Consider the following 108,902-nt stretch of genomic DNA (forward strand, 5'->3'; position numbering starts at 1 on the left):
CAGCCGAGCGGTCTTGCCGTGCTCGCCGCACTGGGCCTTGCCGGGGAGATCATGCGGCGCGGGGCGCGGATCGATGCGCTTGAGGGGATCGAGGAACATGGCCGCGTGGTGCTCGATGCGCCCTATGCCGCGCTGGGGCTGGCGGGGGCGCACGGCATCGGCATCCACCGCGCCAGCCTGTTCGATGTGCTGCTGGAAGCCGCTGAGGCGCAGGAGGGCGTCACCATCCATGCAGGCCATGCCGTAACCGGCAGCACCGTGGATAGCGCAGGCCGCCGCCTGACCTTTGCGCAAGCCGACGCAAGCACGCCCTTCGATCTGGTGGTCGATGCCAGCGGGTGGCGCACGCAGTTCGATCCCGCACCCAAGGGCATCCTCCCCTTCGGCGCGCTGTGGGCGAGCCTGCCCTTGCGGCCCGGCGATCCCTTTGCGGGCAATCTGCTCGAACAGCGCTACCGCCGCGCCGCGCAGATGGCAGGCGTGTTGCCGATCGGCACGCGGCCCGGCATGGCCGCGCCCGAAGTCGCCTTTTTCTGGTCGCTGAAGGCGGATGATTATCCCGGCTGGGCCGACACCCCGCTGGACGAATGGAAGGCCGAAGTGCTGCGCCTGTGGCCCGCGCTCGAAGGGCTGCTGGCACGGATCACCGACCGCGAACAGCTGACCTTCGCCCGCTATGCCCACCGCACCCTGCCCCGCCCTGTGGCGACACGGATGATCGCCATCGGCGATGCATGGCATTCGGCCAGCCCGCAGCTTGGGCAAGGCGCCAACATGGCGCTGCTGGACGCATGGAGCCTCGCCCGCGGTCTGGCCGAGGGGCGCACGCTGGAGGAAAAGCTGCGCCTCGCGGCCAGCTGGCGACGCGATCATGTGTGGCTGTATCAATGGGTGACCAAGCTGTTCACCCCGCTCTACCAGTCGGAATCGCGGGTCTTGCCTGCGGTGCGCGACCGTGTGCTCGCCCCGCTGTCACGCCGCTGGCCTGCCGCAGGGATTCAGGCGCAATTGATGAGCGGGCTGTTCGGTTTCCCCCTCGCCCCGCTGGGTCTGGCCCCGCCCGATTACGAGGCCTTGAGCGCGTCTCTGACCAGTGCGGCGGCCTCTGGCGTGTCCCATTCATAACCGCCCGCCACCCGCAGCACTTCCCTGCCCTGTGCATCGAACAGGATCGTCAGCGGCAGCACGCCTTCCGGGGTGAACTGGGCCGAAAGCTGGGCATCGGGATCGAGCCACGGCTCCAGCCGCGCAAAGCCCTTCTGTGCAAAGAACGGTTCCACCAGCTCGGCTCCGCGCAGGTCCTGGCTGATAGTGATCACCCGCACCTCGCCATCAAGCTCTGCGGCAAGGCGATCAAGCTGCGGCATTTCGACCACGCAAGGCGCACACCAGGTCGCCCACAGGTTGATCAGCACCGGGCCATCAAGGGTTTCGAGATCGAGCACTGTGCCAGCCGGGTCGCGGAACTGCATCGCAGGCAACGGCGTTCCGGCAAACTTGCGTTCGACCACGCCTGCCGCCGCCTTCGCACTTTCGCCCGCTTGCGCCGGTTGCGCTGGCGCTTCGGCGGCCCTATCGCATCCCGCCAGCAGCAGGAGCGGTGCAAACAGAATGAGCGGTGAACGGGACATGGCAGGCTCCGGGGATCAGGCGACCAACGCGATGTGGGGCGGGCGCTTCGCCGACGGCCCTAGCGCGATCATGCGCGAAATCAACGCCTCGATCCCGTTCGACAAGGCGCTGTGGCGGCAGGACATCGCGGCCAGCAAGGCCCATGTCGCCATGCTCGGCGCGCAGGGGATCATCGCTGCTGACGATGCTCTGGTGATCGCGGGCGGCCTCGATGCGGTGGCTGCCGAATACGAAGCCAGCGGCGTGCCCGAAAACTGGGATCTCGAAGACATCCACATGACCACCGAGGCGCGGCTCGCCGAGCTGGTCGGGCCGGTCGCCGGACGCCTCCACACCGCACGCAGCCGCAATGATCAGGTGGCGACCGATTTCCGCCTGTGGGTGCGCGATGCCTTTGGCCAGATGGACGAAGGGCTGGCCGCCCTGCAACGCGCCCTCGTCACCCGTGCGGGCGAGCACGCCGACAGCATCATGCCCGGCTTCACCCACCTGCAAACCGCGCAGCCGGTCACCCTCGGCCACCACCTGATGGCCTATTACGAGATGTTCCGGCGCGACCGCGCCCGGATTGCCGACGCACGGGCGCGGATGAACGAATGCCCGCTCGGCTCGGCGGCGTTGGCGGGGACCGGCTTTCCCATCGACCGTGACGCGACAGCAGCCGCGCTCGGCTTCGACCGGCCGACGGCCAATTCGCTGGATGCCGTGTCCGACCGCGACTTCGCGCTCGATTTCCTGTGGTGCTGCTGCGCCACCGCGCTGCACCTTTCGCGCCTTGCAGAAGAACTGATCCTGTGGGCCAGCCAGCCCTTCGGCTTCATCCGCCTGCCCGACAGCCTCTCGACCGGCTCCTCGATCATGCCGCAGAAGAAGAACCCCGATGCGGCCGAACTGGTGCGCGGCCATAGCGGGCGCGTGATCGGCAGCCTCACCAGCCTGATGATTACCATGAAAGGCCTGCCGCTCGCCTATTCCAAGGACATGCAGGACGACAAGCCGCCGGTGTTCGAAGCCGCTTCGCTCATGGGCCTCGGCATCGCGGCGATGACGGGCATGATCGCGGGCGCGAGTTTCAACACCGCCCGGATGCGCGCCGCCGCCGAACTGGGCTATGCCACCGCGACCGACCTTGCCGACTGGCTGGTGCGCGCCCGCGGTATCCCGTTCCGCGAGGCGCACCATATCACCGGCAGCGCAGTGAAACTCGCCGAAAGCCGCGGCATCGCGCTCGACCAGCTGTCGCTCGCCGATCTTCAGGCGATCGATGCGCGGATCGATGATAGTGTGTTTGCCGCGCTGTCGGTCGATGCCTCGGTCGCGGCGCGGGCCTCTTATGGCGGAACCGCGCCCGATCAGGTCCGTTTGCAGGTTGCCCGCGCACGCCGGACGCTGGGGATGGAGGAATGATGCGCAACGCGATTGCTATCGGGCTTGCCGCCCTGCTCGCCGCCCTCGTCGCCGGATGCGGCACAGATGCACCGCTGACCCCACCCAAGGGCGCCAGCCTGCCGACCGCCCCCTATGGCGCGCAGACCCAGCCCACGGCCAACGAATTGCTGCGCCGCGATGCCCTTGCCGCCCCTGAACGCAGCGTCGAACTGCGCCGCCGCTCGGAAGAACGGCAGGATGATCCCTTCGATCTGCCCCCCGAATAAGAAGCGACCCTGATGGACCATTTTGCTCTCAGAAACGGCGTGATGCACGCCGAGGATGTGCCCCTGCCGGTGATCGCCGAAGCGGTCGGCACCCCCGTCTATGTCTATTCCCGCGCCACGCTGGAACGCCACGCCCGCGTGTTCCGCGAGGCATTGGCCGATGTACCGGACAAGCTGATCGCCTTTGCGGTGAAATCGAACCCCAACCTTGCCGTGCTCAAGGTGCTGCAAGGCCAGGGCATGGGGGCTGACGTGGTCTCTGTGGGCGAGATGCGCCGCGCGCTGGCGGCAGGGATCGCGCCGGAGATGATCGTGTTCTCGGGCGTGGGCAAGACCGCCGCCGAGATGGTCGCCGCGCTCGAAGCGGGGATCGGGCAATTCAATATCGAGAGCGAGGAAGAAGGCATCGAGCTGGCGGAAATCGCCGCGGGCATGGGCCTGACCGCGCAGTGCACCTTGCGCATCAACCCCGATGTCGATGCCGGAACGCATGACAAGATCTCGACCGGCAAGGCCGATAACAAGTTCGGCGTGCCGATCAGCGAGGCGGGGCAGATCTTCGGCAAGCTGGCGGGCCTGCCGGGCATAACCTTGCGCGGTGTGGCCGTGCATATCGGCAGCCAGTTGGCAGACCTTGCGCCGCTGGAGGCCGCCTTCAAGAAGCTCGGCGCGCTGGTGGCGGCGCTGCGCGGTGCGGGGCACATGATCACCCATGTCGATCTCGGCGGCGGGCTGGGCGTGCCCTACCGCGTGGGCGAGGTGCTGCCTGCCCCTGCCGAATATGGCGCGATGGTGGCCCGCGTGACGAAGGACTGGGGCGTGAAGCTGATCTTCGAGCCCGGCCGCGTGATCGCGGGCAATGCCGGGGTGCTGCTGACCCGCGTGGTGCGGGTGAAGCGCGGGATCAACGATCCTTTCGTGATCGTCGATGCGGCGATGAACGATCTGGCGCGCCCGGCGCTTTACGGCGCCTACCACCACTTCGAGGCGGTCGAACCCAAGGGCGGACAGATGACCGCCAACATCGTCGGCCCGATCTGCGAGACCGGCGATACCTTCGCCATGGGCCGCGAGTGCGACGCGTTGGAGGCGGGTGATCTCGCGGTGTTCCGCACCGCCGGCGCTTACGGTGCGACCATGGCCTCGTCCTACAATTCGCGCGGGTTTGTCGCCGAAGTGCTGGTCGATGGCGACCGCTTCGCCGTGGTCGCCGACCGGATCGAGGCGGGCGCGATCATGGATGCCGAGCGGGTGCCGGAATGGCTCGCCTGAGGGGCTGATGAGCACCATCGCCAGCCTCCCGCTGTTCCACCAGATTGCCGGGCAGGATGTGCTTGTGCTGGGGGACGGGCCAGCGGCGGAGCCCAAGCGGCGTCTGGTGGAGCGTGCCGGGGGCGTGGTGGTGGACGATCTCGCCCGCGCCATCGACGAAGGCGTGCGGCTGGCCTTCATCGCCTATGACGATGCAAAGGCCTGCGAGGTTGCGGCGATCAATGCGCGCTGTGCGGGGATGCTCGTCAACGTCGTTGACCGGCCCGAATTGTGCGATTTTACAACACCTTCGATCCTTGACCGCGATCCGTTGCTGATCGCGATCGGCACCGGTGGGGCATCGGCCGGGCTTGCCAAGCATGTGCGCTTGCGGCTGGAGCGGGTGCTGCCCGCGACGCTCGGCCTCCTGGCGCGGGCGCTGGAGGCAGCGCGCCCTGCCCTGCGCCAGCGGTTCCCCGACGGGGCGGAGCGGCGGCGGGCGGTGGATGCGGCACTGCGCGAGGGCGGACCGCTTGATCCGCTTGATCCCGAAGCATTTCAGCAGGTTGAGGCGTGGCTTGCAGGTTCGCAGACGGCGCGATCCGGCGCGGTATTCGATATCACCCTGACCAGCGCCGATCCCGAGGATCTGACCTTGCGGCAAGCGCGCCTGCTGGGCGAGGCTGACAGGCTGCTGCTTGATGGGGCAGTGCCGCAATCCATTCTGGCCCGCGCCAGAGCCGATGCGGCACGGCTGCCATGGGGTGCACGGTCAGAGGGTCTGGACGGGGTCAAGCAGGGGTCTGGCGAGGGCAAGGAGGGGGCTGGCCCCGCCAACCCTGCACCGAATGAGGAGCAGGCGGAACCGCCTGCCGGATTGACCCTCATCCTGCGCTGGCGGCCCCTGTCAGAGGCCTGAATTCAGGCCGCCAGTTCCAGCGGGGTGCGCAGGCTGGCGAAGTAACCCGCCATTGCTGCAACCGCCGTCTCGCTCAGGGCGATGAATGCGCGGCGCCGGTCTGCCGGATCGGGAACGCGGATGAAGATCCCGCTTTCCACCATTTGCGAAAGCCAGCGCAGCGCGGTGGTCGCCGGAACGCCTGCCGCGATGCACAGCGATGATACCGAAACCTGCGCCCCTTCGCCGTGGGCTGCCGCAAGATCGAGCAGCATGTCCCACGCCGGATCGCCGAACAGTTCGGGATCGAAGAAGCGGCTGCGCGCCTGGCGGTTGGCGATGATCTGGCGCACGATGCGCGGATCGGGCAGCACCGGTTGTGCCCTGGTGTGGCCGAACCCGCCCACTGCCTCGGGCCCGCGGAATTCGCGCTTCAATTCTCCCAGCGCCGCGCCCTCGGCGCTGCGGGCCTTTGTCATCCGGTCGAGCGAGTGGGCAATCGCTTCCACCTGTTGCGAAAGGCGCAACAGCGCAAGGCGATCTTCCTCGCCCATTTCCCTGAGGCGCGCCGCCCCCGCTTCGCCCATCACGCGGCCCACCGCGATCACCCGTTCGGCACGGCTGGGCGAGACGAGGATCTGCGGGTTCGACTGGTCAAGCACCGCGAACACATCGTCCAGCCCCGCAAGATTGGTCGCGACGATCAGCTTCGCCCCCGAGCGCGCCACCCGCATATCGAGCCGCGCCAGCCCCGCCAGCATCATGCCATCCAGCCCGCGACTGCCGGTCACCGGACAATCGACCACCACCACATCGCCCAGCAGCGCGATCGGCCCTTCGAGCAGCGCGGCCAGTGTGCCGCCGTCGATCGTGCGGAACCCCGCCCCGCCCAGGTCATCGGAAACCTGCCCGCGCAAGCCCGCATCCGCCCGGAAAATCGCCACCCGCGCGGGCAGGCCGGCGCCATCCTGCGGGATGTCATAGGAAAAATCGGCGACGGAAGCGGCGTTGGTCAGCATCGAATCGACTCCAACAAGGTTGGAACGATTATGGAACAAAACCGGATCAGGTCAAGTAAATCTGCGTATTGGGTGCAGACCATCCGCCCCGCCTCCCCTGTAGCGGGACACGAGCTTCTGGAGTCTTTGACAAGAGAAACTGGAGCACTCGCCTGAGCGCCCCAGCCTCCAAGTAGCCCGCTGCGCCTGACTTAGCTGCGCGGCTCTACATCGGTGTAGGCAGCCAAGATCGCCGACCCGTGGATCAGAACCGCAACCCCATCGCCAGTCGTGCCGGTCAGCAGATCCTCATCGATCTCATGGACGAAGGCGCTGGTGAGCACGATGGTCCCTGCTGCGGTCACTACATGGGCGGTGTTACCTTCGCCCGTCGCTATCTCGATCTCACGGATCAGTTGCTTGAACTGTGCTGCCATATCGACCTCCTGTTTCACCCCGAGATTATCAGCTCCCTTGCCGGAGTCACGCCGCCGCCAGCACGATAATTGAGGGAAACCTCCTCGATCTCGAACCCGGCGAACATCTCTCGCACTTCGGGCCGGTCGTTCAATGACAGGATGAAGCGCCCCTGAAGCCCTCCTAAGACGCCTCTGAGACGCTCGAAATCGGCCCTTGAGAAGATGTCCTTCCCGTAGTCATCCTCGTGCCCCCAGTAGGGCGGATCGCAGTAGAACAGCGTCCCCGGCCTGCTGTCATAGCGCTCGATGCAGGTGCCGAAGTCGAGGCATTCGATCAGCACATCACCAAGCCGCTCGTGCACCGCCTCTAGCATCGGCTCCAGCCTGCTCAGGCTCCAGCGCGGGCGGGCGTAATCGATCCCGAAGGTGCGCCCCATCCCGCCGAAGCTGGCCTTCTGGATGTAGAGGAACCGTGCCGCCCGTTCGAGATCGGTCAGCTGGTCGGCTGGCGTGGCGCGCAGCCGGTCGAAATCAGCCCGGCTGTAGAGCTGGAACTTCAACACATCGAGCAGCTGCTGGTAGTGCCGCTGCAGGATCCGGAACAGCGTCACCACATCACGATTCACATCGTTGATCACCTCCAGCTTCGGCCGCGCCGGGCGGCGGAAGAACACCCCGCCCATGCCAACGAACGGCTCGACATAGCGGGTGTGCGGGATAGCGGCGATGCGTTCACCGATGCGGCGCGAGAGGGAGCGTTTGCCGCCCAGCCAGGGCGCGATCGGCTGGACAGGACGAACAGGTTGCAGTGACATGGACTGGTCTCCTCAAGGGTCGCTCAGGGCGGTCCGAGAAGGGCTCTGTGGCCTCCATGAATTGATCTGGCGGCAGCGGCGGCACTTGACCTCGATCTCGCCTGCAGTGCGCCCTGATCTGCCCGAAACAGCAGGGCGCGGCAAGAACCGCATCTATACTCTTCTTTCATCTGTCGCACCTTAGGCAGGCTCCGCCGCTTGCGGCCGGGGGAGCCGGAAGGGCCGGTCATGACGGCCCCAGGTGCGAGAATCGACCCTCTCGCGGTTCGGGGCGCTGGAACGCCCCGGCCACCCCCGTTTAGGCGGCGGCCAGTTCCTTCTTCAGCTCGTCCTCGTCGAGGCCGGTGTCGATGAAGAACTCGTCGGCCTGCTCGACCGTCAGATAGGCGGCGAACTTCTCGGCGATCTCGGCGTCGGCCTGCACCGCCTTGATCACCGCCTGCCGGTCCAGCTCCACCTTGGTGCGCAGGAAATCCTTGGCCCGCGCCCAGCGCAAGGAGCCGAGCCAGGCGACCACATCGCCCAGCTTCACCCCGCGCTTCGGCTTGACGGCAGGCGGGGTCAGCCTGATGCCGATCTTCGCGCCCGCGACCTCGGCCGATCGCTTGCCCTTGGCGAGCTCGTCCTTCCCGCCCGCTTCCCACCACGCCTTCAGCCCGGCGAACAGCGGCGCGGCCTGCGCCTCCAGCTCTCGCAGATATTCATCGCGCTGGGCCTTGATCCGGTCGATCCCCTCCTCGGCTGCGAGCCGGGTCAGCGCCTTGTCGCGCTCGATCGCGACATATTGGCCGATCATCTGGGTGGCTTCGGTGGCGCTGGCGGGCGCAGGGGCGGCTTCTTGCTTGCGACGGGGCATCGGGGTCTCCCTCAGGCTTTGAAAACATCGAAAAATCAGCTACCAAGGATGGCATGGGTCTAGTCGGGAAATTGATCAGGTGGGCGCGCAGGCTGTTCAGCCACCGCTGCCCTTACGCAGCCGACGATTGCACGCGGGCGCGACCCTGCCTGCAATGCCGCGATGATCAGCAGTGGTGACATCAGACCACCCGCTCGATCGCGCCGATCGCACCGTTGCGGGCGTTGCCGAACAGGTCCACGGGGCAGGCCTCGCTGCCAGCAGGGATGACACCCAGCAGCGGTGACCCGGCAGCGGGCATGTAATTCCCGCCGCCCGTGCCGGTGACCGCAGGGGCGCGGTGGTTGGCGCGGTAATCGACAAAGGCGCTGCGAGCGTCGGGGCCGAGGTAGGCGATAGTCGAGGGCCACGCCTCGCCGGTCCAGGCATTGATGCCCGGCGCGGTGCTGCCATCGCTTGCCGCTTCGAGAAAGCGCACGAAATCCCAGCCAACCCGCCAAGCCACATTCCACGCGTGCAGCCGCGCACCGTTGGCAGGCGCAAAAACATCGATCTTGGTGTTTGCCTCGCGCAGCACCGAACGGCGGAACATCATCAGGCGCTTGAGCTGCTGGCGCGGGTCGCCATCGTCGGTCATTACGAAGGTGTCTTCGTAACCGAAATTGGTGCGCTCGCCGACAACGGTGACATAGTCCGCAAAGAACCGGTCAAACCGGAAATTGCTGCCATCGCCCGAAACGAACAGCGCGGGCTGGGTCGTGCCGAAGCTTTCGATGAGCACGTTCAGCATCGCGATCCCGCTGGCGTTGGCCACATTGCCAAGCCGGATCAGCGCGCCGGTGGTCACGCTGCCGCTCAGACGGAACCCGGCGAACACCTGCCCGGTGTTAGGCAGAATGCGATTGGTGTTCGTCGTCGGGGTCTCCACGATCGAACCAGCGTTGGCAGGCCGGTTCATGCTGACGCCGATATATGCCCAAGGGTTCAGCGTGCCGCGCAGGCTGGCGAAATCCATGTCACGGATAAGCATGATCTCGTTGCGCACATTGGTATAATGCAGGGTGTTGGCCCCCAGCGCGGGCTGATCGGCATCGGTCAGATAAACGAAGCCGCAGCGATAGAGCGCGCTGACCGTGCTGTTCGTCCCCTGACTGTCGATGAAGGGCGAATTGTCGATCCAGATCGCCTGCCCGTAAGTGCCAGTGTTGGTTTCACCGCCGTCAAGGAAGATCGGAACGCCAGTGGTCGATCCGACCAGATCGAGGCCCGCGAACCCGCGCAGGCAGGTGCGCCGTGGGACGGTGCGCAGGTTGCTGCCGGTGTCACGGGCGATGATGCAGTTGTTCGCGCCTGTCACGGGCCGATAAATGCACCAGGTCCCGCCCGCCTCGGCATCATCTGCCGCCGCCTTCAGAAGGCTGAGCGTGTGGGTCGTGTCGCTGAAGCAGATTTCGATGCCGCTCTGGGTGTTGCGGCCATGCGCCGACAGGTTGAGCGCACGCGCCGCCGCCCAGGCACCCGCATCGGTTGCAAACGGGTTGACCGCCGCCGCTGCCTCGCTGACCGTCGAAGCGACGCCGGTGCCGTCATTGCCCGTGACCGGATCGACCACAGCGAACACCTTGGCAAAGGTGCCCGCGTGATTGATCGTGTGCTCGTGATCGGCAAACTGGCCGGAAATCAGCGTGCGACCCTGCGTGTCGAAGGGCGTGTCGCCGATGAACGGATAGGTCCGCCAGCGCTCGATCGCCTGTTCGCCCTGCGTCAGGGGCGTGGTGTCGAGCGCGGCACGGAACACCGGCGATGCGACCGTGTGCTGCGGAAAATAGTCCGATGCGATCATCGCCGTCACGGTCTGCGAAACGGTGATGCCGCTGGTGACCCCGGTCAGATCGCAGCGCGCCGCGGCGATCGTGCGCCCGTCCTGCGGATCGACGCTGCTGCCTGTGATTTCCATGATCGCCGTCGCGCCCAGCAGGCGGAACGGAGGCAGGGCGTTGCGGAAAACGTCCTGTGGATAGGGCTCGATCGACTGGTTGGTAACCGGGAAGTTGATCTGCGGCGGGGCGCTGGTGCCTTCATCGACATACCAGCCAGCGGCCAGCGTCACGGTCGGATCGACGCCCGAATTGCCCGCGCCCGCCTTGGCCTTGGCGAACATCTGCTTGGCCAGCGCGAGGCGATAGGTCGAAACGCCGCCAGCGGTGGTGACATCGTCCTCCGCCGAATTCGGGTGCGGCTTGCGGATGACATCGGTAACGCGGATGCTGCGCTGGCGCACGATCGGTGCGGTGGTCAGCGAGAATCCCAGATCGTGGCTGGTGACCGTAATCGCCGCGAGATTGAAGGAACCGCCAGTGCGGGTCTCGATAATGTCCAGCTCGATCCACCAGCCTGCTTCGTCGATCCGGGCGGCGGTGACCCAGAGCGCTTCAGCTACGGGGCCAACCGGCTCGCTGTCCGTAAAGATGGTGCCGCCAAGGCCGCTGGCGAACGAACGATAAATCAGCATGGCCCCAAGATCGTCGAGGCCGGGCAGATAGGTTGATCCGGTTGCATCCTCGATCGGCACGCCGTCGCGCAGCCACTGGCCAGCGGTCACGTCGCCTCCGATCACGCTTCCTTCGGTCGCTGAAAGGGTTGAGCCAACAGCGGCTGAGCCGCTTACGACAGGCAGCTCGATGAACACAGGCGGAAGAGCATTCGCGAACTGCGCCGACAGGCGCCCGAACCTCTCTGCCTCGCTAGTCGCAGACGGGTTCGGCAACACCTTGAATTCCACAGCCAGTGCAGCTGGCGTGCCCTTCCTGAAGACAATTGTCGGTGAACCAACCTCACAGCACCTTGGCAGCTCATATTGCGAAGGCATGTTGTCAGCATAAGGGGACGGCCCCCTGGCAAGCACAGAAAACTCCGGCAATACGCCCGCACCCACCGAAAGTCCGAGAACCTTCACGCCCGGAACTCCGGGTGAAGATGGAACTGTCAGCACATCGTTTGACCGCAAAATGTAGGAATACTGTTCGAGCGTTAGGTCGATCAGCTCCAGCCTGATCCTCATCTCTTCAGCTTCGACCATCGAAACCGTCGAGGCAGTCTCACCGGCGGGAGGCGGCGGGCTCGTAACTGTCTTGCTGTGAACAGCCTCGACACCTGAATAAGAGGTGCTCCTGGTGCCATTGGTCCCCAGCAGCACCCATCCTTCGCCCGGCGCTTCAGCCACAGAAGGATAGGCGGTGCCAACCGGCGCGATCCAGATGGCGAAAGGTGCGGCAATAATCTCGGCGTGTTGGTTCACAGGTCTCTCCGATGTAATCAAGTGGCGAGGACGGCAGCCTCAAGCACCGTCAGGGTTTCCGTGATCGTTCCTGCTCCGGAGGTTCGGCGAAGCTCGATGGTGAAACTGCGGTTGCCTGCAGTGATGCTGTGGCTACCAGCGAACAGATCACTGAAGTCGCCCGGGCTGATCGCACCGCCCGTCACCAGGTTCTGCGACGGCAGGCTGGTCAAAGTCGTGCCATCGACGCGCAGTCGTGCCTCAAAATCAGCCGTCCCGGTTCCGGAGACCAAGCTGATGGACGACAACCCGATACCTGCCCCGAAGGTAACGCGGCCGGCCGGACAATCATTCAAGGTAAGGCTTAGGATCACCTGCCAGTCATCGTTGTCAGCGGTGCCTGCATTGTTCTGGGCACGGCCGGTTCTGGCACCGCCCCCACCTCCGCTGACCGCCCCGCTGGTATCGACCGGGCCGAGCACCCGGCGGTCACCAGTCACCCCGTCAACAACGTATGAAACAGCCGCATAGAACCGAGCATTTTGGCCAACTGCGATTTCCCGTCTGGTGACGTCGGGGCGGCTCGCCCCCGCCTCGGTCCAAACAGTGGCAACATCCGGAGCCGTCGCGCTTTGCACATATTCGAAAAGCACCAACTGAGCCGAAGGGTCATCAACCGCACCCGTGATGACCAGCAGACCAGAAGCTCCAGCAGCTGCGCTCCAGGCGCTAACATCAGGCGCGGCGATCGCTGGAGGAGGATCTTGGTCTATCGCGATCGACCCGTCATCCAGCGGTGCGGTGTCGGAAAAGACGCTGGCCGAAATCTGGCGCAGGGTCAGCTGGTGGTGCCAGGCACGGTCCGATCCCCAGGCTTCCACGCGGAAGGTCAGGGTCGCTCCTCCGAAGCGCCGGTCGCTCTGCCAGGTCACCCAGTCGCCTTCCTCGATGAAGGCAAAGCGCGGTGGCAGCACCACCTGTGCCCGGCCCCAAAGGCGGCCGAAACGGCGGATCACCTCGGCGATGCGCTGGGCCTGCGGGGCATTGGTGACCAGATCGAGCTGCGGCTGTGCTTCCCTCGGCCCGCCATCGGACACCACATCGGCCAGCTCGCGCCGCACCGGTGCGCCGCGGATGTTCCAGCGCTGGGCGGGATCGACAAAGCGGGCAGCGACGGTGTTGACCCAGCCATCGTCCTGTTGGCCAAGGATGCCCTCGTTCCAGATCACCTTGCTGCCGACCAGCAGATCGCCATCCGTGAAGTGGGCGACAGGAGCCTTGGCCTGACCGGGATCAACCTCGACCGCGCCCTGCGGCTGGCTGATCGTTCCTGCGACCGCCGCGGCGAAATCACTCTCGACATCAATGAACGGCTCGGTCGCGGCGACAACACCGCCGATCCGGTAACGCGCCTGCCCGCCGACCACCTCGTCGCACAGGTTGGCGCGGGGAAAGACGTTGGCGGGCGGCGCTTCGATGTCGGACAGGCCACGCCCGATCAGCAGCATCCCCGGCTCGGCAATCCGGTCTCCGGCGTAGATCCCGCGCTGCCAGTTATGGCGGATGTCGATCGGGTTTTCGGTCCACTCCCAGGTGGCCGGATTGTTCCAGCGATGCGCGCCGCTTCCGCCAACCGTGCTGTCCTTCCTCGGCTGGTAACAGCGCAGGCCGCGCAGCACCCAGCGGAACCGCGGGCGACCGCTCGGCCAGACCGGGTTTTTCGCATCCGAGGCATCGGCCTTGTAAGCCGCCACGACATAGGTGACCCCGCGCCCGCGATCATTCGCGGTCCAGCCCGGCCCGTTGGTGGTCAGGATCGAAGGAACGCTCTGGTCCCAGGTGCCATTGCGGAAGAACACCTGCAGCTGGTTGTTGAAGCCCGCGACATTCCCGTCCCCCGCAAAGGCGACATAGGTGTCATCGACGAAGAAGCCTTCCAGCGCATCGGACCGGTGATCCGCCAGCGCGATCACCAGCACCTCCCAATCGGTGCCGTATTTGCCGCCGTAGTTGAAGGCATCGACCAGCGATCCGGCCACCGCCGCCCGCCCGAACACCGCCTGCCGCGGCTGCTCGCCCAGCTGGAGCTGCGCAGCTGCGGCAGCGCGGCCAGAACCACCGCGTCCACCGCGCCCACCGAGCAGCGAAGCCCCCACACTGGCCGCACCTGCGATTATGGCGAATGTCTTGGCGCTTATTCCGAGAAACGTAATACCCGCCGTAGTTCCGAAAAATGCAAGCCCTCCGGTGGCTACAACCGCCGCCCCGATCGTGGCAGCAATGGAGACTGCGCGGAGGACCCTACTCATCGGCAGGTCCCTTCACCGCCGACCAGGCGATCATCATCGCACTGCGAGGCAGGCGCTCCAGCCCCTTCAGGCCGGGGCCGACCAGCGTATCGCCTTCCACCACCATCAGACGGATGCCGAACAGCCGGTCAGGCAGCCCCGCGATATCGCCACGCTGCGCCATTGCAGGCGGGATGCGGTCAAGCCTGATATCGAGCGCCGCTTCCAGCCCGCCCCGGATATCAGCCTCTAACAGCGCCTCGCGCCTGGTCTTCCAGCGCGGAACACCTGCCAGAATATCCTCGCCCGTTTGCGCCTTCACGCAGGCGGCGGCAAAGCTCACGCAGCAGCGCCCATGCCGCCAGCCAAAGCGGCGGGCCGAGCGCGCCTCGATCACGGCAACAAGGGCGGTGAAATCGCGGCTCATTGCTCGTTCACCTGCGGGAAGCCGCTGCCATTGCCGAACACGCCGCTGCCAAAGCCGCCGCCCACGCCGGGCAGCGCCGATCCGGCCCGCGCCGGACGCCGCCCGCCCCAGTAAAGCGTCTTCTCACCAGCGTATGAGACGTTCTTGAAGAAGCCATCAGCCGGGTCGATCAGGCGCTGGTCGCCATCGCTGCGCATCCGCGCCCCGCGCCGCCCCAGCCCCTTGGCCGCTGTTTCCAGCTGCGCGGTGATCGTGGCCGTGCCGCCGATCTCCTCGTCCCGTTCAAGCGTGTCGAGCCGCCCGCGTGCCCAGATATCGCCATCCAGCAGGGTGTTGCCGGTCTGGTCGAAGATCAGCCGCCACAGGGTCGCAGGCGCGCCCGAAACCTCGGCCGCATCCAGCAGCGCGGCGGTTTCGGGATCGATGCCCGAAAGCCGCAGCGTGATGTTCTGCGCCGCATCGCCCAGCGCCCCGCCAGCCACCTGCACCAGCCCGCGATCGCCGACCGGATCGAAGGTCCGCCCGTCCAGCACCAGCGGATGATGGCCGCCCCAGACCCGCACTGGCGGATCGCAGGCGATTTCCACCGCACCGCTGACAATCGCGGTCCCGGCCTCAAGCGCAGCGAGCGCGGCAGGGGCGAGCGTCTTCATGCGCGCAGATCCTGAATCGCGGTGATCGTCGCGCCCGCCAGAATGCCGCCGCTGCCGATCGGCCCCAGCTGGCTGTCTTCGGGCACCAGCTGCATCACGCAGGCAGGATTATCGAAGTGGGCGATCGCGCCGGATGGCACCACCGCAGGGTTGATCGGCGGTTCGATCATCACCTGCGCCTGTCCGCCGCCCCCTGCGGTTGCAGGCAGCACGGCGCGGGCGATGGTGCGCCGGTCGAAGGTGCCAGCGGGCGATCCCGCCGCATCCCAGCGCAGGCCGATCATGTCGCCGACACTGATCTGGAAGCCCGAAGGCAGGCCGTTCAACGTCATCAGCGCATTGCCGTTGGCGTCGATCGCCTGGCTCCAGCTGGTCGCCGTGCCGGGGAAAGGGCCGCCGCCCGATCCGACCGTGCGGTTGAGCCCGGCAAAGCCGAAGCGGTAGAGCTTCGGGAACCGCCGCTTGGGATCGATCGCGTAGAACCGCCGGATGCGCCCGCGCAGCCGGTCAAAGAACGCCTGCCACAGATCCGCGCTGTCGGGATCGGCCCGGTCGATCTCGAACCGCGCCGCCCACAGCGGCCAGCCTGCCTGCACGCCGCCCTGCCGCCCGCTGGCTTCGGGCGCGCCATAATCAACCCGCTCGATATCGAACCGGACGCGGGCAATGCCGCTGGGGGTTTCGGGCTGGGTCAGGATCATGGCAGCAGCCTCCGGTCTTTGGCTTCGCGCACCGTGGCGACGATGGTGCCGGGCAGTTCCTCGCGCAGCCGCTCCATCTGGGCGTTTACCCGCGCAATCGCGGCAGCATCCGCGCCAGTGGCATCAATGCTGATCGGGATGGTGACGCTGGTGCCGCCCGCGCTGCCAAACATCGCCCGGCTGTCGGAATTGGAAAGGATGCCAAGCCCGCCCGAACCGGCGAAGGCCAGTTCCGGCCCTTCCTCGCCGACGATGCCGAACTTGCCGGTCGGGATCGTTCCGCCTGTGGCAAAGAACCCGGCGAAGGCGCTTTCGAACTTGCCCGCGCTGCCGCTGCCGCTGCCCCCGCCGAACAGACTGCCAAGAAACCCGCCACCGCCGCCGAAGAGGCTGTTGGCCAGCGGCTTGATGATCGCCTGCTGGATCGCGATCCGCAGCAGTGCCGCAATGATCTGGTCGGCCACCCGGTCGAACACATCGCCAAGGCTTTCGGCCCCCATGATCGCCCGCGTCAGCCCGTCATTCAGCGCATCGAGCGCGTCGATCTCGATATCCTCCAACGCCTCGTTGATCTGGCCCGGCGTGGCATTGACCCCGCGCAGGAAGCGTTCGCTGCGGGTCTCGTTCTGGCGGGCGACAGCGGCGCGGCCCGCACCCGCATTGGCGTTGAGGTTGGCAAGCCGCTGGCGCGCCAGATCGCCCTCTCGCTTCTCGATCTCGCCCCGCGCAGCCATGTCGATCACGGTCTGCAGCGCGATCCGCTCCATCTGCACCTGCGCATCGTAAAGCCGCAGCGCGATGTCGCGCCGTTCGGCCTCGGTGTCGGCCAGCTGGCCTGCGATCACCAGTGCCTGTTCCTCGCCCCGGAAACGCTCGGCCGCCAGCGCCTCGGCGTCCCGCGCAAGTTCAAGCCGCTGGTTGAACCGGATTGCCTCCAGCTTGGCATCGGCGAGCCGGTTGGTGGCTGCCTCAAATTCAGCACGCTGGAGATCACTCCACTTCTCTTCTTTTGCCCGCCGCTCGATCTGGGCCAGCGCATCGCGGCGGTCCCATTCGACCCCGCGCTCGGCCAGCTCGGCACGCTCTTCGGCGGTGGTGGCGGTCTGCAACCGGGCGCGCAGGATCTGCTGGGTGATGCCGACCAGATCAGCCTCGAACCGCGCATCGATCGCCGCCCGATCGGGGCCGGAACGGGCACGCGGGGTCCGCTGCGATCCGACGCCCCGCGTGCTGGTGCCATCGTTCCCTGCTCCGAAAACGCGGCGGGCGGCGTCTTGATCGCCGTTCAGTGCAGCGATAGTGTCCCTGAAGATTGCCGTGTTGGCAGAGTTGACTTCCAAGCCGCTGATCGCATCCGCAGCCCGCAAAGCATCGCTTTGCGAAATCATCCCGTTATCCATCCTCAGTTGCAGCTGCTGAAGCACGGCGCTCGCAGGCAACTCGCCGGATCTATATCGCTCGACAAGGTCCATTCCCGTATCGGCCCGCACCACACGCAGACCGCCCATCGTTCCTTGGACCCGCAGGTCGCCGAGCCCGCCCTGACTGATTGAACGCAGTTCGTTGCGTGCCTCAGCCTCCCCCCGCATCGACTCCACCAATCCGGCCATCGCCTTCGCACGAGCAAGCGCCAGCAGGGCCTGTGACTGGGTGTTGATCTTACCGGTGGTGCGGTCGATCACGTCGCCAAGAATGCCTTGTGCATCGCCCAGCTTGTCGGTCGCGAACTCGACACCCTTCAGCGCATCTTCGGCCTCGAAGAGTGAGCCGATAAACGGGGCAAGCACGATGGTCGCAGCGGTAAACGCCATGCCCCAAGGCCCGCCGAGAAAGGCCGCCACCCGGCTTGTCCCGCCGCTCATCATCTGCACGGCCTGGGTCACCTGCCCGATCTGGCTAGCGAAGATCTGCGTCGGACGAGCGCCTAGCGAATACATCGTGGCGATATCGCCGATCTGGAAGCTCAGCTGCTGCATCCCGGCGCGCTGCTGGCCGGCCGATTGGGTCACCCGCTGGCTCGCCGCCTCGAACCCGGCCCCCATCGTCTGCGCGCTGCGTCCGGTGGCGACCATCTCGCTCGCCAGCCTCGCGGAACTGCCGCTGGTCTTGTCCAGCGTGCTGCCCAGCTTCTGGGCGCGCCCTTCGGCCTGCGCGACACCCTGGTTGAACCCGGCATCGACAGTGCGGATTTCAAGCAGCGCCTCGCCAAGCCGCTCAGCCATGATCCGGCTCCTTGTTGCCCAGCCAAGTCGCCAGATCGGGGATGGTCACAGCCTCGCCATCCGCCGCGCTCACCGCGATGCCCATTGCCGCCAGATCGGCGGGATCGGCCTTGACCGGCTGGGGCAGCGGCGCGCCTGCGGCCTTGCGCTCCAGCTCGGCGAAGAACCGCTCGCGGTCCATCGCATCGCCCGCGCCTGCGGCAATCGCCGCCCGGTTGATCCCGGCCAGCGTTTCTTGTGCCTGCAGGCGCGGCATCATTTTGACGAAGGCTCTGACCAGCCCGGCAGGAATCGCCGCCAGCCAGTCCTGCGGCCGTCCGCCGTAGAACCGCTGGAGCCGGGGGATGACATCGCCCCAGTCAACATCGCTGCCCATGCGGGAAGCTCGCCCGTCGCTGCTGCCATCGCTCCTGCCACCTTCAGCTTCGATCGCAGCAGGAGCCCGGTAAAAAGGTCCACGATTGCCCATTGCTGGGAACCGGGCAGCGTGGCGAACAGATCATCCGAAGCGCCGACGCAGATCTTGCGGGCGACGGTGGAGACAAGCTCTTCCAGCTCCTTCTCCGCCGCCTCGCCGGTTTCTGCGGTCAGCGCCTCGATCCGCCGCCCCCAGATGCCGAAGCGGTGACTTTCGATCACGCTCAGCTCTTCGGGGTTGAGGATATCGACCCGCGTGCCGTCGATGGTGATGAAGGGCCGCTCGACGAGGGTATCGAGATCGAGCAGCGCCTTCCCGCCGGGATTGCCGGTTGCCTGCGTCATGCCGCCCCCGATCAGAGCGCGGCGAGGTGCGCGGCGAGGATGTAGCCGAAGCGTTCTTCCTCGCTGGTGGCAGAAAGGTTCTCCAACGCCTCGAACTGCAGCGCCAGACCGGCACCGGTCCCGCCCTTGCGGAACACCGGCGCAGGCGCCCCAGACTGGTAGCAGCGCGACACGCAATACTGCATCGCCAGTGCCTCGTTGTAAGGCGAAAGCCCGCGGGCGAGCAGCGCGTATTCCTTGGTCCGGCCGACGCTTTCGGACAGGCCGATCTTCTTGGTGCCGGGCTGGCCAGCGGCAGGCGCAACGGTGGTGATCGTATTGCCGTTGAGCGCGAGCTGGTATTGCTCCAGCGTGATGTCGAGCAGGGTAACGCCGAACATCAGGTCTTCTTCGGAAAGGAACGCCTTGACCGGGCCGGATGCGCCAGCGGTGCGGACCTTGTCATAGGTCTTGCCGTGCGTGACGGTGACGCCGCCCGCTTCATAATTGCGATCGCCGTTGGTGCCGATCTTGACCCAGCCTGCGCCGGGCGCGGCAGCGATGGTGGGGAACGCGGTGCCGACCGGAGCGATCCAGAGGGTCAGCGGCGCACCGATGATTTCGAACGGGGACATGGTTGGTTACTCCTCGATGGCGACCAGGCCGTGCATGACCTGGAAGGATTGGAACTGGCGGGGCCATTCGGTCACCGGCTCGCGCCCGGCGATTGAACCGCTGGCGGGGTTGGCCCAGTGGATCAGGACACCGCCGTGGACGCTGCGCTCCAGACGGCGCAGGGCGATGGAAACGGCGCGCATTACCGCCGTGGCGGCGCGGGGCGTGGCCCCGAAGGCAAAGACATCGACCCGCTGGGTATCGTGCTCCAGCTTGCTCTCGCCGGTCAGCGAAACGCCGCCCGAGGCGCGCAGCACCAGCGCGGTGCGCGGCATGAACTTGGTCTCGTCGGGGTGAAGCTCGCCCGCAAAGATGCGTCCGGCAGTTGCCGCTGCGGTGACGGTATCGGCCTTCAGGAACGCCACCAGCCCGCCTTCAAGATCAGCTGCCTCAGGCATCGCCAACACCCCCCTGAGGTGCGCCTGAAGAGCCTTCGAACGCCTTGCGGATATTGCCTGCCAGCTGCGGATAGACTGCGTCGGCAGCAGGGCGAAGATAGGGGCGCGCCGGGATGGTGACGCTCTTGACGAAGCGGACCGATCCATCGGCCTGCGGGATCGCCAGCGCCTTGGCGCGCACCGGCACGATCACGCCGCCCAGCTCGTGGATCAGCGCGTAGCGGACATCGGTGCTGCCCCAGGTGCCTGCAACGCCGGTCGCATCCTCGCGGGCGAACTCGGCAATCTTGATCGAACCTTCCAGCACGCCGGTCTGGTTGTTCCAGCTGTGGTTGGACTTGGCCTGCTGCACGGCGGCGGCCATCGTGGCGTTCACGCCCAGCTTCTGCGCATCACGCATCCGCTTTGTCAGCGCATCACCTTCCCAGCGGAGCGACTGCGAGCTCATGACAGCACCCACCAAGTGACGACTGCAAGATAGATGAGCAGCACCCACAGCTTGGCATTACCAGCATCAGCGCGAGGATGGCGGGCCATCGGGCGCTCGTCCTTTGGGGGCAGCCAAGCCCCTAGTTCACGGGGGCGCTTCGGAGGGGGCAGTTTCGAGCGCACCATCACCCGATCCTCTGCAGCGCGGCTTCGCGGTGGTTGTGCTTGAACTGTACCGGGCCTTCGACCTTCAGGCGGCCGGGGATGATCACGGTGCCGCTGCGGTCCGAAACCGAAACAATCTCGTCGCCCTCGGCCAGATCGGCACCCAGTGCGATCATGATCCGCAGATCCTCGATCATCGCGGTCTTGGCCCCGTCCACCAGCTCGCGGCTGCTGTTCGAATAGACGAAGCAGGGCAGCGCATTGTGCAGCACGGTGAAGACCGGCTCCACCGGTCCGCCCCAGCTGTCGGTTCCGCTGGCGGTGTTGCGCTCCACGCGGGCGCGTTGGATCAGGCGACCCGCGATCATTTGCACAAGGCCTTCAGCCTGTCGCCGATCCAGTCGGAGGCGATGAACAGCACGGTCAGGATCACCAGCGGTGCCCACAGCGCGCCGACGACAAACGCGCCAAAGGTCCGCACCGCGAACGGCTCGTCACAGCCTTCGCGGAAGATCAGCACGAACACGCCCGCCGCGATCACCAGATAGATGATGGTCCAGGCGCTCATGCCATCACCATCCCGCCGCGGTCCTGCAGCGTCCTCAGGATCGCCTCGCGATCGGCGGCCATGTCGCCTGACAGGGTGACCTGGTAATCGCCCGCCCGTTCGCTGCGCAGCGCGCCGCGATAGGACAGATCGAGCCAGATCAGCTTGATCGTCACCTCGTCCCGCGCCGCTGTCAGCCCGACCGGCGTGTAAGTCACCGTCACCAGCGGAGCCCAGAAGGTCTGCGCGTTCGGTCCGCCGGTCAGGCGCTGCAAGGTTCGCCCGCCGTGCAGCACGCGGTAATCGGCGGGATCGAGGACGGTTTCATGCGTCGGGTTGCCGGTGTTGCCGGGATCGGCTTCGGTGATGGTGATCGGCTGGGTGGTGTCGGCCGGACGGATCAGCCGCAGGTTGGTCCACTGGCGCGAGGCCGGATCGGTGGCATCGCCCAGCTCGACAGTGATCGGCCCCGCCGCGCCGAAGCGCGCATCGAGCTCGGCGGCGATCGCATCGATCATCGCCAGCAGCTCGCTGTCGGGCAGATCGGTGGGCACCCGCAGGCGGACCCGGTCGAGAAGGGCGAAGTTGGGCATCAGGCAGCTTCCTGCTCGGCGGCAACTGCAACCGCGCCATCACCCGCCGAAGCCGCATTGAACGGCCCTTCGGCGACCAGCAGATCGCAGCCGGAGCCCAGCGTGAACTCCTGCTCGAAGTGCGGGGGAAGCTGGGCGACCTCGGTGAAGTCCGCCCCGAACACCGGATCGGCATCGCGGGGATAGGACAGCACGATCGCAGGCGCTTCGGCGGTGATGACGCGGACGCGGGTTGCCATCGATCAGGCGTCCTTGGTCTCGGCAGCAGCCTTGGGCTTGGTCGCCGCCGCAGCCTTGGGCTTGGCAGCACCCTTTTCGGGCAGCTTGCCATCGACCAGGCCGAACTGCTCGGCCGCCTCGGGGAGGATTTCGTCGCCGGGGACGGCGAAGAGGAAGGCGGCGCGTCCATCGCCTTCGCGGACCAGTTTGGACTTGTCGGCGGTGAGGAACAGCTTTTCGGCTGCGATCATGTTCTGGGACATTGGTCGGGTTTCCTTGTTGAAGTGGATCATCGGGCAGGCGTCACTGGGCCTTCGCCCAGGTCACCACGAGGTGGAGGCCGGTGGTCACCACCGAAGCGATGGCGATCTTGCCTTCGCTGCCAGCGGGGATCGAAGCGTTGGCGGTGCGAGCGGTGGCCACCGGCGGATTGGCGCTGGTGACTGAAACCACGCTGAGGATGGTGTCGCCTGCGCGGATGCCGGGAACAGCGATCTCGCCGATCGGCCCGCCGGGCACAACGGCGGTGGCAACGGTGCGGTTGAAGCCGGACTGGGTGACGGACATGGGTTTCTCCTGAAGGGGCTTGCCGGGCGGTTCGATGGTCGAAGGAACCGCCGGGAAAGCCGGGGCCGGTCTGCTTGGTTGGGGGGAAGACCGGCCCCGGAGGGATGCGAGCGGGACAAGGATCAAACCCGCTCGCGGGAGAGATCATCAGGCGTTGAGGCCGGTCGCGGTGCAGAAGGCTGCCGGGCGGAACACCGCCAGCGCGGCGCGAATGTCGGCGCGCATGGTGCGCAAGCCCGAAGTGAACTGCGTGCCGACATAGCCCATCTGGATATCGACGCCGCGGCGTTCGAACAGGGTGATCCAGCTCGGATCGAATGCGCCGACGAGCGCGGTGCCTTCTGCGATCGCATCGTTCATCACCACCGGCAGACCCCACAGACGGGTCGGACCAGCTTCCACTGGCGAACCGTAAATGTAGATGCCGTCAGCCGTGCGGGTGAGGCGGATGCGCTGGAAGTCGCGCGGGTGCATCACGATGTGGGTCGCCATTGCCCGACCGACCAGACTGATATTGATGATTGCCTTGAAGATCGCGTCCATCACCGGATCAGCGCCCTTGGCCTGCGTCTGGATACCAGCGGTGTTCAGGATGCCGCGCAGGTTGGGCGAGGTGCCGTTACCGTTGAGCGCCTGACCGTCGAGCCGCTGGCGCACTCCAAAGCCGAGGCGGGAGTTGATGTAGCTTTCGACCAGGGCAACGTCTTCCAGCTGCTCGTCGGTCACCGGCAGGCTGTCACCGATCTTCACCACAGGCACGCTGCGCTGGGTGAACAGGAAGGTGCTCTCGGCGTAGGTGCCGCCTTCGGCGACTTCAGCAGCTGCGTGGGTGCGGGTGGTTTCTTCCATGAAAGGAACCGCGTTCTGGCCGGTGCGGCCCACCGGCAGGATATCGACCAGCTGCAGCGGGCGGGTTGGCGCTTCGACGAAGCCGGGCAGGCGCAGACTTTCCGGCGCAAAACCGGCGGTGGTGCTCATCAGTGCCTTGCGACCGATCGTTTCGAACTGCGCGGTCTTGGCGAGGTAATCCGAACCGAGCATGTCGTCGAAGGCAAAGTCGAAGCCCTGCGGACAGCCCTTGGCGTGCCATTCCTTGAACGACTTGCCTTCGGTGACCAGTTCGCCGATCGACTTGAACTGGGCGAGGTTGGCCGGGTTGCCGCCGCCAGCGCCCGGCAGCGGGAAGTTGCGCAGGCCCTTGGCGAAGCTGTCGAGCCGGTCGGCCGCATTCTTGATCGTCTGCAAACCGACGACGTGATCAGCGATCTCGTCAAGCTCGGCGTTGCGCCGCTTGACCTCGACGACCAGATCGTCGGAATTCTTGAGGCTCAGGCCATCGACCGTGACCTTGGATGCGTCGAGGGTGCCATCAGGCTGCTCAGCCTGCTTGAGGATCGTGCGCAGCTCTTCGGCCCGCGCCTGCATCTTTTCCTGCGCCTTATCGAGCGGAAGGGTCTTGATATCGGACATCGCGTTTTCTCCACTGGTCCGGGCAGAGGGCGAAAGTGCCCGCGCCCGGTTGAAACCGGTGGAGACGTATTGAGAGCAGAAACGCCGCGCTTGCGCCCCGGACAGATGTCCGGTCGCGAGGGAAAACTGCGATTTCGGGATGCGCTCTGCCTAACCGCAAAGCCGCGATTCGGCAAATGATCGTCGCGCTGCTAGGCTGCCGGAATGCTCCTTGCCCTTGCAAGCGCCGCCGCGATAGCCGTCTGTCCGGCTTCAGGCCCGCGCCATCATTGCGTCCACGATGGCGACACCGTCTGGTGGCAGGGCGACAAGATCCGCATCAGCGATATCGACACGCCGGAGCTGAATGGCCGCTGCCCCGCCGAACGCCGCCGCGCCATCGCTGCGCGTGACCGGCTGGTGGTGCTGCTCAATTCCCGCAAGGTCACGATCACGGTCACCGGCCGGGATCGCTATGGCCGCACGCTCGCCCGGTTCGGCCGGATCGGCGACCAGCTGGTGAAAGAAGGTCTGGCGACCCGCTGGCCGAACCGGAAGGACTGGTGCGGGTAGGGTCGGCATCAAATGCCCCTTAGGGCCGATTTAAGAGCCCCTAAGAGGGCCCTCGCCCGATTTTTGGCGGGCGGAGGGCCTCAAATCAATTCTGGGGCATTCTGGAGGGGTTTTACAGCCCCAACCTGATCCGGGCCTCCCGCGTCTCGTTGCGGGCGATTTCATTGGCGATCATGTCGCGGGCCTTGGCCTCGGCATCGGGATCACCCGCCTCAAGCAGCGAAGCGGTAGGCGACGACAACGCCTTTCCCAGCGCCGCGTGGATCTGCTCCAGCTGCTTGCGCCCGGTCGCCGAGAGTGTTGCCGGATCGCCGCCCAGCGCTTCCGCCAGTTCGCCAAGGCCAGCGATCAGCGGGGCAAAGCCTGCCTCCTTCAGCGCCTTCATGCTGAGCGTGCCGGTGCCGCGCCCTGCGCCGCGAATGACGGTCGAAACTTCGTGCACATCGAGCTGCTTCAGGATCCGCACCCGGTTTTCGCCGCGCACCTGAAAATCGGCATCGACGACATCGAAGCCGTAGGAATACTCCTGCACCGCCTTCCCGGTCGCCAGATCGAACAGCAGCGCCTTGTGCCAATCCCTGCCCGCCGCCGTTTCCAGATTGAGGTGCAGCTCGGCATAGGCGATGTCGCCATCTTCATAGACCCGCGCCTTGCCGAACGGCATCTGGTAGCGATCATGGTGGTGGATCAGCGGACACCACTGCTCGCCCTTCCAGCTGAAAGCGCCCTTCTGATAGGTGTCGCCATCGTGATCGACTTCGTTGAGCCGGGCGAGGATGGCGAGGCCCTTGCCGGTTTCGCCCATCTCGGTGACGGTCAGGTTCTTGGTGAGCATCGGTCTGGTCCTTACAGGCTGAAGTGCGGTGCGAAAGAAAGGGTGCAGTTGGGGCGCATGTTGGTCGCCATGATCATCGCGTCCTCGGCCGACACGATCTTGCCGTCGCGGGCGATGTGGCTGAGCTCGGATCGCGGTTCCCCGAAGCGCCCGTCGAAGATCACATATTCGGTGACCCCGGCAGCAGCGCCTGCCTCCAGCGTCGAGATGTTCTGCGCGTGCTTGGTCTCGGTCCGGGCGATCACGCGGGCGCGGGTTTCGGCGTTGCCCCAGTGCCCGCCTTCCACCTGGTTGGCGATACGGTTGGCGAGCGCCTGGACGCCTTCGCCCTGGGCGCGGCCTTCCGCCAGCGCGTCGAAGATCGCCTGACGCGTCTGGGCATCGACATCGATCAGGCCCGCCCGCGTGCCGCCCGCCGCGATGATCTGGCGCATCACCGGATCAGGCAGGCCGGTGCCGAAGCCCGCCTCCTCAAGCGCTGCAGCGGTCTTGCGGGCGATCGCGAGATATTGGGCCTGATAGCGTGACGAGAGCTGCTGCTCCCACGCTTCGAGGTTGAGCAGGTCGATGATCTGCTGGATCAGCTCGCTCTCCTTGACATGGTAAGCCTTTTCGCCGCGAGCATTGGTTTCGAATACGCCGAGTGCTTTCTCGCCCCTGGCGCGCAGCACATCCGCCGCGATCCGGCTGGCAGTGTCGCCCCAGCTTTCGAACAGCGGCATCAGATCGGCGGCGAAGGCATCGCGGTGGCCGCGCTCCTCGCGCCGCAGCATCAGGGCGAACCGCTCAGCCCGCTCGATCGCCTCGGGGCTGGCATCGCGGGCGTTGGCGGGGAGGTAGTCTTCGAGCGGGTTGGCGGCTTTGTTTGCCGGGCCGGGCAACGCCTTGGGCTGCCGCGCCAAAGCTCTCAGCTCGGCTACGGTGTAGCTTTGGCGTTCGCCAGTCGTGCCGGTCAGCGGCGGGACGACATCACGCTCCCGCCCCTTCCCTGCCACCGCCAGCGGCACCTCCAGCTTGGCGATCGGGCGCAGGTAATACTTGTGGCTCTCGTCCGCATCGCGGCCGGTTTCGACCAGGTAATCGTAAAGCGTGATCGCGCCCGCCTCGAACTCCTTGAGCTTGCGTTCGGTCTGGCGGTTTTCGTCCTCCTGCAGGGCGAGCACCTGATCGGTGTCCCAGAACAGCTCCAGACGGCGCTTGCCCCTTCCCGGCTTTTCGAAATCGGGCAGCAGGCTGCGCTGCAGCTCGTCGGCAAGGGCGCGGCCCAGCGGCAGCACCCCGTTGTGCCAGGCGAGCTTACGCATCTCCTCCATCGTCGCGCCGACCTTGGTGGCCTGAAGCCCCGCGCCAAAGCCGACCACCGCCGCGGGAATGCCCAGCGCCGCGCAGACCCGCTCTTCGGCCACATCACGCGCTTCCGAAAGGTTCATCTGCTGCGGGTTGAAACCGTAGGGCTGCACATCGGTCGGCGCGCCCATCACCAGCGTGCCGCCCCGGCCATCGCCGCTGAAGGTCTGCTGGAACCACGTCTTGGTCGCCTCGACATCCTCGGGGGTTGGCATCGCGCCGGCCTTCGGGCTGATCACTACGCCGGGCACACCCATGTTGCGCAGCAGGCTGGCGACGAAGTTGCTGCTTTCCATGTCGGCGAAGATTTCGCGGATCACGCTCTGCATCGGCGCAAGGCCACGGCGCAGATCGCGGGGATTGAGCCCGTTGCGGAAGTGGATCACATCGTCGGGATCGATGAACATCCGGCCATAACCGGTGCCGGGGCTGTATTCGTAGTGCGACAGGAACTCGGTGCCATCCAGCCCCGCCTTCGGCTCCATCATGAACTGCGGCACATACCATAGCTCGCGCACCGCGCCGGACAGGTCGCGGACCTTGATGAGGTAGGCGTCGCCCCACATTGCGAAGTCGGCGATCACGCCGTTCCACAACGCGATATCGCCATAGAAGGGATTGGGGTTGCGGATCAGTTCGAGCAGCGGATGCTCCTCCACCGGCTCCAGCTTGCCGCCCTGCAGCCGCTCGCGCATCGCAAGGTTGGCTTCGGGCAGGGCGCGCTGGAGCCACATCACCGGCGCCATCACCACGCTCGCGTCGAGCATGTCGCCGACCTCGCGGGCGTAATCGAACCGGGTGCGCTTCAGCAGCCCGCCGAAAAACAGCGACTGCGCGGCATGGCGCATCTGGGTGAGCGAGGTGGTGACGCGGGCGAGCGCCTTGGTGAGGAAGTTGCCGCCGGTGCCGCTGGTGGTGGTTGCAGGGAGGTTCATGCCAGGACTTCCTTCAGCAGCGCGATCTGTTCGATTGAGATGGTAACGTGCCTGCCCGGCTGCTGGATGGTGATCCCCTCCGAAGTGACGCGAGCGAACGTCTGCTCGCGGTGTCCGTTCGCGCCGAGGTTATGCGTGCCGATCTTCATGCCGGGATCCAGTTTGCGTCGAGGTCGAGGACGGGGCTGCTGCTCTGCGGCGTGATGCCCGTCAGCGGTCGCCAGGGCGCGGTGTTCGGATCGCTGCCCGCATGGATCGCCAGTGCCAGCGCCCAGAACCGGTCGGCGTGGCCATCGGCGGTGCGTTCGGCCGTGAAGCGGATGTTGCCCGCAGCCGTGACCTGTTTCGTGACACTGCGCAGATCGGCGCGGATCTTGGGATCGTATGGGATGCGCAGGCGGCGGTCTTCCATCGTGCCGCGCACCGGATAGGCCATCGCCTCCTTGGATTGCGCGGTGAAGTTGACGCCTTCGACCCGGTATTTCCCGAACTTGGCCTGGGCATCATCCACCCAGCCAATGCCAAGCCCGGTGTTGTCGATCGCCACGCGGCCGCCGCTCGCCAGCACCTGCGCGATCCACGGCCAGATCACCTTCTCCTGATCGGGCTTTGTCATCGCCTGCAGGGTGATGACGCGGCGGGTGAAGAAAACGTCCCCCAGCTTTTCGAGCAGCCACAGGACGGTGAGGTCTTTCTTGCGGCCGATGTCGATGCCGAGGAACAGCGTGCCGCCGCTGTCGATCGTCTCCCAATCTTTGCCGGCCGGATATTCGCAGCGGGCGATCAGATCATATTCGAGGAACGCCGCGTCATCATCCGCCGGGCGGCACATGTATTCCTGCTGGAAGCTCTCTTCGTCCGCCGCGCCCTTGCGCACGAAATCGTAATAGGCGGCCTCGTCCATTGCCTGCCGCTCGTCCCCATCGGGAAGGGCTTGCTGGAGCTTGTAGAGGAAGCCCTGATCCAGCGCGTCCTGCAAGGTGACGGTGTGCAGGCTGATCCCCTTGGGATTGCCCTGTTCCTTGATCTCGCGCACCAGCTGGTTGAAGAAGTTGTTGCTGCCGCGGTGCGTGCTGATCAGCTCCATCGATCCGCCCCAGGTGATGCCGGGATAGGCGATCGCCCAGAGCTTGCGAGGGTCGGGATGCAGCGCGAACTCGTCGAGCACGCGCCCGCCGCGCTTACCGGCCTGCGCGTTGGGGTTCGAGCTCATCGAATTGATCCGCTTCCCGTTGGCGAACCGCAGGGTGTAGGATGTCTGCCGGTCGCGGGGATCGAGCACGATCTCGCCCAGATCATCGGCGGCGATCTTCAGGTTGCCCGCCCAGAACTTGCAATCCTCAAGGAACAGCTGCGCCTGGATATCGTCGCGGCTGCTGATCCACTGGTCGAAGCGGGCGGTCACCAGCGCGGTGCGCGAGACGGTGGCGTAGGCGGTCGCCCAGCTGAGGCCGATCTGGCGGCCCTTCTCCATCAGCTTCAGCTGGGAATCGTCCTCGATCCACCGCGCCTGATAGGGCAGGAAGATCGCATCGGGCGCGGCGGGGATGCACTTGGCGTTACCCATTGGGTTCCTCCCAAGCCGACAGGGCAAGCTTGTAGGGCTTGCCGTCGATCAGGATCACCCCGTTGATCCTGGCATAAGGGTGAATGCCGAGCATCGGCTGAAGCCGTTCGAGCATCTCGAACACCCGCTCGCCGAGCACTAGCGCAGCATCAGCACCATAAACGACGGGTTCGCCGCCGGGGATTTCCACTTCGCCCCTCATCAGCCCTGCCCCATCAGCGCACGGTTGATTGCGGCCAGCGCCTCGGGCGAAACGCCCTTCTTCTTGCCGATCTCGCCAGCTTCCTTCGCCGCCTCGGCAAGGCGCTCCTGCACTTCCTTCTGCAGCCGCTCGCGATATTCGGCGCTGGTCTTTTGCGCCGCGACGGCCGATTGCAGGGCGCGGCTGATCTGCATCAGGCCCGAGGTCGAGACCTTGCCCTCTTCAAGGATTTCGAACGCAGCGACCTTCACCAGCTCGGCAACGGCGACGGTGACTTCATCAGGGGCCTTGGCATCCATCGTGCGCGCCAGCTCGCCGCCCATCCGCTGGATTTCGTCCAGACGGCGGAACTGGATCGCCTTGCGCACGGCATAGCGGCCCCAGGCGCTCTTGCTGATCGGATCGAGGCCAAGGTCGGCAAGCCGCTCGTTGAACTCGGTCAGGATCACCGCGCTGGGCAGCTTGCGTTCGCGCAGCTGATCATTGGCCCAGACGATTGCGCCTTCGGCCTCGTCGGGCAGCATGTCGATCGACGACAGGTGCCCGCGGCCTTCGCGACGGTTGGGCTTGCTCACCATCTCAGCGCGCCTCGTTCGGGCGCATCACGCCTTCGATGACGCTGCGCTCTTCCAGGTGATCGCGGCCTGCCGGGGCGAGCGTGGCGAACAGGACATCTTCGACTTCGTTGATGGTCACCGCGCCCAGATCAGCCAGCTTGCGCATCTGGGTGCGGATCCAGTCGCGGTCGCGGCGATAGCCGAAATAGTCCAGCGTCCGCTTCAGCAGCAGGTCGGACAGGCTGCCATCGGTCTGTTCGGACAGCACCTGCAGGATGCGCAGACGCGCCTCGCGGGCGATGCCTTCGGCAAGGTTGGCTTTGAGGGTCACTTTTCCATCCCCTTGGGCACCAGCACGGAATAGATCAGGCCAACCTGCCGATCGATGTGATCGACCTTGGCGGCGGTGGCAGCAGAGGCTTCGGCGCGTTCGCCCATCTTGTCGGACAGGGCGCGCTGGCGGGCCTCGATATCGGGCAGCACCTTGGCGAGCTTGTCGATCGACTTTTCCAGCCGCTTCACATCATCGGCGCTGGCGACATCGCGTTCGAACTTGTCCAGCCGCTGCTCGATTTGGCCGACCTTGTTCTTCACACCGGCCAGCTCGCTGTCGATCGAAGCCTTGATGGCATCGAGCTTCTTGTCCACGCTGCCGGTGCCGACCGGGTTCTTGGCCCCGCCGCGCCACGCAGCGACGGTGATGCCGATGACGATGAAGGCGATGATCGCCAGTTCGAGGAGGTTGCCGGGGCTCATTGGCCATCTGGTCCTTTGATAGTGGAGGTGGCCGAGGCGAAAGCGCGGCGGACGAAATCCTTCACCTGCTCGCCGAACAGTTCGAGCAGGGAGAAACCGGAAAAGCCGAGGCCGATGGAAACCACGAAGGCAAACAGCCATCCGGGGCGGCTTTCGATGATCCACAGCTCCACCAGCACCAGCATGATGAAGCTGACCAGCAGGCGCAGCTTCCAGCCCAGATCGGCCTCGGCGCGCACGGTGAAGGGCCGCGCCGCAACAATGCCGACAAGGCCGAGGATGCAGGTCACCACCGGGATCGGCAGGCCGTGAACGTCGATCAGGAAGCGGTCGCCCAGCGGGGTCTGGACATCGGGCACCACCACCGCGACGGCCAGCGTCGGCAGCCACAGGCTGAGGAACTTGCCGAAGGACAGCGGCTCGGAAAGGTGGAGGATCATCGGCCCTTCTCCAGCCGGGTCTGGCAATCGATGCAGCGCTTCGCGGATGGCAGCGCGATCCGGCGCGCCTCCTCGATCCGGTCACCGCAGGCGACGCAGAACTCCTCGCCCAGCCCGACCAGATTGTTGCGGATGCGCGCCACAGCCGCGTCTTTCGACAGCTGCTCGAAGGCTTCGGCCCGTTCGAGCCCGCGTTCACCGATATCCATCACCGGCGCTCCTCCGGCGTGAAACGGACGGCGGACTGAGCATTGACCCAGTCGATCAGCGCCTGCAGCTGCAAGGCCTGTTCGGACGCGATCAGCGCGTCGGGCAGGCTCAGGCTTCCGGCGGCAGGAAGTCCAGCTTGCGCGGGGGCTGCATCAGCTCGGCCGGAGGCGTTGGGAAAGAGGGGCACACCAGCTGCCTCGGCGTTGCCGGAACTGGCTGCGGCCGCTCCTGCCCGCAGGCGGTCAAAGCGAGCGCGCAGGGCAGCCAGATCGGCGCGATAAGTCGAAAGGCTTGCATCGGTGATGATCTCCTGTTCGGCCTTCACCCGCTCGGCGTTGTCCTCGGCGTCCTTTTGCGCCTGGGCGGATGCAGCGAGGAAGGCATTGACGGTGCCGAGATGGGCAGACTGTTCGGCGGCAAGGCTGGCCTCGGTCGCGGCGAGATCGGCGCGCAGGCCGGGCGTGATGATGAAGGCGAGCAACAGGTAACACGGCACAACGATCGCGAGCAGCAGGTTGCGCCAGTCGCTGAAGAGCCATTTACCCGCTGCCGAAAGGCCCTTCAGGAGCCCTTCAAACGCGCCTGAGGCGAGCAGTTTCACCGCCAGCCACATCAGACAGACCCCGCATTGCGGGCCAGCGCGGCGCGGACCTGATCCTTGATGTCGATCAGCCGGGCGCTTGCCCAGACGGGGTTGCGCGGCTCGCGGGGATTGACCCGGTCGTAGATCGTGACAACGCCATCGCCGCTCCAGCGACCATCAAAGAACAGATCGCGTTCGGCCTTGCGGCGGGCGATGATTTCGCGGGGGCGGGACCAGTTCATGAACTGGGTCCAGGCGCGGTTGCGGTTTCCGGCGATGAAGGACTTCACCCAGTCCGCTGTGCCGATCGCGCCGGTGTTCCAGTGGAACGAAAGGGCGGCAGTCAGCTGCGCTTCAGTCAGGGTAACGCCGGGGAAGGCGCGCCGCACTTCGGGCAGATATTTGGTCCGCAGCAGCCATTCGAACACCTCGACCGCCCGTTCGATCGTCGAACGGTTGCCGACATAGCGCTGGACGCGGTGGCCGCTGGCATCGGTAACGCCAAAGCCCCAGGTGAGCACGCCGACGCTGTCGCGGTAGGCCTCAAGCACAAGGCCTTCGTGCTCGGCGATTTCGAGCAGCATCTTTTCGGAGAGAAGGGCGGTCGTCATGGGACCGCTGGATGGGGGAAATCGGTGGGCGCTGCGCCCCGGACACCTGTCCGGTCTTAGGCTGGGAAGATCAGTCTCGGATGCCCCGGAGGCGACCAGCCAAGCGCGATCAGGGCTTGCTGAATTTCTTCATCAGCGGTGTCGATCATGTTGTCGATCACCTGCCCCTCAACTTCGATTTCAAAGCGCAAGAGAGTGCCAACGATGGTGACCCGGGTCCGCTTCACAGGAGCTTGCAGAAGATCATAAATGCTCATCTCAACTCCTCAGAACAGCCTGCCCTGCCGCGAATCGTGGATGCCCTTCAGCCGGGCGCGGCGGCGGCGAACCGTGCGGCCGGTGTATCCGCAGGCGAGCGCAATGTCACGTTCGGACCTTCCGGCCAAGATCATCGCATCGATCCGCGCCTGCTGGCTGGCAATGAAGCCGGTGTCGCCGAGGGGGATATCGATGCGCGCCGGGAAGCCTGCGCCGAAGTGATCGGCGATCAGCCTCGCGGCTTTCTCTCCCACCAGCTGGCTCAGCCAGTGATCGGGGCCGGGGACAGGCGGGATGTAAACGCGGGTGCCGCCGACCGCCCCCGCAATCCGGCGCGCCGCTTCCTCGCCCGCGATCATGGCGATATCGGCAAGCACCTGGGGAAGCGGGGCGGCGGGGCTGGTCACAGCGGGCGGCCGCTCCTTCCCCAAGGATTGCGGACCAGACCCTGCGCGCCGGGACGCGGCAAAATCGGCACAAGGACCGGCGTCTTGGCGGTCACCGGCGCGCCAGCGAGATCCGCGAGCAGTTCCTGGCACAGCCGTGCCATGCCGATGCTTTCGGGGCGACGCGACAGGGCGAACCGGATGGCGGCTTCGCGATCCATCAGCCTTCACCCTGTTCGGCAGGCGCGCCGGTGATGGTGGCCTGCGCCAGCGGCAGCGGGTGGCCGCAGTGCCCGCATTCGGCGGTCATGCGACCGACGTTCCAGGCCTTGCTGCCACACTGCGGGCAGCGGTTGGTCTCGCCCTCGTGATAGCACAGCGGCGCAGGGCGATCGAAAGAGGTGCGGGCGTTCATGCTTCACCACCTTCGTCATCGATTACAATGAGCGCAGCACAGATCTTGACCTTGCGGCCGCGGTAGGTGCGCTTCAGCACGGTCTCGTGATCGAGCGACATCATCAGGAACTGTCGCTGGTCGATCATCTGGTCGAGCAGCGCGAGCATGCCGTCACCATGAAAGCGGACGGTGATCGATGGCATCTCAGGATCGCTCATTCCCCACCTCCCGCTGCGCGCAGCTTCTTGCCCAGCGCGTGGGCGATCGTGTCGTATCCTTCGGCGGTCACCGGCCCGCCCTTGCCGCACTCGATCCCGCAGAGGCGGAAGGCGGTGTCGTTCAGGGTCCAGCTTTCGGGAATTTCGCCCGCGGCCTTCAGCTTCGCGATGATCGCTTCGCACAGGCGCTCCTTCAGCCGCGGCACCGACCAGGCGTTGCCGTTGGCGTCCACCTGCGACCAGCCATTGCGCTCGGCCATCGCCTTCAGCGCCTCGATCAGGCGGTAGCCATCGGACTGGTTGGCCCAGACGAGCCGTTCGCAGCCGAGCTGGCGCTTGGCGAAGGCCTCCAGCGCCTTTTCATCGGGGCTGCGCACCGCGCCGAGATGGTAGAGGCTGATCCACATCGCCCGCGCCTTGCGGGCGACCGGATGCTGCGCGGGCCGGTTGACCGAGGCCGGGCCTGCCTTGGGCAGCGGTTTGAAGCCCTGCGCCTCAAGCCGCTTCAGCGCCTTCTCCAGCTCGGCCTCGGTGCAATCGGCAGCACTGGCGCGGCCGGTGGTGTCGAGCATGATCTGGCGGTAATCATCATCCGCCAGCGCCAGCTGCTTCTTGGCCACGTGGATCTTCGCCAGCATCGCCCGGCGGCGCGGATTGGCGGGGAACTGCGCCGGTGCGGCGCGGACTGCTGCAAGAGCCATGATCATGCGTCTCCTGTGATTGCGGCGAGGCCGAGCGCGATCAGCGCCGCCCCGCCAAGGATGATCATCATCCCGACCACCTCGGATCGGGCGGTGCCAGCGCCGCGCAGCGCATCAAGATCGCTGGCGGTCTGGCGGTAAATGGCGAGGAGGCGGGTCACGCCTTGATCCACCGTGTTGCGCGGAACATCTGCGCCTCGCGCAGGTCGCTGATCGAAAGGCCGCGGGTTTCATCATCGGCGGCGGCGAGCATCGATCCGGCTTCGATCAGCTGCTGGCATTCCCCCAGCCCGCCGCTGTCCGGCGTGAGCGCGATCTTTTCCAGATAGGCGCGGATATCGGGCTGGGTGATCTGCCAGCCATCGCAGAACTGCGCGACATCGGTGCGGGTCGGCAGGCGCTGGACATGGCGCATCGCGATCCGGCGGTTGAGGCGGGCGAACTGGTCGCGGTGCCGCCCGGTCTCGATCCGCGCCAGCAGCTCCTCATTGCCGAGGAAACAGACGCCGAGGCCCGTTTCATCGTGCCAGTTGCGGATCTCCTCGATCCCCTCGATCGACAGGAAGTTGGCCTCGTCGATCACCAGCAGCCCGTTGCGGCCGCGCACCCGCTCGATCACGATGCGCGAGGCATCGGCGACAGACAGGCGGCGCGGGTCCAGCTTCAGCGCCTTGTGCACTTCAAGGATCATCGGCAGCAGCTTGTGCGTGCTGGGCTTCATCGTCGCGACCCAGACCGGCTGCGCCCGTTCGCCATATTCGCGGACCGTCTTGGTCTTGCCGGTGCCCGGCCCCGTCGCGCCGACCGTGATGCGGCCCATGTGCGCGATTTCCAGCAGCATCATCAGGCGCTGGCTGGTTTCGGTTTCGATGAAGCCGGGATTGACCGGCAGGGTCTGCTGGCGCTTTTCCTTGGCCTCGACCGTCTGCATGAACTGGAACAGGCGGCGGGCGATGTTCTCGTTATTGCCGGGATAGGTGCCCGCGCAGAACGGTTGCAGCGTCCCGCCTGGAATGCCGGTTTCGCGGGACAGCTGGTTCCACGAAATCGGCGGATCGCTCATCTCGCGATAGCCGACGATCCAGAGGCGCATCTCCTCCACATCAACCGGCAAGTCCTTCACGTTGATCATGATCCCTTTTCTCCTCAGGTGTTGTTGGCGGCGAGGCGGGCAAAGCCGCGCCGCATCCGGTCGATCGGCAGCACCTCTGCCGGTTCGTCGGGTTGTGAATTGCGGGTCTGCGCGGCGGCCACGCGGACCGGGCGCACTGCTCCGGCCTGCGGCGCGGGCGCGGGGGCGACACCGGCCTGAAGCTCGGCCAGCTGTTCGGCGCTGATCAGGTCGGCTGCTTCGGCCATCGCCTTCACCGATTTCCGGTAATCGGCGACCCGCTTGGCCGCTTCCTTGGCCCCTGCAGCATCGCTGAAGCCGGTGTCGGCGATCAGCTGGGCGGCGGTGATGTAGCGCCCCTCCAGATCGTAGATGTGGATTTCGGAATGCAGGTTGTCGGGATCGAACCGCACCGTCACGCGGTCACCGCGCAGCGAGGACAGTTCGGGGTGCCAGTAACGGTTGCCGTGCAGCTCGATCTCGCCGGTCTGGCGGTTGACGAGCTTCTGGTCGGCAGCGAGCAGCGCCATGCGCAGCTGTTCCGGCGTGGCCTTGCCGATGGTGCTGGCGGCGTAGCTTTCGAAGAAGGCATCGTCGAAGCTGCGGCCCTTGGCGGCCTCGGTGCGGCGGTTGCCCTGCGCGTTGTGCGCGGCGATCTCCTGATCAACCAGCGCGACGAAGCGGTCCCATTCAACAGCGCGATCGCCGTAATTCTCGGGCTTCGCCATCGGGCTGTTGCCGGTGTAGGCACCCTCGCAAATCGGGTGCTTGGCAATGCTGTCGCACAGGTCGCGGAAACCGCGCTCGATCGGCTTGGACTGTCCACGATAGGGCAGCGCCCAGTGGATTTTCACACCAAGGCTGGTCAGCAGGCCGGTCGGGTCTTCGGGGCGGACCTTGAAACGGAAGCGGGATTTCGCGCCGCCGGTGATCCACTTCGAAGCGAAGGCGCGGCCATTGTCGAGCACGCAGGACGCCGGGATGCCGAAATTACGGAACAGATCGGCGAAGGTCAGGCGCGTCTGGATCGCGCTTTCCTCGCCGCCCAGACGCCAGGCGAGCATCTTGCGGCTGTAGATGTCCTGGATCGTCACCATGATCGGCCGGATCACCCGGCCATCCGGCGTTTTCACGAAGACATCGAACTTGTGCCCGTCGATGTTGACGCATTCGAGCGCGCACAGATCTGCCACGCTGCGGCGCTGGGCGGGGATCGACCGGCGCAGGGCTTCCTCGCCCTCGCGCTTCAGGGTCAGCACGGCGGCGGGATATTCCCGCTCCAACCGGCGCCTGAAGGTGCGCTCGGAAGGCACGGGGATGCCTCTGGCCTGCGCCATGCGGACTGCGCGGCGGTAACAGCTGGTCAGCGTCGGGGCGCTGTTGCGCAGGTAATCGCTGACAAAGGCCTGCCACAGATCGGGGTGGATTTCAGCCTCGGCCCCGCCGCCCTGCCGACGCGGGGCAAGCGCGACCATCCAGTCGGGACGGGCGATGCCTTCGACAGCGCGCAGCCAGTTCCAGAGGGTGGATCGCCCAACGCCCGAATCGTCAGAGGTGGCGGCGACTGCAGCCGTGCGGCTTGCGCCGCCTTCGCACAGCAGCTCGATCGCGTTCACGATATCGAGGCGGCGCTGCGCTTCGGCCTTTACCTTCGCGCTTTGCTTGTCGAACCATTCCCAGGCGGATGCCTGCGCGCTGCCCGCTTCGGCAGGGCGGGTGCGGATCAGTCCGCGCCGCGCCAGTTCGATCCGCGCCTCGCCCGGCAGCAGGCTGGCATGAAATTCCACCCCGCCGCCGCGACCGGCGCGCTTGCGCACCAGCAGGCGGCTGTCAGCGCCAAGGCGCGAGGCCCAGCGTTCGGTCTGGGCGCGGCGGTTGATCGAACGCTTGTCGCCCGGCAGGCCCGGCAGGCCGAGCTCTTCCAGCTCGGACGCGGTGAACCATGCGTCGTCTTCCAGCGGGACAAGGGTTTCGGCTCGGCTGGCCATTATTCGATACCTTCCCGGATTGGCGATGCTTCGTTGCGCAGGCGGCGGCGTTCGTCCTGCAGCTGGCCCAGCAGCGTCTCGATCTGGCCGAGCCGCGCAGTCTTGACCTCGTCGCCGACCAGCAGCGCCGCGCCGAGTTTGCGCATGATCGGATCGAGCAGGTCTTGCCGGTCCGTCACCACCAGCAGCGCGAACAGGCGCGAGGCGGGAACCTTGTGATCGGGCCGCGCAGGCGAGGAATAGGCATCGAGCATCGCCTTGCTGACATGATCGTCGAGCAGGACGCTCATCTCGGCGGCGATCACCTCCCGCGAGCGCGGATCGCTGGCGAGGATGGTGCCGACCAGCGCATTGATCTGCCGCTCAAGCCCTGCGAGCTCGGCCACGCCCTTGGCGGGCGCGGGAGCCGCGAAGTCGAAGCCGAGCTGGCCGGGATGGGGCTTAGCCTTGGGCATGGCCCTCCCCGCGGAATGGAAAGTGGACATGATCGGGGAACTGGAACTGGCGCTCAGCCTTGCTCGGGCCGAACACAGCGCCGTGGCGCGCAAGGTAGGCGCGAACCTCCTGCCCCCACATCTTGCGGCCCCACTTCGACCCATCGTGCGCTTGCCAGCCCTTACCCCACAGCGCCTTGCGGCGCTGTTCGAGCGTGGCATCGGCGGGCAGGTCTTTGACCAGCTCGGCGATGCGGGCGCGGGCGCGGGCTCTCCAGACGCTCATGCGGCCTTCCCCTTGGCTTTGAGGTAGAGGTTGGCGCGTGAGCTGGTGACGTAGCCGTTGGCGTCGATATTGATCTGGGCGCGCCAGCCATCGGAGTAGCGAGCGACAATGCGGCGCAGCTTGCCGCGCCGGTCGTAATATCCGCACACCGAAGGATCACCCGCCTCGGGCCGCTGGGCGAAGAAGATAAACTCCTCCAGCTCGGCCAGCATCGCGGGCGTCGGGGTGACCTCGATCTTGGTGAGGGGACCAAGCGCCATCGATCAGTTCCTCATCATCCAGCGGGCGTCGAAATCGTTGAATGTCGGCGCGGTGGGTTGATCGCCGGTCAGGCTCAGCGGCGGCAGGGCGGAACGCAGGCCGCGGCGGGCCATCTTGGCGCGGTGTTCTTCCCGCGCCTGGACTGCCTTCATCCGCGCCTCTGCCTCGATCGGCGTGACGCCGAGTTCGAGCGCGAGCTCCATCACCTTGCGGTGGTGCCGGTAGTATTCGGCCTTGCTGGCAAAACGCGGCATCAGCGGTGTCCTCCTGCACGTTTGATCAGGTGACCGAAGCGGCGGGTTTTCCTGCGGATCGCTTCCTCGCGGTGCAGATCGTGCTCCGGACTGTCGTCAAAGGTCGAGATGATCGACCGCGCACGGGCGGTCGAAATGTTGAGCTCGGATGCGATTTCGGACGCGGTGAGGCCCATCGCGAAACGGTCCATCACCGCCTGTTCACCGGCATAAAGGCCCGACATCAGCAGCCCTCCCCGATCAGCTGGCGGACGCTGTCTTCCAGCCAGCGGTTGGCCTGCTGGCGCAGCGCCTCGCGCTGGTTGCGCAGCTGCTCGATCCGGATGGCGATGTCCTGCGGGTGGACATCCCGCGGCAGCTTGGCGACGACAAAGGACACGCCGATGCGGCGGTTCTTGCGGGACCAGCTGCGCCGGACGGTGTCGAACGGGAAGGCGGTGACGTGCCGGTCTTTGACCAGATCGACATGCGCCACGCCGAAACGGTCGCCATCGCGGAACAGGATGCGGTCACCGGTGCGGATATCAGTCATGCGCCCTTCCCTCCGATCGGGATGAAGCGCAGCGGCTCGCCATCGGGGGCGCGGGGAATCGCGATCGGCGCGATCACCTCGATCCCGCGGCTCAGGTTGGGCGCGGTGCGGATCGCGCCACGCTCCTCCAGCGAACGGACCAGCCAGTCGGCGGTGAAGACAGACTTGCCGGTCAGACCAAGCCCTTCGTGGATCTCGCGCAGCGTCGGCGCGATGCCGATGCTTTCGCGGAAGCCGGTGATGAAGCGCAGGGCATCCTGCTGGCGCGGGGTGAGCGTCACCATGCCGCCTGCCCTCCGGTGCGGATGAAGTGCAGCGGCTCGCCAAACGGCGAGCGGGGCACCGGCAGCGGCGAAAGCGCCTGCAGCTTGCTTGTGCTGGTCGGAAACGACCGGCGGACGCGCCGCTCTGCCAGCAGCTCGCTGACCACGCCTTGGGCGGTCTGGAGATCGCCAGCGAATTGAGCGTCCGCGACCTCATAGGTCGAAGGGCCGCGGCCGTGCTTCATCTCGAAGCCGGTGATGAAGCGCAGGGCATCGGCCTTGGCGGTGTTGATGCAGGTCATTGCACCGGCCTCCGCAGCTGTTCGGAAAGGGCGCGGCGCTGCTGGATGCGGCGGATCGCGGGGAACCGGTCGAGGCCGGTTTCCTTCATCTCGCGCTCGATCGCTTCTTCGGAAGGCAGGCGGCTCATTGCGCGAGCCTCCAGAAGGTCAGCGCCCACCAGATCACGCCAGGCGCGACGATGGCCACCAGAACGGCAGCCAGTGCGATTTCGACCAGACGGGCGCGCATCAGAGCACCTCCTCAAGCGACAGGATTTCGGAATTGCGGTGGAGCGGCGGCAGCCAGATCGTGCGGGTCTGCCCCGCGGCGGTCGGGCGCTGCACATCCCAGACGATCCAGCAGTAATCGGTCATCCCGCCACTGAAGGCGCGGTTGCCCATCGCCGCGATCATGTCACCCGGCGGCATCGAAGGACGCTGGCACAGGTGCAGCACAGCCTGCGGCGGGTGATCGGTGAACAGCTGGTAGCGGGCCTGACTGGCGAGCCATTTGCTCGGCATCAGGATCGCGACACGGCGCGACGACAGCTTCAAAGCGTGCCGCGCAAACGCCTCTGCGATGCCCTTCACATAGCTGTAAGGCGGGTTGCAGATGATGCTGCACCGATAGGGCGCTTTGACCATGCCGAGGAAGTCGTGCTCGGCGCGGATGACCGAAGTCATCGCCGAGAAATTGGCCCAGGCGAAGTTATCAACCAGATCGGTCGCGTAGATCGGCAAGCCGCGATCCTGCGCTGCTAGCAAGGTGTTACCCATACCGCAGCACGGATCCCAGATGCGCAGACCTTCCTCACTTTCGATCCGGAAATCATCGAGCGCGAGCGCGAGCTGCTCGGCGCACCAGAACTCGTCGACATACCAGTCGAGCGGGTGGCGCTTCGAGTGCCGGCCGGAGGAGATTTCACCGCGCATCAGCGGATTTCCTCATCGACAATCGCGTCGAAGAGCAGGCCGTTATCCAGAAGGATGCCGACCAAGACCTTGGATTTGGTTTCGCTGAGCGTGCCGCGCAGCGCGACGAGCAGCTCCTCGGCAGTCGTCGAGGCAAGAACGTCGATGGCGAACTCGCCCATCCGGAACTCGACATCGGCGGGACCGCACGGGCCACGGTATTCCTGCAGGGCGGCGAAGTCGCTGATTACAACCTTAGGCATCGCCCAACTCCTCGTTGAGCTGGTCGCGCAGCGCCCTCTTCATGTCGGGCGTGAGCATGGATGCCAGTTTCGGCACAAATTGCCGCTTCTGCTCTATGTTAAGGCGTGACCATGCGCCCTCGATTGCATTGTAGTGCTTCTGGTGCGCGACGGGTGTTGCCAGCGGTTTGAAGCCATCCACGCCTGCGGCTATCTTGGCGTCCTCGACCCCGATCTCATGATTGGCCAGCAGCGCCTCAATTACGCGGCGGCGCACCGCTTGGTCCTTCAGTCGCGTAATCTCTGCGAGCTGACTGGCGTTCTCGCCAGCGACCGGATGCTTGGCCAGCGCCTCGATAAGATCGGGGAAAGGCTCGACTATTAGCCGGTGGATCGCCAGCGCACGATAAACTGCGGTCCGCCCCATATCGAAGGCGTCGCGGACGGATTCCTCCCATCCGTATACGCGTTCCATGTTGGAACACGTATCGGCGGTCTCATCGCGCAGCGCCCCCTCAGCCTGCTCTTCAAGGTGCCTCACGCGGTCCCACCGCGCCCGAATGGCCAGCTGTTGCTGCGACAGGTTTCCGTGCTCGCGTGCAATCCGTTCCTGCGCAGCTGAGGCGAGCGCGGCGATAAACTTCGCCTTTTCGATCGGCCCCAGCGGGCGGCGATGCAGGTTCTCCGACGCTTCCAGATCGGCGAGGTCTTCGGGCTTGCCCTTCACCTCGATCGCGAAGACCGTGATACCCTCATAGGTCGCACCCATCAGCCGGTGCATCCCGGTCACCAGACGCCACGGCTTTTTGCCCTCGGCAACGCAGGCTTCGACCGACTTGCTCGGAAGGTTGCGCGCTACTTTGATCGGATCGCGCTGCCCATCGACGGCCATCAACCGGCCGAGCGCAGCAGCCTTGTCTTCATGCAGGAACCCGATCCGGTCGGGGATCGCGATGTCGTTGGGTGAAAGCTCCAGCAGCTGCGCAGCTGCGAGCAACGGGGCAGCGTTCATTCCGCACCTCCACATAGACGATGCGGCGCAATGGCGGGCCGGTTAGCCTCCTGATCACTCTCACAGGAGAACAGCCCATGCCGAATGCCGACCTCAATTCGATCGAGCAGCTGCGTGATCAGCTTTACGCCCTCCAGCAGCTCGTCCTCGCGCAGTGCGTGGCGTTCGCTGCCGCTGACCGCAGCGCCACCGATGCCGCTCTGCTGATCGCCAACGGGCAAGCCGACGCCTTGCTGCGGCAGGGCCGCCCGATCGCCGCCCAGCGGCTCGCGATGCTCGTTAAGGAGGTCCAGCAGTGCCTCGACTGAGGCGCGGGCATCCGCAACCGCGCTCTTCAACGCGATCCGGCGGATCAGCGGACGGATCACGCCATGATCGGCGAATCCGGCATCGGCCAGTGCAAGCAGGCTCATGCCGCCACCACCTTCCCGCGACCCGCAAGCCGCTTGGCATCCTCGGCATCGATCTTGTCGAGCTCGCGATAGAGCGCCCCGATCGAATGCAGGTTCGCACCCGGCGGATTGGGGTTCCTCTCGGTCTTCTTCCAGTTGTGGAAGGTGTCCTGGTGAATGCCTGCCCTGCGGCAGAGCTCGGCGATCGAGATGCGCGAGGCTTTCGCCCGTCGCGCAATATCCTCAACGATTGTTTGCTGGTCCATAGAAATCCGAATATCGGATTTTATTCCCATCATCAACAGATAAAAATCAGGTCTGTTATCCGATTACATTTTGGTAGCCGCGAGCTATGTCAGGGGTAGAAGCAGACATCGCGCTCATCGAAGGGCTTATGGCCTTCGCGAACACCAAGCACTCGAAGGTGATCGCGGACCGCGCTGGCGTTGACCCTGGCACGTTGCAGAAGAAGCTCAACGGCCAAGACCATAATCGGCTAAGCCAGCGCACGCTTGAGAAGCTCCGGGCGGCATTCCCGAGTTTCCCTGGGTGGCCTGCTCATGCGATATCCGAAACCCGCCCTCCCTATCGCCCTCAGGAGCCGGTCCCGAAGTTCGGCGCTCCCTTGCCTGACATGGTCCCCATTGCGGCGATCGACCTCAATTTCGGCCTCGGCGCTGCCTTCATGGACAGCGAGATCGTCGAGCACGAGGTCGATACCATGCTTTTCCCGGGCGACTGGCTCCGTTCGATAAGCCGCAGCCCGCCCGACCGGCTCTACTGGGCAAAGGGTATTGGAAACTCCATGGAGCCGACCATCGGTGATGGCGATGTCATCCTTATCGACCGCTCGGCGGTGGGATCGACCTTCGGTGATCTTTATTGGGCCATTGCCTACGGCCAGACCGGCATGATCAAGCGCCTTCGCCCTATGCCCGATGGCAGCGTCAAGATATTGAGTGACAACCCCGCCGTCCCGCCGGAGGTGGCGCACGACGGCGAATTGCATATATTTGGTCGCGTGATCGCGGTGGTGAGGAGGCTATGAAGATCAGACTGATTTTGATGCCCGTCGCACTTTTGGCGACATCCCCTGTTCTGGCTGCGGGGCAGCAATTCGACCTCATCTGCAAGGGCACTATGCAGACGACGTCCTTCAGTGGTACCAAATCGGAGCCTTTTCAGGATCATCTCCGCATTGATCTGGACCGCAAAAAGTACTGCGAGGACAAGTGTCGAGCACTCTTCGACATAGCTAAAGTCCAGCCGGGTAGCCTGACCTTGACCGAAAAGCGTGTCGACACGCCTTCCGAGGATAGTTTTATCCTCGTTTCGATCAACCGCGAGACCGGTGACTACAACGGAACTTCAACTTGGCGCACGCTGGGACGTCCTGAATTGAACGTCGCCTTCAAGTACACCGGCACCTGCGAAGTGCACCCTTTTTCGGGCTTCCCTCAGCTGCAAACTAAGTTCTAGCCGGTCGCTTTGGCCTGCAGGTTTGCTTCCGCGATCACTGCATAGATGCGCCCAAGAGCTGACCGACCCGGCGCTCGCTCGAGCCCGAATTCCGAGATCAGTATCGCGGAAGCGTCGTTGATTGAGCATCGCCCGTAGAGGCTCAGAATGGCCAAGCGAACCTGCGCGTCTTTCCAGTAGGGTGATCGGCAGCGGATACGGGTGGCAATGTCAGCGGGGACAATCGGTTCACTGGCGATCGGGCTCTCTGGCTCGCTGCCTTCAGCCTCGATAAGCGCTATAACCCTGTCGAGAAGCGCCAGAGCGCGGTTGATCTGCTGATTGCGTGAAGGGCGCATAGTGGGTCATCCTTGGGTTGGTTCTTGTCCCGCTTACACCATCGATTCGCGATGTCCTAGGTGCGAATATTTGCGCCCACTTTCACGAATGTAAGCAAGATGCCATCCCAGCCCGAAAGCGGCGGATTTCCTCGCATTTTCGTCTGATCGGCACTCCCGCGAGCGGATGTCCAAGTTATGTCCTGGTTCAGAGGCTCTTCGAACGCTCCTAAATCGGCTTTCAAGCCCGCTTTATGGGGCCATAACTGGCGGATTTCCGCCATTGATGAGGGCTAAGGGGCCACCTTCATCAAAACCTTCGAGTCCAGCCGATCTTGGCAATTCATCGTCTAAATGGGCCTCGACTCTAGACACAGGACACGATCGCCAATTTTTGGTGTTCTAGTCCGTAACCTCGCAGAAATCCGCCAGTTTCGGTCCGGACAACCCCGAGCAATCCCGCAAAATCCCGCTCGCCGCCACTCTAGAACCTCGTGTCATCTAACATCCCCGGCCGGCCACCACAACATGGTGGTACTATTGGTGGCCGGGCGGGGAGGCGGGGCGGGTGGTCTGCGCGCGGCCTGCCGCGCCCTCAATCAAGGCCTGATTTCGATCACCGTGCCATCCGGAACGATCTGCCACAGCTCGCGGATTTCCTCGTTGGAAAAGGCGATGCAGCCATCGGTCCAGTCGCCCGGTATCCGCCCGAAGGGCAGGCTGTTGGGCTGGCCATGGAGGAAGATGTCACCCCCCGGCGAACGCCCGTGCGCCTGCGCAAAGGCGCGGTCTGCGGCATTGGGATAGGATACCTTGAGGCTGAGGTGATAGGCGCTGCCGGGATTGCGGCCTTCGATGATATAGCGCCCCTCCGGCGTGCGTTCGTCGCCTTCGAACTGCTTGTGGCCCGCCGGCTGATCGCCGAATTGCAGGCCGCGCCACGCCTTGACCGGCTGCCCGCCGGCATAGCCCACCATCAACCGTTCGGACTTGTCGACCAGCAGGTAATCGAGATGGGTGAAGGCCTGCTGCGGCACGATCCGCGCAGCCTCGCGCGCCAGTGGCGGCTGCGAGGCCGGCGCTTCGGCCTGCGGCACCGGCGGCGCGGCGCAGGCGGCCAGCGTGAGCATGGGGAGGAGCACGAGGCGGTTCACAGGCCGGAAACTAACCCGCACCCGCCGCCCTGATCAATGCCGGAAAACCTGTGGCCCCGCGTTGGGACGCGCAGAAATGATCACACAAAGGCACAAAGGCACAAAGGGGAACGAAGCGTCCCTGCAACTTTGTGCCTTTGCGTGGTGTAATCCCCCCGCCTCAATCCACGAAAGGATCGCGCATCAGGATCGTGTCGTCCCGCTCCGGCGAGGTGCTCACCAGCGCCACCGGACATTCGATCAGTTCCTGGATACGCTGGATATACTTGATCGCATTGGCCGGCAGGTCGGCATAGGAACGCGCGCCTGCGGTGCTTTCGCTCCAGCCGGGCATGTCCTCGTAGATCGGCTCGCACTCGGCCTGATCGGCGGCGTGGCTGGGCAAGTAATCATAGACCTTCCCGCGCAGCCGGTATCCGGTGCAGATCTTCACCTTCTCCAGCCCGTCAAGCACGTCGATCTTGGTCAGCGCGATGCCGGTGACGCCGCTGATGGCGCAGGACTGGCGCACCAGCACGGCATCGAACCAGCCGACGCGGCGCTTGCGGCCAGTGACGGTGCCGAATTCATGGCCACGCTCGCCAAGGCGCTGGCCGATTTCGTCATCGAGTTCCGTGGGGAACGGGCCGGAGCCGACGCGGGTGGTGTAGGCCTTGACAATGCCGAGCACGAAGCCGGTCGAATTGGGGCCGAGGCCGGAGCCGGACGCCGCCGTGCCGCTCACCGTGTTGGACGAGGTGACGAAGGGATAGGTGCCGTGATCGACATCGAGCAGCACGCCCTGGGCGCCTTCGAACAGGATCTTGGCACCGGCGCGGCGCACCTTTTTCAGGCGCTTCCACACCGGCTGGGCGAATTTCAGCACGAAGGGCGCGATTTCGCGCAGTTCTTCGAGCAGCGCGGCGCGATCCACCGGCGGCTGACCGAACCCGGCGCGCAGCGCATCGTGGTGCGCGCAGAGGCGATCAAGCTGCGGTTCAAGGGTGTCGAGGTGCGCCAGATCGCATACGCGGATGGCGCGGCGGCCGACCTTGTCCTCGTAAGCAGGGCCGATCCCGCGCCCGGTGGTGCCGATCTTGCCCTTGCCCGCCGCGGTTTCGCGCAGGCCATCCAGATCGCGGTGGAGCGGCAGGATCAGCGGGCAATTGTCGGCAATCGCGAGGTTCTCGTCGGTGATCGTCACCCCCTGCCCTTCGACCTTGGCGACTTCATCGCGCAGAGCCCACGGATCGAGCACCACGCCGTTGCCGATCACCGACAGCGTGCCCGAGACAATCCCCGAAGGCAGCAGCGAGAGCTTGTAGGTCTTGCCGTCGATCACCAGCGTGTGGCCGGCATTGTGCCCGCCCTGAAAGCGCACCACGGCATCGGCGCGGCTGGCGAGCCAGTCGACGATCTTGCCCTTGCCCTCATCGCCCCACTGGGCGCCGATCACGGTGACGTTGGCCATGGTATTCCTTGTGCTGGTGCGGTGTGCAGGCGGGCCTGATGCCGGTGGCGCGAGGCCGCGCTGCGCCTAGGCGTTTGACGCAAGAGAGGCAAGGCCGCGAAGGGTTCGGGTCAAAGGTGCCGACAATTGACGCACTGCCCGCTTCGCAGCATGAGACGTGCACGGAAAAGCGGGAGGGGGAACATTTCGATGCGAACAACTTCGCTGGCATTCGGGCTGGTTGCGCTATGGGCAGCGGGGGTCGCCGCGCAAAGCACTGAAACGTGGAAGCGTTTCTGGGTCAACGAGGCAGAAGGCTTCTCGATCGGCTTCCCGCACAGCGGTGACCCGCTCGCCTCGTTCAATCCTGCACGCCGTGCGATGCAAGGCGACGAGGTTCTGGTGATGAACCGGCCGATCATGTTTGCCAACGATCCGGCTTCGGGCGTTGCCATCGGCAATGCAACCTGCGCGATCCGCCGCAGCTTTGAGAACGAAGGGGCAAAGCTGCAGGAGGTGCTGGCGCAGAGCAGGGTTCCCGCCGGTCAGGTTCCACCTGCCAGCAAGCAGCGCTGCGAAAGCGCTGCCTATCCTGCCACCTCAAGCGAACGGCAGTTCTACGGAGCGATCATCAGCGAATCCCCGCTCGGACTGAGGGAAACCTGCACGGTGGCCTATACGCTTCCCGAAATGGGCCAATGGCCGCGGATCGTCTCGCGGATGACGCTGTTTTCGGCAGGGCAGCATGGTTACGAGATGCGGTGCATGATGGCCGTCAAGAACGATAGCGCCGCCCGGTCGAACTGGCAGCAGCAGGCGCGCACCTTTGCCGCGATCGAAGACAGTCTGGCCCGCACACCCGCGACCCGCTGAGGATGATCAATCGCGAACAATATGGCGAAGGATTTGCGTTCTTGCAGCGTTGAGGGGGCATGATTCCCTGCACAAGGACACCCCGATGAAAATTGCCGCCAAGTCCCTGATTGCCCTTGCCGGTTTCGCCGCGTTGGCCACTCCGATCCTTGCCCAGCAGCGCGAAGGCGTGCGCCTGCCGGCTGAATGTCGCGAAGAAATCCGCAAGCTTTGCAACGGGCAGCGCGGGGAACTGCGCGCCTGCCTGCGAGACAAGGCGGCAGAATTGTCCGAGGGCTGTCAGACCTCTCTGCGCGAACGGATGGAAGCGCGCGGCGGGCGCCAGGGCATGGGCGCACGGCGCGGCGGCGGGGCCGGGGCCGGGCAAGTGGCCAATACGCCGAAGCCGCAGACGATGAGTTACGGCAGCGATGCCTTGCAGGCACTGGACCTGTGGGTGCCGCAGGGGACGAAAAAGGCGCCGCTGGTGCTGTTCGTCCATGGCGGCGGGTGGAAGCGCGGGTCGAAGGACAATGCAGGCAGTCGCGCCCTGCCGGGGCACCTGCTGGCGCAGGGCTATGCCTATGCCTCGATCAATTACCGGCTGGTGCCCGCCGCGACGGTGGAACAGCAGGCGGCGGATGTTGCCGCCGCGCTCGCCCACCTGCTGAAGCGCGCCGACGAACTGGGGATCGATCGCAGCCGCGTCGTGCTGACCGGCCATTCGGCAGGGGCGCATCTGGTGGCGCTGGTGGGGACGGACGAGCAATATCTGAAGGCTGCCGGGCTCAGCTTCGCCGATATCGACGGGGTAATGCCCAATGACGGGGCGGCCTATGATGTGCCGACCCAGATCGCAGGCGCCGGCCCGATGATGAAGGGCACCTACACCGAGGCTTTCGGCACCGATCCGGCGCGGCAGAAGGCACTTTCGCCCACGTTCCACGCCGCCAGCCCAAACGCCCCTGCCTTCCTGCTGCTGCATGTCCAGCGCGAAGACGGGGTGGCGCAGAACAAGGCGCTGGCCGAGGCGCTGAAGCGCGGCGGATCGAAGGTCGAAATCGGCAGCTTTCCCGGCACCGGGCTGCAAGGCCATGCCGAAATCAACCGCAAGCTGGGAGAAGCGGATTATCCTGCGACGCCGGTGATGGATGCGTGGCTGAAGACGGTGTTTGGAGAGTAAACGGGGGTCTGCTTTCAGGACGGCCGTCAATCGCCTCGAATGGCGGATAGCGGGTGGAAACCGGAAAGGGTGCTGGCGAGGATCGACCGGATCGGCATCGCGACCGGGGAACTGATCGGGGCCGGGGCCTTGCTGGTGGCGGTGTTGATCGCCGAACTGGTGCTGTTGGACCGTCTGTTGTGCGCCAGCCTGCTCGCCAGCGGGCCGAAACCGACCTTGGCCGCAGTGCTGCAACGCCTGCGCCGCGTGCCCGGCGAAAGCTGATCCCCGCCTCTTCGGCGACAATCGTGCGCTTCCTGCAACACTCGGAAATTTCAGCGAAATCTTGCTTTCCTTCGGTTCGGGGCACGCTAGTCTGCGGACACCGCTTACCCTTCAGGAGAGCAATCTTGGGCCGCACCCTTCGTCTGTCGTTCCGCACCATATCCAGCCTTGCCCTTGCGACCGGGCTTGCCCTTGGCGCCGGCTCGGCCGCTTTGGCGCAGGATGCCGCCGCACCTGCTGCGGCAGCCGCCCCTGCGGCGGGCGGTGTTCCTGCCTGGGACATTCCCAGCGCTGACATTCCGGCGGACCCGCAGGTCACCTTCGGCCGCCTTGCCAACGGCATGCGCTATGCCCTGATGCGTAATAGCAACCCGGCGGGCGAAGCCACGGTGCGTTTCAACATCGAAGTTGGCTACCGCGAGGAAGCCGAGGGCGAGAGCGGGGCTGCGCACTTCGTCGAACACATGGCCTTCAACGGATCGACCGGCATCCCCGAGGGTCAGCTTGTGCCGATGCTGGAACGGCTCGGCCTGTCGTTCGGGGCGGATACCAACGCGACCACCTCGGTCGATTTCACCACCTACAAGCTCCAGCTCCCGCGCACCGACGATGCGACGGTGGATACCGCGCTGAAGGTGATGCGCGAGATTGCCGGCAATCTGCTGTTCGACCCGGCAGCGGTCGATCGCGAACGCGGGATCATGCTAAGTGAAGCGCAGGTGCGCAACAGCCCGATGCGGCGGATGTCGGCTGACTATCTCGAGGCCGCGCTGCCCGGATCGCGGATCGGCCCGAGCGCGCGACGCTGGTGATCGTCGGCGATTTCGATGTGGCGGCGATACAGACCAAGATCGAGGCGGCCTTCGCCGATTGGCAGGGACAGGGTCCCGCACGCGACATCTACGCCGGCCCCGTGCCCGCATCGGACAGCCCGATGGCGATCGAGAGCTTCACCGATCCGGCTGTCCCCGAGATCATGCGGCTGCAACGAACCGCGCCATGGGAACCGGCGCGCAACACCATCGCCTCCCGGCGCGAGTACTTGCTGCGTGCAGTTGCCGGAGCCGCATTGACGAACCGCATCAACGCGCTGGCGCGTGCCTCGGATTCGCCGACGCTGGGCGGCGGGGTCGGCGAGGAGGCGCTGGCCCGATCGGCCCGTTTCTACGGGCTGACGATAACCGCCAAGGACGGGCAATGGCGCGAGACCTTTGCTCTGGCCGAGCGCGAGCTGCGCCGCGCGCAACAGTTCGGCTTCACCGCCGCCGAAATCTCCGAAACCAAGGCCAACATCGCCACTGCGCTGGAAAACGCGGTGGCACAGGCAGCCGGCCGCAGCAGCGTTGCGCTTGCCGAGGCGCTGGTCGCCGCCAGCCTGGAGGATTCGGTACGGCGGGCGCCTGCCTTCGACCTCGCCATGTACCGCGCGATCGAGCCGACCCTCACGCCCGAGACTGTCAGCGAGGCGTTCCGCGCGGCCTGGCTGGGCGGACCGAGCGTCGTCCATGTCGCGACCCGGCAACCGGTTGAAGGCGATGCCGCGACGATTGCCGCCGTGCTGGCCGAAAGCGCTGCGGTGGCGGTGACGCCCCCGGCCGAAGCGGCAGCGGTGCAGTTCGCCTATGGCGACTGGGGCACGCCGGGCAAAGTCGTTGCCGACACCACTATCGCCGATCTCGGCATCCGCACGGTGCGTTTTGCCAATGGGTTGCAGCTCAACCTCAAGACAACCAGCTTGGAGCCGGGGAAGATCACCTTCGGCCTGCGCGTCGGTGCGGGGCTGGCGGGCTTTCCGGCTGACCGGCAGGGGCTTAGCAGCATGATCCCGGTGGTCGCCGGGGTTGACGGGCTCAAGGCGCATAACGCCGACGAGCTGCGCCGCGTGCTGGCGGGCAAGGCGGTAAGCTTAGGGCTGAGCGTCGACGAGAACGCGCTGGTCGCCAGCGGCCAGACGACCCAAGCCGATCTCGACCTCCAGCTCGATCTGCTCGCGGCCCGGTTGACCGCGACCGCATGGCGCCCGGAAACGCAGGCGCAGTGGGCCGCCATCGCCCCGTCTGCAGCGACGAACCTGCGCGCCGATGCCTCGCAAGTCTTGAACCTGGCACTCGCCGCCTTGCTCGCCGGCGGGGACGCGCGGCTGGGCCTGACCGATGTCGACCAGCTCAAGGGTGTCTCACTGGACGATCTGCGCGCGGTGATGGGACCGCAACTTGAAACCGGGCCGCTGGCGCTCGGGCTGGTCGGCGATTTCGATCCCGATGCTGCCATCTCTGCCGTCGCGGGCAGCCTTGGGGCGCTGCCCGCGCGCGCCGTTCGGCGTGAACCGAGCCCGGTTGGAAGCCCGCTCGCATTCGCTTCCGAACCGGCCCTCCACATCCTAACCCACACTGGCAAGCCCGATCAGGGTGCGGTCGCGGTCGGCTGGCAAACCGATGATGGCGATGACCAGCAGGACGATCTGACCCGCGATCTGCTGGCCGAGGTGATGGACCTGCGCCTGACCGAAGTGCTGCGTGAGCAGCTTGGCGCCACCTATTCGCCGGTCTCCTCCAGCTTTTCGCAGCGCACATTCCCCGGCTTCGGCTTCATCGCCGCCAATGCCACCGTGCCGCCCGAGGCGATGGACGCAGCCGCCCGGGTGATCCGCGAGATCGCGGCCGAACTGGCGGCAAAGCCCATCGACGCCGACCTTCTGGACCGGGCGCGGAACCCGATCCGCACGCGCTTGGAACGCGCCGAAACCCAGAACAGCAGCTGGCTGGGCGTGGTGGCGGGCGCGCAGAGCGATCCGGTGGCGCTGGACCGGTGGCGGTCGGGCCTTGGCATACTCAATGCCCTGACCCCCGCCGACATCCAGTCCGCCGCCCAGCGCTATCTCGCGGGCAAGCCGCCGGTGGAAATCAGGGTCGTTCCGCAGACGAAGTGATTACCGGCAGGCGCGTCGGAGTGATGAAGCCTTGCCGATCGAGCCTCCGGCATTCGCCGGACATCGACGACAGGAAAGAAGACACGCGTGCTTCTGTGTGTGCTGCTTGACGTGGAACAGATTCGATGGGCCGATTTCGGGTAAACGGCTCCCTCGCGGGATGAGCGATATGGGGTCGCTTCCCGATCAGCAGCTCTTGACGCGAACCGTTCCGGAAGCCGCCGCTGCCGCGTCGGTCAGATGGCGCGCACCCCGTCTGCCCCGAGCACATACCCGCAGCCCAGCGCCGCAGCGTCCTCTCCCTCGGCCAGCTGGGCGAGCGTGCGCCAGCCCTCGCTGCGCAGCTGCGCCGCCGCTGCCCGGTCATGGCCGAGCGGCAGCCACACGACCCGCGCCGCTTCGGGCTGCGGTGCGACTTCGGCGAGACGATCGAGGTAGAGCGTGAAACCGGTCGCCGCCTCGTCACTCCCCGCAATCCGGTAGGTGCCGCCCCGCCCTGCCGCCCGGCGCAGGCCATCGGCGTAGAGCGTAAAGCCGAACCACGACTGGTATTCGAACCCGTGGCGCTCGGTCGGGTCGAGCGTGATGCGGGCGGCATCGCCGATATGCGCCGCAATCGCCTCCAGCCCGTCGAGCCGCGATTTCAGCGCGCCGCCTGCGTCCACCTCGCGCAGGGCCGCCAGCGCCTGACCGAACGGCCCGGTGGCATAGAGCAGCGGCAGGTAGGCCGCGCCGCCCGCCGCCTTCAATCCGCCTGCATCCTTGGTGTCCAGCTCGCGCCGCACGGCCTCGATCTGTTCGGGCGCAAGCGGGAATGGCCCAAGACCATCGGCTCCGGCCAGCGTATCAACCAGATCGGGCAGCGTGAAATCGACCGAAATGCCGGTCAGCCCCGCCGCCTTGAGCGCCTCGATTGCCAGCATCACGGCTTCGCTCGCCGCCGCCACGCTGTCCGCCCCGACCAGTTCCGCACCCAGTTGCAGGCGTTCACGCGCCGGATCGAGCTGGCTCGCCTTGATCACCACGGTGTCGCCGCAATAGGCCAGGCGCAGCGGGCGCGGGGCGGATTTGAGGCTGGTGGAGGCGATCCGCCCGATCTGCGGGGTCATGTCGCTGCGCAGCGCCAGCGTGCGCAAGCTGGCCGGATCGACGAAGCGGAACATGCTGCTCCCCTCGCCAACAGTCACCCCCGCCATGCGGCCCGCGAGCGAGGCTTCGAACTCCAGCAGCGGGGGGCGCACGCGGTCATAGCCATGCGCGCCCAGCACATCGAGGCAGGCATGCATCGCCGCCGTGATCCGCGCAGCTTCGAGCGGCAGGCGGTCTTCGAGACCTTCGGGAAGGAGATCGTTGGGTTTGGTCATGTCGGCACGCGCTTAGCGGGTGATGGGCGCCGGGTGAAGGGGCAAGCGCCGCGCGGGCCCACCCCCGGCCCCTCCCGCAGGCGGGAGGGGAGTATCAGCGCAACACTGTCCCCCTCCCGCTTGCGGGAGGGGTTAGGGGTGGGCCTGCGCCGAGCCTAAAACGACAGCGCCTTGACGGTCTTCACGCCTTCGATCTTTTCGGCTTCGGCCACCACTTCGGGGGTCAGCGCCTCGTCGAGGCTCAGCAGCAGCACCGCTTCCCCGCCGGCCTCGCGGCGGCCGAGGTTGAAGGTGCCGATGTTGATCCCGTGGCTGCCCAGCAGTGTCCCGATGCGGCCGATGAAGCCCGGCTTGTCGTCGTTGACGATGTAGAGCATGTGCCCGGCCAGTTCCGCCTCGATCCCGATGCCGAAGATTTCGACCAGACGGGGGCTTTCCGTCCCGAACAGCGTGCCTGCGACCGAGCGCGGGCCAGCCGCGGTTTCCACCGTCACCCGCACCAGCGTGTTGAACGCGCCGTCGCGGTCGTGGCGGATCTCGCTCACATCCAGCCCGCGCTCCTTGGCGAGGAACGGCGCGTTGACCATGTTCACTGTGTCGGAATAGCGGCGCATGAAGCCCGAGAGGACCGCCGCCGTGATCGGCTTGCCATTCAGTTCGGCCGCCGCGCCTTCGCGCTCGATGCTGATGTGGGTAAGGTTGCCGTGCGCCAGCTGGCCGACAAGGCTGCCCAGCTTTTCGGCGAGCGCCATGTAGGGGCGCAGCTTGGGCGCTTCCTCGGCACTCAGCGAAGGCACGTTCAATGCGTTGGTGACGCCGCCGTTGACGAGGTAATCGGCCAGCTGCTCGGCCACCTGAAGGGCAACGTTGACCTGCGCCTCGGTCGTCGAAGCGCCAAGGTGCGGGGTGCAGATGAAATTGGGCGTGCCGAACAGCGGGTGATCGGCGGCGGGCGGCTCGGTCTCGAACACGTCGAGCGCGGCGCCTGCCACCTGACCGCTTTCCAGACAGTCCTTCAGCGCGGCCTCGTCGATCAGACCGCCGCGGGCGCAGTTGATGATGCGGATGCCCTTCTTGGCATTCTCCAGCCGTTCACGGCTCAGGATGTTGCGGGTTTCATCGGTCAGCGGAGTGTGCAGCGTGACGAAATCGGCGCGGGAGAGCAGCGTGTCGAGATCGACCTTCTCCACGCCCATTTCCACGGCGCGTTCCTCGGTCAGGAAGGGATCGTAGGCGATCACCTTCATCCTGAGGCCGAGCGCGCGGCTGGCGACGATCGAGCCGATATTGCCCGCGCCGATCAGGCCGAGGGTCTTGGCGGTCAGTTCCACGCCCATGAACCCGCTCTTGGGCCATTTGCCTTCCTGCGTCTGCGCATTGGCTTCGGGGATCTGGCGGGCAAGCGCGAACATCAGCGCGATGGCGTGTTCGGCGGTGGTGATCGAATTGCCGAACGGGGTGTTCATCACCACCACGCCCTTGGACGAGGCGTAGGGAATGTCGACGTTATCGACGCCGATACCGGCGCGGCCGATGACCTTCAGATTGGTCGCGGCATCAAGGATCGCCTTGGTCACCTTGGTCGAGGAGCGGATGGCAAGGCCATCATATTCGCCGATCCGGGCGATCAGCTGTTCGGGCGTTTCGCCGGTGATGACATCCACATCGCAGCCGCGCTCCTGAAAGATGCGCGCGGCGTTGGGGTCCATCTTGTCGGAAATGAGAACTTTGGGACGGGTCATTTTGAATACCTTCCACTCGTCTCCCCGGACTTGATCCGGGGTCCCGCTTCATCTGCGGGCATGGGAAAAGGAAAGCGGGGCCCCGGCTCGGTGGCCGGGGAGACGCTAAGACTTGGCTAAAGCTGAAAAATCAGCCGTTCTTGACCTTCTCGTAGGCCCACTCGATCCACGGCAGCAGGCGCTTCAGGTCCTCCTGCTCGACAGTCGAACCGCACCAGATGCGCAAGCTCGGCGGAGCATCGCGGTAGCCGTTGAAGTCGAAACCGACGTTGCGTTCCTCAAGCAGCTTGACGATCTTCTTGGGAACGGCAGCCTTGTCGTCATCCGAAAGGCTGTCGTACCATTCGCCCTGAAACACCATGCATACGCCGGTGTTGGTCTGCTGCGCCGGATTGGGCACCATGTTGCGCAGCCAGGGGGTGGCTTCGATCCAGTCCTTGACGATCCTGGCATTGGCATTGGCGCGTTCGACCAGCGCCTTGCGCCCGCCGATGCTCTTCGCCCATTCCAGCGCCGCGATGTAATCCTCGGTCGCCAGCATCGAAGGGGTGTTGATCGTCTCGCCGGCAAAAATGCCGAGATTGATTGTGTTGCCCTTCTTCATGCGGAACAGCTTGGGCAGCGGCCACGGCGGATCGTAGGATTCGATCCGCGCGACCGCCTTGGGGCTGAGGATCAGCATCCCGTGCTGCGCTTCGGAACCCATCACCTTCTGCCACGAATAGGTGGTGGCATCGAGCTTCGACCAGTCCATTTCCTGCGCGAAGATCGCGCTGGTGGCGTCGTTGATGGTGATCCCCTCGCGGCCCGGCTCCAGCCAGTCGGTGTTCGGGATCATCGCGCCGCTGGTGGTGCCGTTCCAGGTGAAGACGACATCATTGCGCTGCGGAATGGTGGTGAGATCGGGGATCTCGCCATAATCGGCAGTGAGGACTTGCAGGTTGGGCAGCTTGAGCTGCTTCACCGCGTCCTGAATCCAGATATTGCCGAAGCTTTCCCACGCGGCGACCGTCACCGGGCGCGCAGGGTCGAGCATTGCCCACATCGCGGCTTCGATTGCGCCGGTGTCCGATGCGGGCATGATGCCGACGAGATAATCGTCCGGAATGCCGAGCAGTTCGCGGCTGAGGTCGATGGCATATTTCAGCCGCGCCTTGCCCAACGCCGAACGGTGCGAGCGGCCCAGCGATTCGGTTTTGAGCTTGTCCAGCGACCAGCCAGGGAATTTCGCCGTGGGGCCCGAAGAAAAGAAGGGGCGCTCAGGCTTGAGGACAGGCTCGTGCTGGAGCCCGCGTGCATACTCGGTCATGTATTCTCTCCTTGCAGAGAGCTCGCGCGGCGTTGGGACCGCGTGGCCCGTGGGCGGCACTAGAGTTGCGCGGGAAAGAGTCAACGCGAAATATCGTGAACGCGCCGGAATGCCTCCCGGCAAGGATCAAGCGGGGCATTTGCGCCACTCGCCAAGCTGCAAGAATGCGACTATTGGCGGGCCTCCATGGAAACGTCCGATCTTCGCATTGCCCTGTTCAGCGGCAACTACAACTACACCCGCGACGGGGCCAATCAGGCCCTCAATCGCCTTGTCGGATCGCTGCTGGCGAAGGGCGCGGCGGTGCGCGTCTATTCGCCCAAGGTCGCCAATCCCGATTTCGAGCCGACCGGCGATCTGGTCGGCCTGCCCAATGTGCCGATGCCGGTGAAAGGGCGCGGCGAATACCGGATGCCGACCCATCTGGGCGCGGCGGTGAAGCGCGATCTGGAAAAGTTCGCGCCCAATATCGTCCACCTTTCCTCGCCCGATCCCGCCGCCCACGCCGCGCTGCGCTGGGCACAGGCGCAGGACATTCCCGTTCTGGCGAGCGTGCACACCCGCTTTGAAACCTATCCGCGCTATTACAACATGGCGTTCCTCGAACCGTTGATCGTCAAGGGGCTGCGGCGGTTCTACAACCGCTGCGATGCGCTGGTCGCGCCGTCGCAATCGATGATCGACGAATTGCTGGCGATGAAGATGCACGACCGCATCGGCTTGTGGAGCCGCGGGGTGGATCGCACGATCTTTTCCAGCGCCCGGCGCGATCCCGAATGGCGCAACAGCCTCGGTCTTGCCGAAACCGACGTTGCGATTGTGTTCCTTGGCCGGCTGGTGATGGAAAAGGGGCTGGATGTCTTCGCCGAAACCATCGTGCAGCTGCGCCGCCGTCAGGTGCCGCACAAGGTGCTGGTGATCGGCGATGGCCCGGCGCGCGGGTGGTTCGAAACCAACCTGCCCGGCGGCATCTTCGCAGGCTTCAAGACCGGCGAGGATCTGGGTCAGGCGCTGGCGAGCGGGGACATTTTCTTCAACCCCAGCGTCACCGAAACCTTCGGCAACGTCACCCTGGAAGCCATGGCGAGCGGGCTGCCGGTGGTCGCGGCAGGCGCAACCGGCAGCGCCAGTCTGGTCGCCGATGGCGTGACCGGACAGCTGGTCGCGCCGTCCGGCAGCAAGGATGCCGACGCCATCGCTTTTGCCGATGCGATTGCGCCCTATTGCCTCGATCCCGCCCTGCGCGCCGCGCATGGCGCAGCGGGCGAGACACGGGCGTGCGAATATGGCTGGGAGGCGATCAATCAGGTCGTGGCCGATACCTATGTCGCTCTGGTCGAGGAACGCCGGGCGCTTCAGGCGAGCGAGGCGGCATAAGGCCGCTTACCGCAGCACCCCCGCCTGCGCCATCGCCCGCGCATAGGCGAGCAGGAACAGCGTCACCGCCCAGATCATCACATCGAGCACCGGGGCCTTCATGCTGTCGGGCACGGAGATCAGCGCGTAATTATACACCGTTGTGCCGATCAGCCCGACCAGCGCCACCGCCATCGCCGCCACGGCAAGGCGCGAGCGCAGGAGCAGCAGCACCGATCCCGCCAGCGCGCCCCACACGCCCAGCGCCCAGAAGGCGTTGGCCCATGCGGGATAGGAGTCCATGAAAGCGATCTGATCGGGCGTCATGCCAAGATCGGCGAGCTTGCCCAGCCGTGTCATGGTGTAGCTGAAGCCGCCCATCGCGTTGAACAGCAGCGTGCCGACCCCGACCAGCCACAGGTGCCAGGGCGCCTTGGCCCGGCCATTGATGATTGTGTCCAAGGGCTTCCCCTCCCCCCATCCGGAGCGACCCGGCGGGGGGAGGATACGCTTGTTATGCGGCAGTCGCAATCGGGACGATCAGAGCCGTTCGATGCGCTTGGCCATTTCGTCGATCATGTCGACGATCTCGTTGATCGTCTTCTCGTCGAGCTTGCCGGCCTTGGCGCGGTTCTTGAGCACCGAGCCGAGGTTGCCCATCGCCCGGAACACATCGTGCGAGCGGACGGTGGTGGTGCGTTCGCCGTGGCGGCCAAGGCGGCGCATCAGGCTTTCGACCTCGTCCTGGCGGGTTTCCAGTTCGGCACGGCCCTTGGCGGTTGCGGCAAAGGGCTTCTTCGCGCCCTCGGCCTCGGCCTCCTCGATCGCGCCTTCATCTTCCAGCAATTGCAGCGTGGGATAGACCGCTCCGGGGCTGGGAGCATAGGCGCCGCCGGTCATTTCCTCGATTTCCTTGATCAGTTCGTAGCCGTGGCTGGGCTTGTCCGCGATCAGCGCCAGCAGCGCGAGGCGCAGTTCGCCGGTGCCGAACATCCGCCCGCGGCGGCCACGGCGGCGGGATTCGGCGTCATCGCCCTCGGCCTCGTCGCTGTCAAAGCGCCAGCGCGCCTTCATGCCGTCCTTGCCGAAGGCAGGCCCGCCGAAATTGACGTTGCCGTTCATCGCCATCATCGCAATCGCTTCACCCAGCTTGTCCCAGCCGTTGCCGCGTCCATATCTGTTCCAGCTCATTGCACCCTCCTGTGTGCGTTATGATAGGTCTAAGATATATCTTGGATGTATCGTATCAAGGGGTGCGCGGCTGGCCTGTTCCATTTTCCGCCGACAGGCCTATCACGCCCGATGAATGACTGATCTGTTCGGACAAGATGCATCGCCGCCCCCCGCAGACGCGCCAGACAGCAGCGCGCCGCTGGCCGACCGGCTGCGCCCGCAGTCGCTTGGCGAGGTGGTCGGGCAGGAACACCTGACCGGCCCCGAAGGCGCGATCGGGCGGATGGTGGCGGCGGGCCGGCTTGCAAGCATGATCCTGTGGGGGCCGCCCGGCACCGGCAAGACCAGCATCGCCCGCCTGCTCGCCGATGCCGTGGGGATGCGCTACGCCGCGATCAGCGCGGTGTTTTCCGGCGTGGCCGATCTCAAGAAGGCCTTTGCCGAGGCGGAAAGGTTCGCCGGTGCGGGCCGCAAGACGCTGTTGTTCGTGGACGAGATCCATCGCTTCAACCGCGCCCAGCAGGATGGCTTCCTGCCCTATGTCGAACGCGGGGTGGTGACGCTGGTCGGCGCGACCACCGAGAACCCCAGCTTTGCTCTCAACGCCGCGCTGCTTTCCCGCGCGCAGGTGTTGGTGCTGAACCGGCTGGACGATGATGCGCTGGCGGCGCTGCTGGCGAAGGCGGAAAGCCTTGAAGGCCCCCTCCCCCTCACCCCCGAAGCCCGCGCCGCGCTGATCGCGCAGGCCGATGGTGACGGGCGGTTTCTGCTGGGGCAGGCCGAGACGCTCTATGCGGCGGGCCTGCCAGAGCCGCTCGATCCGGCGATGCTGGGCAGCTTCCTGCAACGCCGCGTCGCCGTCTATGACAAGGACCGCGACGGGCACTACAATCTGATCTCGGCCCTGCACAAGTCGGTGCGCGGCAGCGATCCGCAGGCCGCGCTCTACTGGCTGGCGCGGATGCTGGTCGCGGGAGAGGAGCCGCTGTTCCTCGCAAGGCGGCTGGTGCGCATGGCGGTGGAGGATATCGGCATGGCCGATCCCCATGCGCTCCCGCAATGCATGGCGGCGATGGAGGCCTATCGCTTCCTCGGCAGCCCCGAGGGCGAACTGGCGCTGGTGCAGGCCTGCCTCTACCTCGCCACCGCCCCCAAATCGAACGCGGCCTATCTGGCGCAGAAGGCCGCGTGGAAGGCGGCAAAAGACACCGGCAGCCTGATGCCGCCGATGAACATCGTCAACCCGACGACGGGCCTGATGGAAAGCCTAGGCTACGGCAAGGGCTACACCTATGATCACGACACGCCCGAGGGCTTTTCCGGCAACAATTACTGGCCCGAAGGCATGGCGCCCGAGCAATTCTACACGCCCGTGGAACGCGGGTTCGAGCGCGAGGTGAAGAAGCGGCTCGATTACTGGGACAAGCTGCGGCGGGAACGCGGCGGGTGACCCGCTTCGCCCGCTTTCTCGCAGTCGACTGGTCGGGCGCCAGGGGACCGCGTCAGAAAGGCATCGCGCTTGCGGTGGCGCAGGCCGAGGGCGGGCCGCCCCGGCTCATCCCGCCGCCCGACCCCAAGGGCTGGGCGCGCAGCGAGGTGCTGGCAATGTTGCAGCGGCTCGATGCGCCGACGCTGGTGGGGCTCGATCTCGGCATCGGGCTGCCTTTCGTGGATGCGGGCGCGTTCTTCCCCGGCTGGGACGCCTCGCCACAGGACGCGCGCGGATTGTGGGCGCTGATCGATGCCCTGTGCGCGGGTGATCCCAATCTTGAGGCGGGCGGGTTCGTGACCCACAAGCAGGCCTCGCGCTATTTCCGCCACGGCGCGGGTCTGGAGGGCGACCGCTTCCTGTTGCCCGGCGCTGCCAGCCGCGAAGGCCGTTTCCGCGTCGCCGAAATCGCGCAGCGCAGCGCAGGCGTGCGGCCGGTGAGCAATTTCAACCTCGTCGGCGCGGCGCAGGTCGGCAAGTCGAGCCTTACGGGCATGCGGATGCTCCACCGGCTGGGAGGCAAGGTGCCGGTTTGGCCGGTCGATCCGCTGCCGCAGGAAGGCTCGGTGGTGACCGAAATATACACCTCGGTCGCGGCGCGGCTGGGCGGGGTGACGGGCGCGGCCACCAAGGTGCGCAGCTACGCGGCGCTGAATGACGCGCTCGACGCGCTCGGCTCGCCGCCGGTCAAGGGTAGCGGCGCAATCGACGATCACTCCTCCGACGCGCTGCTCACCGCTGCATGGCTGCGCCGCGTGCACGGCCAGCGCGATCTGTGGCACCCGGCAGGCCTGACGCCCGAAGTGGCGCGAACAGAGGGATGGACTTTCGGCGCGTTCTAGGATTAGGGCACATCCACGGTCAGCCGGCTTAGCTCAGTTGGTAGAGCACCTGATTTGTAATCAGGGGGCCACGGGTTCGAATCCTGTAGCCGGCACCGCTTTCGCGCCAGACAGCAGAAGGCGCTAACCCAGCTTCAGGAAGAATTCCTCGCGCTCGCGGCGCAGTTGGTCGGGCGTCAGCGCCGACAGTGCGTCGAGTTCCGCGCGCAAGGCCAGCGCCAGCCGCTTGACCATCGCCTCGGGATCGCGGTGCGCTCCGCCGGTCGGCTCGTAGACGATGCGGTGGATCACGCCGAGCCTGAGCAGGTCCGCAGCCGTCACCTTCATCGCCTCGGCCGCATCAGCCGCGTGGCCGGCGGTGCGCCACAGGATCGAGGCGCAGCCTTCGGGCGAAATCACCGAATAGACCGCGTGTTCCAGCATCAGCACGCGGTTGGCCGCCGCCAGCGCCACCGCCCCGCCCGATCCGCCCTCGCCGATGATCACCGCCACCAGCGGCACGCCGAGTGCCAGACAGGCCTCGGTCGAGCGGGCGATGGCTTCCGCCTGCCCGCGCGCCTCGGCATCGACGCCGGGGAAGGCGCCTGGCGTGTCGACCAGCGTCACCACCGGCAGGCCGAAACGCCCCGCCAGTTCCATCAGGCGGATCGCCTTGCGATAGCCTTCGGGCCGCGCCATGCCGAAATTGTGGCGAAGGCGCCCCGGCGTATCCTCGCCCTTCACATGGCCGATCACCATCACCTTGCGCCCTTCGAAGCGCGCAAACCCGCCGATGATCGCCTGATCCTCGCCGAAAGTGCGGTCACCCGCGATCGGCAGGAAATCGCTGAACAGCCCGGCCACCAGCCGCTCGAAACGCGGGCGCTGCGGGTGGCGGGCGACCAGCGTGCGCTCCCACGGCGACAGGCGCGCATAGGTGTCCGCCAGCAGCCGCTCGGCACGTTCGGCCAGCATCCGCGCCTCGGCCGTGCCCTCGGCATGGGCGGCAAGCTCCGCCGCATGCTTGTCGAGCGCCTCGATCGGCTTTTCGAAGGGCAGATACTGGATCATCGCCGGGGCAGTATCACACCGTCATCGACATGCCGCGATAAATCCGCGCACGATAGCGCGAGTCTTCGGCATCGGGCAGCGGCGCGCCGACCAGCAGCACTGCACGGGCGAAGCGGCGCACCTCCTCCAGATGCTCGTCGAGATCGCGGGGCTCCTCGGATTGCACGCGGCGGGTGAGGTTGATCTGGTTGACCGGCACATCATGCACCAGCCGCTCGTTCTCGACCGCCAGTGTCGCAGTGAAGGCGTGGAGCGTCGTCTTGATGAAGTTCGCCAGCGCGAAGGCCGGGGACTTGTCGCCCATCGGCACATCGGGGCTGGTCAGCACCAGCTGGCAATCATCATAGAGCGAGGCGCGGCGGCTGACGCGGAAGTGGTGGGTGAGATTGTCGGCCACCACCTCGCGGAACTCCTCGGGCGTCAGCGGATCGTCGGTCGCAAACAGCTTGCCCGGCAGCGCCGACATAGGGGTCGAGAGGATCGTGGTCGGCTTGCCCCAGGCGACCAGCGCCTCGTCCATCGCGGCTTCGATGTCGGTGGTCTTGACCAGCGAGGTCAGCGCCTCGGCGGTCTCCGGCTCGAGCTGCGCCTTGACCGCCTCGAAAGCCTCGGCCGTGCGGGTGATCAGCACCACGTTGGCGACGTGGCAATCCTCGATGAAGGCGCGCGCGGTCTCGGCGAGGTAATCGGCGAGGTGTTCGCCGATGATCCAAACGGTCTTGCCGCGCATCTGGTCGAGCCGCTCCTGCTTCGGGCTGCCGAACAGCTCGCGCTCGGTCGTGGAGCGTTCCACGCTGAGGCCGCCCGAGGGCATGAAGGTCTCGCCGCTGACGGCGCGGTCGGCGAGGAAGAACACCGTCGCCTGCGCCACGTCATGCTCGGTCGGCATCTTGCCGAGGTAGAGCTTCGAGAGCACGCCGGTGCCGACCTTCTTGGCCTCGACCGCGATCTTGTCGGCGGGGAGGAAGGGCGCGTCCTCGGGCGGTACGCGCAGCAGCCAGTCGGCATCGCTCTCGGGCGTGGCCGGACGGTCATTCCACTCGGGCGCGTCGAGGAACAGCCCCGCCTGCCGCAAGCGCCCGATCAGACCGGCGGCGATCTGCGGAGTCAGCAGGTACTGGTCCCAGGTGCAGGTGCCGTCCCCCTCGCGGGCGCAGGCCAGCGCGAGTTCGCGCAGCTCGCGGGGATTGTTGGTATCGTGGCTCATCTTGACGGTATCGTTGCGCGCCAGCCGCGCCAGCACCGCCTCGACCCGCACGCCGCGCCGGATCGCCTTGATCGCGGCGGCGTGGACCGCGTTCAATCGCTTGTTTTCAAGGATTAGCTTGCCGCGCCGCTCGAACAGACCGGGCTTGCCGCCGGTGCCCGAAAGGCGATCCCCATCCACCGGCCCCGGCGCAATCGCGTTGAACTGCACCTCGGGGCCGAGATAGCGCGCCATGCTCTCGACCATCGCGCGCTGCCCGGCCTTCGAAACGGCGTAATCGGCGCGGTTCGGGTAAGCGACCGCAAGATATTTCTCGCCCCCGAAATAGGACGAGACATTGAGGATATACCCCGATCCTTGCGCCTTCATCAGCGGCGCGACGTGGTGCATCAGGAAATAGTTCGACACGAGGTTGGCATCGAGCGTGTAGTTCCACGCGTCCACGCCCATATCGACCACCATGTCCTCCGCGCCCGCAACGCCCGCGTTGTTGATCAGGTAATCGATCCGCCCGAAGGCCTTCAATGTCGCGTCGACCGCACCCTTCAGGCTTTCGAAATTGCTGACTTCGACATTGGCGAGGGTCTGCACGCGGCGCTCGACACCGGCAAAGCCGATATCCTCCAGCTCGGAGACAATCCGCGCCCGCGCCACGGCGAGTTCGCTTTCGCGGCGGGCGACCATCATCACCTTGCCCCCTGCCAGCGCCAGCAGCCGCGCCACCTGCCCGCCGATGCCCGCCGAACCGCCGGTGATCAGCGCGACCTTGCCCAAGTGCAGCCCGGTGATGTTTTCGGAGAAGCCCGGCATGGCCTTGCGCGCCCCGGTCGCCTCGCCAATGTTCGCCGGGACATAAAGCGTGATCTCGCCGAGCTTGCTTTCCTTCAGCAGGATGCGCGCCGCGTGGCCCGCGGTGAAGCGGATGTTCTCGGCCTCGGTATTGGTGAAGCGCACGATCTGGTTGCCCCACTCGGCCTGACGACGGCGCCCGTGGGCGGTGTCGATGGCAGATTCGTCGCGCCAGATGCGGATCAGCTGTTCGGTCGCGGCGCGCAGGATATGGCCGTAGATGTCGCCCTTCCCGTCGCTCACGTGGCTGACGAACACGAAGCGCGGCGGTTGCAGCAGGTTGTCGTGCCGCTTCCAGTAACGGCTCATGGTGCGGGCCAGCGCCATGTTGCCCGCCAGTTCGGCGTCCATCAGCGCTTCGACCACGCCATCGTCAGCCGCGGTCACCGCGCCTGCCAGTTCGCCCGCGCCCAGCGCCGGCAGGAACAGCGCGCCGCTGATCGGCGTGCCAGCCTTGCTGTATTCCTCCAGCGCGGCTTCCATCGCTGCGGGATCCTTGCGGCTGAAGCGGATGATCGACAGGCTGCCCTCGACGCCCAGCGCCTTGCAGCGCTTCTCGGCAATGGCGACATCGGCGGCACGCGGCAGGCCCAACACCACCGCCGCCCCGCAGGCGAGCTGCACCTGCGCGATTTCCAGCGCCTCTTCCCAATCATCCCCTGCCGCGATCAGCACGGCAAGGCCGGTGCCGTCCATCGAACGCATGGTGGGCCGGGCGAGATAGGTGGAGCGCTGTTCCTTGCGCACGGTCATGCCGTGGGTGACCTCGAAATCATGGCCGTTATAGGCCGCGCTCTCGTCCGATCCGAGGAACACGCAGGTCGTCGCAATATCGGTCGGCGTCGGGAAGGTCTTGGCCTTCGCGTTCCCGCCGGTGGCCCGCTCGAGGCTCATCATGTCGAAGAACTGGTTGGCGGTCGTGCCGGCCTCGTCCCCGCGGGCCTTGTCCATCGTGGCGAATACGGTGCGGATGCGCTCGCTCTCGATCGGGCCGGGATAGACGAGGTTGACGCGGATACCCTTCGGTCCCAGTTCCAGCGACAATTCGCGGCTCCACGCATTCATCGCCGCCTTGGGCACCACGTAAGCAGCGCGGGCGTAATAGGGCGTGCGGCTGAAAATGGTCGAAACGTTGATGATCGACCCGCCTTCGGGGATGTGCGGCGCGGCGGTGCGGGCGACGTTCCACGCGACGCCGAAGATGTTGCGCAGCGCATCGGCCAAAGTCTCGCTGTCGGTGCCTGCGAGCTCTTCTGCGGAGAGGGGAAGGTTCTCGATCGGCTGCTTGGGACCGGCGCTGCCGGCGTTGTTCACCAGAATGTCGATCCGGCCGAACTTCGCCACCACTTCGTCAATCGCGACGCGGACCGAGGCGATGTCCCCGCCATCCAGCGCAACGGTGGCAACCCGTGCGGGATCGGCGCCGGTCGCCTTGACCAGCGCATCGGCGGCGGCCTGCGTGCGATCGGGCGTGCGGCCCGTCATCACCACGGTTGCGCCCTCTGCAAGGTAGTGCGCGGCAATATGGCCGCCGAGATTGCCCGCAGCGCCGGTAATCACCGCGATCTTGCCCGCAAGCCGCCCCGGAACATCGCCCTGGAGGGCAGGCGCAGCACTGGCGGCTTTCAACTTGGCCATAACACTCTCCTCAGAAAATTGCCGCGAAGTCACGCTTCGCTTGGTGTTTCGTTCAAACCCTGGGGAGGAGAGCTAAGAACGTTTCAAAAACCGCAACGCACGGATCAGCTTTCCGGTTCCCCGCCGGCCAGCGCAGCCCCCAAGGCAGCCCAAGCTTCGAGCAGCGCATCGCGGCTCCTGAGGCCCATTTCAGGGAGCGCGTGGTTGACCACATAGGTGGATCCCGTGTGCCGGTTCTCCCACATCGCCTGATGGGCTTCCGGCAAGCCGTCCCACGGCACGACTTCCGGCTCGGTCACTTCGAGCAGGCCCGCGGCGATCATATCGTTCATCCGTGCAACCTCGTAGGCGTTGCACAGGTGCGTGCCGAAGATTTGCGCGGTGGGCATGTAGATGCGCCGCTGGCGGGTCCAGACCTGCGGCGCGTAAAAGGTGAAGCGGCAGCCCTTCAGGTCTTCCGCAAAGATCACCCTGCCGGTGAAAGGCTTGACCAGCGAGGTCGAGATGCCAAGCGTGTCCTGCCCGGCCCGCTCGAACACCAGATCGGGGCTGCCACGCGGGTTGTCGGGCGAGCGCAGGATCTTGCCGACCGCCGAGCCGAAGGGCTTCATCACCCGGTCCTGATAATCGCGCACCGCCGCCTTGAAGACCTCGATATCGGCCTTGGCATCGGGCAGGCGCGGCATGGTGTCGGGCCAGTGGAAATTCGCGCCCTCGCGGCGGCGGATGCTCTCGAGCGAGACGATCCCCTCGATCGCGTCTTCCAGCCCCAGCGATTGCAGGAACTCGCGCTGGCCATCGGTGGTGGTGGCGATCACCGAACGGGCATTGAAGCGCCGCGCGGCTTCGATCATCTCGAGGCCGGTTTCATCGAGCAGATCGCTCGATCCCGGCCCGTAGAAGATCAGCACCGCCTCGCCCCCACGAAGGGCCGCACGGCGGAGCATTTCTTCAGGGGACGCCGTGCCCGGCTTGCCCATGAAGCTGAAGTGGTAGCCCGAAGAGGCGCCGTAGAAGGCCAGCGTGCCGCCCTCGGCGAGCAGCTGGAACGAGCGCGGGAAGGCGGTCTCGCCCGCGTGGCTCACCACATAATCGGCGAGCCTGCCCCCGTTCAGCGCCTTGTATGCCTCGATCAGCGGCGCGCCGGCGGCTTCCCACGCCTGGGCCTCGGCCTTGTCCTCAGGCACCACGGTGTAGAGGTCCACGAAGCGCGCATCCTTGCGGTTGATCGCCCCGACCGCACCCTGCACCTTGGTGATAAAGTTGGCGCGTTCCTCGGACGACACCAGCCCCGTCACCTGCAAGCCGGTGCGCACCGATGATCGCAGCGCATCCAGCCCCGTCCCCGTCGCCGCACCCTCGACGAACAAGGTCCGCCCCGGCGCGATTTGCAAGGTGGTGAACAGGCACCGCGCAATGGTGCCGAGGTTGAGCACATAGCTCCCCGCCTGCTCCAGCGTCAGATCAGGCGGCACCTTGTGCATCTGCGGGGCCTGCACAGTCAGGAACTGCGCATGGCTGCCGGTCTCGGTCTCGTAGCCCTGAATGCTGAAGTCCGCATACATCGGATCATTGCCGACCAGCGGCGAGAGAATGTCATTGGTGCCGGAATAGACCGTCACCAGATCGCCGACCTTGATCCGCCCCTGCGCCCGCGTCTCGCTGCCAAGTGCGGCGACCAGCGCGATGCCGCCGGAGCCCGTGATCTGCACGTCCTCCTCATGCGCATCGAAGGGCGAGACGGGGATGCCGGTCAGCGCCCAGATGTCGTTGAAGTTGACCTCGCTGGTCAGCATGTAGAGCAGCGCCTCGTTGGGGGCAGGCTCGGGCACCTTGACGATCAGCTCCTTCTCGTGGCTCGCGGGCGGGCCGAAGCGGGGCTGGCCGGTATCGGGATCGCGGGCGATGCCGAAGGCATATTGGTGACGCGGGATCGGGGTCACGCCGGGGTAGAACGGCGCTCCCACAGGAAGCAGCTCGCCTGCCGCTTCCAACGCCTGCGCACGCATCTCGTGCTCGGCGTCGATCCACACGCCATCGCGCCGCACCGGAAGCGGGGGCGCAACCTTGTCCATGAACTGCTTGATGCCGGTTTTGCCGCCTTCGGGATCGACGATGGCCTCGGCAAACAGCTTGGCCTCGCGTGCGGTGCCTTGGGTGATCCCCTGTTCGAGGCCCACCCGCACCGCGTCGAGCGCCCGCGCACCCGCCTGCCCGCGCCCTGCCCAGTCGAGCTGCCTGAGGATGCGCTGGAGGAAATCGTCCGCCAGCACCGCATCGAGGCTGATGTCCGAGGCCGTGTCCCAGCGGCTGACCGCAGCCTGCCGCTCGGCAAAGGCCTTGCCCAGCGCGGAGTCCGCCCCGTGCTTCACATAATCGCGCACCGCTGCGTGCGCCTGCGAGAGTGCATCATGCGCGCCTTCGACCAGTTCATCGACGAGGCCGATGCCGGTCGCGGCTTCAGCGGTGATGCTGCGCCCGCCGAGGATCAGGTCGAGCGCATCGCGCACGCCCTCGGCCCCGCGCCGGTCGGCGAGCAGGCGCGGCAGGCGCTGGGTGCCGCCGTATCCGGGCAACAGCCGCAGCCGGATTTCGGGCTGGCCGAAACGTGCCACCGGCTCGGCCACGCGGTAATGGCAGGCGAGCGCGAATTCCATGCCCCCGCCCAGCGCCACCCCCTGCACCGCCGCGACGCAGGGCTTGCGCATGCTCTCGATGGTGCGGAAAGCGAGGTGCGCGTTGTTCGGCAGCACCATGGCTTCGTCAACGGTGTGGATTTCCTCCAGCATCTGGCGGATATCCGCCCCGGCGACGAAGGACGAGGTGCCCTCTCCGGTGAACACCACCGCGACGACACTATCATCGCGCGCCAGCGTGGAGGTGACCAGCACCAGCTCGTCGATGGCGCGTTCGTTGAGCGCGTTGACCGGCGGGTTGGTGACGGTGACGGTCGCGACCTGCTTGCCCGGCGCAACCGTGTTATACTGCACGAGGAAGTAGCGGTGCCGGTCGAACAGCGCCTGTTCGTCGCTCATGCGCTGCTTGCGTTGCCAGTCGGCGATGACGGTGCGCAGTTCGTCCAGCGCCTCGGGATTGCGCAGCGTCGTCACGTCACCGACATCCTCGCCCACCACCAGCGCGCGGACCATGCGGCGCATGTATTTGCCGCTGCGGGTTTCGGGGAATTGCGAGACTTCGATGAAGTCGGCGGGAACGGCGACCGCCCCCTTCTCGGTGCGGACGAGATCGAACAGCCGGCGCTTGTCCTCGTGCGTCAGCTTGCGGCCCGCGACGGGGACCACGAAGGCGAGCGGGGTCAGCCCCTTCTCGCGGTGCGGCGCGCCGACCACCAGCACGTTGCCCACCGGCGAGTCCGGCGCCAATGCCTTGTCGCGCAGCACCGCGCCTTCGATTTCCTCGGTCCCCATGCGGTGGCCCGAGACGTTGATGACGTCGTCCGAGCGGCCATGCAGCGAGAAGGAACCGTCGTCGTGCCGGATCGCGAAGTCGCCCTGGGTATAGGCCCATGCGCCCTTCCAGCGCCTCCAGTAGCCATCCTCCCACCGCGCCGCATCGCCGCGCCATTCAGGCGCAACGCGGCCGTCCTCGACTGTGAAGCCCGCGATGTCGCCCCAGATGGTGCGCGCCAGATAGGGATAGGGCGAAGCGATCACGATTTCGCCCTTCTCGCCGATTTCGGCCTTGCGCCATGGCACGCCGCCCGCGTCGGAGCGGGTGAAGGGCGCAGCCGCCCCGGCCCCCGCCTCGTCCTCAACCCACACATCGCCGACGATCCACGGCAGCGGATAGGCGTGGGCATCGGGCCGCAGCGGGAAATCGTCATTGGCGAACATGTGCGTCCACGCAATCCCGCCGTGTTCGGTCGCCCAGTAGCTATTGATGTAGCGCTCGGTAACGTGCTCCATCCCGAAGGCTTGGACACTGGGGCTGACCGGCTCGGCGCAGAAGGTCGCCACCCTCAGCCCGCTCATGTCGTAGCGCTGCAATTCGGCAAGGTTTGCAGGGTCCGACATGATCGATTTGAGGAAGGTCACCCCCGCCTTGAAGATGCGGACATCGTGCCGCTCGATCATCGAGGCGAAGCGGCCCGCGTGCGGGAATACCGGCGATCCTTCGGACACCAGCGTCGTCACCCGCGTCATCAGCGGGGCGCAGATCAGGTAGCTTTGCCCGGTGATCCAGCCCGGATCGGCGACCACGAACAGCGTGTCGCCGGGGCGGGCATCGAAGCTGACCTTCATCGTCTCGGCCACACCCGCGGCATATCCATGCGCGTGGACGATCCCCTTGGGCTTGCCGGTGCTGCCCGAGGTGTAGATGAAGAACATCGGATAGTCGGCATCAACCGGCATCGGCCTGGACGAAGCCCAGATGGCGCGCACGAAATCCGCGTCAGCCAGCGCCAGCAATTCGGCTTCGGACTGCACGGCAAAGCCTGCGCCCCGTGCCCGCTCCAGCACGGTGACCAGCGCAGCTTCCGTGAGGTCGTGGCTCCAGCGGTCACGTTCCTCGCGCCAGATCATGTCGGGCTGGTGGGTGTGGCGACACACGATCACCGCCTCGACCCGCGGCGGCAGAGTGACGAGGCTTGAGGCAATCGCGATCCGCACCCGCGCTGCGTCAGCCGAGGTGATCCGGCCCTCTGCGCCGAGGTTGATCAGCGCCCGGCCCACGCCGCGCATAACATCCGAACGATCGACCGTGATCTCTCCGGCCAGTGCCTCGCGCACGGTGTCGAGGATCGTCTCATGCCCACCTTCGGGCAGGCCGAGATCAAGCCCGCCGAGGATGGCGAGCGCGGTCGTCACCGGCACGAAATTGTCGAGCGCCGGGTCGGTATAGGCGTTCTTGAAGGCGGCGACCTGCGCGTTGCGGTAAGAGCCGTCGCTGGTCACGATCACGCGTGCACCGGTATCGGCAATGCGGTCGGACAGGGTCTTGTCGGAAAAGCCGCCGAACACCGCCGTATAGACCACGCCCATCCGCTTGGCGGCTTCGGTCCAGTAGATCTGCGGCACGATGCTCGGCATGTTGAGCGCCATGCGGTCACCCGGCTTCAGGCCCAGCGCCTCCAGCGCCACGGCGCACTTGGCGACCTCCAGCAGCAAGCGCTTGCGGTTGACGGTGAAGCAGTCGATCGGCGCGCCCTTGCCGCCGTTGGCGCTCATGTCCCAGCGGTCGCCCTCGAAGATCAGCGCGGCTTCATCGCCGTGGCCGGACAGCACATGGCGATCGAGTTCGGAAAAGGCGGCATTGGTGCGCCCGCCCACGAACCAGCGCCAGTGGGGCGCGTGGCTGCCGTCGAAACCGGTGTGCCAGGGGGTGAAATCTGCGGGTAGATCGGGGCTGACGGGGGCTGCGGTGCCGGCGTCCCAGCCATGCCAGCGCCCGTCATCGCCCTTCGCCAGCCATGCGCCCGAAGCGCCGCAGCCGGCGACGAACCAGTGCATGTTGCGCGCAGCAATGTCGCCATGGAAAGCGCCCGGATCGGCGAGTGCGGCAGCGCGCATCGCCTCCCACTGGGCACGATTGTTCACGGGATTGGTCAGCACGTCGGCTGCGCGTTCAAGCAAAGCGTTCTCAGAGATGACACCATCCCCCCGATAATCGCAAAAACTCGCAGTGCGCGATCCCGAACGCTCGGCGGTAATGCAGTAAAATTGCATTGCGCGGCGATGACGGGCAAGAAAATGCCGTCACCGCGCACGCAGTTGTAACGCTGCTGCGCGCAAAGCGTTCCGTGATGGCCGATCAGCCCGTCGCTGGCCGCTTTCGCTCTGGCGCGGCGTAACCTTTTCTCAATCATGCCAGGGCTATGCCCAGACCCTAAGGGCGCAGTGCATCCGGGCCATGGCCATGGTGAATGCCGGTGCGACAACGCCTCTGGAACAAGGACGAGGCATGGCTCTGGGCTTTCTCAAAAGCACCCGCGATTCTGCGAAACCGGGCCGCGGGCGTGCTGCGGAAAGGGAGCAGGCCGCCGCCCGCCCCGGCCGCGTCACGGTGCTCAGCGAGGTCGAGGAACTCGGCATCGGCATGTTCTGGGCCACCGACGCCGAGGGCAATCTGACCTTCCTGTCCGACCGTGCGATCGATGATCTGGGCAATGATGCAGGCGAGCTGATCGGCAGGCCGCTGTCGCAGGTGTTCCAGGATATCGAGGCAGAACCCGGCGCCCCGACCCAGCGATCGCTGTCGTTCAAGCTCAAGGTCCGCTCGAAGCTGGAAGAACATATCGTCGCGGTCCAGAGCGGGCGCGGCAGCACCCGCTGGTGGCGGCTCAACGGACGCCCGCTGCTGGATGCGAAGGACAATTTCCTCGGCTATCGCGGCAGCGCGGTCGATATCTCGGCGCAGTATGCCTACGAAACGCAGGTCGCACGGCAATCGCAGGTTGATGAACTGACCGGCCTTGCCAACCGCCGCAAGCTGAATGACCGGCTGACCACGATGCTCAGCGCCTTCCGCGTCAGCCGGCGCAGCTGCGCGCTGATGATGATCGATCTCGACCGGTTCAAGCAGGTCAACGACACCATGGGCCACCCCGCGGGCGACGAGCTGCTGCGGCAGGTCGGCCAGCGCCTGACCGGGATCGTCAAGGATCACGGCGAGGTCGGACGGCTGGGCGGCGACGAATTCCAGGTGCTGCTGCCCGACATGGACGACCGCGGGACGCTGGGCGAACTGGCCAACCGCATCGTGCAATCGGTCTCGCAACCCTATACCATCAACGGCCGGCGGGCGATCATCGGCACCTCGGTCGGGATTGCGATTGCGCCCTATGACGGGCTGGAGGCCGACGAACTGACCGGCGCGGCGGACATGGCGCTCTATTCCGCCAAGGAAACCCGCGGCGGCACCTTCTGCTTCTTCACCACCGAGCTGCGCGACCGCGCCAACAAGACCGCCCAGCTGGGCGACCGGCTGCGCGATGCGGTGGACCGCGACGAGCTGAACCTCGTCTACCAGCCGCTGGTCGATCCGGTCACCAACGAGGTCAAGTGCTTTGAGGCGCTTCTGCGCTGGCACGATGACGAGGCCGGCAACATCTCGCCCGCCGATTTCATTCCGGTGGCAGAGAATGACGATCTGATCATCCGCATCGGCGAGGCAGCCCTGCGCAAGGCCTGCATGGATGCGCTGCAATGGCCGCCCAATACCCGCGTTGCCGTGAATGTTTCGGCCAAGCAGTTCGTGCGCCCCGGCTATCGCAAGGCGGTGGCGGCCGCGCTGGAGGCATCGGGGCTGCCGCCGGGCCGGCTGGAGCTGGAGATTACCGAGAGCGTCTTTGTCGGCGATCAGGATGCGGTGGACGTGATCTTCCGCGATCTGAAGAAGCTCGGCGTCAGGCTGGCGCTGGACGATTTCGGCACGGGCTATTCATCGCTCGGCTATCTCAAGCACGGCCATTTCGACAAGATCAAGATCGACCAGAGCTTCGTGCGCGGCTGCACCGAGAACGGCGATATCAACCCGGCGATCATCACCGCCATCGTCGCCCTGGCCAAGGCGCTGGGGATGGAGACCGTGGCCGAGGGTGTCGAGGCGATGGACGAGCTCGATCTCGTCAGGGAACGCGGCGCGGATCTGGTGCAGGGCTATATCTACTCGCGCCCGCTGTCGCAGGACGACGTGCTCGCCGGGTTCGCCGAGGGGAGCATGAAGGTCACGCCCGAAGGCCCGCCGCGCCACCGGGCCGAACGCATTACCATCTTCAAGAAGGTCGGCCTGATCCACGAGGATCATTACTACGACGTGATCCTGCGCAACCTGTCGAAGACCGGGGCGCGCATCAACGGGCTGGCGGGTGTGCCGGTCGGCACCGATGTGGTGCTCGATCTAGGCCACGGCCAGCTGGTGGTCAGCAAGGTGGTCAACGCCACCGAGGCGAGCCAGGGCCTGAAGTTCGAAACCCCGCTGATCAGCGACGGTTCGGGCGGCTTCATGACCCGCCACCGCATCTCGCCCTATTCGCTGGCCGAGGCCGGCATTCCGCTCGCCGCGCTGGGACCGGGCGCTTTCCCGCTGGCCAAATGGCGCGAGGCCAACAAGAGCATCCCGCGCTTCGTGCAGCTTGATCTCAGCGTCTGATGTTTCACGTGAAACATTGCTGAAATCGGGCTGAAAACGGGCCTAAACAGGGTCTAGAGGGGGTCTAGAACGACCTAGACGGGGTCTAAACCCGCCGAAATCATCCACGCCCGCGATAGGACGGCACGCCCTGATCGGGCAGCCACAGGCCTTCCGGAGCCACGCCCGATTGCCAGAACACATCGATCGGAATGCCCCCGCGCGGATACCAGTATCCGCCGATCCGCAGCCATTGCGGACGCATTTCTTCGAACAATCGCACCCCGATGCCCACGGTCACATCCTCGTGGAACCCGTTGTGGTTGCGGAAAGACCCCAGAAACAGCTTGAGGCTCTTGCTCTCCACAATCGTTTCGCCCGGCACATAATCGATCACCAGATGCGCGAAATCGGGCTGGCTGGTCACCGGACACAGCGAGGTGAATTCGGGGCTGACAAAGCGCACCAGATAGGTGAGGCCCGGACGCGGGTTGGGAACATAGTCGAGCACCGCGGTTTCGGGCGAGGTCGGCAGCGGGGTATCCTTGCCGAGGAACTGCGGAGTGCCTGCGGGGCTGTGCGAGGTCGTGGTCATGCGCGGGCTGTTGCCTTGAATGGGGGATGGGTGCAAGCGGGGAACTGGACGAAGACCCTGCAAAATCCCTATGCGGGACAGCGGGCGTTCACGATCTTTCGCGCAACGCACCATCCTGTTTTCCGATCCCTCAGACTGCTTCGAGCCATGAACACCGCGCATCTCCGCCCGATTGCCCGCCGATGTGTCCTGCCTGCCGCGCTGGCGATTGCCGCGCCGCTGGCCGCGCAGGATCAGGCCGAAGCGCCTGCGCCCGCCACCCCTGCTGGCGAGGCGGTGGAGATGGTATCAGAGCCGGTGGTGCAACCCCTGCCCGCGCCTTCCGCCACGCCGACCCGCGCCCCGGCGCCGCGCCCTGCCGCAACGCCTGCGCCGGTCGCATCTGCTGCGCCGGAACCCGCCGTGCCGGAGACCGACGCGCCTGCGCCCGAGGCTACCCCCGATCCGCTCGCCGTGCCCGCCGCACCGCCCCCGCTGGCGCCCGCCGCTCCGGCAGATGACATCGCCATTACGCCCTTCGGCACCACCGACGCCTTAGCTGGAGAGTCTGTCCTGCCGGCATGGTGGCCCTGGGCTGCCGCCGCACTGGCCGCGCTGCTGGCGCTGGCGGGCGGTATCGCGGTGTGGCGCAACCGCGCATCGAAAGTGCTGCGCCTCGCCACGCCGCTCGCCGCGCCTGCCGCAGCCGCACCGGTGCCCGATCTGCCGCGCATCGATGTGTCGGTCGAGATCACCGCCGCCACTCGCAGCGTGATGATGTTCACGCTGCAATACCGGCTCAACCTTGCCAACCGCACCGACAAGGCCGTGAGCGACCTTAGCATCGCGGTGCAGCTGGCCAGCGCACGGCGCGGCGGCGACAATGCACCTTCGGCTGGCGCGGCCCACCCTGCCCCCGGCGTCGCGCGCATCGGCCCGCATCAAAGTCGCAGCGTCACCGGCGAAATCCGCCTGCCGCTGAACGAGATCGCGATCCTGCAACAGGGCAGCGCGTCGCTGTTCATCCCGCTGCTGCACGTGACACTGGAGGGCGAAGGCCAGAGCGCGCAGACCCGCAGCTTCGTGATCGGCACGCCGACCGCCACGGGCAGCACACGGCTGCATCCGATCCTGCTCGATACCCCGCCGGGATCGATCCCCGGCCTGATGGCGCAGCCGATCGCCATTCCGCCCGCTTCGGGCGCGGCCTGACCGACCACGCTTGGCAGGAGGCGCATGTGCGGGCTAGTGTCGGCCCATGACACAGCTTCCTTCTGCCCTCGTTTCAACCGGGTGGCTCGCCGATCATCTGGACGCGCCCGGTCTGGCGCTGCTCGATGCCTCCCACCACCTGCCCGCTGCGGGACGCGATGCGGCGGCGGAATTTGCCGCGGGGCACATCCCCGGTGCGCGGTTTATGGGCCTTGCCAGCCTGTTCGATGCCGGATCGGCCGTGCCCTATGCCCTGCCGACGCCCGATCAGCTCGCGGCAAGGCTCGGCCTGCTGGGGGTCGGGCATCAGGATGCGATCGTCCTTTATGATGACAGCGCGATCCGCACCGCGGCGCGGGGCTGGTTCATGCTGACCGCGATGGGGTGGGAAAATGTCGCGATCCTCGATGGCGGGCTCGGCAAATGGCGCGCGGAACAGCGCCCGCTCGCCATCGGCGCAGAACATGGCGAGGCGGTAGCCCCGGCCCATCTCGCCGCGCCCCGCAAGGTGCGCAGCAAGGCCGACATGCTCGACAATCTCGACGGCGGGAGCGAACAGGTGATCGACGCCCGCAGTGCCGACCGGGTCTATGGCACCGGCACCGATCCCGTCCACGGCCTGCCGATGGGACGCATCCCCGGCGCGCTCAACCTGCCCTTTACCGAAGTGCTCAACCCCGACGGCACCTACAAATCGTTTGAGGCCATCCGTTCCGCCTTTGAAGACGCGGGCCTCGATATGACCCGCCCGATTGTCGCCACCTGCGGCAGCGGAGTGACGGCGAGCGTGCTGCTGTTCGCGCTGCATCTGATCGGCGAGGACAATACCGCGCTGTATGACGGCAGCTGGAGCGAATGGGGCGCCGATCCCGATACGCCCAAGGCGCAAGGGCCAGACCACGGCGGGCCCGACACGTGAGCGGCGGCGGGGACGACCGGCATCTGAAGCCCGCCACCCGCCTGGTGCGCGGCGGGCGGCGCAAGGAATGGACCGGGCCGGTGGTCAACCCGCCGGTGTGGCGCGCCTCCACCCACCTCTATGAAAAGGACGCCGATCGCCATGCGGCAGGCGGCAACAATGCCGACGGGCAGTTCTTCTATGGCCGCCGCGGCGCGCCGACCCAGTGGGCGCTGGCAGACGCGCTGACCGCGATCGAGCCGGGCGCTCATGGCACCGTGCTCTGGCCCAGCGGGGTGGCGGCGATTGCGGGCTGCATGCTTGCCGTGCTAAAACCGGGCGACCGGCTGCTGATGGCCGACAATGCCTATGATCCCTCGCGCAGCATGGCGACCGGCCTGCTGGCGCGCATGGGGGTGGCCACTGCCTTCTTCGACCCGCGTGATCCGGATGCCTACCGCGCCCTGTTTGCCGCCGGTCCGGTGAAGGCGGTGTGGCTCGAAAGCCCCGGCAGCCTCACCTTCGAGGTCTGCGACGTGCCGCTGCTCGCCGCCATCGCCCGCGAACATGGCGCGGTGACGATGATCGACAACACCTGGGCCAGCCCGCTGGGCTTTGCCGCGCTGGAGCATGGCTGCGACATCGTGATGATGAGCCTGTCGAAGCATGTCGGCGGCCATTCCGATCTGATGATGGGCAGCGCGAGCGCGGGCAAGCGCTGGTATGCCGCCCTGCGCCGCGTGTCGCAGGAACTGGGGCAGGTCGTCTCCCCCGATGACGCCGCGCTGGCCGCAAGGGGCCTGCGCACCATGGGCGTGCGGCTGGAGGCCCAGACCCGCACCGCGCTGAAGGTCGCCGCGTGGCTGGAGCAACAGCCGCAGGTCGCCCGCGTGCTGTGCCCGATGCTCCCCTCCGATCCCGGCCATGCGCTGTGGCGGCGCGATTTCACCGGCGGCTGCGGGCTGTTCGCCTTCGTGCTGGCGAGCGATGATGCGGCGGCCTCGGCCCGCGTGGCGGACGCGCTGGCGCTGTTCGGCATCGGCTACAGCTGGGGCGGGTTCGAAAGCCTCGCCCTGCCGATCCGGCCCGGCGATTACCGCGATGTCATGCCCGGCACCGGCGGCGCGCCCGCGATCCGCCTCGCCATCGGGCTGGAGGATGCGGACGACCTGATCGCCGATCTCGAACAGGCGCTGGCACAGGCATGAGCGCGCCCGCCGAGCCTGTCAGCGGCGCGGACATCGTGCGCGAGGACATTACCGAGCGCAGCGAAACCTTCGGCGATATCGTCAACCGGCTGGATGGCCTCGCGCTGGAAATCGGCACCTGGCGGGTGTCGCTGTTCGACCTGCTGTTTGCGGCGGGCGCGGTGCTGCTGGCGCTGGGGTTCGCGATGGTCGCCACCCGCCTCACCCGCAGCGGATTGCGCCGCCTGACCGCGCTCGACGGCACGCAGCGCGCGCTGGCGGAGAAAATCGCCACGATCATCATCTGGATCGTGACCTTCCTGATCGGGGTCGATCTGCTCGGCATCGATCTCACCGCGCTGACGGTGTTTTCCGGCGCTTTCGGCCTTGCCATCGGGTTCGGCCTGCAAAAGACCTTCGGCAACCTGATTTCGGGCATCATCCTGCTGATGGACAAGTCGATCAAGCCGGGGGACGTGATCGCGGTGACCGATCAAGCGGGCGTGCAGACATTCGGCCAGATCCGCAAGATCGGCATCCGCGCCATCTCGGTCGTGACGCGGGACGAACGCGAATACCTCATCCCCAACGAAAACCTGATGATCAACCAGGTCGAAAACTGGTCCTATTCGTCGAAGAACGTGCGGGTGCAGGTGCCGGTCGGGGTCAGCTATGCCGCCGACATGGCGCTCGCCGAAAAGCTGATGCTGGAAGCCGCCGCCAAGGCCCGCCGCGTGCTCGCCACCCCGCCGCCGACAGTGTGGTGGAGCGGGTTCGGCGAGAATTCGGTCGATTTCACCATCCACTGCTGGATCAACGATCCCGAAGAGGGTGTCGGCAATGTCCGCAGCGAGGTGCTCAAACACCTGTGGGCGCTGTTCAGGGAACACGGGATCGAAATTCCCTTCCCCCAGCGCGATATCAACCTGCGTCAGAGCGAGACGCTCGACCGGATGATCGCGGCGCTGGAGGCACGCGACAAAAGCTAAGCTACGCGCAGGCCAAACCATTCTCGCTGGCACGCTGGCACGCGCTGGCCCATCTGCGCTGCCATGCGAAAGACCGGCACCATCTATCTTGTCGGCGCGGGGCCGGGTCCGGTGGACCTGCTCACCCTGCGCGCCGCGCGCCTGATCGAACAGGCGGAAGTGATCGTCCATGACGGACTGATCGGCCCCGACATTCTCGGCCTTGCCCGCCCCGATGCGCGGCTGATCTCCGTCGCCAAACAGCGCGCCCGCCACACCCTGCCGCAGGAAGCGATCAACGCGCTGCTGGTGGCAGAGGCGCAGGCCGGACGCGATGTCGTGCGGCTGAAGGGCGGCGATCCCTTCATCTTCGGGCGCGGCGGCGAGGAGGCCGAGGCGGCGCGGGCGGCAGGCGTTCGCGTCGAAGTCGTCCCCGGCATCAGCGCAGCGCAGGGCGCGGGCGCGGCGGCGCAGATCGCGCTCACCCACCGCGACGCTTCCAGCATCGTCAGCTTCGTCGCGGGCCAGTGCAAGGGCCTTTCCGAACAGGACTGGTCGGGTCTGGCCGGCAAGGGCCGCACGCTGGTGATCTACATGGGCGTGTCCACCGCGCCGCAAATCGCCGAGAAGCTGATGGCCGATGGCCTCGCCCCCGACATGCCGGTGGCCGTGATCGAAAACGCCGCGCGCCCCGAAATGCGCGTGCTGCGCGGGCTGCTCGCCGCCCTGCCCGATCTGGTCGAAGCCGAAGCGGTCAAAAGCCCCGCGCTGATCGTGATCGGCGAGGTGACCGCGCGCCTCCCCGACACCAGCCGTCATCCCAGCGCAAGCTGGGACCTAGAGCGGCAAGCGCAGTTCATTGAAGCCCTAGGCCCCAGCCTGCGCTGGGGTGACGGAGAGCAAAAGCCATGAAAATCCTCACCGGCAACGACCTGCGCAGCGGCGCGGTGACATGGTGGGACGGCAAGGGCTGGTCGCTGTTCGTCGATGATGCGGTCGACGTTGGCGAGGAGGCCGGAGAAATCCTCGCCCGCGAGGAAGCCGCCCGCCGCGTCAACGTGCCCTATGCCATCGACGCCAGCATTGACGCCGCCGGCCATGTCCGCCCCGCCCACATCAAGGACCGCGTGCGCGCACTCGGCCCGACCGTGCGGCGCGACCTTGCTGTGCCAACCGCCGACAAGACCGGCTGGGACTGGGTGATCTGATGACCACTGCACACACCTTTGCCGTTCGTGTCGAGCGTAGTCGAGACACCCACGCGAGCCGCCTTCTCGACTTCGCTCGAAGCGAACGGAGTTTCTGATGTATCGTTACGACCAATATGACCAGGCGATGGTCGATGCCCGCGTGGAGGAATTCCGCGATCAGGCCCGCCGCCGTCTCGAAGGCAAGCTGACCGAGGACCAGTTCAAGCCATTGCGGCTGATGAACGGGCTCTACCTGCAACTCCACGCCTATATGCTGCGCGTGGCGATCCCCTATGGCACGCTCGACAGCCGCCAGATGGAGGCGCTGGCCGACATCGCCGAGCGCTACGATCGCGGCTATGGCCACTTCACCACCCGCCAGAATATCCAGTACAACTGGATCAGGCTGGAGGATGCCGCCGATGCGCTTGCCGACCTCGCCAAGGTCGAAATGCATGCGATCCAGACCAGCGGCAACTGCATCCGCAACATCTCGTCCGATCACTTCGCAGGCGCTGCCGCCGACGAGGTGGTGGACCCCCGCCCCTATGCCGAGCTGATGCGCCAGTGGTCGAGCTTCCATCCGGAGTTCACCTACCTGCCGCGCAAGTTCAAGATCGCGGTGATCGCCTCGGAAAAGGACCGCGCCGCGATGCGGCTGCACGATATCGGGGTGCGGATCGTCAAGCGTGACGGGGAAATCGGCGCGCAGTTCTACGCCGGTGGCGGGATGGGCCGCACGCCCATGATCGCCCCGCTGATCCGCGACTTCGTGCCGATCGACCAGTTCATCACCTATGCCGAGGCGGCCTTGCGGGTCTACAACCGCTACGGCCGGCGCGACAACAAGTACAAGGCGCGGATCAAGATCCTCGTCCATGAGCTCGGCGCGGCGGAGTATATCCGGCAGGTCGAGGAGGAATTCGCGCACCTTCTGAGCATCGGCGTGGAGCCGCCGCGTGAGGAACTCGAACGCATCAAGACGCATTTCACCCCACCCCCGTTCGTGTCGAGCGCAGTCGAGACACCCAGCCTCTCGACGTTGCTCGAGGCGAACGGAGGACAGGGCAGCAGGTTTGGCCAGTGGGTTCGCCAGAACACCCACCCCCACAAGGCACCCGGTTACGTCTCTGCCGTGATCAGCCTCAAACCCGTCGGCGGCATTCCCGGCGATGCCACTGCGGACCAGATGCGGATCGTGGCACGGCTGGCGAAGCTCTATTCCTTTGACGAACTGCGGGTGATGCACACCCAGAACCTGCTGCTGCCGCATGTCGCGATCAGCGATCTGCACGCGGTGTGGACGGCGCTGGAGGCAGCGGGCCTTGCCGCGCCCAACATGGACACGATCGAGGATATCATCGCCTGCCCGGGCCTCGACTATTGCTCGCTTGCCAACGCCCGCTCGATCCCGCTCGCCCAGCGCATTTCGGAGCGGTTCGCGCAAACCGGCCGCACCGGGCAAGTGGGCGAGTTGAAGCTCAAAATCTCCGGCTGCATCAATGCCTGCGGGCACCACCACGCGGGCCACATCGGCATCCTTGGCGTCGACAAGAAGGGTGTGGAGAATTACCAGCTTTCGCTCGGCGGCAGCGAGGCCGAGGATGTCAGTCTCGCCAAGATCACCGGCCCCGGCTTTGACGAGGACGGCGTGATCGCCGCGGTCGAGAAAGTCACCGACGTCTATCTCGCCAGCCGCACCGAGGGCGAGCGCTTCCTCGATACCTACCGCCGCATCGGCATGGAGCCGTTCAAGGAGGCGCTTTATGGGTGACACCCAGAACCTCGGCACCTCCCCCGACGAGGTGCAATTCCGCTTCCGTGACGATGAGCCCGTCGATCACGGCACGGTGACGGTCGATTCCGCGCTGGAGCAAACCAACGCCAACGCCGTGCGGATCGAGCCGGGCGACGATGCGCGCCTGCTCTTGCCGTTCCTCGATCGCCTGGCGCTGGTGGAGGTCAACTTCCCCGTCTTCGGCGACGGGCGCGGCTATTCGGCGGCCCGCATCCTGCGCGAGGCGGGCTATACCGGCGAATTGCGCGCGGTGGGCGCGGTGCTGATCGACCAGCTCAGCCACATGCGCCGCTGCGGCTTCGACAGCTTCGCCCCCGACCAGCGGTTGGACGAGGAAGACGCGAAGCGCGCCTTTGCGACATGGGAGAATGTCTACCAGCGCGCCGCCGACCGCAGGGCCACCATCGCGGACAAGCGCCATGAAGCCTGAACTCAGGCTCGTCCCCGGCACCCGCACCCGCGACGCGCTCGACCTCGCCCCGCGCTTTACCGAGCATGATGCGGTGCGTTTGAACCGGATGTTCCGCGGCAGCACGACGGCTGAAATGCTCGAAGCGGTGATCCGTGATCGCCTGGCGGGCGATCTGGCGGTGGTCTCCAGCTTCGGGGCGGAGAGCGCGGTGCTGCTGCATCTCGTCGCCAGCGTCGACAGGCAAGTGCCGGTGCTGTTCCTCGACACGGGCAAGCATTTTGCCGAAACGCTGGCCTATCGCGACACGCTGGCGGCGCGCCTCGGCCTCAACCTCGTGGTGCTGACGCCGGACGCAGCCGACCTTGCGGCAAAGGACGAAACCGGCCTGAGGTGGTCCTACGATCCCGATGGCTGCTGCGAGATCCGCAAGGTGCGCCCGCTGGCGAAGGCTTTGCTGGATTACGATGCCAGCTTCACCGGCAGGAAGGCGTTTCAGGCCGCGACCCGCGCCAATCTGCCGCGCTTCGAACTCGACACCTCGGACGCGGCTGGACGGCTCAAGATCAACCCGCTGATCGATTGGGACGCGGGCCAGATCGAAGGCTATTTCATCGCCCACGACCTGCCGCGCCACCCGCTGATCGCGCAGGGCTATCCTTCGATCGGCTGCTCCCCCTGCACCTCGCAGGTGCTCCCGGGCGAAGACCCGCGTTCAGGGCGGTGGAAAGGCTGGGACAAGACCGAATGCGGCATCCACAAGCCGGGCGAGGAGCCGTTCTTGTAGAGGCGCGGCTGCCGTCAGGTCAGGACTTGATCTGAAGTATTTCGCGAATCCGCGTTTGTTCTCGCATCCGTGCCAAAGCGCCAGGTTTGGACATCGCAGGATGCAAAAACGTTGCAGTGCGAACGATCAGCGCCTGCCTGCGCAGATCGGGATCGTTCAATCCCGGAATATACAGCTGTTCCACCGCCGGTTTTCCGGGCGACTTCGGGTCGATCGTCACCTTCTTGCCGAAAGCGACATTGCCCAATCCTTTGTAGGCCCAAAGTGGCGAGCGGGTGTAACCCGTGATAAGGAGTGTCATGTCGCTCCAATCGTCGGGCACAGCGCATGTCTGTCTCACGGCGTAAGCGAGTGTTTCATCGATCGCTCGGGCATATTCCACAATCCGCACCAGATTGTCATAATCAAGCCACCACTCGCCGGCGGCAACCCGTCCGGCAAAGGGATCCGAACCTTTCCACGCCGATCCGCCGAAACGGATGAGCAGAGACGATAACGGGATCGGATGAAATTCGGGATTTTCGATGCCACCATTATAGCCGCCGTCCGGCATATATTTGTCACCGAACCCCGTGTGTTTGAGCCTGCCGAATTGTCTGCCCTTGGCCAGTTCGTATGACTCGATGCGGTCGAATGCTTCTTGATTGAGCGCCACGACTCCCCCCCCCTGCGATACGCCTGCGTCAGCGCGAATCCCCATGCATGCCAAGGCTGGCGAGCAATTGATATCATGCCGGAAACCGTCTGGCGACCACCTGCATGGTGGCCCTGATGGTGCTACAGCCACCCCTCGCGCCGATACCACTCGGCGGTTGCCTTCAGCCCATCCTCGCCCGCGATCCTCGGTTGCCAGATGCCCGGCGGCACGGCGCGGTCGAAGCGGGCGACCCAGTTGGGGTGGCACATGTAGCCCACGCGGTCGGCGGTGAGCTTGGCGCGGTCGCCGCGCACCATGCGGTCGGCAGCAGCGGCAGCATCGAGCACCGGGCGCGGCAGGTGCGGCGCGAACACGGCAGCGCGGCCCACCGCCCGGCCAATCGCCTGCGCGAGTTCCTTGTGGCTCCACCCGCCCTGCCTGCCATCGTCAGGCTCGTAGATTTTCTTGCGCACCGGCGCGGCGTTGCCTGTCGCCAGCGTCACCAGCAGCTCGGCCAGATCATCGGCATGGATGATCGAGCTCGCCCCGCCCGGCGGCAGTGGCACGAAACCCCACTTGGCGGTGCGGAACATCTCCAGATAATCGGTATCCCGCGGGCCATAGACGCCGGGCGGGCGCACGATGGTCCAGTCCAGCCCCGACGCCTCGACCAGCACCTCGGCGCGCATCTTGGACGCGCCATAGGCCGACAGCTTCGGCTCGCGCGCAGAGAGCGAGGAAACATGCACCAGCCGCCGCACGCCCGCAGCCTGCATCGCGGCCAGCACATTGGCGGTGCCGGTGACATTGGCGACTTCGAACTGCTCAGGATCAGGCGTGTTGGTGAGGCCCGCCACATGCACCACCGCGTCCACCCCGGCGACCAGTGTGGCAAGCGCCGCCGTATCGCCGAGATCGCCGCGCACCCATTCCACCCCTGCACGCATCGGCTGATCGCGGCGGGCGAGTGCCCTTGCACTGTGCCCCGCCGCCAGCGCCGCTTCCAGCACCGCCGAGCCGACAAAACCGGTCGCGCCGGTGATCGCGATGAGGCTCACAGCAACACCATGTGATCGCGGTGGATCACGCAGGAGCGCGGCGCATAGCCGAGGCGTTCGGCCTGCTCTTCTGCCCGCTTGCCGGCGATCAGCTGCATTTCGGCGGCGTCATATTCGGCAAGGCCCTGCGCGAGACGTTCGCCCCTGAGGCTCAGCACGCTGACCAGATCGCCGCGCCGGAAGTTGCCGGAAACGCCCACGACCCCCGCCGCCAGCAGGCTCGCCCCGCCCTTCAGTGCCTCGGCGCAGCCCTTGTCCACGCGCAGATCGCCCGCAGGGGCCAGCCGCCCGCCGAGCCATGCCTTGCGGGCCGAGGCCGCGCTGACGGGGAGGAACAGCGTCCCTGTGCCCGCAGCCAGAGCATGGGCAATCGGCGCGTCATGCGTGCCGTTGAGGATCGCCAGCGCAATCCCCGCCCGCGTGGCAATCTGCGCGGCTTGCAGCTTGGAGACCATCCCTCCCGAACCGAGGCCTGAGGACGAGGCACTGCTCGCCATCGCCATCACCTCTGGCGTCACGGCGTCCACCACCGGCACCAGCGCCGCGCCCGGCGCACGCGGATCGCGGTCATACAGCCCGTCAACGTCCGACAGCAGCAGCACCAGATCGGCATTGGCTGCCTGCGCCACACGGGCCGCCAGCCGGTCATTATCGCCAAAGCGGATTTCTTCCGTGGCGACCGAATCGTTCTCGTTGATGACGGGGATCGTGCCTGCCTCCAGCAGCCGGTCGAGCGTGGCGGCGGCGTTCAGATAGCGGCGGCGGTCTTCGAGATCGCCCAGCGTCAGCAGCATCTGCGCCGCCGTAATCCCCTCGCTGCCGAGCGCGCGGCTCCACAGGTCGGCGAGCGCGATCTGGCCCACCGCGGCGGCGGCCTGCGCATCGGCGAGGCTGCCGCGCCCGCCCTTGGGCAAGGCCAGCCGCGCCGCGCCCAGCGCAATCGCGCCGGAACTCACCACGATCACCTGCGCGCCTGCCTGCCGCAGCATCGCGAGATCGCCCGCCATGCGCACCAGCCAGCCTTCCCGCGCCTGCCCGCCGCCGACCAGCAGCGCCGAGCCGATCTTGACCACGATCCGGCGGGCGGAGGGTATGTCGGCGAGTTTCGTCAGCATCGCGTCAGATCAGAGCGGCGACCATGCGGGCGCGTCGCCCTCGTCCTCGACCTCGACGGCCTTGGTCTCGGTCGCGGTGCGATCCGGCAGGTAGCCGAGCACCGCGTCGAGCAGTTCGGGGATGCCCGCGCCGGTCGCGCCCGACACGGCAAAAACCTTGTCCGCGCCCGCTGCCAGCAATTCCTTGCGGAAGGCCTCGACCAGCTCGGCGTCGGCCAGATCGAGCTTGTTGAGCACCACCAGACGCGGCTTTTCGTCCAGCTCGGCGCCGTAGGCTGCCAGTTCTTCCTCGACGATGCGCATGGCTTCGGCGGGGTCGGCGTCTTCGGTGCCGGTGATGTCGATCAGGTGGATCAGCACGCGGCAGCGCTCGATATGGCCGAGGAAGCGGTCGCCGATCCCGACACCTTCTGCCGCGCCCTCGATCAGGCCGGGAATGTCGGCCAGCACGAATTCGCGGCCCTTGTGGCGCACCACGCCCAGTTTCGGCACCAGCGTGGTGAAGGCATAATCGCCGACCTTCGCCTGCGCATTGGACACGGCGTTGATGAAGGTCGATTTGCCCGCGTTGGGCAGGCCGACAAGGCCCACGTCCGCGAGCAGTTTCAGCCGCAGCCACACCCATGCTTCCTGTCCGGGAATGCCCGGCTGATGCTGGCGCGGGGCGCGGTTGGTGGAGGTCTTGTAGGACGCATTGCCGCGCCCGCCCATCCCGCCTTCGAGGAAGACGACGCGCTGGCCGACTTCGGTGAAATCGGCGAGCACCTCTTCCTTGTCTTCGGACAGCACCTGCGTGCCGACCGGCACCTTGATCACCAGCGGTTCCGCCGATGCGCCGGTGCGGTCCTTGCCCATGCCGTGGCCGCCGCGCGGGGCCTTGAAGTGCTGCGAATAGCGGAAGTCGATCAGCGTGTTGAGGCCCGCCACGGCCTCGAACACGATATCGCCGCCGCGCCCGCCGTTACCGCCGTCGGGCCCGCCATATTCGACATATTTTTCGCGCCGGAAGCTGACAGCGCCGGGGCCGCCGCCGCCGGACTTCACATAGATCTTGGCTTGGTCGAGGAAATGCATGGGGGGCGCATAGGGAATAATTGCTGCAAATGCGAGGGCTACTATCTCCCCTCCCGCCTGCGGGAGGGGATCAAGGGGTGGGGCGAGCCGCAAGGCTCGAACGCTTTCCCACCCCCGGCCCCTCCCGCAAGCGGGAGGGGAGACTTCAAAACCTCGCTTCAACCCCCACCACCGCGCTGCGCCCCGGCGAGACGAAGCTGAACACCTGTTCGTAACGCTCGCCCAGCAGGTTTTCGACGCGGGCGAAGCCGCTGACCTCATCGCTCAGCTTCACCCGCGCATTGAGGTTGACCAGCGTGTAATCGTCCAGCCGCACCCGCACCGGCACGAAGCTGGGATCGGTGAAGGCATCGTCGAGGCTCCGGCCATTGTGGCGCACCACCAGCGTGGCCGAGGCCTTGTCGCCCGGTGCCGTCCAAGTCAGCGCCGCGCTGGCGATGTGGCGCGGGCGGCGCACTTCCTCGCGGCCGTTTTCCTCGGCGTCGAGGTAGCTATAGGCCGCATCGAGGCTGAAGGCAGCGCCAATCCGGGCATTGAGCGCGACTTCAACCCCGCGCTGGCGGCTTTCCGTGGTGCGGTTGGACGGGGTGGCGATGAAGGTCGGCGGCGGGAAGGTGGTGAAGATCTCGCCCTCCAGCTCGCTGTCGAAATAGGTCACCGCAAGGTTGGCATCGCCCAGTTGCTGGTCGATCCCGACCTCCCACCCCGTCGACTTTTCCGGACGCAGCGCGGCATTGCCGATGAAGCGCCCGTCGATGAAGCCGTAGAGCTCGAAGAAGCCGGGGTTCTTGACCCCGCTGCCCGCCGCTGCGCGCAGGCGGGTGGTGTCGGTAACCCGATACCCCGCGCCCACACGGAAGGTGGTCGCATCGCGGAACAGGTCGTTGATGTCATGCCGCAGCGCCGCCGACAGATCGACGCCGTCGTTGCTGTAGCGATATTCGCCCACCAGCCCGACCTGCTCGATCTCGCGCCGCTCATCGAACACGAAGCCGCCCGGCGTCGCGTTGCGGAAGCCTTCGACCTCGTAATCGGCGGCGACAGTAAGGGTGTGATCGCCCGTTCTGAGCGCCGATACATAGGACGCCTTGAAGCGGTCGCCCTCGCTGGCCGAGGTGATGCCGAAGGGGCTGTCGGTCTGGCGCGTGACATCCGCCACCTGCGCCGAAAGATCATGCGTCCAGTCACCATCCAGCGCCTCGGCCCGCGCCCCGACGAGGGCGTAGATCGCCTCGTTGGTGAAGGTGACGCCGGGGCTGTCGATGATGAAGCCGAAGGTCGGGCTGGTGGTATCGAAATCGCTGTCGTTGGTGCGGCCTTCGGTGCGGATGAAGCGGGCGGCGGCGCGCAGCTGCAAGCCTTCGGCCAGTTTGACGCTGCCCTTGCCTGCGAGCGTGTAGCTGTCACGTCCGATATCGCGAGTGCCGCTGCGCGCATTGGGCTGGCCATCGGTGCTGACAACCACGGCGGAAAAGCCCGCGTCCCAGCCCTGCCCCACATATCCGTAACGCGCCGCGCCGTTGATGGTGCCCTGCGTGCCGCCTTCCAGCCGCGCCGCAAAGCCGTCGCCGGTCGCGCTTTCATAGGCGATCACACCCCCGATCGCGTCGGGACCATAGAGCGCCGACTGCGGCCCCCGCAGCACTTCAAGGCGGGCGCCGGGCTCGGCCTGAAGCGTGCCGATATCGAATTCGCCCGCGAAGGGATCGGACACCTCGATCCCGTCGACCAGCACCAGCACGTGATTGGCCTCCGTCCCGCGCAGGCGGATCTGGGTCTGGCCCGCAACGCCCGCCACCGCCACGCCGGGCACATCGCGCAGCACATCGGCAATGTCGCGGGTCTGGCGCTGTTCGAGCTGCCGTCCGGTCAGCACCGTGACCGAACCGGGATAGTTCTCCGGCACATCGGCATCGCCCGAACGACTGGCGCTGACGATGATATCGCTGCGGCGGTTATCGGCGAACACGATTTCCTGCAGCAGATTTTCCTGCTGCGGCTCGTCCTGCGCCCACGCAGGCGCAGCCCAAACCAGCGCCGCCCACGCGACGCTGCCCAAATATGCAAAATTCTTCACGGATTCCTCCCGTCATCAGCAACATGGTGGCCGCAAGGAGGCGATCCCTCCCCCGTGCAGCCCGGCGATGTCGCTCACAACGAAAGTCTGTTTCCGCGCCTGGCCAACCCCTGAACCAAGCAAAGAGCGACACGCCCCGGTCGGTCTCCTGGCTCACGGATCGCCGCATGGGATGCTCGCCTTCCCGGATGGCCCGAAGACCCCCAGTGGCTGCCCTCTCGAAAGAGGGAGCGCACCCCACACTCACCGCTTACAGTTGCAGGGACAGCTGCGGATTTGCACCGCATTCCCGTTACCGAAACGCGGGCAGACGGATAGCGTCAAGCGAGGCTGACGGCAAGCGATGTAAGGGCAACGTGCGCGCACTCTTGCGGAAATTTCTCTGCCCTCGTCGCCCCGCACTTGATGCGGGGCTTGGCTGCTTTTCGAAATGGACGCCCGATCTTGTCGCGTCTGGGCACGAAAAAGCCGAGCCCCGTGTCAGGCACGGGGCGACGATGGGGGGAAACCCCTCGCGCACTTGTGCTTGGGAGGTTCGGGGCCGTGAATGTCGCCCGGACATTCACGATCCTCCCGAAACTGGTGGAGCCGAGGGGGATCGAACCCCTGACCTCGTCATTGCGAACGACGCGCTCTCCCATCTGAGCTACGGCCCCGTTCCAGCTTTCGCGCCTGCCGCAAAGGGCGGGCGAGGCCGCGCATTAGCGCCAAGCGCGACCCCTTGCAACGGCGATTTTGGCCGCTGCGCCCCGTGTGATTACGGCTTCGGAGCCTCGGCGATCGGCTGCACCACCGGCTGCGACATGACGCCTTCGGTCACCGGTACCACCGGCACGGCGGCGCCCGTTTCGGGGTCGATCACGGTCTGCACCGCGCTGTCGCTGACCAGGCTGGTCACGCTCGGCACCGGCAGGCCGCTGGCGCGGGCTTCCTGCACCGCGACCCAGCCGGGCTGCGAGGGACCGTAGAGCGCGCCCCACTTGTCATCCCACGCCGCCGAGGCCTGCTGATAGGCCTCGTATTCGGCGAAAAACTCCTCGAACGGCAGCAGCAACCCGTCGAAATTGGCGCGGGCAAAGCCGAGCGGATCGGTCGGCGGCGCGGCCAGAGCGCGGTTCGCCATATCGAGCGCGGCGCGGCAGAACCCGGCGCGGGCGGCGGGCAGCGCGAAGAAGTTGTAGACCTGCGTGGTATAGCCGTCGCGCGCCACCATCGCATCGCGGCGCACGCGGTAACGGTTGTTGTAGCCCTTCTCGATCCGGTCGTTCACCGCCTTCAGCGGCTTGACGTTTTTCGTCAGGAAGGCGCGGTAGCCATCGAGGATCGGCTGGTATTCCGCCGACAGGCAGTTGAGCGCGGCCACGTTCCACGCCGAGCGCAGGTTCCAGACGAGCTGATCGTCGGTCAGACCGGAATTGACCGTCATGCGCTTGCCATCAGGCCCGCGCTGCGGGATTTCCATGACGTAATGCGCACCGCCCGGCGGCAGCGGGCGATAGGGCACCGCTTCGACCACCGGCGGCGGCGGAGGGGGCGGCGGCGGCGGAGGCGGCGGCGGCGCAGGGGTCGCGCAGGCGGCCAGCGCGGCGATGCCCACGGCCAGCGTGGTGATTTTCAGTCCGAACGGGGTGGACGAAGGGGTGGCATTTGAAAGCGTCTCGGGGGCCGCGCTCATGTCTTCTGGTGAACCTCTCTGGCTGCGGATTGGCTGCCGCGGGCCGGCGATCCTGCCGGCCTGATGCTTGATGCAGCATTAAGCATCTCCGATAGCCGCGTCAGCCGACAAAGCAAATGCCCGGAACCTTGGGAAAGGCTCCGGGCACCTGTTATTTCAACACCTGAGACAGGTTGGCTTTGCGCGCGATTACTCGCGGTTGCCGAGGAACTGCAGCAGGAAGGTGAACATGTTGATGAAGTCGAGGTAGAGGCTCAGCGCGCCCAGCACCACGGCCTTGCCCGCAAACTGCGTGCCGCGCAGCATCTCGTACTCGTTCTTCAGCCGCTGCGTGTCATAGGCGGTGAGACCGGCAAAGATCAGCACGCCGATGAAGCTGATCGCGTAGTGGAACGCGGGGCTCTGCAGGAAGATGTTGATCACCATCGCCACCAGCAGGCCGATCACGCCCATGATCAGGAAGCTGCCCATGCCCGACAGGTTCTTCTTGGTGGTGTAGCCCCACAGCGACAGGCCGGCAAAGGCCGCCGCGGTGGCGAAGAAGGTCGTGGCGATCGAACCGCCGGTGTAGATCAGGAACACCGACGAGAGCGACAGGCCCATCAGGACGGCAAAGCCCCAGAACATCGCCTGCAGCGTGCCGGTGCTGAAGCGGTTGGCGCCAAAGCTCATCGCGAACACGATCGCCATCGGCGAAAGGGCCACGATCCAGCGCAGGATGCCGCCGGTGAAGATCGTTTCGGCAACGCCGCTGGTGAAGGCCAGCAGTGCGACGATCCCGGTCAGCAGGATGCCCGAGGTCATGTAATTGTAGATCGAGAGCATGTGCTTGCGCAGGCCCTCGTCAAAGCTCACGCGGCCGGCGACATCGCCCCCGGCGCGGGGCACGGAGCCCAGACGCTGCGCATTGCGCGAGGTGTCATTCCAGTCAGCCATTGTGAAACCCTATGCCTTTCCAAGTCGGAGCGCGGAAAAGCCCGCGCTCTCCAATGGGGGGAATATCGGGGTTTGTTTTGCGCTTTTCAAGCGAAACCGGATTGCAAAGCGCGCAATCCGTTCAGATTAACAGGCGTTAATCTTAACTGCCTTTGGAAAGCGCCGCGCCTTTCTCGGCCGTGGCGCGCAAGGTGGCGGTCAGCAGTGTGCGCAGGGCCGCGCCATCATCGAGCACGTTCAGCCCTTCGCGGGTCATGCCGCCGGGGCTGGCGACACGATCGGCCAGGGTTGCCGGGCCGACATCCGAGGCCGCCGCCAGCGATGCGGCACCCTCCACCGTGGCCAGCGCGAGGCTCGCCGCGGTGGCTTCGTCGAGCCCGAGATCGATCGCGGCCCCCGCCAGCGCATCGATAAAGCGATAGACAAAGCCCGGCCCCGATCCGGCCAGCGCGGTGACGAGATCGAACCGCGTTTCATCCTCCAGCCACACCGCGCTGCCGAGCCGGTCGAACAGCGCGAACACGCCCTCGCGCTCGCTGTGCCCAAGCCCGCGCTCGCACAGGATCACGGGCGATTTGTTGATCCGCGCCGCAAGGTTGGGCATCACCCGCACATGGGCTGCGCCTTGCGGAAACGCGGCGGCGAGCTGGTCGCGGGTGATCCCGGCCAGCAGCGAACACACCGCCTTGCCCGCTGTCACACCCTGCAACCCCGGCCCCAAAGCGCCGAGTTGCTGCGGCTTGAACCCCAGCAGCACCGCGTCATGCGTGCCGGGCACCGCGCCCGCATCGCGATAGAGCGCCACGCCTGCGGGCGTTTCGGCCAGACCGGGATCGAGCACGGCAAAGCGCGCCGGATCCTCGCCCGCCGCCAGCCAGCCGGCCAGCATCGCGCCGCCCATATTGCCGCAACCGATGATGAGAAGGTTCGTGATCATCGGCCCAAGGCTCTCAGGCCTCGCCCGCCGCGTCAACCATCGCCGCTTCCAGCGCCGCGCGCGGGCTCTTGTCGCCCCACAGCACGAACTGGAACGCCGGGTAGAACCGGTCGCATTCGTCGATCGCGCATTCGACCAGCGCCTGCGCCATGTCGAGGCTCAGCCGGCCATCATCGCCCAGCAGCGCGCCATGGCGATAGAGCAGCACATCGCCGTTCGACCAGATGTCGAAATGCCCCAGCCACATCTGTTCGTTGACGAGGCACAGCAGCTCGTAAGCCGAAGCGCGCTTGTCGTCGGTCACCCGGATATCGGGCAGGCAGAGGAATTGCAGCACGCCGTCTTCGGCCCGCCAGATCGCGCGCAGCTGGTAATTGGCCCAGCTGCCCTGCACTTCGCCGCTCATCTCGTCGTCGGAGACCATTTCATAGGGCCAGCCACGCGCTGCGAACAGGCTGGCAAGCATATCGACGGGGGCGGCATCGTCCTCGGCGGAATAATCCATGTCTTGCGCTCTCATCGACGGTCTTTCGCTGGGGTCGGCGCGCATCGCACCAACCGCCTCACGTTTGAACGGAGAGCCCGAGGCTTGGCAATCCGCCGCGCCAGAGTGGCTGGGGAGAACCGGACAGACCTGTGCAAAGCCTGTGCAAAGAAAGTGGGGGATGCCCGCCGATTTCTACTTAAGCGGCTGGATTTCCTCGCCTTCGGGGCTGACGTAGAGGAAGCTGTCGAGCCCCTTGCCCTTCAACTCCTTCACCAGCGCTTCGGCCTTGGTGCGGTTGTCGAGCGGGCCGGCCAGCAGGCGGTTGGCCGCGCCCCAGCGGGTGGTGTGCGGCGCGAGTTTCGCCAGCGGCGCGCCGCCCGATTTCGATATGCGCCGCCAGTCGAAACCCAGCGCCTTCACATCCTTGCCGGTCGCCACCTGCACCCACACGCGGCTGGGGTGCACGGGCTTGGCCGGTTCCTTGGGCTTGGGCTTTTCGGGCGGCGGCGGCGGAGCCTCGCGCTTGACGGTGATGCGGGTGATATCGACCGCACCCCCGCCAACCTTGGCATCAGGCAAGGGCGCGCTGCCGAGATCGGCAAAGGCATCGGCCACGCGCAGCGGCGGGGATGAAGGCTGCGGGGCAGGCTGCGGGGCGGGTGCCGGAGGCGGTGTGACGGGCGCAGCAACCGCCACGATTGCCGGAGCCGGGGCGGATGCGGGTGCCGGAGCGGGTGCGGGTGCGGGTGCAGGCATCGCCGTGCGGGGCGGTGCCAGTTCTGCCAGCGTCGGCGGCGGCGCGGTGCGCGCATCGAGCGGCGGGCCTGCCGGAGCGAGCCGGTCGGCAGCGCGCTCCTCCCGCGCAAAGCGGGCGAGGCGCGGATCGTCGCGCCCGATATCGGCCGCCCGCGGGAACAGGCCGAGATTGGCGGCAGCGGCCTGCTGCGGCTTCGTCAGGCGCGGCATGTAGCCGAGATAGGGCACCAGCCGCGTCGCCATGTCACGCGGCATCACCTGTTCGACAATCGCGCTCGCCCGCTCGCCATCGCCAAGGATCGCGAGGCCGAAAGCGCGGGCGCGCTGCGCGGCCATGTCGCGCCGGTCGAGCAGGGGGCGCAGCGCTTCTTCGAACCGCGCACGGTTACCGGTGATCGCATGGCTGATCGCAAGGCGGCGGCGGGCCTCGTCATTGCCGGGATCGAGCGTCAGCGCCTGCGTATAGGCAGCCTGTGCTGCGGGATGTTCGCCCACCAGATCGAGCGACAGGCCCTGATCGGTCAGAATGTCACGCTCGGGCACTCCGGCGGCGGCGGCGCGTTCGAACTGCACCAGCGCCTCGCCCGCACGGCCGGCGCGCAGATAGACACCGCCCAGCCCCTGCGCCACGCCGGGATGGTTGGGATCGATCTCTGCCGCCCGCCCGAAAAAGCCGATCGCGGCTTCCAGATCATCCACGCCCATCGCCGCCTGCCCGGCTTCGAGCAGCGCGTCACGATCGCGCGGGGCCTTCGCCAGCGCCACCAGAGCGCGGTTCAACCGCTGCACTTCGGGCGAGGGGAGCGGCTGCACCACCGGCTGCGCGATCACATCCTGGGCGGTGGCCGGAACAGCCAGCCCCGCTGCCAGCGCCATCGCAATGACCGGAGCAAGGCGGGTGGGAAAAGCGATTGTCATGATCCCGCTTGTAGTGCGCGGCGCGCTTCCTGCCACCGCAGGCACAGCGCGCACGCGATCAATCGCATTGCAGACGCGCCAGGCTGCCACGCGGACAGCACCGGCACCGGCTTACTGGTTGTTCTGCCGCCCGAGGAAACGCGGGATGCTGAGCGCCGGGCCATCATCATCCCCGTCGTCGTCCCCGTCATCATCGCGGGCCGTGCTGCGCGAGAGGTTGGCCATGCGTTCGAACAGGGTGCTGCCTGCGCCGGACGCACCGCCCGCCGCCGGAGCGCCGCCGCCCCCGCCCCCGCCGGTGCCCGCATCACCCGCTGCGCCGCCGAGCAGCGCCCGCCGCCGGCCGCCGCCGAGCCTTGCCTCGACCGGGCGATTATCCGCCGCCAGCCGGTCGGCATCGGCGAGCAGATCGTCCTGCACCGGCGGGGTATAGGGCGCGGCGACCTGTTCGGGTTCGGAATATTCGGCATATTCCTCGCCCAGATCGAGCGCGTCGTCATCGTCTTCGGCAGCGGCGGCAGGCGGGGCATAGCCGTAGGTCGGCTCCCCGTCGGCGCCGCGCAGGCCCGCCAGCGGATCGACGATGTCATCGACATCATCGTCATATTCCTCGCCGTAATCGTCACCCGCCTGCATGCCGCTGAGGCTGAAGGGCTGGGCCGCTGCGGGCTCGTCGTCGTCCTCTTCCTCGACCAGATCGAGCGCCTCGTCATCATAGGTAACGGTCGGCGTTGCTTTGGGCGGGGTCAGGTCGAATGCCGGCGCAGGCGCGGGCTCTTCAGACGCAGCCGCAACCGGCGGCAGTTCCTCGAAGCCTTCATCGTCCGACAGTTCGAGCACCGGGCGCTTGGGCGCACGCGAGGCCCCGAGCGAGATCGACTGCGCGCGTTCCGACGCGCCGACCGCGCTCTGTTCGATGCCCGTAGCGACCACCGAGACGCGGATCTTGCCCTTGAGATCGGGGTTGAACGCCGAACCCCAGATGATGTTGGCGTCTTCGTCCACCAGCTCGCGGATGTGATTGGCGGCCTCGTCGACTTCGAGCAGGCGCATGTCCTCGCCGCCGATGATCGAGATGATCACGCCCTTGGCGCCCGCCATGCTGACCCCGTCAAGCAGCGGGTTGGCGATCGCCTGTTCGGCGGCTTCCAGAGCGCGGTTCTCGCCCTCGCCCTCGCCGGTGCCCATCATCGCCTTGCCCATCTCGCTCATGACCGAGCGCACGTCGGCAAAGTCGAGGTTGATGAGGCCGGGCATCACCATCAGGTCGGTGATCGAGCGCACGCCCTGCTGGAGCACCTCGTCGGCCAGCTGGAAGGCTTCCTTGAAGGTGGTTTCGGCCTTGGCGACCAGGAACAGGTTCTGGTTGGGAATGACAATCAGCGTATCGACGTGCTGCTGAAGCTCCTCGATCCCCGCTTCGGCAGCGCGCATCCGGCGGGTGCCTTCGAACAGGAACGGCTTGGTGACAACGCCCACGGTCAGCACGCCCATCCGGCGCGCGGCTTCCGCGATCACGGGTGCGGCGCCGGTGCCGGTGCCCCCGCCCATGCCGGCCGCGATGAAGCACATGTTGACGCCTTCGAGCGCCTTTTCGATCTCGGCCACGGTTTCTTCAGCGGCCGCCTTGCCCACTTCGGGCCGCGCGCCTGCGCCAAGGCCGCCGGTGATATCGGGGCCGAGCTGGATGCGCTTTTCCGCCGGAGAAGTGCTCAACGCCTGGGCATCGGTGTTGGCCACGATGAATTCGACGCCTTCGATCTCGGCCTCGATCATGTTGGCGATGGCGTTGCCGCCCGCCCCGCCGATCCCGATCACGGTAATGCGCGGACGCAGATCGTCGGTCGCGGCAGGTCCGATATTGATGCTCATCAGCTTGTCCTCCAGGCGCGGGCAGCCAGATTTTTGATGCTATCCGCCCGCTTTAATCTTCTGTGACATAATCGCTTGCCACATTTTATAGCGGCAAAGCCCTTATCCACAGTGCTCGGTTCATCAATCGCTTGGCTGCAAGGCCGTGACAGGCTGCTTGCGCCGCATCAGAAATATTCCTTCGCCGCCCGGAACAGGCGCATGACCAGCGCCCAGATGCCGGTCTCTTTCGCAAACCCGCGATAGACCCCGCCGCGCCCTGTCCCCACAGCGCGGATATCGACCGGGTCTTCGGCCGCATAGAGGCACAGGCCCGCCAGCGTCGCAAAGCCGGGGGCGTGGTGCGCCTCGGGCATTCCGGCGAGCTGCGGCGGCCGCCCGAGCCTGACAGGCTGCCCCAGTGCGCCCTGCATGAAATCGGCCATCCCGGCCAGTTCCGCGCCGCCGCCGGTCAGCACCACCTGCCCTGCCCGCGTGCCGGAAAAGCCCATCGCCTTCAGCGCCTTGCCGATCTCTCCGGTCAGCACGCCAAGCTGCTGCGTGACCACCCCGATCAGTTCGGCGCGCACGATCCGGTTCTTGTCATCCGCCCCGCGTGCCAGCGGCCCGACGGGGGCACCATCGCCCCCTGCCTCGCCCGGCCCGTTGACGGGGATCAGCTCGCGGTGATCGGCAGGGCTGGCAATCGCCGATCCGGCGACGCATTTCAGCCGTTCGGCCTGCGAGCGGCGGATGCCGAAACTGCTGGCGATGGCATCGGTGATGTCGGCAGAGCCCATCGGCACCGCCTGCAATCCCAGCAGCATCCCGCCCGCAAACACCGCCACATTGGTGACATCCGCCCCGATTTCGACCAGCGCCACGCCCAGTTCGCGCTCCTCGATGGTCAGGCAGGCATGTCCGGCAGCGAGCGGCGCGGCGACCACGCCTTCGACCTCCAGATGCGCGCTCTGCACCGCTTCGGTGAGATTGCGCACCGGCGCACCATCGGCCAGCATCACGTGGATATCCACGCCCAGCCGCTCGGCATGAAGCCCGCGGGGGTTGGCGACCCCGTGCGCCCCGTCCAATGTGTAATGCGCGGGCTGCGCGTGCAGCACGGTGCGGCCATCGGGCTGGATCATCTCGCGCGCGTGGATCAGCAGCTGCTCGACATCCTCGTCCTCGATCCGCCGCCCGCCGATCTCGATATCGACCGCCACGACATTGCTGGCGAGCCCCGCCCCGGCGCAGGCGATCCACACCGATCGCACATCGCTGGAGGCGCTTTTCTCGGCCCGCTCCACCGCATCGCGGATCGCATGGCTGGCGGCGGCCATGTCGGTGACATAGCCGCGCTTGATCCCGGCGCTGGCGCGGTGGCCGCTGCCCAATACCTGCAATTCGCCGGTCTCGGTCTCGCCCATGATCATCGCGGAAATGCGGAACGAGCCGACATTGACCGCGGCAAACTTGCGGACATAGCGGGGGGATGCTGCGCGGGAAGCCATCAGTCCATCCCTCCGGCATTGGCCGCCACCGAGGGCGCCGCCTCGCGCACGCCTTCGGGCAGGCGCATGTAGAGCCGCGGGGGGCTGCGCATGTCGAAGGCCAGCACCTTGCCGCCCAGCAGGCGGTTCTGCCCGTCGAGCCGCGCAAACTTGACCAGCGCCGATGCCCCTTCGACCTCGCCTTCGGGCAGGGCGAGCAGCTGGCCGGTCTTGAAGGTCAGGTTCCAGCGGCGGTTGCCGACCCATTCGGCGGATTCGACCTGCGGCGCCAGCGCGGGCGCAGCGGCGAGCAGCTTTTCGAGCCGCTGTGCCTGCTGGCCTGCCCCCGGCCCGGCGAGCCGCAGCATCCCCTTGGCCTTGGCGGCGGAAACCGGTTCCAGTTCCACCCCGCTGGCATCGATCAGCACCAGACGATCAGCCTTTTCCAGCACCGCGTGGGGCTTGCGCTCGACAATGTCGATCTTGAGCGTGTGCGGCAGCTGGATCGAGACGCGGGCATCCTTGACCCATGGCAGGGTCTTCAATTCGGTGCGCAGCGCGGCGACATCGACTTCGGGCATGGCGCGGCTGCGCTCTCCCAGCACACGGGCATAGACCTGCTGTTCGTCCATCCGCGCTGTGCCGGTGACGCGCACGTGGCGCACCTCGAACCCGGCATCGGCGGCAATCCGCGCCACCTGCGCCTGCGCCAGCGCGGGCACGCCGGCCAGATTGGCGATGATGAAGGCGATCGCCACCCCGCCGCCGATGATCATGGCCAGCCAGATGCGGCTCCACTGCTCCTCGGTAAAGGGCAGCACGCCCATCACGGCATCGATGAACCCGCTCGCCCGCCCCTGCGCCCGGCGCGCGGCGGTGGCACGGCTCTGCGCCTTGGCGGCGCGGCGCACGCCGGTGGTGGAGCTACGCCGGATCTGCTGCGCCATCGCCGCCTCCCCGTTTGAGCGCGTGAACCCTGAGCGCCTCGGCCACCAGCATCTCGACCAGATCGGCATAGGAAATGCCGCAGCCCGCCGCCTGTTCGGGCACGAGGCTGAGCGGGGTCATGCCCGGCTGGGTGTTGGTTTCGAGCACGAACAGCCCGTCCTCGCCTGCCTCGTCATCCCAGCGGAAATCGGTGCGGCTGGTGCCGTGGCAGCCCAGGACCTGATGCGCCTTGACCGCATAGGCTTCGCACAGCGCGGTGATTTCGGGCGGCAGCTGAGCGGGGAAGATATGCTCGGTGCGCCCGGCAGTGTATTTGTTCTCGTAATCGTAGAAGCCGTTGGCGACGACGAGTTCGGTCACGCCCAGCGCACGCGGGCCATCGGGTCCATCGAGCACGGCGGCGGTGAGTTCGCGCCCCTTGATGAAGGGTTCGGCGAGCAGTTCGGCGAATTCCTGCCACGGCCCCTTGGCGTCCGGGCTGATCGGGTTGCCCACATTGCTGTCGGCAGTGACGATGGCGACGCCCACCGACGAGCCTTCGTTGACGGGCTTCAGCACATAGGGGCGCGGCAGCGGGTCGCGTTGATACAGTTCATCCCGCGTCACGATCCGCCCGCCGGGCATCGGGATGCCGTGGGGGACCAGCGCCTGCTTGGTCAGCTGCTTGTCGATCGCGATCACCGAGGTGGCGAGGCCGGAGTGGGTATAGGGCAGGCCCATCAGATCGAGCATCCCCTGCACCGTGCCGTCCTCCCCCGGCACGCCGTGGAGCGCATTGAACACCACATCGGGGTTGGCTTCATGCAAGCGCATGGCCACATCGCGGCCCATGTCGATGCGGGTCACGCGGTGGCCCTTGCTCTCCAGCGCATCGGCCACGCCCGCGCCGCTGGTCAGCGAGACGGGGCGTTCATTGGCCCAACCGCCCATCAGAACGGCGACGTGGAGGGGTTTGGAAAAAGTCATACAAGAATCCGTTCGCCTCGAGCGAAGTCGAGAGGCTGATTTGCGCGGGGTGTCTCGACTACGCTCGACACGAACGGGAGAGGAAGGTGTATCACGGCCGCCCCACCCGCTGGATTTCCCACTCAAGGCTGACGCCGGAATGGGCATAGACCTTGTCGCGCACCATTTCGCCGAGGCCTTCGATGTCGGCGCTGGTGGCGGTGCCGGTGTTGATGAGGAAGTTGGTGTGCTTTTCTGAAACCTGCGCGCCACCCAGCGTGAGGCCGCGGCAGCCCGCCGCGTCAACCAGTTGCCACGCCTTGTGGCCTTCAGGGTTCTTGAAGGTCGATCCGCCGGTCTTGGTGCGCAAGGGCTGGCTCGCCTCGCGCGCGGCGGCGATGCGGTCCATTTCCGCGCCGATGGCCGCAGGCTCGCCCGGGTGCCCGCGGAACCGCGCCGAGACCACGATCGCCCCTTCGGGCAGGGCCGAGTGGCGGTAGGAATATTCGAGTTCCGCCGCATTCAGCGTGATGAAGCTGCCATCGTGCAGGATCACCGCGCAATCCACCAGCACATCGGCGACCTCGCGCCCGTAAGCCCCGCCATTCATGCGCACGAAGCCGCCCACCGTGCCGGGGATGCCGCGCAGGAATTCGAGCCCAGCGATGCCCAGATCGCGAGCGGTGGAGGCGACCAGAATGCCGCTCGCCCCGCCGCCGCAGGTCAGCTCCATTTCACCCGTGTGCTCGACACTGGCGAAGCTCTTGCCGAGCCGCACCACCACGCCCGGCACGCCCCCGTCGCGCACGATCATGTTCGAGCCGAGGCCCAGCGCCATCACCGGAACATCGCCGCCCAGCCGTTCGAGAAAGGTCTTGAGGTCATCGCGATCGGCCGGCTCGAACAGCCAGTCCGCCGGCCCGCCGGTCTTGAACCAGGTATAGGGCGCAAGCGGGGCCTTGCAGGTCAACTTGCCGCGAATGCCCTCGAGCGGCACGGGCGAAGACACCGCGCCTTCGACCGCGCAGGTGGGCGCGCTGCCATCGTCGTAGATATAGGTATCGCCGGGCTGGTTCATGCTGGCTTGCGCCTTACATCAATGGCCGCCGCCAAGCCCGCCGCCCACTTGGTGATATCGCCCGCGCCAAGGCACACCACCATGTCGCCCGCCGCAATCTCGCCCGCGAGGGTTTCGGCCAGCGCGTCCGCCCCGGCAATCTCCCGCGCCGCACGGTGCCCGCGTGCCTTCATCCCCGCCACCAGCGCGGCGTGATCGACCCCCGGAAGCGGCTCCTCGCCCGCAGGGTAAACCGGCGCGACATAGGCGATATCGGCATCATCGAAGCACGACTGGAATTCGTCCATCAGATCATTGAGGCGCGAATAGCGGTGCGGCTGGGCGACTGCGATCACGCGGCCCCCGCTGGTGCCGACCGCCTCGCGCGCTGCAGCCAGCACGGCGCGGATTTCGACCGGGTGGTGGGCGTAATCGTCGATCACGGTGACCTTGCCGCCTGCCAGATCGACATTGCCGACACGGGTGAACCGCCGCCGCACCCCGCCGAAGCGGGCAAAGCCGGTGCGGATCACATCGTCAGAGCAGCCCATCTCGATCGCCACCGCAATCGCGGCGAGCGCGTTCTGGACATTGTGGCGGCCGGGCATGGGCAGGTGCACACCCTCGATCCGGCGGTCTTCAAGTCCGCGCTGGCGCACGATCACATCGAAGGTGTTGCCGCCCTCTTCCGAACGCACGTTGACGCCGCAAATGTCGGCCTGAAGCGAGAAGCCGTAGGTCACCACCTTGCGATCGCGCACCGCGCCGATCACCGCCTGTACCACCGGATGATCGACACACAGCACCGCCGCGCCGTAGAACGGGACATTGTGGATGAACTCCACGAAGGCGCGCTTCACCCCGTCGAAATCGCCGTAGTGATCCAGATGCTCGGGATCGATATTGGTGACGACCGCGATGGTGCCGTCCAATCGCAGGAAGCTGCCGTCGCTCTCGTCAGCCTCGACCACCATCCAGTCGGAATCGCCCAGCCGCGCGTTGGAGCCATATTGTTCGATGATCCCGCCGTTGATCACGGTGGGGTCAATCCCGCCCGCATCGAGCAGGGTCGCGATCATACTGGTGGTGGTGGTCTTGCCATGCGTGCCTGCCACCGCGACGGTGGACTTGAGGCGCATCAGCTCGGCCAGCATTTCCGCACGGCGCACCACCGGCACGCGGGCTTCCAGCGCGGCGGCGACTTCGGGGTTGGTGCGGCGCACGGCGGTGGAGGTGACGACCACGGCGACGCCCGCGACGTTCTCTGCCCGGTGGCCGATGTGCACGGTGATCCCGCGCGCGCGCAGGCGCTCGACACTCGGCCCCCCGGCAATGTCGGACCCTTGCACCGTGTAGCCGAGGTTGTGCATCACCTCGGCGATGCCCGACATCCCGATCCCGCCGATGCCGACGAAGTGGATGGTGCCGATATCTGTGCCGACGCCCTTCATGCTTCGGCCCGATCTTTCGCAGCCTTGCGGGTCGCAGCCTGCGGGCGCGTGGCAGCCTGCGCGGCGCGGGGGCTTGCCTCGCCCACGCGGATAACATCCATCAGATCGATCCCGCTCATGCTCTCCACCAGATCGGCAAGGTCCTTTGCTGCATCGGGCCGCCCGCAATTGAACGCGCAGTGCGCGGCATTGGCGAGGCTTTCGGGGTTCATCGCCATGGCCTGGATCTGCTTGGCGAGTTCCTTGGGCTGGAAGGCGTCCTGCCGGATCATCCGCGCACCCCCTGCCTTCACCATCTCGCGGGTGTTGGCGGCCTGATGATCGTCGGTCGCGATCGGCAGCGGCACGAGGATCGCGGGCCGACCCACCGCTGTCAGTTCGGCAATGGTCGAAGCCCCGGCGCGCCCGATAAACAGATGCGCATCGGCGAGGCGTTCGTGCATGTCTTCGAAATAGGTGCCGAGTTCGGCGGGAATATCGTGGTTGGCATAGCGCGCGCGCACCGCTTCAAGATCTTCGGGGCGGCATTGCTGGGTCACCTGCAAGCGCTGGCGCAGGGCGGGCGGCAGCATGGCGAGGCCATCGGGCACCACTTCTGACAACACCCGCGCCCCCTGACTGCCGCCGGTCACCAGAATGCGCAGCAGGCCTTCATCGGTGAAGGCGGGAAAATCCTGCTCGCGCAAGGCCAGCACTTCGGCGCGCACGGGGTTGCCGACCAGATGCACCTTGCCCGCGTGTTTGGGCTTCAGCCGGTCAACCTTGTCATAGGAGGTCGCAATCGCATCCACCCGGCCCGACAGCAGGCGGTTGACCCGCCCCAGCACCGCGTTCTGTTCGTGGATCACGCTCGGCAGGCCCGCCGCAGTCGCTGCCAGCAGCGCGGGCAAGGCGGGATAGCCGCCGAAGCCGACCACCGCCGAGGGGGCAAAGCTTTCAAACAGTCGCAGCGCCATGCTGCGCCCTTCGAGCACCGCCCGCACCCCGCCAACCCAGCCGAGCGGGTTCTTGCCGAAGCGGCCGGCGGGCAGCACGTGGGCGGTCAGGAATTCGGGCTTGCCGGGGATGGTGCTCCCGCGCTCATCGGTCACCAGCGCGACATGGTGCCCGCGCGCGTGCAGTTCTGCCGCCAGCGCAAAGGCCGGAATCAGGTGCCCGCCGGTGCCGCCTGCCGCCAGCACGAAATGGCGTGATGCGCCGTTTGGAGTATCGCTGCTCATGCGCCGCTATCCTTGCGTTCGATCAGATCGCGCAAGCCCCCGCCCTCGCGGGCAAGGTACGGATTGCGCCGGGTGATCGCCAGCAATAGCCCAAGCGTGAAGCACACCGCCAGTGTCGATGAACCGCCATAGGAAATCAGCGGCAAGGTCATCCCCTTGGACGGGAACAGCTTGAGGTTGACGAGGATGTTGATGAAGGCCTGTCCGCCGAACTGGGTGATCAGGCCGACGCTGGCGAGCAGCGCGAAGAGGTTGTCCTCGTTCACCATCCGCATCAGCGCGCGCATCACCAGCACGCAATAGAGCAGCACGATCAGCGCGCAGGTGACAAGGCCGAACTCCTCGCCGATTACCGAGAAGATGTAATCGGTGTGGGCTTCGGGCAGGTTCATCTTGCGGATGCCGAGCCACAATCCGCTGCCGGTCCACCCGCCTGCGGTGATGGTGCGCTGCGCCAGATCGACCTGATCGAAGGCGGTGCCCCCGCCCAGAAACCCGTCGATCCGGTGGCGGGCGTTGTCATAGAAGAAATAAGCCAGCGTCAGCAGGCCCGCGCCCCCGCCGATCATCGCCCCAACCCGCTGCCAGGGGATGCCCGCCAGCAGCACCATCACCAGCCAGATGCCTGCAAACAGGATCGCATCGCCAAGGTTGGGCTGCGCCATCAGCAGCGCGATGATCAGGCCGAGCAGTCCGGTGACATACCAGATCACCGGCAGGCTGGAATCGCGCAGGCGCCAGCTCAGGATCCATGCGCACATGATCGCAAATCCGGGCTTGAGGAATTCCGACGGCTGAAGGCTCATGCCGACATTGATCCAGCGCCGCGCGCCGTTCTTTTCCTCGCCGATCACCGGCACCACGAACAGCAGCGCCAGCATCACCGCAGCCACCAGAATGCCCAGCCGCCGCGCAGAATCGCGCGACAGGAACGACAGGCCGATCATCAGCGACAGGCCCATGAACTGGAACACGATGTGCCGCTTGAAGAACATGAATTCGTCGAGCGTGACCTTGGCGGTGGAAAGCTGGTCGGCGCTGGCGGGCGATGCGGCAGCGACAGCGATCATGCCGATGGCCATCAGCAGCACGATCAGCCCCAGCAGCACCTTGTCGACCTCGCGCCACCAGATGCGCACCATGTCGCGCCAGCGGCGCTGCACCGGAACGGGGGGCAGATAGGTGCCGCGCACGGTGCTGGTTGCCGGCGTGGTATAGGCCGGCACGGTCATGGCAGGATGCTCCGGCTGGCATCGGCGGCATCACCGGTCTCGCAACCGGTGATCACTCCCACCATCTGGCGGAAGTGGTGGCCGCGCTTTTCGTAATCGCGGAACTGGTCATAGCTGGCGCAGGCGGGCGAAAGCAGCACCACCTCGCCCGGACGGGCCGCCGCCTCGGCCCGGCGCACGGCCTCGCTGATCAGCTCGCACCGCTCGACCCGCACCTGCCCTTCGAGGTGGCTGGCGAACATCGGCCCGGCCTCGCCCACGGTATAGGCGGCGGCGACATTGCCGAGATGGTCCCCGCAGGCGCCGAGCCCGTCTTCCTTGGGCAAGCCGCCGACGATCCAGTGGATACGGGGGGCGCCGCCATTGATCGCCGGATCGGGCGGAAACGCCGCAAGCGCAGGAGCCGCAGAGGCGGCGTTGGTTGCCTTGCTGTCGTTGATATAGACCACGCCCTTGGCCTCGCACACCCGCTCCATCCGGTGCGGCAGCCCGCGATAGGTGGCAAGGCCGGCGGCAATCTGCGCATCGGCAAGGCCAAGCTGGCGGCAGATGGCGACCGCCACCGCCGCATTCTGGGCATTGTGCGGCCCGGCGAGCGAGGGCGAGCGCCCCTCGGCAAGGCCATGCGCCGCCAGATCGGCGGTTTTCACCCGCACCAGCGGCTTGCCCGAAGTCTCCAGCCCTTCGGCGATGCCCGCAGTCTGATCATCCTCGTCGCAGATGATCGCGGTGCCGGTCTGCTGCATCTGGAACAGCCGTTCCTTCGATGCGGCGTAGGCTTCGAAACCGGCATAGCGATCGAGATGATCGGGGGTGATGTTGGTCAGCGCCGCGACATCGCAATCGAGCGTGAAGGTGAGATCGATCTGGAAGCTCGACAGTTCGAGCACATAGACCCCGCCTTCAGGCAGAGGCTCCTGCCCGAGGATCGGATCGCCGATATTGCCGCCCATCACAGCTGGCACGCCCGCCTGCGCAAGGATGTGGTGCACCAGCGCGGTGGTGGTCGATTTGCCGTTGGTGCCGGTGATGCCGACCACCTTGTGCGGCGGCAGGCTTTCGCGGGCGCAGGCGAAGAGTTCGATGTCGCCGATCACCGGCAGGCCATATTGCCACACGTGCGGGCCGATCGGGTGGGTGTTGAGCGGCACGCCCGGCGATACCACCACGCCGGCAAAGCCGGTCAGGTCCAGTTCCAGCGGGTCGATCAGCCGGCAGCGCCCTTCGAACGGCGCACGGGCGACATCCTGCCGGTCCCACGCGACGACTTCCGCCCCGCTCGCCAGCAGCGCCTCGGCGGCAGCCGCGCCCGAACGCGCAAGGCCGAGCACCGCGTAACGCTTGCCAGCAAAGACGGGGGAGGTGATCACGCCGCTCGCCGCTCCCTTACCTCAGCTTCAGGGTGGAAAGGCCGATCAGCGCCAGCACGATGGCGATGATCCAGAACCGGATCACGACCTTGCTCTCGCTCCAGCCCAGCTGTTCGAAATGGTGGTGAATGGGCGCCATGCGGAACACCCGCTTGCCGGTGCGCTTGAACCAGAACACCTGCACGATCACGCTGACCGCTTCGAGCACGAACAGCCCGCCGACGATCGCAAGCACGACTTCATGGTGCGAGGCGACCGCAATCGCGCCGAGCGCGCCGCCCAGCGCAAGGCTGCCGGTGTCGCCCATGAACACCGCGGCAGGCGGCGCGTTGAACCACAGGAACGCCAGCCCTGCACCCATGATCGCCGCGCAGAAAATCGCCAGCTCGCCCGCGCCCTTGACATGCGGGATGCCGAGATAGGCGCTGAAATCGGCGCGGCCGACCAGATAGGCGATGATCGCGAAGGTGCCGGCCGCGATGATCACCGGCATGATCGCCAGCCCGTCCAGCCCGTCGGTCAGGTTGACCGCATTGCCCGCACCCACGATCACGAAAGCGGCGAACACGTAATAGGCCGGACCCAGCGGAATGCTCACCCCCGAAAGGAAGGGCAGGTAGAGGTTGGTGTTGATCTGGCTGACGATCAGCCAGCTGGCCACGCCCGCCACCACGAATTCCGCCAGCAGCCGCACCCGCGCCGGAACCCCGGCGTGACTGTTCTTCGACACCTTGTCATAATCATCGAGGAAACCGATGATTCCGAAGCCGATCGTCACGGCAAGGCAGGCCCAGACAAACGGGCTGGAAAGATCCATCCACAACAGCAGCGAAAATGTCAGCGCGGTCAGGATCAGCAGCCCGCCCATGGTCGGCGTGCCGCGCTTGGCGAGGTGCGTCTGCGGCCCGTCGAGCCGGATCGGCTGGCCCTTGCCCTGCCGCACGCGCAGGAAGTTGATGAACCGCTCCCCGAACAGCAGGCCGAAAATCAGCGCCGTCATCAGCGTCGCGCCCGCACGGAAGCTCTGGTAGCGCACCAGATTGAGGATGCCTTCGAAGCCCAGCCACTCGGCAAGCAGATACAGCATTCAGTTGTCCTTTGCCCCGACCTGAGGCGTCAGGCGCGGGCGTTTGCGGTAAAGTGTGACACCAGTTTGCCCAACCCCACCGAATTGGACCCCTTGACCAGCACCGCATCGCCATGGGCGAGCCCGTATCGCCCCAGCGCCGCGATAGCCTCGGCAGGGGTATCGCAATGCGTGAAGGTGACTGGCTTGCCAAGCGGTGCGGCAGCGGCTTTCCCCAACTCGTCGGCAAGGGCGCGCATCTCTTCGCCCACCAGCACCGTATGCGCGACACCCGCTTCGGCCAGCGGTTCGGCCAGCTGGCGGTGGAAGGCATCGGCGAAATCGCCCAGTTCCTTCATGCTGCCGAGCACGGCGATGCGCCGCGTCGCGGGGGTTGCGGCGAGCGCCTTCAGCGTTGCCCGCATCGAGGCCGGATTGGCGTTGTAGCTTTCATCGATCAGCAGCGCGGTGCCGCCCGCGACGGGAATGCTGTGGCGCGCCCCGCGCCCCTTCAGCCCGCCCATTTCAGCGAGCGCGAGGCCCGCACTCGCCAGATCGCCGCCCGCTGCGCGCACTGCGGCCATCACGCCCAGCGAATTGACGATCCAGTGCTCGCCCGGCTCGGCGATGGTGTAGCACACGCGGATATCGCCAAGGTCGGCTGTCACCAGCGATCCCGCGCCGCCTGCTGCCGGAATGGCATCGAGCAGGCGGACATCGGCGTGTTTTGCGCGCCCGAAGGTGACGATCCGTGCGCCCACGGCCTTCGCCTGCGCGATCAGCCGGTCGGCGTGATCGGCATCGGCGGGGATCACCGCCACCCCGCCGGGCACGAGGCCGGTGAAGATCTGCGCCTTTTCGTCCGCGATCGCCTCAAGGCTGCCGAGGTTCTCGATATGCGCAGGCGCGATGGTGGTGATCAGCGCCACGTGCGGGCGCACGTGATCGGCCAGCGGCGCGATTTCGCCCGCGTGGTTCATCCCCATCTCGAACACGCCGAAACGGCTGCGGGCGGGCATCCGCGCAAGGCTGAGCGGCACGCCGACATGGTTGTTGTAGCTGCGCACAGACCGGTGCGCCGCGCCGCGGCTGGCGCGGTCGAGACAGGCGAAGATCGCCTCCTTCATCCCGGTCTTGCCGACTGAACCGGTAATCGCGATGCGCACCGCTTCGACAGCGCGATCCCGCGCCGCATGGGCCAGCGCGTGGAGCGCGGCGGTGGTGTCTGTCACCAGCACATGGGGATAATCGACCGGCCGATCGACAATCGCCGCGACCGCCCCCTTTTCAAAGGCTTGGGGGATGAACCTGTGGCCATCCATCGCCTCGCCCTTGAGCGCGACGAACAGATCGCCCGGCTTCACATCGCGCGAATCCATTTCCACGCCCGAGGCCTGGAAATCCGCGCTGGCGATGCCGCCGCACGCCGCGGCAACCTCGGCT

General features: G+C 66.3%; 117 protein-coding genes, 2 tRNA genes and 1 riboswitch (2 of these 120 running past the window's edge). Of the genes, 27 read left to right on the plus strand and 92 right to left on the minus strand.

The window, feature by feature from the left end; genetic code table 11:
• Nucleotides 1-1,125: the 3' portion of an FAD-dependent oxidoreductase gene (locus ACU0AG_RS00290; RefSeq protein WP_482780254.1), read on the plus strand. It extends 150 nt beyond the left edge of the window; 1,125 of the gene's 1,275 nt are visible here — the last part of the coding sequence; the start codon falls outside the window, past its left edge; its stop codon occupies nt 1,123-1,125.
• On the opposite strand, the gene ACU0AG_RS00295 is transcribed toward ACU0AG_RS00290, so the two are convergent.
• The gene (locus tag ACU0AG_RS00295; RefSeq protein ID WP_482780255.1) at nt 1,065-1,631 is read right to left on the minus strand and encodes a TlpA family protein disulfide reductase; all 567 of its coding nucleotides are present in this window, start codon (nt 1,629-1,631) and stop codon (nt 1,065-1,067) included. The genes ACU0AG_RS00290 and ACU0AG_RS00295 overlap by 61 nt on opposite strands.
• A 31-nt stretch (nt 1,632-1,662) precedes the next feature.
• On the opposite strand from ACU0AG_RS00295, the gene argH reads away from it, so the two are divergent.
• Genes argH through ACU0AG_RS00315 form a run of 4 tightly spaced genes read left to right on the plus strand, consistent with a single transcriptional unit; the run spans nt 1,663 to nt 5,457 of the window.
• Nucleotides 1,663-3,039 (plus strand): argininosuccinate lyase, encoded by a 1,377-nt coding sequence (gene argH / locus ACU0AG_RS00300; protein ID WP_482780777.1) that lies wholly within the window; start codon nt 1,663-1,665, stop codon nt 3,037-3,039.
• Nucleotides 3,036-3,287 carry a hypothetical protein gene (locus ACU0AG_RS00305; RefSeq protein ID WP_482780256.1) on the plus strand — a complete coding sequence of 84 codons (252 nt, stop codon included), beginning with the start codon at nt 3,036-3,038 and terminating at the stop codon, nt 3,285-3,287. The genes argH and ACU0AG_RS00305 overlap by 4 nt, the downstream gene beginning before the upstream one ends.
• A 12-nt stretch (nt 3,288-3,299) precedes the next feature.
• On the plus strand, nt 3,300-4,559 hold the full coding sequence (lysA, locus tag ACU0AG_RS00310) for a diaminopimelate decarboxylase (RefSeq protein ID WP_482780257.1): 1,260 nt from the start codon (nt 3,300-3,302) through the stop codon (nt 4,557-4,559).
• Between the two features lie 7 nt (nt 4,560-4,566).
• On the plus strand, nt 4,567-5,457 hold the full coding sequence (locus ACU0AG_RS00315) for a precorrin-2 dehydrogenase/sirohydrochlorin ferrochelatase family protein (RefSeq protein WP_482780258.1): 891 nt from the start codon (nt 4,567-4,569) through the stop codon (nt 5,455-5,457).
• 2 nt (nt 5,458-5,459) lie between these two features.
• Here ACU0AG_RS00315 and ACU0AG_RS00320 read toward each other — a convergent pair whose 3' ends face one another.
• The 22 genes from ACU0AG_RS00320 to ACU0AG_RS00425 all read right to left on the minus strand — a co-directional run bounded on the left by ACU0AG_RS00320 (nt 5,460) and on the right by ACU0AG_RS00425 (nt 23,896).
• Nucleotides 5,460-6,455 carry a MarR family transcriptional regulator gene (locus ACU0AG_RS00320; RefSeq protein WP_482780259.1) on the minus strand — a complete coding sequence of 332 codons (996 nt, stop codon included), beginning with the start codon at nt 6,453-6,455 and terminating at the stop codon, nt 5,460-5,462.
• A gap of 191 nt (nt 6,456-6,646) precedes the next feature.
• On the minus strand, nt 6,647-6,871 hold the full coding sequence (locus ACU0AG_RS00325; protein WP_482780260.1) for a hypothetical protein: 225 nt from the start codon (nt 6,869-6,871) through the stop codon (nt 6,647-6,649).
• 14 nt (nt 6,872-6,885) lie between these two features.
• Nucleotides 6,886-7,668, minus strand: coding sequence for a DNA adenine methylase (locus ACU0AG_RS00330; RefSeq protein WP_482780261.1), 783 nt, complete (start codon nt 7,666-7,668; stop codon nt 6,886-6,888).
• Between the two features lie 298 nt (nt 7,669-7,966).
• A complete protein-coding gene (locus ACU0AG_RS00335) occupies nt 7,967-8,524 on the minus strand; it encodes a host-nuclease inhibitor Gam family protein (RefSeq protein ID WP_482780262.1) in 558 nt (185 codons plus the stop codon).
• A 181-nt stretch (nt 8,525-8,705) separates the two neighbouring features.
• Nucleotides 8,706-11,141, minus strand: coding sequence for a hypothetical protein (locus ACU0AG_RS00340; RefSeq protein WP_482780263.1), 2,436 nt, complete (start codon nt 11,139-11,141; stop codon nt 8,706-8,708).
• A 698-nt stretch (nt 11,142-11,839) separates the two neighbouring features.
• Nucleotides 11,840-13,957, minus strand: a complete 2,118-nt coding sequence (locus ACU0AG_RS00345; protein ID WP_482780264.1) for a phage tail protein — start codon at nt 13,955-13,957, stop codon at nt 11,840-11,842.
• 145 nt (nt 13,958-14,102) lie between these two features.
• Nucleotides 14,103-14,516, minus strand: a complete 414-nt coding sequence (locus ACU0AG_RS00350; RefSeq protein WP_482780265.1) for a DUF6950 family protein — start codon at nt 14,514-14,516, stop codon at nt 14,103-14,105.
• Nucleotides 14,513-15,169: a hypothetical protein gene (locus tag ACU0AG_RS00355; RefSeq protein ID WP_482780266.1), complete on the minus strand. Its 657-nt coding sequence runs from the start codon at nt 15,167-15,169 to the stop codon at nt 14,513-14,515. The genes ACU0AG_RS00350 and ACU0AG_RS00355 overlap by 4 nt, the downstream gene beginning before the upstream one ends.
• A complete protein-coding gene (locus ACU0AG_RS00360) occupies nt 15,166-15,870 on the minus strand; it encodes a hypothetical protein (protein WP_482780267.1) in 705 nt (234 codons plus the stop codon). The genes ACU0AG_RS00355 and ACU0AG_RS00360 overlap by 4 nt, the downstream gene beginning before the upstream one ends.
• On the minus strand, nt 15,867-18,092 hold the full coding sequence (locus tag ACU0AG_RS00365) for a phage tail tape measure family protein (protein WP_482780268.1): 2,226 nt from the start codon (nt 18,090-18,092) through the stop codon (nt 15,867-15,869). The genes ACU0AG_RS00360 and ACU0AG_RS00365 overlap by 4 nt, the downstream gene beginning before the upstream one ends.
• A complete protein-coding gene (locus ACU0AG_RS00370; RefSeq protein WP_482780269.1) occupies nt 18,085-18,351 on the minus strand; it encodes a hypothetical protein in 267 nt (88 codons plus the stop codon). Before ACU0AG_RS00370 ends, ACU0AG_RS00365 begins: the two co-directional genes overlap by 8 nt.
• Entirely contained in the window at nt 18,348-18,854 is a 507-nt protein-coding gene (locus tag ACU0AG_RS00375) for a hypothetical protein (RefSeq protein ID WP_482780270.1), read from the minus strand. The genes ACU0AG_RS00370 and ACU0AG_RS00375 overlap by 4 nt, the downstream gene beginning before the upstream one ends.
• A gap of 11 nt (nt 18,855-18,865) precedes the next feature.
• Nucleotides 18,866-19,468: a hypothetical protein gene (locus ACU0AG_RS00380; RefSeq protein WP_482780271.1), complete on the minus strand. Its 603-nt coding sequence runs from the start codon at nt 19,466-19,468 to the stop codon at nt 18,866-18,868.
• Nucleotides 19,469-19,474: 6 nt separating this feature from the next.
• A complete protein-coding gene (locus tag ACU0AG_RS00385; protein WP_482780272.1) occupies nt 19,475-19,906 on the minus strand; it encodes a hypothetical protein in 432 nt (143 codons plus the stop codon).
• Nucleotides 19,899-20,354: a hypothetical protein gene (locus ACU0AG_RS00390; protein ID WP_482780273.1), complete on the minus strand. Its 456-nt coding sequence runs from the start codon at nt 20,352-20,354 to the stop codon at nt 19,899-19,901. Before ACU0AG_RS00390 ends, ACU0AG_RS00385 begins: the two co-directional genes overlap by 8 nt.
• A gap of 166 nt (nt 20,355-20,520) precedes the next feature.
• Nucleotides 20,521-20,868, minus strand: coding sequence for a hypothetical protein (locus tag ACU0AG_RS00395; protein WP_482780274.1), 348 nt, complete (start codon nt 20,866-20,868; stop codon nt 20,521-20,523).
• Nucleotides 20,865-21,068: a hypothetical protein gene (locus tag ACU0AG_RS00400; protein ID WP_482780275.1), complete on the minus strand. Its 204-nt coding sequence runs from the start codon at nt 21,066-21,068 to the stop codon at nt 20,865-20,867. The genes ACU0AG_RS00395 and ACU0AG_RS00400 overlap by 4 nt, the downstream gene beginning before the upstream one ends.
• Entirely contained in the window at nt 21,065-21,640 is a 576-nt protein-coding gene (locus ACU0AG_RS00405) for a hypothetical protein (protein WP_482780276.1), read from the minus strand. The genes ACU0AG_RS00400 and ACU0AG_RS00405 overlap by 4 nt, the downstream gene beginning before the upstream one ends.
• Nucleotides 21,640-21,879 carry a hypothetical protein gene (locus tag ACU0AG_RS00410; protein ID WP_482780277.1) on the minus strand — a complete coding sequence of 80 codons (240 nt, stop codon included), beginning with the start codon at nt 21,877-21,879 and terminating at the stop codon, nt 21,640-21,642. The genes ACU0AG_RS00405 and ACU0AG_RS00410 overlap by 1 nt, the downstream gene beginning before the upstream one ends.
• A gap of 3 nt (nt 21,880-21,882) precedes the next feature.
• Entirely contained in the window at nt 21,883-22,122 is a 240-nt protein-coding gene (locus ACU0AG_RS00415; RefSeq protein ID WP_482780278.1) for a hypothetical protein, read from the minus strand.
• A 40-nt stretch (nt 22,123-22,162) separates the two neighbouring features.
• Nucleotides 22,163-22,426, minus strand: a complete 264-nt coding sequence (locus ACU0AG_RS00420; RefSeq protein ID WP_482780279.1) for a hypothetical protein — start codon at nt 22,424-22,426, stop codon at nt 22,163-22,165.
• 147 nt (nt 22,427-22,573) lie between these two features.
• Nucleotides 22,574-23,896, minus strand: coding sequence for a phage major capsid protein (locus ACU0AG_RS00425; protein ID WP_482780280.1), 1,323 nt, complete (start codon nt 23,894-23,896; stop codon nt 22,574-22,576).
• Nucleotides 23,897-24,100: 204 nt separating this feature from the next.
• Here ACU0AG_RS00425 and ACU0AG_RS00430 point away from each other — a divergent pair, with 204 nt between their 5' ends.
• On the plus strand, nt 24,101-24,448 hold the full coding sequence (locus ACU0AG_RS00430; RefSeq protein WP_482780281.1) for a thermonuclease family protein: 348 nt from the start codon (nt 24,101-24,103) through the stop codon (nt 24,446-24,448).
• A 112-nt stretch (nt 24,449-24,560) separates the two neighbouring features.
• Here ACU0AG_RS00430 and ACU0AG_RS00435 read toward each other — a convergent pair whose 3' ends face one another.
• From ACU0AG_RS00435 to ACU0AG_RS00605, 35 genes are all read right to left on the minus strand, one after another.
• On the minus strand, nt 24,561-25,283 hold the full coding sequence (locus tag ACU0AG_RS00435; protein WP_482780282.1) for an HK97 family phage prohead protease: 723 nt from the start codon (nt 25,281-25,283) through the stop codon (nt 24,561-24,563).
• An 11-nt stretch (nt 25,284-25,294) separates the two neighbouring features.
• Complete coding sequence (locus ACU0AG_RS00440) at nt 25,295-27,565, minus strand: phage portal protein (RefSeq protein ID WP_482780283.1); 2,271 nt, start codon at nt 27,563-27,565, stop codon at nt 25,295-25,297.
• Nucleotides 27,562-27,714 carry a hypothetical protein gene (locus ACU0AG_RS00445; RefSeq protein ID WP_482780284.1) on the minus strand — a complete coding sequence of 51 codons (153 nt, stop codon included), beginning with the start codon at nt 27,712-27,714 and terminating at the stop codon, nt 27,562-27,564. Before ACU0AG_RS00445 ends, ACU0AG_RS00440 begins: the two co-directional genes overlap by 4 nt.
• Entirely contained in the window at nt 27,711-29,132 is a 1,422-nt protein-coding gene (locus ACU0AG_RS00450) for a phage terminase large subunit family protein (RefSeq protein WP_482780285.1), read from the minus strand. The genes ACU0AG_RS00445 and ACU0AG_RS00450 overlap by 4 nt, the downstream gene beginning before the upstream one ends.
• Nucleotides 29,125-29,334 (minus strand): hypothetical protein, encoded by a 210-nt coding sequence (locus tag ACU0AG_RS00455; protein WP_482780286.1) that lies wholly within the window; start codon nt 29,332-29,334, stop codon nt 29,125-29,127. The genes ACU0AG_RS00450 and ACU0AG_RS00455 overlap by 8 nt, the downstream gene beginning before the upstream one ends.
• The gene (locus tag ACU0AG_RS00460) at nt 29,334-29,912 is read right to left on the minus strand and encodes a phage protein Gp27 family protein (RefSeq protein WP_482780287.1); all 579 of its coding nucleotides are present in this window, start codon (nt 29,910-29,912) and stop codon (nt 29,334-29,336) included. Before ACU0AG_RS00460 ends, ACU0AG_RS00455 begins: the two co-directional genes overlap by 1 nt.
• 1 nt (nt 29,913) lies before the next feature.
• A complete protein-coding gene (locus ACU0AG_RS00465; protein WP_482780288.1) occupies nt 29,914-30,222 on the minus strand; it encodes a VpaChn25_0724 family phage protein in 309 nt (102 codons plus the stop codon).
• On the minus strand, nt 30,219-30,647 hold the full coding sequence (locus ACU0AG_RS00470) for a hypothetical protein (RefSeq protein ID WP_482780289.1): 429 nt from the start codon (nt 30,645-30,647) through the stop codon (nt 30,219-30,221). Before ACU0AG_RS00470 ends, ACU0AG_RS00465 begins: the two co-directional genes overlap by 4 nt.
• Nucleotides 30,644-31,087: a hypothetical protein gene (locus ACU0AG_RS00475; protein ID WP_482780290.1), complete on the minus strand. Its 444-nt coding sequence runs from the start codon at nt 31,085-31,087 to the stop codon at nt 30,644-30,646. Before ACU0AG_RS00475 ends, ACU0AG_RS00470 begins: the two co-directional genes overlap by 4 nt.
• Nucleotides 31,084-31,296 (minus strand): TraR/DksA C4-type zinc finger protein, encoded by a 213-nt coding sequence (locus tag ACU0AG_RS00480; RefSeq protein WP_482780291.1) that lies wholly within the window; start codon nt 31,294-31,296, stop codon nt 31,084-31,086. The genes ACU0AG_RS00475 and ACU0AG_RS00480 overlap by 4 nt, the downstream gene beginning before the upstream one ends.
• A complete protein-coding gene (locus ACU0AG_RS00485; protein ID WP_482780292.1) occupies nt 31,296-31,898 on the minus strand; it encodes a hypothetical protein in 603 nt (200 codons plus the stop codon). Before ACU0AG_RS00485 ends, ACU0AG_RS00480 begins: the two co-directional genes overlap by 1 nt.
• An 11-nt stretch (nt 31,899-31,909) precedes the next feature.
• Nucleotides 31,910-32,491 (minus strand): lysozyme, encoded by a 582-nt coding sequence (locus ACU0AG_RS00490; RefSeq protein WP_482780293.1) that lies wholly within the window; start codon nt 32,489-32,491, stop codon nt 31,910-31,912.
• Nucleotides 32,492-32,547: 56 nt separating this feature from the next.
• A complete protein-coding gene (locus ACU0AG_RS00495; protein ID WP_482780294.1) occupies nt 32,548-32,748 on the minus strand; it encodes a hypothetical protein in 201 nt (66 codons plus the stop codon).
• Between the two features lie 9 nt (nt 32,749-32,757).
• Nucleotides 32,758-33,156, minus strand: coding sequence for a hypothetical protein (locus ACU0AG_RS00500; protein WP_482780295.1), 399 nt, complete (start codon nt 33,154-33,156; stop codon nt 32,758-32,760).
• A complete protein-coding gene (locus ACU0AG_RS00505) occupies nt 33,153-33,356 on the minus strand; it encodes a hypothetical protein (RefSeq protein WP_482780296.1) in 204 nt (67 codons plus the stop codon). Before ACU0AG_RS00505 ends, ACU0AG_RS00500 begins: the two co-directional genes overlap by 4 nt.
• Nucleotides 33,356-33,550 (minus strand): hypothetical protein, encoded by a 195-nt coding sequence (locus tag ACU0AG_RS00510; protein ID WP_482780297.1) that lies wholly within the window; start codon nt 33,548-33,550, stop codon nt 33,356-33,358. The genes ACU0AG_RS00505 and ACU0AG_RS00510 overlap by 1 nt, the downstream gene beginning before the upstream one ends.
• Nucleotides 33,547-33,750: a hypothetical protein gene (locus ACU0AG_RS00515; protein ID WP_482780298.1), complete on the minus strand. Its 204-nt coding sequence runs from the start codon at nt 33,748-33,750 to the stop codon at nt 33,547-33,549. The genes ACU0AG_RS00510 and ACU0AG_RS00515 overlap by 4 nt, the downstream gene beginning before the upstream one ends.
• Nucleotides 33,747-34,457 carry a gp16 family protein gene (locus ACU0AG_RS00520; protein ID WP_482780299.1) on the minus strand — a complete coding sequence of 237 codons (711 nt, stop codon included), beginning with the start codon at nt 34,455-34,457 and terminating at the stop codon, nt 33,747-33,749. Before ACU0AG_RS00520 ends, ACU0AG_RS00515 begins: the two co-directional genes overlap by 4 nt.
• Complete coding sequence (locus ACU0AG_RS00525) at nt 34,454-34,612, minus strand: hypothetical protein (RefSeq protein ID WP_482780300.1); 159 nt, start codon at nt 34,610-34,612, stop codon at nt 34,454-34,456. Before ACU0AG_RS00525 ends, ACU0AG_RS00520 begins: the two co-directional genes overlap by 4 nt.
• The gene (locus ACU0AG_RS00530; RefSeq protein ID WP_482780301.1) at nt 34,609-35,583 is read right to left on the minus strand and encodes an AAA family ATPase; all 975 of its coding nucleotides are present in this window, start codon (nt 35,581-35,583) and stop codon (nt 34,609-34,611) included. The genes ACU0AG_RS00525 and ACU0AG_RS00530 overlap by 4 nt, the downstream gene beginning before the upstream one ends.
• Before the next feature lie 14 nt (nt 35,584-35,597).
• Nucleotides 35,598-37,550: a transposase domain-containing protein gene (locus ACU0AG_RS00535; protein WP_482780302.1), complete on the minus strand. Its 1,953-nt coding sequence runs from the start codon at nt 37,548-37,550 to the stop codon at nt 35,598-35,600.
• A complete protein-coding gene (locus ACU0AG_RS00540) occupies nt 37,550-38,005 on the minus strand; it encodes a hypothetical protein (protein ID WP_482780303.1) in 456 nt (151 codons plus the stop codon). Before ACU0AG_RS00540 ends, ACU0AG_RS00535 begins: the two co-directional genes overlap by 1 nt.
• Nucleotides 37,992-38,270, minus strand: coding sequence for a hypothetical protein (locus ACU0AG_RS00545; RefSeq protein ID WP_482780304.1), 279 nt, complete (start codon nt 38,268-38,270; stop codon nt 37,992-37,994). The genes ACU0AG_RS00540 and ACU0AG_RS00545 overlap by 14 nt, the downstream gene beginning before the upstream one ends.
• Nucleotides 38,267-38,530 (minus strand): hypothetical protein, encoded by a 264-nt coding sequence (locus tag ACU0AG_RS00550; RefSeq protein WP_482780305.1) that lies wholly within the window; start codon nt 38,528-38,530, stop codon nt 38,267-38,269. Before ACU0AG_RS00550 ends, ACU0AG_RS00545 begins: the two co-directional genes overlap by 4 nt.
• 3 nt (nt 38,531-38,533) lie before the next feature.
• On the minus strand, nt 38,534-38,785 hold the full coding sequence (locus tag ACU0AG_RS00555) for a hypothetical protein (protein WP_482780306.1): 252 nt from the start codon (nt 38,783-38,785) through the stop codon (nt 38,534-38,536).
• On the minus strand, nt 38,785-39,009 hold the full coding sequence (locus tag ACU0AG_RS00560; RefSeq protein WP_482780307.1) for an RNA polymerase sigma factor sigma-70 region 4 domain-containing protein: 225 nt from the start codon (nt 39,007-39,009) through the stop codon (nt 38,785-38,787). Before ACU0AG_RS00560 ends, ACU0AG_RS00555 begins: the two co-directional genes overlap by 1 nt.
• The gene (locus tag ACU0AG_RS00565; RefSeq protein ID WP_482780308.1) at nt 39,009-39,317 is read right to left on the minus strand and encodes a hypothetical protein; all 309 of its coding nucleotides are present in this window, start codon (nt 39,315-39,317) and stop codon (nt 39,009-39,011) included. The genes ACU0AG_RS00560 and ACU0AG_RS00565 overlap by 1 nt, the downstream gene beginning before the upstream one ends.
• The gene (locus ACU0AG_RS00570) at nt 39,314-39,601 is read right to left on the minus strand and encodes a LexA family protein (RefSeq protein ID WP_482780309.1); all 288 of its coding nucleotides are present in this window, start codon (nt 39,599-39,601) and stop codon (nt 39,314-39,316) included. Before ACU0AG_RS00570 ends, ACU0AG_RS00565 begins: the two co-directional genes overlap by 4 nt.
• Complete coding sequence (locus ACU0AG_RS00575; protein WP_482780310.1) at nt 39,595-39,882, minus strand: hypothetical protein; 288 nt, start codon at nt 39,880-39,882, stop codon at nt 39,595-39,597. The genes ACU0AG_RS00570 and ACU0AG_RS00575 overlap by 7 nt, the downstream gene beginning before the upstream one ends.
• The gene (locus ACU0AG_RS00580) at nt 39,879-40,010 is read right to left on the minus strand and encodes a hypothetical protein (RefSeq protein ID WP_482780311.1); all 132 of its coding nucleotides are present in this window, start codon (nt 40,008-40,010) and stop codon (nt 39,879-39,881) included. Before ACU0AG_RS00580 ends, ACU0AG_RS00575 begins: the two co-directional genes overlap by 4 nt.
• Nucleotides 40,011-40,110: 100 nt before the next feature.
• Nucleotides 40,111-40,794 carry a TRM11 family methyltransferase gene (locus tag ACU0AG_RS00585; RefSeq protein WP_482780312.1) on the minus strand — a complete coding sequence of 228 codons (684 nt, stop codon included), beginning with the start codon at nt 40,792-40,794 and terminating at the stop codon, nt 40,111-40,113.
• Entirely contained in the window at nt 40,794-41,036 is a 243-nt protein-coding gene (locus tag ACU0AG_RS00590) for a hypothetical protein (protein ID WP_482780313.1), read from the minus strand. Before ACU0AG_RS00590 ends, ACU0AG_RS00585 begins: the two co-directional genes overlap by 1 nt.
• On the minus strand, nt 41,029-42,027 hold the full coding sequence (locus ACU0AG_RS00595) for a hypothetical protein (RefSeq protein WP_482780314.1): 999 nt from the start codon (nt 42,025-42,027) through the stop codon (nt 41,029-41,031). The genes ACU0AG_RS00590 and ACU0AG_RS00595 overlap by 8 nt, the downstream gene beginning before the upstream one ends.
• Nucleotides 42,024-42,440, minus strand: a complete 417-nt coding sequence (locus tag ACU0AG_RS00600; RefSeq protein ID WP_482780315.1) for a hypothetical protein — start codon at nt 42,438-42,440, stop codon at nt 42,024-42,026. Before ACU0AG_RS00600 ends, ACU0AG_RS00595 begins: the two co-directional genes overlap by 4 nt.
• Nucleotides 42,437-42,685 carry a helix-turn-helix domain-containing protein gene (locus ACU0AG_RS00605; protein ID WP_482780316.1) on the minus strand — a complete coding sequence of 83 codons (249 nt, stop codon included), beginning with the start codon at nt 42,683-42,685 and terminating at the stop codon, nt 42,437-42,439. Before ACU0AG_RS00605 ends, ACU0AG_RS00600 begins: the two co-directional genes overlap by 4 nt.
• Nucleotides 42,686-42,813: 128 nt before the next feature.
• Between ACU0AG_RS00605 and ACU0AG_RS00610 the strand changes: the two genes are divergently transcribed.
• Both ACU0AG_RS00610 and ACU0AG_RS00615 read left to right on the plus strand, forming a co-directional pair.
• Nucleotides 42,814-43,467: a S24 family peptidase gene (locus tag ACU0AG_RS00610; protein ID WP_482780317.1), complete on the plus strand. Its 654-nt coding sequence runs from the start codon at nt 42,814-42,816 to the stop codon at nt 43,465-43,467.
• Nucleotides 43,464-43,898: a hypothetical protein gene (locus ACU0AG_RS00615; RefSeq protein WP_482780318.1), complete on the plus strand. Its 435-nt coding sequence runs from the start codon at nt 43,464-43,466 to the stop codon at nt 43,896-43,898. The genes ACU0AG_RS00610 and ACU0AG_RS00615 overlap by 4 nt, the downstream gene beginning before the upstream one ends.
• On the opposite strand, the gene ACU0AG_RS00620 is transcribed toward ACU0AG_RS00615, so the two are convergent.
• The 3 genes from ACU0AG_RS00620 to ACU0AG_RS00630 form a co-directional block, all read right to left on the minus strand.
• Nucleotides 43,895-44,236: a hypothetical protein gene (locus tag ACU0AG_RS00620; RefSeq protein WP_482780319.1), complete on the minus strand. Its 342-nt coding sequence runs from the start codon at nt 44,234-44,236 to the stop codon at nt 43,895-43,897. The genes ACU0AG_RS00615 and ACU0AG_RS00620 overlap by 4 nt on opposite strands.
• Nucleotides 44,237-44,814: 578 nt before the next feature.
• Nucleotides 44,815-45,369: a L,D-transpeptidase family protein gene (locus ACU0AG_RS00625; RefSeq protein ID WP_482780320.1), complete on the minus strand. Its 555-nt coding sequence runs from the start codon at nt 45,367-45,369 to the stop codon at nt 44,815-44,817.
• Nucleotides 45,370-45,529: 160 nt separating this feature from the next.
• The gene (locus ACU0AG_RS00630; RefSeq protein ID WP_482780321.1) at nt 45,530-46,819 is read right to left on the minus strand and encodes an adenylosuccinate synthase; all 1,290 of its coding nucleotides are present in this window, start codon (nt 46,817-46,819) and stop codon (nt 45,530-45,532) included.
• A 189-nt stretch (nt 46,820-47,008) separates the two neighbouring features.
• On the opposite strand from ACU0AG_RS00630, the gene ACU0AG_RS00635 reads away from it, so the two are divergent.
• The 5 genes from ACU0AG_RS00635 to ACU0AG_RS00655 all read left to right on the plus strand — a co-directional run bounded on the left by ACU0AG_RS00635 (nt 47,009) and on the right by ACU0AG_RS00655 (nt 52,026).
• The gene (locus tag ACU0AG_RS00635) at nt 47,009-47,671 is read left to right on the plus strand and encodes a hypothetical protein (protein WP_482780322.1); all 663 of its coding nucleotides are present in this window, start codon (nt 47,009-47,011) and stop codon (nt 47,669-47,671) included.
• A 328-nt stretch (nt 47,672-47,999) separates the two neighbouring features.
• Nucleotides 48,000-48,833 (plus strand): alpha/beta hydrolase, encoded by an 834-nt coding sequence (locus ACU0AG_RS00640; RefSeq protein WP_482780778.1) that lies wholly within the window; start codon nt 48,000-48,002, stop codon nt 48,831-48,833.
• 39 nt (nt 48,834-48,872) lie between these two features.
• The gene (locus tag ACU0AG_RS00645) at nt 48,873-49,097 is read left to right on the plus strand and encodes a hypothetical protein (RefSeq protein ID WP_482780323.1); all 225 of its coding nucleotides are present in this window, start codon (nt 48,873-48,875) and stop codon (nt 49,095-49,097) included.
• A gap of 125 nt (nt 49,098-49,222) precedes the next feature.
• Complete coding sequence (locus tag ACU0AG_RS00650) at nt 49,223-49,909, plus strand: M16 family metallopeptidase (protein WP_482780324.1); 687 nt, start codon at nt 49,223-49,225, stop codon at nt 49,907-49,909.
• Nucleotides 49,906-52,026: an insulinase family protein gene (locus ACU0AG_RS00655; RefSeq protein ID WP_482780325.1), complete on the plus strand. Its 2,121-nt coding sequence runs from the start codon at nt 49,906-49,908 to the stop codon at nt 52,024-52,026. The genes ACU0AG_RS00650 and ACU0AG_RS00655 overlap by 4 nt, the downstream gene beginning before the upstream one ends.
• Before the next feature lie 236 nt (nt 52,027-52,262).
• On the opposite strand, the gene ACU0AG_RS00660 is transcribed toward ACU0AG_RS00655, so the two are convergent.
• The 3 genes from ACU0AG_RS00660 to ACU0AG_RS00670 form a co-directional block, all read right to left on the minus strand.
• On the minus strand, nt 52,263-53,390 hold the full coding sequence (locus ACU0AG_RS00660; protein ID WP_482780326.1) for an ATP phosphoribosyltransferase regulatory subunit: 1,128 nt from the start codon (nt 53,388-53,390) through the stop codon (nt 52,263-52,265).
• A gap of 155 nt (nt 53,391-53,545) precedes the next feature.
• Complete coding sequence (gene serA, locus ACU0AG_RS00665; protein WP_482780327.1) at nt 53,546-55,132, minus strand: phosphoglycerate dehydrogenase; 1,587 nt, start codon at nt 55,130-55,132, stop codon at nt 53,546-53,548.
• A gap of 130 nt (nt 55,133-55,262) precedes the next feature.
• A complete protein-coding gene (locus ACU0AG_RS00670) occupies nt 55,263-56,441 on the minus strand; it encodes a phosphoserine transaminase (protein WP_482780328.1) in 1,179 nt (392 codons plus the stop codon).
• Between the two features lie 186 nt (nt 56,442-56,627).
• On the opposite strand from ACU0AG_RS00670, the gene ACU0AG_RS00675 reads away from it, so the two are divergent.
• Nucleotides 56,628-57,818: a glycosyltransferase family 4 protein gene (locus ACU0AG_RS00675; protein ID WP_482780329.1), complete on the plus strand. Its 1,191-nt coding sequence runs from the start codon at nt 56,628-56,630 to the stop codon at nt 57,816-57,818.
• Between the two features lie 6 nt (nt 57,819-57,824).
• Here the strand turns inward: ACU0AG_RS00675 and ACU0AG_RS00680 are convergent, their stop codons facing one another.
• Both ACU0AG_RS00680 and ACU0AG_RS00685 read right to left on the minus strand, forming a co-directional pair.
• The gene (locus ACU0AG_RS00680; protein WP_482780330.1) at nt 57,825-58,259 is read right to left on the minus strand and encodes a hypothetical protein; all 435 of its coding nucleotides are present in this window, start codon (nt 58,257-58,259) and stop codon (nt 57,825-57,827) included.
• 78 nt (nt 58,260-58,337) lie between these two features.
• A complete protein-coding gene (locus ACU0AG_RS00685; protein ID WP_482780331.1) occupies nt 58,338-58,988 on the minus strand; it encodes a PadR family transcriptional regulator in 651 nt (216 codons plus the stop codon).
• A 115-nt stretch (nt 58,989-59,103) separates the two neighbouring features.
• Between ACU0AG_RS00685 and ACU0AG_RS00690 the strand changes: the two genes are divergently transcribed.
• The 3 genes from ACU0AG_RS00690 to ACU0AG_RS00700 all read left to right on the plus strand — a co-directional run bounded on the left by ACU0AG_RS00690 (nt 59,104) and on the right by ACU0AG_RS00700 (nt 61,396).
• Nucleotides 59,104-60,420: a replication-associated recombination protein A gene (locus ACU0AG_RS00690; protein ID WP_482780332.1), complete on the plus strand. Its 1,317-nt coding sequence runs from the start codon at nt 59,104-59,106 to the stop codon at nt 60,418-60,420.
• Nucleotides 60,417-61,301, plus strand: coding sequence for a hypothetical protein (locus ACU0AG_RS00695; RefSeq protein WP_482780333.1), 885 nt, complete (start codon nt 60,417-60,419; stop codon nt 61,299-61,301). The genes ACU0AG_RS00690 and ACU0AG_RS00695 overlap by 4 nt, the downstream gene beginning before the upstream one ends.
• Before the next feature lie 22 nt (nt 61,302-61,323).
• Nucleotides 61,324-61,396 (plus strand) — tRNA-Thr (locus ACU0AG_RS00700).
• A 28-nt stretch (nt 61,397-61,424) separates the two neighbouring features.
• On the opposite strand, the gene ACU0AG_RS00705 is transcribed toward ACU0AG_RS00700, so the two are convergent.
• The 3 genes from ACU0AG_RS00705 to ACU0AG_RS00715 form a co-directional block, all read right to left on the minus strand.
• Complete coding sequence (locus tag ACU0AG_RS00705) at nt 61,425-62,351, minus strand: acetyl-CoA carboxylase carboxyltransferase subunit alpha (protein ID WP_482780334.1); 927 nt, start codon at nt 62,349-62,351, stop codon at nt 61,425-61,427.
• Between the two features lie 13 nt (nt 62,352-62,364).
• On the minus strand, nt 62,365-66,045 hold the full coding sequence (locus ACU0AG_RS00710; protein WP_482780335.1) for an SDR family NAD(P)-dependent oxidoreductase: 3,681 nt from the start codon (nt 66,043-66,045) through the stop codon (nt 62,365-62,367).
• Nucleotides 66,046-66,149: 104 nt separating this feature from the next.
• Nucleotides 66,150-71,603 (minus strand): AMP-binding protein, encoded by a 5,454-nt coding sequence (locus ACU0AG_RS00715; protein WP_482780336.1) that lies wholly within the window; start codon nt 71,601-71,603, stop codon nt 66,150-66,152.
• A 364-nt stretch (nt 71,604-71,967) separates the two neighbouring features.
• On the opposite strand from ACU0AG_RS00715, the gene ACU0AG_RS00720 reads away from it, so the two are divergent.
• Complete coding sequence (locus ACU0AG_RS00720; protein ID WP_482780337.1) at nt 71,968-74,157, plus strand: putative bifunctional diguanylate cyclase/phosphodiesterase; 2,190 nt, start codon at nt 71,968-71,970, stop codon at nt 74,155-74,157.
• A gap of 100 nt (nt 74,158-74,257) precedes the next feature.
• Here the strand turns inward: ACU0AG_RS00720 and queF are convergent, their stop codons facing one another.
• The gene (gene queF, locus ACU0AG_RS00725) at nt 74,258-74,731 is read right to left on the minus strand and encodes a preQ(1) synthase (RefSeq protein WP_482780338.1); all 474 of its coding nucleotides are present in this window, start codon (nt 74,729-74,731) and stop codon (nt 74,258-74,260) included.
• 147 nt (nt 74,732-74,878) lie between these two features.
• On the opposite strand from queF, the gene ACU0AG_RS00730 reads away from it, so the two are divergent.
• The 9 genes from ACU0AG_RS00730 to ACU0AG_RS00770 all read left to right on the plus strand — a co-directional run bounded on the left by ACU0AG_RS00730 (nt 74,879) and on the right by ACU0AG_RS00770 (nt 83,159).
• Complete coding sequence (locus tag ACU0AG_RS00730) at nt 74,879-75,922, plus strand: hypothetical protein (protein ID WP_482780339.1); 1,044 nt, start codon at nt 74,879-74,881, stop codon at nt 75,920-75,922.
• A 46-nt stretch (nt 75,923-75,968) separates the two neighbouring features.
• Complete coding sequence (locus tag ACU0AG_RS00735; RefSeq protein ID WP_482780340.1) at nt 75,969-76,841, plus strand: sulfurtransferase; 873 nt, start codon at nt 75,969-75,971, stop codon at nt 76,839-76,841.
• Complete coding sequence (gene metC / locus ACU0AG_RS00740; RefSeq protein ID WP_482780341.1) at nt 76,838-78,028, plus strand: cystathionine beta-lyase; 1,191 nt, start codon at nt 76,838-76,840, stop codon at nt 78,026-78,028. The genes ACU0AG_RS00735 and metC overlap by 4 nt, the downstream gene beginning before the upstream one ends.
• A complete protein-coding gene (locus tag ACU0AG_RS00745; RefSeq protein WP_482780342.1) occupies nt 78,025-78,996 on the plus strand; it encodes a mechanosensitive ion channel family protein in 972 nt (323 codons plus the stop codon). The genes metC and ACU0AG_RS00745 overlap by 4 nt, the downstream gene beginning before the upstream one ends.
• Nucleotides 78,997-79,059: 63 nt before the next feature.
• Nucleotides 79,060-79,887, plus strand: a complete 828-nt coding sequence (gene cobA, locus ACU0AG_RS00750; protein ID WP_482780343.1) for a uroporphyrinogen-III C-methyltransferase — start codon at nt 79,060-79,062, stop codon at nt 79,885-79,887.
• The gene (locus tag ACU0AG_RS00755) at nt 79,884-80,183 is read left to right on the plus strand and encodes a DUF2849 domain-containing protein (protein ID WP_482780344.1); all 300 of its coding nucleotides are present in this window, start codon (nt 79,884-79,886) and stop codon (nt 80,181-80,183) included. The genes cobA and ACU0AG_RS00755 overlap by 4 nt, the downstream gene beginning before the upstream one ends.
• Before the next feature lie 97 nt (nt 80,184-80,280).
• Entirely contained in the window at nt 80,281-81,939 is a 1,659-nt protein-coding gene (locus ACU0AG_RS00760; RefSeq protein ID WP_482780345.1) for a nitrite/sulfite reductase, read from the plus strand.
• On the plus strand, nt 81,932-82,393 hold the full coding sequence (locus tag ACU0AG_RS00765) for a DUF934 domain-containing protein (protein ID WP_482780346.1): 462 nt from the start codon (nt 81,932-81,934) through the stop codon (nt 82,391-82,393). Before ACU0AG_RS00760 ends, ACU0AG_RS00765 begins: the two co-directional genes overlap by 8 nt.
• A complete protein-coding gene (locus tag ACU0AG_RS00770) occupies nt 82,383-83,159 on the plus strand; it encodes a phosphoadenylyl-sulfate reductase (protein WP_482780347.1) in 777 nt (258 codons plus the stop codon). Before ACU0AG_RS00765 ends, ACU0AG_RS00770 begins: the two co-directional genes overlap by 11 nt.
• Before the next feature lie 19 nt (nt 83,160-83,178).
• On the opposite strand, the gene ACU0AG_RS00775 is transcribed toward ACU0AG_RS00770, so the two are convergent.
• The 22 genes from ACU0AG_RS00775 to ACU0AG_RS00880 form a co-directional block, all read right to left on the minus strand.
• Nucleotides 83,179-83,814: a hypothetical protein gene (locus ACU0AG_RS00775; RefSeq protein WP_482780348.1), complete on the minus strand. Its 636-nt coding sequence runs from the start codon at nt 83,812-83,814 to the stop codon at nt 83,179-83,181.
• A 122-nt stretch (nt 83,815-83,936) separates the two neighbouring features.
• Entirely contained in the window at nt 83,937-84,854 is a 918-nt protein-coding gene (locus tag ACU0AG_RS00780; RefSeq protein WP_482780349.1) for an NAD-dependent epimerase/dehydratase family protein, read from the minus strand.
• Nucleotides 84,851-85,969, minus strand: a complete 1,119-nt coding sequence (proB, locus tag ACU0AG_RS00785) for a glutamate 5-kinase (protein ID WP_482780350.1) — start codon at nt 85,967-85,969, stop codon at nt 84,851-84,853. Before proB ends, ACU0AG_RS00780 begins: the two co-directional genes overlap by 4 nt.
• 9 nt (nt 85,970-85,978) lie before the next feature.
• A complete protein-coding gene (gene obgE, locus ACU0AG_RS00790; RefSeq protein WP_482780351.1) occupies nt 85,979-87,043 on the minus strand; it encodes a GTPase ObgE in 1,065 nt (354 codons plus the stop codon).
• A gap of 145 nt (nt 87,044-87,188) precedes the next feature.
• Complete coding sequence (locus ACU0AG_RS00795) at nt 87,189-89,120, minus strand: TonB-dependent receptor plug domain-containing protein (RefSeq protein ID WP_482780352.1); 1,932 nt, start codon at nt 89,118-89,120, stop codon at nt 87,189-87,191.
• A 121-nt stretch (nt 89,121-89,241) separates the two neighbouring features.
• A riboswitch (cobalamin riboswitch) is annotated at nt 89,242-89,435 on the minus strand.
• Nucleotides 89,436-89,700: 265 nt separating this feature from the next.
• Nucleotides 89,701-89,776 (minus strand) — tRNA-Ala (locus ACU0AG_RS00800).
• Between the two features lie 101 nt (nt 89,777-89,877).
• Nucleotides 89,878-90,795, minus strand: a complete 918-nt coding sequence (locus ACU0AG_RS00805; protein WP_482780353.1) for a hypothetical protein — start codon at nt 90,793-90,795, stop codon at nt 89,878-89,880.
• A gap of 189 nt (nt 90,796-90,984) precedes the next feature.
• Complete coding sequence (locus ACU0AG_RS00810; RefSeq protein WP_482780354.1) at nt 90,985-91,731, minus strand: Bax inhibitor-1/YccA family protein; 747 nt, start codon at nt 91,729-91,731, stop codon at nt 90,985-90,987.
• A 142-nt stretch (nt 91,732-91,873) separates the two neighbouring features.
• Nucleotides 91,874-92,668: a pyrroline-5-carboxylate reductase family protein gene (locus ACU0AG_RS00815; protein WP_482780355.1), complete on the minus strand. Its 795-nt coding sequence runs from the start codon at nt 92,666-92,668 to the stop codon at nt 91,874-91,876.
• Nucleotides 92,669-92,681: 13 nt separating this feature from the next.
• Complete coding sequence (locus ACU0AG_RS00820; RefSeq protein ID WP_482780356.1) at nt 92,682-93,173, minus strand: type III secretion system chaperone family protein; 492 nt, start codon at nt 93,171-93,173, stop codon at nt 92,682-92,684.
• Between the two features lie 174 nt (nt 93,174-93,347).
• Complete coding sequence (locus tag ACU0AG_RS00825; protein ID WP_482780357.1) at nt 93,348-94,829, minus strand: SPOR domain-containing protein; 1,482 nt, start codon at nt 94,827-94,829, stop codon at nt 93,348-93,350.
• 111 nt (nt 94,830-94,940) lie between these two features.
• On the minus strand, nt 94,941-96,701 hold the full coding sequence (gene ftsZ, locus ACU0AG_RS00830; RefSeq protein ID WP_482780358.1) for a cell division protein FtsZ: 1,761 nt from the start codon (nt 96,699-96,701) through the stop codon (nt 94,941-94,943).
• 167 nt (nt 96,702-96,868) lie between these two features.
• Nucleotides 96,869-98,191 (minus strand): cell division protein FtsA, encoded by a 1,323-nt coding sequence (ftsA, locus tag ACU0AG_RS00835; protein ID WP_482780359.1) that lies wholly within the window; start codon nt 98,189-98,191, stop codon nt 96,869-96,871.
• Nucleotides 98,191-99,117, minus strand: coding sequence for a cell division protein FtsQ/DivIB (locus ACU0AG_RS00840; protein ID WP_482780360.1), 927 nt, complete (start codon nt 99,115-99,117; stop codon nt 98,191-98,193). Before ACU0AG_RS00840 ends, ftsA begins: the two co-directional genes overlap by 1 nt.
• The gene (locus ACU0AG_RS00845; RefSeq protein ID WP_482780361.1) at nt 99,095-100,084 is read right to left on the minus strand and encodes a D-alanine--D-alanine ligase; all 990 of its coding nucleotides are present in this window, start codon (nt 100,082-100,084) and stop codon (nt 99,095-99,097) included. Before ACU0AG_RS00845 ends, ACU0AG_RS00840 begins: the two co-directional genes overlap by 23 nt.
• Nucleotides 100,085-100,175: 91 nt before the next feature.
• Entirely contained in the window at nt 100,176-101,141 is a 966-nt protein-coding gene (gene murB, locus ACU0AG_RS00850) for a UDP-N-acetylmuramate dehydrogenase (RefSeq protein ID WP_482780362.1), read from the minus strand.
• Nucleotides 101,138-102,571 carry a UDP-N-acetylmuramate--L-alanine ligase gene (gene murC / locus ACU0AG_RS00855; RefSeq protein WP_482780363.1) on the minus strand — a complete coding sequence of 478 codons (1,434 nt, stop codon included), beginning with the start codon at nt 102,569-102,571 and terminating at the stop codon, nt 101,138-101,140. The genes murB and murC overlap by 4 nt, the downstream gene beginning before the upstream one ends.
• Nucleotides 102,568-103,791 carry an undecaprenyldiphospho-muramoylpentapeptide beta-N-acetylglucosaminyltransferase gene (gene murG, locus ACU0AG_RS00860; RefSeq protein ID WP_482780364.1) on the minus strand — a complete coding sequence of 408 codons (1,224 nt, stop codon included), beginning with the start codon at nt 103,789-103,791 and terminating at the stop codon, nt 102,568-102,570. The genes murC and murG overlap by 4 nt, the downstream gene beginning before the upstream one ends.
• Nucleotides 103,788-105,023, minus strand: coding sequence for an FtsW/RodA/SpoVE family cell cycle protein (locus tag ACU0AG_RS00865; protein ID WP_482780365.1), 1,236 nt, complete (start codon nt 105,021-105,023; stop codon nt 103,788-103,790). The genes murG and ACU0AG_RS00865 overlap by 4 nt, the downstream gene beginning before the upstream one ends.
• Entirely contained in the window at nt 105,020-106,393 is a 1,374-nt protein-coding gene (gene murD / locus ACU0AG_RS00870; protein WP_482780366.1) for a UDP-N-acetylmuramoyl-L-alanine--D-glutamate ligase, read from the minus strand. The genes ACU0AG_RS00865 and murD overlap by 4 nt, the downstream gene beginning before the upstream one ends.
• Before the next feature lie 16 nt (nt 106,394-106,409).
• Nucleotides 106,410-107,480, minus strand: coding sequence for a phospho-N-acetylmuramoyl-pentapeptide-transferase (mraY, locus tag ACU0AG_RS00875; protein ID WP_482780367.1), 1,071 nt, complete (start codon nt 107,478-107,480; stop codon nt 106,410-106,412).
• A gap of 29 nt (nt 107,481-107,509) precedes the next feature.
• Nucleotides 107,510-108,902 carry the 3' portion of a UDP-N-acetylmuramoyl-tripeptide--D-alanyl-D-alanine ligase gene (locus ACU0AG_RS00880; protein WP_482780368.1) on the minus strand. It continues 83 nt past the right edge of the window, so 1,393 of the gene's 1,476 nt are visible here — the last part of the coding sequence; the start codon falls outside the window, past its right edge; it ends in the stop codon at nt 107,510-107,512.

The organism is Erythrobacter sp. RANMB8, assembly GCF_056848235.1.

Bases quoted from the DNA above. Each gene is read 5' to 3' on its own strand.
- ACU0AG_RS00295 (WP_482780255.1), bottom strand. From the start codon at position 1,631: ATGTCCCGTTCACCGCTCATTCTGTTTGCACCGCTCCTGCTGCTGGCG.
- argH (WP_482780777.1), top strand. From the start codon at position 1,663: ATGTGGGGCGGGCGCTTCGCCGACGGCCCTAGCGCGATCATGCGCGAA.
- ACU0AG_RS00305 (WP_482780256.1), top strand. From the start codon at position 3,036: ATGATGCGCAACGCGATTGCTATCGGGCTTGCCGCCCTGCTCGCCGCC.
- lysA (WP_482780257.1), top strand. From the start codon at position 3,300: ATGGACCATTTTGCTCTCAGAAACGGCGTGATGCACGCCGAGGATGTG.
- ACU0AG_RS00315 (WP_482780258.1), top strand. From the start codon at position 4,567: ATGAGCACCATCGCCAGCCTCCCGCTGTTCCACCAGATTGCCGGGCAG.
- ACU0AG_RS00320 (WP_482780259.1), bottom strand. From the start codon at position 6,455: ATGCTGACCAACGCCGCTTCCGTCGCCGATTTTTCCTATGACATCCCG.
- ACU0AG_RS00325 (WP_482780260.1), bottom strand. From the start codon at position 6,871: ATGGCAGCACAGTTCAAGCAACTGATCCGTGAGATCGAGATAGCGACG.
- ACU0AG_RS00330 (WP_482780261.1), bottom strand. From the start codon at position 7,668: ATGTCACTGCAACCTGTTCGTCCTGTCCAGCCGATCGCGCCCTGGCTG.
- ACU0AG_RS00335 (WP_482780262.1), bottom strand. From the start codon at position 8,524: ATGCCCCGTCGCAAGCAAGAAGCCGCCCCTGCGCCCGCCAGCGCCACC.
- ACU0AG_RS00350 (WP_482780265.1), bottom strand. From the start codon at position 14,516: ATGAGCCGCGATTTCACCGCCCTTGTTGCCGTGATCGAGGCGCGCTCG.
- ACU0AG_RS00355 (WP_482780266.1), bottom strand. From the start codon at position 15,169: ATGAAGACGCTCGCCCCTGCCGCGCTCGCTGCGCTTGAGGCCGGGACC.
- ACU0AG_RS00360 (WP_482780267.1), bottom strand. From the start codon at position 15,870: ATGATCCTGACCCAGCCCGAAACCCCCAGCGGCATTGCCCGCGTCCGG.
- ACU0AG_RS00365 (WP_482780268.1), bottom strand. From the start codon at position 18,092: ATGGCTGAGCGGCTTGGCGAGGCGCTGCTTGAAATCCGCACTGTCGAT.
- ACU0AG_RS00370 (WP_482780269.1), bottom strand. From the start codon at position 18,351: ATGATGCCGCGCCTGCAGGCACAAGAAACGCTGGCCGGGATCAACCGG.
- ACU0AG_RS00375 (WP_482780270.1), bottom strand. From the start codon at position 18,854: ATGACGCAGGCAACCGGCAATCCCGGCGGGAAGGCGCTGCTCGATCTC.
- ACU0AG_RS00380 (WP_482780271.1), bottom strand. From the start codon at position 19,468: ATGTCCCCGTTCGAAATCATCGGTGCGCCGCTGACCCTCTGGATCGCT.
- ACU0AG_RS00385 (WP_482780272.1), bottom strand. From the start codon at position 19,906: ATGCCTGAGGCAGCTGATCTTGAAGGCGGGCTGGTGGCGTTCCTGAAG.
- ACU0AG_RS00390 (WP_482780273.1), bottom strand. From the start codon at position 20,354: ATGAGCTCGCAGTCGCTCCGCTGGGAAGGTGATGCGCTGACAAAGCGG.
- ACU0AG_RS00395 (WP_482780274.1), bottom strand. From the start codon at position 20,868: ATGATCGCGGGTCGCCTGATCCAACGCGCCCGCGTGGAGCGCAACACC.
- ACU0AG_RS00400 (WP_482780275.1), bottom strand. From the start codon at position 21,068: ATGAGCGCCTGGACCATCATCTATCTGGTGATCGCGGCGGGCGTGTTC.
- ACU0AG_RS00405 (WP_482780276.1), bottom strand. From the start codon at position 21,640: ATGCCCAACTTCGCCCTTCTCGACCGGGTCCGCCTGCGGGTGCCCACC.
- ACU0AG_RS00410 (WP_482780277.1), bottom strand. From the start codon at position 21,879: ATGGCAACCCGCGTCCGCGTCATCACCGCCGAAGCGCCTGCGATCGTG.
- ACU0AG_RS00415 (WP_482780278.1), bottom strand. From the start codon at position 22,122: ATGTCCCAGAACATGATCGCAGCCGAAAAGCTGTTCCTCACCGCCGAC.
- ACU0AG_RS00420 (WP_482780279.1), bottom strand. From the start codon at position 22,426: ATGTCCGTCACCCAGTCCGGCTTCAACCGCACCGTTGCCACCGCCGTT.
- ACU0AG_RS00425 (WP_482780280.1), bottom strand. From the start codon at position 23,896: ATGTCCGATATCAAGACCCTTCCGCTCGATAAGGCGCAGGAAAAGATG.
- ACU0AG_RS00430 (WP_482780281.1), top strand. From the start codon at position 24,101: ATGCTCCTTGCCCTTGCAAGCGCCGCCGCGATAGCCGTCTGTCCGGCT.
- ACU0AG_RS00435 (WP_482780282.1), bottom strand. From the start codon at position 25,283: ATGCTCACCAAGAACCTGACCGTCACCGAGATGGGCGAAACCGGCAAG.
- ACU0AG_RS00440 (WP_482780283.1), bottom strand. From the start codon at position 27,565: ATGAACCTCCCTGCAACCACCACCAGCGGCACCGGCGGCAACTTCCTC.
- ACU0AG_RS00445 (WP_482780284.1), bottom strand. From the start codon at position 27,714: ATGAAGATCGGCACGCATAACCTCGGCGCGAACGGACACCGCGAGCAG.
- ACU0AG_RS00450 (WP_482780285.1), bottom strand. From the start codon at position 29,132: ATGGGTAACGCCAAGTGCATCCCCGCCGCGCCCGATGCGATCTTCCTG.
- ACU0AG_RS00455 (WP_482780286.1), bottom strand. From the start codon at position 29,334: ATGAGGGGCGAAGTGGAAATCCCCGGCGGCGAACCCGTCGTTTATGGT.
- ACU0AG_RS00460 (WP_482780287.1), bottom strand. From the start codon at position 29,912: ATGGTGAGCAAGCCCAACCGTCGCGAAGGCCGCGGGCACCTGTCGTCG.
- ACU0AG_RS00470 (WP_482780289.1), bottom strand. From the start codon at position 30,647: ATGAGCCCCGGCAACCTCCTCGAACTGGCGATCATCGCCTTCATCGTC.
- ACU0AG_RS00475 (WP_482780290.1), bottom strand. From the start codon at position 31,087: ATGATCCTCCACCTTTCCGAGCCGCTGTCCTTCGGCAAGTTCCTCAGC.
- ACU0AG_RS00480 (WP_482780291.1), bottom strand. From the start codon at position 31,296: ATGGATATCGGTGAACGCGGGCTCGAACGGGCCGAAGCCTTCGAGCAG.
- ACU0AG_RS00490 (WP_482780293.1), bottom strand. From the start codon at position 32,491: ATGACGACCGCCCTTCTCTCCGAAAAGATGCTGCTCGAAATCGCCGAG.
- ACU0AG_RS00495 (WP_482780294.1), bottom strand. From the start codon at position 32,748: ATGAGCATTTATGATCTTCTGCAAGCTCCTGTGAAGCGGACCCGGGTC.
- ACU0AG_RS00505 (WP_482780296.1), bottom strand. From the start codon at position 33,356: ATGGATCGCGAAGCCGCCATCCGGTTCGCCCTGTCGCGTCGCCCCGAA.
- ACU0AG_RS00510 (WP_482780297.1), bottom strand. From the start codon at position 33,550: ATGAACGCCCGCACCTCTTTCGATCGCCCTGCGCCGCTGTGCTATCAC.
- ACU0AG_RS00515 (WP_482780298.1), bottom strand. From the start codon at position 33,750: ATGAGCGATCCTGAGATGCCATCGATCACCGTCCGCTTTCATGGTGAC.
- ACU0AG_RS00520 (WP_482780299.1), bottom strand. From the start codon at position 34,457: ATGATCATGGCTCTTGCAGCAGTCCGCGCCGCACCGGCGCAGTTCCCC.
- ACU0AG_RS00530 (WP_482780301.1), bottom strand. From the start codon at position 35,583: ATGATCAACGTGAAGGACTTGCCGGTTGATGTGGAGGAGATGCGCCTC.
- ACU0AG_RS00535 (WP_482780302.1), bottom strand. From the start codon at position 37,550: ATGGCCAGCCGAGCCGAAACCCTTGTCCCGCTGGAAGACGACGCATGG.
- ACU0AG_RS00540 (WP_482780303.1), bottom strand. From the start codon at position 38,005: ATGCCCAAGGCTAAGCCCCATCCCGGCCAGCTCGGCTTCGACTTCGCG.
- ACU0AG_RS00545 (WP_482780304.1), bottom strand. From the start codon at position 38,270: ATGAGCGTCTGGAGAGCCCGCGCCCGCGCCCGCATCGCCGAGCTGGTC.
- ACU0AG_RS00550 (WP_482780305.1), bottom strand. From the start codon at position 38,530: ATGGCGCTTGGTCCCCTCACCAAGATCGAGGTCACCCCGACGCCCGCG.
- ACU0AG_RS00555 (WP_482780306.1), bottom strand. From the start codon at position 38,785: ATGCCGCGTTTTGCCAGCAAGGCCGAATACTACCGGCACCACCGCAAG.
- ACU0AG_RS00560 (WP_482780307.1), bottom strand. From the start codon at position 39,009: ATGTCGGGCCTTTATGCCGGTGAACAGGCGGTGATGGACCGTTTCGCG.
- ACU0AG_RS00565 (WP_482780308.1), bottom strand. From the start codon at position 39,317: ATGACTGATATCCGCACCGGTGACCGCATCCTGTTCCGCGATGGCGAC.
- ACU0AG_RS00570 (WP_482780309.1), bottom strand. From the start codon at position 39,601: ATGGTGACGCTCACCCCGCGCCAGCAGGATGCCCTGCGCTTCATCACC.
- ACU0AG_RS00575 (WP_482780310.1), bottom strand. From the start codon at position 39,882: ATGACCTGCATCAACACCGCCAAGGCCGATGCCCTGCGCTTCATCACC.
- ACU0AG_RS00580 (WP_482780311.1), bottom strand. From the start codon at position 40,010: ATGAGCCGCCTGCCTTCCGAAGAAGCGATCGAGCGCGAGATGAAGGAA.
- ACU0AG_RS00585 (WP_482780312.1), bottom strand. From the start codon at position 40,794: ATGCGCGGTGAAATCTCCTCCGGCCGGCACTCGAAGCGCCACCCGCTC.
- ACU0AG_RS00590 (WP_482780313.1), bottom strand. From the start codon at position 41,036: ATGCCTAAGGTTGTAATCAGCGACTTCGCCGCCCTGCAGGAATACCGT.
- ACU0AG_RS00595 (WP_482780314.1), bottom strand. From the start codon at position 42,027: ATGAACGCTGCCCCGTTGCTCGCAGCTGCGCAGCTGCTGGAGCTTTCA.
- ACU0AG_RS00600 (WP_482780315.1), bottom strand. From the start codon at position 42,440: ATGAGCCTGCTTGCACTGGCCGATGCCGGATTCGCCGATCATGGCGTG.
- ACU0AG_RS00605 (WP_482780316.1), bottom strand. From the start codon at position 42,685: ATGGACCAGCAAACAATCGTTGAGGATATTGCGCGACGGGCGAAAGCC.
- ACU0AG_RS00610 (WP_482780317.1), top strand. From the start codon at position 42,814: ATGGCCTTCGCGAACACCAAGCACTCGAAGGTGATCGCGGACCGCGCT.
- ACU0AG_RS00615 (WP_482780318.1), top strand. From the start codon at position 43,464: ATGAAGATCAGACTGATTTTGATGCCCGTCGCACTTTTGGCGACATCC.
- ACU0AG_RS00620 (WP_482780319.1), bottom strand. From the start codon at position 44,236: ATGCGCCCTTCACGCAATCAGCAGATCAACCGCGCTCTGGCGCTTCTC.
- ACU0AG_RS00630 (WP_482780321.1), bottom strand. From the start codon at position 46,819: ATGGCCAACGTCACCGTGATCGGCGCCCAGTGGGGCGATGAGGGCAAG.
- ACU0AG_RS00635 (WP_482780322.1), top strand. From the start codon at position 47,009: ATGCGAACAACTTCGCTGGCATTCGGGCTGGTTGCGCTATGGGCAGCG.
- ACU0AG_RS00640 (WP_482780778.1), top strand. From the start codon at position 48,000: ATGGGCGCACGGCGCGGCGGCGGGGCCGGGGCCGGGCAAGTGGCCAAT.
- ACU0AG_RS00645 (WP_482780323.1), top strand. From the start codon at position 48,873: ATGGCGGATAGCGGGTGGAAACCGGAAAGGGTGCTGGCGAGGATCGAC.
- ACU0AG_RS00660 (WP_482780326.1), bottom strand. From the start codon at position 53,390: ATGACCAAACCCAACGATCTCCTTCCCGAAGGTCTCGAAGACCGCCTG.
- serA (WP_482780327.1), bottom strand. From the start codon at position 55,132: ATGACCCGTCCCAAAGTTCTCATTTCCGACAAGATGGACCCCAACGCC.
- ACU0AG_RS00670 (WP_482780328.1), bottom strand. From the start codon at position 56,441: ATGACCGAGTATGCACGCGGGCTCCAGCACGAGCCTGTCCTCAAGCCT.
- ACU0AG_RS00675 (WP_482780329.1), top strand. From the start codon at position 56,628: ATGGAAACGTCCGATCTTCGCATTGCCCTGTTCAGCGGCAACTACAAC.
- ACU0AG_RS00685 (WP_482780331.1), bottom strand. From the start codon at position 58,988: ATGAGCTGGAACAGATATGGACGCGGCAACGGCTGGGACAAGCTGGGT.
- ACU0AG_RS00690 (WP_482780332.1), top strand. From the start codon at position 59,104: ATGACTGATCTGTTCGGACAAGATGCATCGCCGCCCCCCGCAGACGCG.
- ACU0AG_RS00705 (WP_482780334.1), bottom strand. From the start codon at position 62,351: ATGATCCAGTATCTGCCCTTCGAAAAGCCGATCGAGGCGCTCGACAAG.
- ACU0AG_RS00710 (WP_482780335.1), bottom strand. From the start codon at position 66,045: ATGGCCAAGTTGAAAGCCGCCAGTGCTGCGCCTGCCCTCCAGGGCGAT.
- ACU0AG_RS00720 (WP_482780337.1), top strand. From the start codon at position 71,968: ATGGCTCTGGGCTTTCTCAAAAGCACCCGCGATTCTGCGAAACCGGGC.
- queF (WP_482780338.1), bottom strand. From the start codon at position 74,731: ATGACCACGACCTCGCACAGCCCCGCAGGCACTCCGCAGTTCCTCGGC.
- ACU0AG_RS00730 (WP_482780339.1), top strand. From the start codon at position 74,879: ATGAACACCGCGCATCTCCGCCCGATTGCCCGCCGATGTGTCCTGCCT.
- ACU0AG_RS00735 (WP_482780340.1), top strand. From the start codon at position 75,969: ATGACACAGCTTCCTTCTGCCCTCGTTTCAACCGGGTGGCTCGCCGAT.
- ACU0AG_RS00745 (WP_482780342.1), top strand. From the start codon at position 78,025: ATGAGCGCGCCCGCCGAGCCTGTCAGCGGCGCGGACATCGTGCGCGAG.
- cobA (WP_482780343.1), top strand. From the start codon at position 79,060: ATGCGAAAGACCGGCACCATCTATCTTGTCGGCGCGGGGCCGGGTCCG.
- ACU0AG_RS00755 (WP_482780344.1), top strand. From the start codon at position 79,884: ATGAAAATCCTCACCGGCAACGACCTGCGCAGCGGCGCGGTGACATGG.
- ACU0AG_RS00760 (WP_482780345.1), top strand. From the start codon at position 80,281: ATGTATCGTTACGACCAATATGACCAGGCGATGGTCGATGCCCGCGTG.
- ACU0AG_RS00765 (WP_482780346.1), top strand. From the start codon at position 81,932: ATGGGTGACACCCAGAACCTCGGCACCTCCCCCGACGAGGTGCAATTC.
- ACU0AG_RS00770 (WP_482780347.1), top strand. From the start codon at position 82,383: ATGAAGCCTGAACTCAGGCTCGTCCCCGGCACCCGCACCCGCGACGCG.
- proB (WP_482780350.1), bottom strand. From the start codon at position 85,969: ATGCTGACGAAACTCGCCGACATACCCTCCGCCCGCCGGATCGTGGTC.
- obgE (WP_482780351.1), bottom strand. From the start codon at position 87,043: ATGCATTTCCTCGACCAAGCCAAGATCTATGTGAAGTCCGGCGGCGGC.
- ACU0AG_RS00805 (WP_482780353.1), bottom strand. From the start codon at position 90,795: ATGAGCGCGGCCCCCGAGACGCTTTCAAATGCCACCCCTTCGTCCACC.
- ACU0AG_RS00810 (WP_482780354.1), bottom strand. From the start codon at position 91,731: ATGGCTGACTGGAATGACACCTCGCGCAATGCGCAGCGTCTGGGCTCC.
- ACU0AG_RS00815 (WP_482780355.1), bottom strand. From the start codon at position 92,668: ATGATCACGAACCTTCTCATCATCGGTTGCGGCAATATGGGCGGCGCG.
- ACU0AG_RS00820 (WP_482780356.1), bottom strand. From the start codon at position 93,173: ATGGATTATTCCGCCGAGGACGATGCCGCCCCCGTCGATATGCTTGCC.
- ACU0AG_RS00825 (WP_482780357.1), bottom strand. From the start codon at position 94,829: ATGACAATCGCTTTTCCCACCCGCCTTGCTCCGGTCATTGCGATGGCG.
- ftsZ (WP_482780358.1), bottom strand. From the start codon at position 96,701: ATGAGCATCAATATCGGACCTGCCGCGACCGACGATCTGCGTCCGCGC.
- ftsA (WP_482780359.1), bottom strand. From the start codon at position 98,191: ATGGCTTCCCGCGCAGCATCCCCCCGCTATGTCCGCAAGTTTGCCGCG.
- ACU0AG_RS00840 (WP_482780360.1), bottom strand. From the start codon at position 99,117: ATGGCGCAGCAGATCCGGCGTAGCTCCACCACCGGCGTGCGCCGCGCC.
- ACU0AG_RS00845 (WP_482780361.1), bottom strand. From the start codon at position 100,084: ATGACTTTTTCCAAACCCCTCCACGTCGCCGTTCTGATGGGCGGTTGG.
- murB (WP_482780362.1), bottom strand. From the start codon at position 101,141: ATGAACCAGCCCGGCGATACCTATATCTACGACGATGGCAGCGCGCCC.
- murC (WP_482780363.1), bottom strand. From the start codon at position 102,571: ATGAAGGGCGTCGGCACAGATATCGGCACCATCCACTTCGTCGGCATC.
- murG (WP_482780364.1), bottom strand. From the start codon at position 103,791: ATGAGCAGCGATACTCCAAACGGCGCATCACGCCATTTCGTGCTGGCG.
- ACU0AG_RS00865 (WP_482780365.1), bottom strand. From the start codon at position 105,023: ATGACCGTGCCGGCCTATACCACGCCGGCAACCAGCACCGTGCGCGGC.
- mraY (WP_482780367.1), bottom strand. From the start codon at position 107,480: ATGCTGTATCTGCTTGCCGAGTGGCTGGGCTTCGAAGGCATCCTCAAT.